Genomic DNA, 115343 nt, shown 5'->3' on the forward strand with positions numbered 1-115343 from the left:
CCGCCGCCGCGGCCGAGTTCACCTTCACCCTGCTGGGGCAGGGCGTGCAGCTCGTCCGGGACCTCGACGACGGCCAGGTGGGGATGCCGGCCGGCGCGTTGACGCCGGAGCTGAACACCACGGCCAAGAAGCTGGGCGTGACGCTCACCCCGTACACCACGGCGGCCGTCGGCACCCCGATCAGCCGGCCGGACGTCGGCCTGTTCCAGGGCGCCGGCATCTCCACCACCTCCGGCTCGCACGGCGAGGCCCGGTACGTGCTGGGTAAGCGGTGGGGCCTGGACCTCACCCCGGTCACCACCGCCGACATCAACGACAACACCCCCGCCTTCACGGGCCGCACGGTGCTGCTGGTGCCGGACGGCAGCAACGCGACAGGCGGGCTGACCGCGACCGGGCAGGCCAACCTGCGGGCCTGGATCGCCCAGGGGCACACCTACCTGGGCCTGCGCAACGAGGGCACCCGGATGGCCCGCGCCGCCGGTCTCACCTCGACCACCGAGAAGCCGAAGCCGACCGGCTACACGGTGATCGGCTCGCACCTGCGGGTCGACGTGGACCCGGACAGCCCGGTCGGGCTGGGGCGGCCGGCTGAGGACTTCGAGTTCAACAACAACGACCCGATCCTCACCCCGAGCAGCACCGGCCGCAACGTGCTGCGCTACCCGAGCGGGGACACCTTCTGGGCCAACGGCTACACGGTGCAGGGTGACGCGCTCAAGGGCACGGTCGCGGTGGTGGACGAGCCGACCGGTGCCGGACGGGCGGTGCTGTTCGCGTTCAACCCGCTGTTCCGGGCGTACAACGAGAGTGGCCTGCACCTGGTGGCCAACGCGCTGCTGTACCCGGCCGGCGGCACGGCGGCCCGGACCGCGTCGCCGGTCCCGGTCGACCCGGCCCGCGCCGCCGCGGCGGCCGCGCCGGTCGCGGAGAACCTGGGCGGACAGTGGCGTCCGTTCACCCTCCAGGTGGCCGCCGGTGACCTGGCCCGCACCGAGGCGGTCGTGCAGCGGTTCACCGACACCGCGCGGGTCACGGTGGCCGACGGCTCCGCGTACCTGGTGATCCCCAACCCGGCGGGTCTCCAGATCGACGAGCACCCGTTCCTGGGTGACCTGGTACGGACCCTGCGGGCCGAGCAGGTTCCGCTGCGCTCGCTGGTGGGCTGATCCCGGCCGGTCGGGGCGGGCACCGTGCGGTGTCCGCCCCCGACCGTCCCGGCACCCCCGCGCGACGCCGGGCAGGACGCGTCGGCTAGGAACATCGCATGCCCCGCTACCTGCTGTTTCCCGGCCGACATCACCTGCTGACCCGGTTCCAGGCCGACTATCTGCACCGGCTCGCCACCGCCGGTCACCACGACACCCCGGACGGCGACCGGGCCACCGGTGACGACGGGGTGACCGTGGTGTGGGCGGTCACCTCGGCCAACCACGAGAACACCCGCCGCAACCCGGTCCCCTACCACCGGCGGGAGGCGGCGATCGAACGGTTCAGCGTGCTGGCCGGGCTGCGGTCGGTGGTGGTGCCGGTCTTCGACACCGCCGAGACCGACCGGTTCGCCGAGGTGACGCTCAAAAACGTGGCGGCCACCGCCGGGCTGGAGCTGAACCCGGCGAACACGGTGGTCGCCTGCTCGACGCCGCAGGTCGCCGCCATGTACGCAAGGCTGGGGTTCCCGATCGCCGGGGTGGAGGCCGACGTCGACCCGGCCCCGGCCCGGCCCTGGGACGTGCTGCTGCGGCTGGCCGCCGACGACCCGTCGTGGCGGGAGCTGGCCCACCCGGCGACCCTCGACGTCTACGCCCGCTACCGGCTCGACGACCTGGTCCGGTCGGTGGTCAACGATCCGGTGGTCGGCGACGAGGGCGGGCTGACCGCCACCCGCGACTACCGGACGTACGCCGAGGCGTTCGCCGACGCGGCGCAGCGCAAGTGGGCGGCGGTACGCGAGCACGTGCGGCCCGGCCGGATCGTCGACGTCGGCTGCGGCGCGGGCGCGGTGCTGGAGTTGGCCGACCGGGAGCCGGCGCTGCGGGAGAGCGACCTGATCGGGGTCGAGGTGGCCCGGCACCTGTACGAGGAGTGCGTACACAAGAAGGCGCAGGGGGTGTTCAGCAACCCGAACGTGTTCTTCTACCGGCGCAACGTGCTCGGCGGGGCGGTGTTCGCCCCCCGCTCGGTGGACACCACGATGACCTTCGCGCTGACCCACGAGATCTGGTCCTACGGCGACCGGATGGCGTCGCTGCGCCGGTTCGTGCAGGCCATCTACGACCACACGGTACCCGGCGGGGTGTGGATCAACAGCGACGTCTGCGGGCCGGACGGCCGGGACCGGACGGTGCGGCTACGGCTGTCGACCACCGACGGGGCGAACCCGGCCGGGCCCCGCGAGGATCTGGCGTCGCTGCCGGCCGACCGGGTGGCCGCGTACCTCGCCGGGCTGTCCACCCGGGCCCGGCTGGACCAGTTCGCCGTCGACTACCGGTTCCCGTTCGGGTTCCGCCCGGTCGACGACGGCACCGGCGCGGTGGTCGAGCTGCCGCTCGGCGCGGCGATGGACTTCCTCACCCGCAAGGACTACACCGACAACTGGTTGTCGGAGACCCAGGAGGAGTTCTGCGGGCTGGAGTGGGCCGACTGGAAGTCCCTGCTGGCCGACGTGGGGTTCGAGGTGGACCCGGCCAGCGGCCCGTACCGCAACGACTGGATCGTCACCCACCGGCTCGCGCCGAGCGCGGCGCTGTCGACGGTGGACGGAACGTCGCTGGACTGGCCGGTGACGCACGTGCTGCTGGTCGCCCGCCGGCCGGTCAACACCTGATCCGGCGGGAGGCGGAAGGCCGGGGGCGGGAGGGATCCTCCCGCCCCCGGCACCGCCGTCAGGAGCCGGTCAGGACAGGAACTTGTCCAGCGCCGCCTCGATGGTGCCGCTGTCCGGGGCCGCGTACGCCTTCATCGTCGTCTTGTTGTACGAGATGAAGCTGGGGCACCGGGTCGCCGGGGCGTTGACGATCCCGCCGTCGCCGATCTTCTCCGCGGTCTTCGCGGCGTAGAAGGTCAGCTGGTAGCGCGAGGAGATGTAGGAGACGCTGACGTTCTTGCCGTCGCTGGCCTTGTAGTCGCACTTCTTGGGCGCGCCCTCGCTGCCCGGGACCATCGACATGCAGCCGACGACCGAGACGGTGGCGAAGTCCGCCGACTTGGCGTAGTACCGCTTGTCGGAGCCGACGATCTTCGACGACCAGAACGACGGCCGCTCGGGGTTGTTCGAGAAGACGTACGCCTTGGCGGTGGCCGGGCCGCTGTAGGTGGCCGCGTTGAGGATCGGGCTGCCGTCGCAGACCGCGGACATGTCGCTGGAGTAGCGCGCGGTCACCGCGTTGTTGTTGTTGTTCGGCTGCTCCGTGGGCGGCTCGGACGGCTGCGGGGTGGACGAGGTGTCCGTGCCGGGCCCCGGGTTGGCGGCGGTCGCGCTCGGCGTCGGGTCGGGCTCGTCGTCGTTGCCGACCAGGGCGAGCCCGATGCCGGCGCCGCAGAGCGCGAGGATGAGGACCACCGCGCCGATGATGAGCCCGATGACCAGGCCCCGGTTCGACTTCTGCGGCGGCACGGGAACACCGAACTGCGGGGCCTGGCCGAACTGCGGGGCCTGACCGTACTGCGGGGGCTGACCAGGCTGGCCGTACGCCGGGTAGCCGGCGGACGGTGCCGGCGGCCCGCTCCACGGGGTGACGTTCGGATCCGGCTGTTCTCCGTACGGAGGGTGACTGTTGCTCATCTGAAGCCCTTATCGCTGTCGACGGTACCCAGGCACTGGATCATCGGTCAGGGTAGTGAGCGGCACAAACCGAGGCGCTGGTTGTCGGACGGCAACGAACCCCGGCCGACCACGGGCGGGCGGGGTACGACTACTTTCCGTGGCGAAGTGCGATCCGTCCCGCCGCCCACCGACCCGCCCCGGGTGGCTCCGGAAGCGAAAAGTGGGGTGCGGGAAAGGGATTCCGCCCGGATCGCGCCTTCCGTTCCGGACAGTGCGAGAAGGGTTCGCAATGTGACGTAGATCATGCATGACGATCTCGACAACCGCGACGACCCCTGCAACCCGCAACGTGGCGCGAATCTCCTACCCGCCCGCTATATATAGATGTTCATCACATTGAAGTATGGGCATGTGTCGGTGCGTAGGCTTATCGTGAGGCTCACGAAAAGGTCCCGTCCGTCCCGGCGGGCACCCCACGTCCACCGCACGAGGAGGCGGCCCATGCCTGCCGCGCCCCACCCCACCACCCTCCGCCGGATCATCCTCGCCCTCGCCGCCTGCGCGGCCGTGCTCGTCCCGCTGACCCTCACCGCCCCCGCCGCCCGGGCCGCACCCGTCACCGTGGTCAACGGCACGCAGTTCACCGACACCAGCGGCGCCGGCGTGCACGCCCACGGCGGCGGCATGATCAAGGTGGGCGACTACTACTACTGGTTCGGCGAGAACCGCAACGACAACAACACCTTCCGGTACGTGTCGGTCTACCGCTCCACCGACCTGCGCACCTGGGAGTTCCGCAACAACGTGCTCACCCAGTCCTCGGCGGGCGAGCTGGCGACGGCGAACATCGAACGCCCCAAGGTGATCTACAACGCCAACACCGGCCAGTACGTGCTCTGGATGCACTGGGAGAACGGCGTCGACTACAACCAGGCCCGGGTCGCGGTGGCCACCTCCAGCACGGTCGACGGCAACTACCGCTACCTGGGCAGCTTCCGCCCGCTGGGCCACGACTCCCGGGACCAGACGGTGTTCCGCGACGACGACGGCACCGCGTACCTGATCTCGGCCACCCGCAACAACGCCGACCTGAACATCTACCGCCTGACCGCCGACTACACCGGGGTCGCGTCGCTGGTGCGGACGCTGTGGCCGGACAACTACCGGGAGGCCCCGGCGATGTTCAAACGCAACGGGGTCTACTTCCTGGTCACCTCGGGGGCCACCGGCTGGTCGCCCAACCAGGCCCGGTACGCCACCGCCAGCAGCGTCGGCGGCACCTGGACCAACCCGACGAACTTCGCCGACGGCACCACCTACGACTCCCAGTCGGCGTACGTGCTGCCGGTGCAGGGCAGCGCCGCCACCTCGTACCTCTACCTCGGCGACCGCTGGGCCGGCGCGACGGGCGGCCCGGTCAACCAGTCCCGCTACGTCTGGCTGCCGCTGAACTTCCCCACCGCAACCTCGCTGACCATGAACTGGTACCCGCAGCTCACCATCGACACCGCCACCGGCGTGGTCTCCGGCGTCGACGGCGGCTACAGCTTCGACACGTTGCGCGCCCGGCACAGCGGCAAGTGCCTGGACGTGCTCGACCGGTCCACCGCCGACGCCGCCGCCGTGGCCCAGTACGGCTGCAACAGCGGCACCAACCAGCAGTGGCAGCTCCGCGACGCCGGCTCCGGCTACGTCCAGATCGTCGCCCGGCACAGCGACAAGTGCCTCACCGTGGCCGGCGGGTCCACCGCCGACAGCGCCGCGGTGCAGCAGTTCGGCTGCCAGTCGGGGCGTACCGACCAGCAGTGGCAGGTCCGCGACGCCGGCTCCGGCTACGTCCAGATCGTCGCCCGGCACAGCGGCAGGTGTCTCGACGTCAACGGCTACTCCACCGCCGACGGCGCCCGGGTGATCCAGTACACCTGCGGCACCGGCGCCAACCAGCAGTGGCAGCGGGTCCGCGCGGCCTGAGCGCACCCCGTCCGCCGTCCCGCCTCCCGCAGGCCGGGACGGCGGACGGCCACCACCCCGCGTCCCACCAGCCCCGGAACCAGGTGTGACGATACCCTCACCCCACGTGGCGCCCCGGCGACGTCTACTGGACCGGACAGCAGTCGTCCTGGCGGGGGTACGGGATGCGGGAAGACACGCAGGAGCAGCTTCACCGGCTCCGGTCACTGCGGATGGCCGCCGGGCTGACCATCGACGAACTCGCCGTACGCTCCGGGGTGAGCCCACGAACGATCGGCGGGATCGAACGGCACCGGATCCGTCGCCCACACCGCGGAACCCTGCGGGCGCTCGGCGCGGCCCTCGGCCTGGACGGGGTGGACGCCGGCCAACTGCGCCCGGCCGGCGGACAGGTCGCCGGGGTCACCGGCCTGCCCGGGGTGACCACACACTTCACCGGCCGCCACGACGACCTCACCTGGCTGGCCACCAGACTGGAACACCGCCACGCGGTGCAGCTCATCGGCCTACCCGGTGCGGGCAAGACGGCGTTGGCGGTACAGGCTGCCACCGACCTCGCCGGGCGGTTCCCCGACGGGGTGCGGTTCCTCGGACCGGTCGCGGACGCCACCGCCGCGACGATCGCACGCCGGCTGCTGCCACCGTCCGACGCGTCCTCGCACGGGCCCGACCGGGTGGCCATCGGGGCGTACCGGGACCTGCTGCGCAGCCGGCGGATCCTGGTCGTGCTGGACGACGTGCGCGACGACCACCAGGTCGGACCGCTACTGCCGCCCGATGCCCTCGGTGTCACCCTGATCACCGGCCGGCACCCGCTGACGGGCCTCGCGGTGACCGACCGGCGGCTGGTGCCGCCCCTGCCGGCGGCCGACGCGCGGGCCGCCCTCGACACGATGGTGGACGGCACCGCGCCCGCACCCGCGGTCGCCGCGCTCGCCGCCGGCTGCGGCGGCCTGCCGCTGGCCCTGCGGGTGGCCGCGAACCGGCTGCTGACCCGTCCGCAGTGGAGCGCACAGTGGCTGGTCGACCGGTTGGCAAGGCCGGAGCGGGTCCTGGACGCGCTGGTCGCCGGTGACCTGTCGGTACGCGACGCGTTCGAGCGCACGTACGCGGGGCTGCCGGTTCAGGCCCGCCGGGCCGTCCGGCTGCTGACCGGGCCGGCCGGCCCGCTCCCCGCCGAGGCGGGCTTCCTCGACCTGGCCGAACGGGGCTGGGTCACCACCGGCCGCGGACACCGCTACGAACCACACCCGCTGGTACGCGCCTTCGCCCGCGTCGCCGCCGGCACCTGACCACCCGGGTCGACGCCGTCGGGGGCGAGTTCGGCCAACAGCGTCGCGGCCCGGCCCGCCAGATCCGGATCGTCACAGTCGTCGGCCAGCTCCACCGCCCGCCTCAGGTACGCCGGGGCGTCCCGGGTCTCCCCCGTGCGGCGCATCGCCTCGACCAGTTCCACCGACACCAGGGCCTCCAACGCCGGCATCGCGTTGGCGCGCAACCGCGCGACCGCTTCCCGCAGGGCGGCGACACACTCCGGCCACCGGTCGAGCGCGGCGAGATCGTCGGCGATCCGCCGGCAGTTCAACGCGTCGGTGGCGGCGCGGGCGAAAGCCGCGATGGGATAGCGCGGATCGCGGAGCAGGCATCTCGTCCGCTGGTGCACCCGCAGTGCCTCGACGGGTCTGCCGAGGGCCAGCAGCGATGAGCCGAGCGAGGCCATCGCCTGCGGCAGGCCCTCCGGATCGGCGGCGCGGCGCAGCAGCACCCAGGCCCGTTGCCGCCGCCGCAGCGCCGCCGCGTGCTCGCCCAACCCGGTGTGACCGCTGGCGGCGTAGAGCAGTGCCCAGCCCTGCTGGGCCGGGTCGCCCGCACGGACCGCCCGGTCCAGCGCCCGGGTGGCGGTGGCCACGCTGGCGGCGTACTCGCGCTGGCAGATCGCCTGCGCCCAGGACAGGTAGTTGAGATGGACCGCCTCGGTGCGGGGGTCGTCGAGCCGGGCGGCGGACTCGGCGGACAACCGGAAGACCTCCGGCCACAGGTCGAGGTGGACCCGGCTGTCGGAGAACCAGTGCAGCGCGTCGACGGCCTCGACCACCGACCCGTGCAGCCCTTCGGCGGCGGCCGACCGCAACGCCACGAACCAGTTGCGCCGTTCGGCGTCGAGCCACGCGGTCGCCGCCCCGCGATCCCCGAACTCCGCCAGCGACGGCGGTCCGTCCGGCTCGAAGTGCCGCCCCGCCGCCGTGGTCCGCGCCAGCCACCAGCGCAGCGAGGACGTCCGCAACGGGCCGGCCGCGTCCGGCTCCTCGGCCGTCAGCCGGTCGACGGCGAAGTCGCGTACCAGGTCGTGCAGCCCGTAGCGGTCCGCCGGCACGGCCGCCACCAGACCGCTCTCCACCAGGGCTTCCAGCTGTTGCTCGGCGTCGACGTCGGAGACGTCGGTGACCACGGCGACCGGGTCCGGGCCGAAGTCCGGACCCGGCATCAGCGACAACCGCCGGAAGGTCCGCCGCAGGTCGTCCCCGAGCCGCCGGTACGACAGGCTCAGCGCGGTGTGGATGCCGGCGGTGTCGGCGTCGATGACCCGTAGGCGGGCCTGCTCGCCGGTGAACCGTCGGTTGAGCTCCGCGACGGACAGGCCCGGCTCGGCCGACAGCCGTTGCCCGGTGACATGCAACGCCAGGGGCATGTGACCGCAGTGCCGGGCCAACTCGCTGAGCCCGGCCGGGTCGACGTCGACGGGCCGGGCGATGGCCCGCAGCATCGCGGTGGCGTCCTCGGCCGGCAGCGGCTCCAGGGACAGCCACTGTGCGGTGTCCAGACCGCTGAGTCGTCGCCGGCTGGTGAACAGCACGAGACTGCGTCCGGCCCCGGGAAGCAGCGGTCTGGCCTGCGCCTCGTCGGCGGCGTTGTCCCACACCACCAGGGCCCGGCGCTCACACAACGCCGACCGGTACGCCGTCGCCCGATCGTCGCGGCCGGCGGGGATGCGCCGTTCCGGCACACCGAGCGCCCGCAGCAACCGGTGCAGCGCCTCGCCGGGGGTGGTCGGGACGTCGTCCATGCCGCGCAGGTCGACGAAGAACCGGCCGTCGGGGAACTCCGTGGCCAGGTCGGCCGAGGCCCGCAGGACGAGGCTGGTCTTGCCCACCCCGGCCGGCCCGGTGACGACGACCACCGTGGCCTGCTGCCGGTCACCCGGCGGACGACGGGCGATGTCGCCCAGGGCACGCAGCTCCGTCGCCCGGCCGCTGAAGTGGCGCGGCAGATCGGGCATGGCCGGCCGGGCGGAGGTGGCCTCGACCAGGCGGTGGCGCTCGTCGTCCGGCACGGCGAGGACATCGAACAGGACGGTCAGGGTGCGCCGTTGCGGACGCCGGACCCGGTCGCGTTCGATGTCGCTGATCGCCCGGGCGCTGACCCCGCACCGCTCGGCGAGCGCCTCGATCGACAGGCCCGCCGCCACGCGGAAGCCACGCAGGACGGCACCCAGCGACGGGCGTCCGGGTGTGCTCGGGCGTCCGGGTGCGCTCGGTATCGGCTTCACCGGGCACACCCTCACAGAAACACCACCCGCGACGCCAGGCATCGATCAGTGACTTTTCGCACCGGTCCGATCACCGACCATTGAGCCGCCACGTCTGGTATCCGCCGTAGTTGCACGCCCGGGCGTACGCCTCCCCGCTGCCGTGGGTGTCGACGCAGATGTAGCGGGTGTCGAAGTAGTTGAGCCGCAGCGACACCTGGTTCCAGTTCGGACCGTAGCCCTCGATCAGCTGTTTCAGGCTGCCGGTGCACGGGTAGGCGTGCTGTTGCGGGCCGCCGTACTCCCACATCTCGATACACCGGCCCGTCTGCCGGTTGCGGATGGTCACCCGGTCGTATCCCGACGGGGCCTTGCCCGCCGAGGTGACGGTCCACGTCTGCCAGTTGTTGCCGGCCTGGCACGGCAGGGTGTAGATCGCTCCGACACTGTTGCTGTCCAGGCACATCCCGGTGGCGAAGTTCTGGAACTGGCCGGTGAACTCGTAGGCCGCCGCCGCCGGGGAGGCGGACGCCACCGCCGCCCCCGCGACCAGCATCATCGTCGCGGCCAGTCGCGCGAGAACCCCGCGCCACGTCATGCCGCCCATCCTGACCGTCATGCCTGTTCCTCCTGTCGTCGGTGGGACCCGCCGCCCGTGCGGCTGTCCCGATTACACCGACGTCTGCCGACGGGAGCCAGGCAGAACGGCAGGCAAGAAGCGGCGTCGTCACCGATCCACCCACCGCTACGGTCACCCTTTCGTGACGTCACCGGGCCCGACCGGGAACTGCCACCGAGTACGGACGATTTGTCGGCCACCGCTGGTGCGCCGTCAGACGTCAGACCATTCACGTCAGTTTTTCGCGCCGGATATTGCACCGCCTTTCGACCGGCGCGGGCCGGCCGACCTCGGCGGCCACGACCATCGGTATCACGGGATTGGTTACGGCACGTGTCGGAACTGTCGCCGCGCCCGCCGCGAATTGCGGAACCGTTATGCTCCTCGCAAGCACGGCGCATTCCCGCGTCGCTGCCGGAATTCGGCGTTGAGGGCGGAAATGAACATCGGGGAGATCGCCCGGCGGGCCGGAGTGTCCCGCAGCACCGTGTCCTACGTGTTGAGTGGGAAGCGGGCGGTGTCGGCGACGACCCGGCAACGGATCCAGGCGGTCATCGACGAGCTGGGCTACCGGCCGAACGCCAGCGCCCGCGCGTTGAAGGAGGGGCGTACCCGCACCCTCGGGCTGGTCATCCCGCCGGCCAGCCAGCGCCTGACCGACATGCAGCTCGGTTTCGTCGCCAGCGTCGTCGAAGCGGCCGCCCGGCACGACCTGGACGTGTTGCTGTCGCCGTCCGGCGGCGACCACGACCGGTCGTTCGAGCGGATCGTCACCGGACGGCGGGTGGACGGGGTGGTGCTGATGGAGATCCGGCTGACCGACCACCGGGTGACCCGGCTGGCGACGGCGGGCGTGCCGTTCGTGACGATCGGCCGGACGGCCGAACCGCACGGGATGAGCTGGATCGACGTCGACTACGCGACGTTGATCTCCCGCTGCGTGCACCACCTGGCCGACCTGGGACACCGCCAGGTGGCCCTGGTGAACCGGTCCGCCGAGCTGGTCGCGGCGGGTTACGGCCCGAGCCACCGCGCCCTGGCCGGGTTCCGGGCGGCCGTCGCCGAGCGGGGCCTGACCGGTGTCGACGTCTGCTGCGGTGACGACACCGCCTCGGGCGAGGCGTGCGTGGCGCAACTGCTCGCGAACCACCCGCAGGTCACGGCGGTGGCCACCCTCAACGAGGCGGCGTTGCCCGGGATGCGGCGGGCGTTGGACGCCGCGGGTCTGTCGGTGCCGGGCGACTTCTCCGTCACCGGGGTCGCCGCCCGGCACTGGGCCGAGGACTTCCACCCGCCGCTGACCGCAGCGGACGTGCCGATGCGCCAGATGGGGGCCGAGGCGGTGGAGCTGCTGCTGGAGCTGATCGCCGCGCCCGGCGGCACGCCCCGGCACCGGCTCCACGCCCCGCCGATCTCGCTGCGGTCCAGCACCGGCCCGGCCCGGTCTAACTGACCCGGGTCGGGCCGGCGGTCACGACCCGGCGACCGGTGTGTTCCGGCGTTCCTGCCGGGCTGCGGCGAGCACGAGGTAACTGCTGGCCGTCCAGGTGTACGCCCGGTCGCGCAGTCCCGCACCGGTCTCGGCGTCGAAGTTCTCGGCGAACCCGGACCTCTCGCACAGGGCCAGGAACCGCCTGCTGATCTCGTCGGCCAGCGCGGTGTGCCCGGCCCGGCGCAGCCCGTCCTCGACCAGCACGGTGGAGGGTGCCCAGATGGGGCCCCGCCAGTAGCCGTCGGCGAGGTAGTGCGGCGAGTCGGTCGGTTCGGTGGCCAGCCCGTGGGTGGTCAGGTGGGCCGCGACGCCCCGGGCCAGCGCACCGGCGACCGGGGTGGGCAGTTCGTCGCCGAGGACGACGGGCATCAGGTCGAGCAGGCTGCGGCTGGCCCGGCGTCGCCCGGTGTGCGGGCTGCGGGCGGTGAAGCGTTCGCCGTCCCACAGATCGCGCAGCAGGGCGGTACGGACCCGGTCGGCCTCGGCCGACCACCCGGCGGCGGGCCCGCCCAGCTCGGTGGCGAGGTCGGCCAGGCAGCGCAGTTGGCCGACCAGGAGGGCGGCGAGGTCGGCGGTCTCCAGGACCCGGCCGTCGTCGAAGGTGGTGGCGTTGTCCCAGCCGCTGTCGTTGCCGTGCTGGTAGTGGGGCAGGTCACTGCCGGGGGCGCGGCGTGCGTCCAGCCAGAACCGGGTCCACCGGGCCAGCCGGTCGTACGTCCGGGCCAGCGCCGCCCGGTCCGGCGGGGTGGGCAGCCGGCGGCGCAGCCGGCCCAGGGCCCAGCCGTGCACGGGGGGCTTGACGAAGTTGTGCAGCACCTCGGAGTGGGTGACCGAGTCGGGCAGGGCGCCGGCGTCGTCCTGGTGGTCGAACGGGAGGTGGAACTGGTGCCAGGCCAGGTCGGGTTCGCCGGCGGCCAGGGCGATCGCGTTGAAGCAGTGGTCCCAGCTCCACACCTTGTCCATCCAGTGCTTGGACATCAGCACGGCCGGTCGGGTGACGAAACCGCCCGGCTCGACCGTGGCCGACCACAGCACGTACGCGGCCAGCTCGGCGGCGGGGGTGTCGACGTCGCGCCAGGGGGCGACCGCCTCGACGAAGGCGGCGAACTCGGCGCTGCGCTCGCGGCACATCTCGTCGAAGGTGCAGGTCGGCCGGTAGGGGGGCCGGGCGGTGGCGTACTCCTCGATCGCGACCTCCCAGGGCCGGTCGGCGGGGAGGTCCAGCCACCGGTCGGCGACGCCGAGCGCCTCGACGCCCACGACGTCGTGCAGCGGCGCGGACAGCCCGGTCACCCGGTAGCGGCGGCCCGTCTCGTAGGAGGTGAACACGGCCGAGCCGTCGACCGGGTCGCGGTAGAGGTAGGTGCCGCTGAACGGGGTGAGGGTGCCCGCGGCCGCGGCGATCCGCAGGCCGAGGCCCCGACCCCGCAGCCGGAGGGTGTCCGGCCCCTGGTAGCCGACCTCGATCCGGCCGTCGCGGTCGCGCCAGGTGAGCAGTGCGGGGGTGGCGACGACCGTGGCGTCGGCGTGCGGGGCCAGGCGCAGCACCGGGTGCATGCCGGTCTGGTGGGAGACCAGGTGCAGGTCGTCGGCGTACGTCTTCTCGGCCACCACCGGGGAGATGTCGAACCAGGAACCGCGGTAGCTGAACGGGACGTCCTGGAGGGAGAACTCCGGGCCGGACGGTGCGACGGTCATGTCGGGTGACGCCCTTTCGTGGTACGGGTGGTCAGCCTCCGACGGTGCCACGTCGGGCCACCCGTGGCGGGACGACGGAACCGGAACCTCGAATCGATTCGCACGAAGATAGGTCCGCCCGCGCCCAGTGGTCAAGGAGCCCCCCTGCCGGTCCGGGCCAGCAAGGACACCTGGGCGACCGGAAGGCGGATCAACTGCGGAAACATCCCCTTCACCGGACCGTCATTATATTGACATCCTTCATCATTCCTACCTACGATCACTTGCGAATCGATTCGCATGCGAAGCCCTCCCGGAGAGCGTCCCCACGCCCCACAAGGAGCCGCCGTGAACACCCCGTCCCACCGCCGGTCCGGACGAGCCCGCGCGATCACCACCCGGATCGCCGTCGGCCTGCTCGCCATCGCCGCCACCGCCGTCGCCGCCACCCCGGCCCGGGCCGCCGACGAGTCGATCAGCGTCAACTTCTCCGCCACCGACGGCACGCCGACCTACCGGGCCTCTGGCTGGATCTACGGCATGACCGAGAACGCCAGCGGCCCGGCCGACCACTTCTACCGGGACGTCAAGTTCCAGTACATGCGGGCGGGGGGCGCGCAGCTGCCGGGCAGCGGTTGGGTCGGCGGAAACTACGACCGCCGGTGGAACTCCACGCTCGCCCAGGCCCGGCGTACCGCCGCCCTGGGCGGCCAGTTCATCATCCTGCCGCACGACCTGTGGGGCGCGGACGGCGCGGGGATCTCCCGCTTTCCCGGCGACAACGGCAACTGGACCGACTACGACAACTTCCTGACCCGGCTCATCGGCGACGTCCGGGCGGCCGGGCTGAGGGTGCAGTGGGACATCTGGAACGAACCCAACATCACCATCTTCTGGAACCGCCCGATCTCCCAGTACCTCGAACTGTGGCGGCGCACCTACCAGCGACTGCGCGCCGAGTTCCCCGACCAGCTCATCGTCGGGCCGAGCTGCGCCTGCGTGCCGTCGACCAACCACGCCTTCTGGAACCAGTACCTGGACTTCGTCCGCTCCACCAACACGGTGCCGGACATCGTCAGCTGGCACTCGCTGCCCGGCGACCCGGTCGCCAACGTCGCCGCCGCCAACGCCACCCTCGACCCGCGCGGCATCGCCCACCCCCGTCCGTACCAGATCAACGAGTACGGCGCGTCCAACGAGCAGAACCCGGCGGACGGCGCCTGGTACATCGCCCGACTGGAGCGGGCCCGCGCGGACGGCCTGCGGGCCAACTGGGCCAGCGCCGGCAACCTGCACAACGACCTGGGTAACCTGCTGGTACGCAACTCGACCGGCCAGCACCAGCCCAAGGGCGAATGGTGGGTCTACCGCTACTACGCCGCGCAGACCGGGCAGATCGCCGCGGTGACCCCCAGCCCGTCCTACGACGCCTTCGCCACCAGGACGACCGGTGTGGCCAAGGTCCTGGTGGGTGGCGGTCGGACCACCGGCAACCTGACCGTCAACCTGCAACGGCTGGACGCCACCAGCGGGATCGTGCAGAACAACCAGGTGCGGGTGCTCACCCAGCGCATCCCGTACAACAACGGCGGCGCGGTGCAGGGCCCGGTCACGGTGTCGAACACCGTGGTCACGCTGACCAACAACGCCGCCTCGGTGACCCTGCCGTACGGCAACCAGAACGACACGTACACCGTCACCGTGCTGCCACCCACGGACACCGGCTTCACGTCGGTGGCGGTGGCCCAGCACTCCCAGCAGTGCCTGGACAACACCGGCCTGGGCACCGCCGACGGCAACCCCCAGCAGCAGTTCCCCTGCGAGGGCGGCGACCAGCAGCTGTGGAACTTCCGTCCGGTCGCCGGGGTGGCCGACACGTACACGGTCGTCAACCAGCAGAGCGGCAGGTGCCTGGCCGTCAGCGGGGCGTCCACCGCCGACGGCGCGGCCGTGCAGCAGTGGACCTGCCAGAACAGCCCCAGCCAGCAGTTCACCCTGCGCCGGGTTACCTACGGGGGCAACGACCCGCACGACTACCAGCTCGTCGCCCGGCACAGCAACAAGTGTGTCGACGTCAACGGGGTCTCCACCGCCCCCCAGGCGCGGATCCTGCAGTGGACCTGCAAGCCGGTCGGCCAGAGCAGCCCGCTGAACCAGACGTGGCGCGTCTGGGGCCGGTAGGCCCACCCCGCGCGGGTCGGGTGCCGGGCGGCCGGTGCCCGACCCCGCGCCGGCCGGCGGAGGCAGCCGGGACGAACCACCCCCAGGCATTGATTGATGTCACTTTGTCCGTGATCCTGAAAGGGTCCGAACCGATTCGCCACCACCACCGTAGGCGGATCCGCCCCGCGCGCCGCCGACGAACCAAGGAGCCGCTTCGTGCGAACCCCGTCCCCGACCGGACCAGGACAGGTCCACGACCCCATCCCGCGCCGCCGCCCGCACCGGCTGACCCTGCTGGTCGGCGCGCTGGCCGGCCTCCTCGTCATCGCCGGGGCCGCCCCCGGCGTCACCTCCCCCGCCGCCGAGGCCGCCGCGCCGGCGCTGGCCGCCATCGAGCCGGGGCAGAGTACCCGGATCGTCGGCACCGCCTCCGGGCGCTGCCTCGAGGTCCCCAACTCCAGCACCACCAACGGCGTCCAGACCCAACTGTGGGACTGCCAGGGCGGGGCCAACCAGACCTGGACCTGGACGGCCAGCCGCCAGCTCACGGTCTACGGCAACAAGTGCCTGGACGCCTCCGGCCGGGGCACCACCGCCGGCACGGCGGCGATCATCTGGGACTGCAACGGCCAGACCAACCAGCAGTGGAACGTCAACGCCAACGGCACCATCACCGGCGTGCAGTCCGGCCTGTGCCTCGACGCGAACGGCAACGGCACCGCCAACGGCACCAAGATCCTGCTGTGGACCTGCAACGGTCAGGCCAACCAGCAGTGGACCTCACCGGCCACCCCGCCCACCACCACCCCGCCGACCACGCCGCCGCCGACAACTCCCCCACCCGCCGGGGCCCTGCCGTGCGACATCTACGCCGCCGGTGGCACCCCGTGCGTGGCGGCGCACAGCACCACCCGGGCGCTCTACGCCGCCTACACCGGCAACCTCTACCAGGTACGCCGTTCCTCGGACAACACCACCCGCAACATCGGGCTGACCGGCACCGGCGGCACCGCCAACGCCGCCACCCAGGACTCGTTCTGCGCCGGCACCACCTGCGTGGTGACCGTCGTGTTCGACCAGTCCGGTCGCGGCAACGACCTGTGGTACCAGGGCTCCAGCGTGGTGCCCGGGTCGCCGCAGAGCCGGCCGGCGGTCGCGACGTCGGAGTCGCTGACCGTGGGCGGTGCGAAGGCGTACTCGCTCTACATCAACCCGGGCAACAGCTACTGGCGTGACGGTCACCTGACCGGGGTGCCGACCGGCGCCGCGCCCGAGGGCATGTACATGGTCACCAGCGGCACCCACGTCAACAACGGCTGCTGCTTCGACTACGGCAACAGCGAGACCACCCGCAAGGCCGACGCCGCCGGTGCGATGGACGCGATCAACTTCAGCACCCAGTGCTGGTTCGGCGGCTGCTCCGGCTCCGGCCCGTGGGTGCAGGCCGACCTGGAGTGGGGGCTGTTCCCCGGGGGCAGCAGCTCGTGGAACCCCAACCAGCGGGCGTTCCCGCACAAGTTCGTCACCGCCACCCTGAAGAACAACGGCACCTCACGGTTCGCCATCAAGGGCAGCAACGCGCAGTCCGGCAGCCTCTACACCCTCTACGACGGGTCGCTGCCGCCCGGCTACAGCCCGATGAAGAAGCAGGGCGCGATCATCCTGGGTAGCGGCGGGGACTGCTGCAAGCCCGACGGCGGCGCGAACCTCAGCGCCGGCACCTTCTACGAGGGGGCGATGGTCGCCGGCTACCCGTCGGACGCCACCGAGAACGCGGTGCAGGCCAACATCACCGCCGCCGGCTACCGCTGACCGACCACAGGTCGTCGCCGCGCCGGTCACCGTCCACGGTGGCCGGTGCGGCGGCCGTCGGCGTGGGACACCGGCGCTACCCGGCCGGCGCGCCGAGGCGGTGGTCCAGGGCGGTGTGGCGGCGGCCCGCGCCGACGGTACGCACGGCGGTGGCCAGTGCACGGCGGGAACCGACCAGGACGACGAGCTGCCGGGCCCGGGTGACGGCGGTGTAGAGCAGGTTGCGTTGCAGCATCATCCAGGCACTGGTGGTCAGGGGTACGACCACCGCCGGATACTCCGAGCCCTGCGAGCGGTGGATGGTCATCGCGTAGGCGTGGGCCAGCTCATCCAGTTCGTCGAACTCGTAGTCGAGGTTCTCGTCCTCGTCGGTGCGTACGGTGAGGGTCTGTTCCTCGGGGGTGATCGCGGTGACGATGCCGAGGGTGCCGTTGAAGACGCCGGCCTGGCCTTTGTCGTAGTTGTTGCGGATCTGGGTGACCTTGTCGCCGACGCGGAACACCCGTCCGCCCAACCGCCGCTCGGGTTGCCCCTCGCGGTGCGGGGTGAGCCGCTGTTGCAGCAGGGTGTTGAGGGCTGCGGCACCGGCCGGTCCCCGGTGCATGGGGGCGAGGACCTGCACGTCGCGGCGCGGGTCGAGGCCGAACCGGGTGGGGATCCGGGTGCAGGCGACGTCGACGGTCAGCGCGGCGGTGGCCTCGGTGTCCTCGCAGGCGAACAGGAAGAAGTCCGGCAGGCCGTCGAGCAGGGGTGGCCGGCCGGCGTTGATCCGGTGCGCGTTGGTGACCACGCCCGACTGGGCGGCCTGGCGGAACACCCGGGTCAGCCGCACCCGGGGAACGGCCGGCGCGGTGAGCAGGTCGCGCAGCACCTCCCCGGCGCCGACGCTGGGCAACTGGTCGACGTCGCCCACCAGGAGTAGATGCGCCCCCGGCGGCACCGCCTTGACGAGCTTGTTGGCCAGGATCAGGTCGAGCATGGACGCCTCGTCGACGACGAGCAGGTCGACGTCGAGCGGGTTGTCCCGGTCGTGCACGGCTTCCCCGCCGGGACGCAGTTGCAGCAGCCGGTGCACGGTGGCGGCGGGGTGCCCGGTCAGCTCGGACAGCCGTTTCGCGGCCCGTCCGGTCGGCGCGACCAGGGTGATCCGGGCCTTCTTCGCGGCGGCCAGCGCGACGATGGACCGCACGGTGAAGCTCTTGCCGCAGCCGGGACCGCCGGTGAGCACCGCCACCTTCGCCGTGAGCGCCAGCCGGACGGCGTGCTCCTGTTCGGGGGCGAGGTCGTTGCCGGTGACCGCCCGCAGCCAGGCCAGCGCGCGGGGCCAGTCGACGTCGGTGAAGTGGGGCAGCCGGTCGGCCCGGTCGTGCAGCAACCGCAGCAGTGAGGTGGCCAGGGACTGCTCGGCGCGGTGGAACGGCACCAGGTAGACCGCCGGCACCGGCTCGCCGTCGTCGCCGGGCAGGAACTCCCGGACCACCCCCTCCTCGGCGATCAGGTCGTCCAGGCAGCGGGTGACGAGATCGCCGGGGACGTCGAGGATCTTCGTGGCGTCGGCGACGAGCGCCGGGGCGGGCAGGTAGCAGTGGCCCGAGTCGGTGGCCTCGGACAGGGTGTACCGCAGGCCCGCCATCACCCGCTGCGGGCTGTCGTGCGGGATGCCCACCGCCCGGGCGATGGTGTCGGCGGTCTTGAAGCCGATGCCCCACACGTCGGCCGCCAGCCGGTACGGCTCCTTCGTCACCACCTCGATCGACGCGTCGGCGTACTGCTTGAAGATGCGTACCGCAAGCGACGTGGACACCCCGACGCCCTGGAGGAAGACCATCACCTCCTTGATGGCCTTCTGTTCCTCCCACGCCGCGGTGATCTTCGCGGTGCGTTTCGGCCCGAGCCCGGCGACCTCGACCAGCCGGGCGGGTTCCTCCTCGATGATCCGCAGGGTGTCCAGGCCGAAGTGCGCCACGATCCGCTCGGCGAACACCGGCCCGATGCCCTTGACCAGGCCGGAACCCAGATAACGCCGGATGCCCTGGATGGTCGCCGGCAGCACCGTGGTGTACGAGTCGACCTCGAACTGCCGGCCGTACTTCGGGTGCGACGACCAGCGTCCCGACAGCCGCAGGCTCTCCCCGGGCTGCGCGCCCAGCAACGCGCCGACCACGGTCAACAGGTCGCCGCCCCGGTCGGTGGCGACCCGGGCGACGGTGTAGCCGGTCTCCTCGTTGACATAGGTCAGCCGTTCGAGGACCGCGTCCAGGGTGGCGAGCGGCGGGCGGGCGGGGGCGGACACCCCCTCATCGTGCCGGGTGCCCGACGCGCCCCGTGCACCGCCCGGACGGACACCGGCGTCCTCCCCCGCCGGTCGGGCGGGGAAGGACGCCGGGTGTCGCGGTGCGCCTGGTCAGCCGATGGTGAGGTTGCCGCCGGAGGCGGTCAGGGTGCTCTCCCGGGTCGACGCGCCGGTCCAGTCCGACGAGAAGAGCAGCCGGTCGCCGTCCCAGACGGTGATGCCGACCCCGTCGCGCCGGCCCGGCTCGCCCCGGTCGGTGGCGGTCACCCGCATGGTCAGCCCGGTGGCCACCGCGACCGGGTTCTGCGCGGTGGAGATGTCGTACAGGGTGACCTGGTAGCGCAGGTCGGCGACCGGTTCCCCGTCCACCGAGACACCGAACGACTCCAGCGCGGTGCTCTGGAACTTGTACCGCTTGCCGCCCGACTTGTAGCCGACCTTCGCGCTGCCGACCAGCTTCCTACCGTTGTTGATCCGGCCGTCCAGGGTCACCTCGATGCGCCGGTCGTCGTCGAGCGGGTAGCCGCCGGCGGTGGCCCCGCCCTTGAGGTAGCCCGAGCCGGCGACCGTCCGGCCGTACCCGCCGGCCACCGTGACGGTGGCCGTCGCGCTGCCGGTGTACGCCCCCGACACCGTGGCGGTGACCGGGTGCGCGCCGTGCGGCAACACGGCGCGGCAACTGGCCGAGCCGTCGTCCGCCGCCGCACCGAACGGCGTGGCGACCGCCGAGCAGAGGGTCTCGTCGCCCTCGGTGAAGGTCACCGTGGCGTTGCGGACGTCACCGCCGCCACCCCGGACGGTGGCCCGCAGCAGCACGCCGGTCGTGTCGGCGTCGTCCACCGGGGCGGCCAGGGTGTCACCGACGTAGGTGACGGTGGCCGCGCGGACCTGGGTGATGGTGAGGTCGGCGTCGCTCAGGTCGAAGAAGACGTTGCCGACCGCCTCGATCTTCAGCCGGCCCCGGGCGGTGTCCACGTTCGGCAGGGTCACCGTCGCCGCCCCGGTGTTCGGCACGCTCTCGGCCAGCACGTGCGGGAACGTCTTCCCGCCGTCGGTGGACAGCGAGATCCGCACCTCGCCCACGTTGACCGGGGCGGTGTCCGTGCCGGCCACGTCCCAGGTGACCGGCATGGTGCCGCCGCCCAGGTGGGCCGCCGGGCTCGCCTGCGAGGTGACCAGGAACGGGCCGGCCGCCGGGGCGAGGGTCAACGCCACGTCGGCGCTGCCGATGCCGCCGCCGCCCGGGTGGTGGTCCCGGCCGGTGAGCCGGAAGTGCAGGGTCCGGTCGTTGGCGACACCGACCCAGTCGGCGGTGGGCAGGAACTCCGAGTAGCAGTCCACCGTCGCGGCGGGCACGTTGCTCGCCCCGCCGGTGGCCGGCGGTGCCGGCGCGGCCGGGCAGGCCCCGGTGGCGGCGTTGGTGTTGTTCGCCGCGATCTGCGCCAGGTCGGGGAAGTGCCGGGTCGGATCGGTGGTCACCGCGTTCTCCCCCGGCGAGTGGTACTCCAGGGTGTCGGTCGGGCTGACCGCCGCCGCCTCGCCGAACTGCCGGAACAGCGGCCCGTTGGTCTTGGTGTTGCTGACCAGCGCGGTGCCGGTGCTGCCGCCCCGGTCGTTCTGCTCCCACAGGTAGCTGACGGTGTCCCCGTCGGCGTCGGTGGCGCTACCGGTCAGCGCGAACGGGGTCCGCGCCGGAATGGTGTACGCCGCCGCCGGCACGGTCACCACGGGGGCCCGGTTGCCGGTCTGCGCGGTCTGGAAACCGTTGTTGCCGGCCGCCCCGCCCCGGGCGGTCTCACCGACGAAGCCGGACGCCCCGACGAGGTCGGTCAGTTCGAGCGCCGGCACGTCGACCCCGGCCAGCGGACCCGCCCCGAAGGTGACCTGGAATCCGGTGTCGTTCGGCGCGCCCAGCCCGCCGAAGGCCGACACGGTGACGGTGGCACCGGCCGGCCAACCGGCGATCGACTCGATGGCCGACTTGATCCCGGCCGCGGTGTAGTTGCCGCCGCGCACCACCGGCACGGACGACTGCCCCGCGTAGCTGATGCGCAGCGCGTCGCCGTCGGTGTCGAAGCCGGACAGCGAGACGGTCTGCACCTCGTTGAGCGCCGGGCGGGTGCCGGAGACGAACGTGCTGATCTCGGTGTAGCTGCGCTGCGACCAGTACGGGTCGCTGTGCGGCTGGAGGTTGTCCTGCTGGCAGATGCCCGCGTACGCCATGATCGACGAACCGCTGCCCGGCTCGTAGGAGTTGGCGGCGCTGCGGTTGCCGCCGGAACAGTTGTACTGGGTGCCGTTGAAGGTGTGGTTGCCGGCGAACTGGTGGCCGATCTCGTGCGCCACGTAGTCGACGGCGTAGAAGTCACCGACCGGGGTGGGCAGGCCGGTGCAGCCCCGGGCTTTGCCGTCCAGGCCGACCACGCCGAGGCCGGCGACACCGCCACCGGGCAGGCCCAGGCCGATGTGCCCGACGTCGTAGTTGCCCGCGCCGACGAGCTGGCCGAGCACGATCCGGTTGCGGTTGAGCAGCGAGCTGGTGCACGAGGAGATCTGCGTCGGGGTGTAGCAGGCCGCCGCGCCGCACGGCCCGTTCGGCTCGGTGGCCAGGGCGGCGGTGTTCAGGTTGGTCTTGTCGGTGTCGTTGACCAGCACCAGCCGGATCGCCGTCTCGTCCTCGTAGATCTGGGTGACCCGGTTGATCAGGGTCACCTTCGCCGCGGTGACGTTCTCCGCGCCGAAGAAGGTGGCGTACGACGGGTCGGTGACCAGGGCCAGCCGGTACGTGCGCAGGGTGACCGGCGGGCCCGCCGGCTCGTCCGCGGCCACCTCCGGCGTCAGCGCCCCGGCCGCCGCCGCGACGTCCTCCCGTTCCACCATGGCCGGGTCGGTGTCGACCAGGTCGCGGGCGTAGTAGCTGGCGTAGACGCTCTGGTCGCCGTGGTAGTACGGGTCGAGGTACCAGCTGCCGCCGGTCGAGCGGACCGAGGCGTGGAAACCCAGCGGGGTCAGGTCGGCCCGGATGGTCGCCGTCGGGTCGTCCAGGCCCCGGCCGACGTACGTGCTGATCTCGGGGTGCCGGGCGGCGAGGCCGGGCTCCATCACCGGCGAGTCGACCAGGCTGAACCGCTGGAAGCCTCCGGTGGGGGTGGGCAGCGCGACGGTCAGCGCCGGCTGCGCCCGCCGGGCCGTGCCGGCCCGCTCAGCCGGGGCGTCGGCCAGGGTGTCGGCCAACGCGGCCCGGTCGAGGGTGTACGCGGCGAACCGCTCGGCGCGGATGTCGGGGGTACGCCCGTCGCGGGCGTTCACCGACGGCCCGCCCGGCAGCTGCCGCCAGGGGCCGGAGTCGGCCGGCGCGGCGACCGCCGCGGGGCCGCCGGTCAGCGGCAGCGCGGTGGCGACCAGCACCGCGGCGAACAGCCCGGCCAGTCGGCGGCGGCCGCGACCAGCGGGTTCGGGGGGTGGAACCGTCATCGAGTGGGCCTCACTTCACCAGGTAGGAGGAACGGGCCGGATGGCGTGGCGTTCGTGGGCCACACCGGGCTGTCCCGGAGAAGCCCACGCTATGACGGGTCCCCTGTCGACAGACATCATCCGTAAAGTCGACGCGGCGACAGGCCGCAGCGGTGTAGACCCTCCCCAGTGGAGTCGGCGTGGTGGGCAGATGGCCAGGGACCGGTGCGTCGTGGTCGGACCCCGCTGACCGTGGCGGGGTGCCACCGGCTCGCCGACGCGGGCGCGGCCAGGACATTTGTCCTGGCCGGACGGGTATCGCCGGCTCTGCCCCGCCGGTCCCCGACTGCCTAGCGTGACAGGCATGGATGACACCGCGGTACGCCTGACCGGGCTCACCCGGCGGTTCGGCCCCGTCCGGGCCGTCGACGGGATCGACCTGACCATCGCGTCGGGCAGCACGGTCGCCCTACTCGGCCCCAACGGCGCCGGCAAGACGACCACCCTCTCGCTCCTGCTCGGCCTCGCCCCACCCGACGCCGGAACGGTGACGCTGTTCGGCCGGTCACCGGGCGAGGCGGTCCGGGCCGGCCAGGTCGGGGCGATGGTGCAGGACGCCGGTTTTGTCCCCGGTGCCACCGTGCGGGACCTGGTCGCCCTCGCCCGGGGGTTGTACCCCCGGCCGCTGGACACCGCCCGGGTGCTCGCGCTGGCCGGGCTGACCGACCTGGCCGACCGCCGGCTGGACCGGCTCTCCGCCGGCGAGACGCAGCGGGCGCGGTTCGCCTTCGCGTTGGCCGGTGACCCGGACCTGCTGGTCCTGGACGAGCCCGGCGCGGCGCTGGACGTCGCCGCCCGGCAGGCGTTCTGGGCGGCGATCCGCCGGTACGCTGCCGACGGTCACACCGTCCTGTTCAGCACCCACCACCTGCACGAGGCCGACGAGTACGCCGACCGGGTCGTGCTGCTGGCCGGCGGGCGGGTGGTGGCCGACGGCCCGCCCGCCGAGATCCGGGCGGTGGCCGGCGGCCGTACGGTGGCCTTCGACCTCGCCGACGGGTCGGTGGCGGGCCTCGACCTGCTGCCCGGCGTCCGGTCGGTGCAGGTCCGGGGCGGTCGGGTGGCGCTCACCACCGACGACGCCGACGCCACCGTGCTGGCCCTGGCCGCCGACCGGGGCTTCCGGGGCCTGGAGGTCACCGGCGTCGGGCTGGAGGCGGCCTTCCTCACCCTCACCGCCGCGGAAGGGAACCACTGACATGCGCGCCTATCTGCACTTCGAGCTACGTCGCCTGGCCCGGGACCCGCGGCTGGCGCTGTTCACCGTACTGGGCCCGGTCGTCACCTACGTGATCTTCTCGGGCCTGCTGCCGGCGGATGACCGGCTGGAGGGCGTCACCGCCGCCGCCGCGCTCATGGTCGGCCTGGCCGGCTACGGCGCGATGGCCGGGGTGCTCTCGGTGGGCTCGTCGGTGGCCCAGGAACGCGCGGTGCGCTGGCTGCACCAACTGCGGGTCACCCCGCTGTCCCCCCGCCGGGTGGTCGCGGTGAAGGCCCTGGTCAGCACCGTGAGCGGGGTGCCGTCGCTGATCGCGGTGGGCATCGCCGGCCGCCTCCAGCACCACGTCGAACTACCCGCCGGCAGGTGGGCGGCCCTGCTGGTGCTGATGTGGGTGGGCACGGTGCCGTTCGCGCTGCTCGGGCTCGCCATCGGGTACGGCCTCACCCCGCAGCTCGCCCAGCCGGTCAACTTCCTCGCCTTCCTCACCCTGTCGGTGCTCGGCGGACTGCTGGTGCCGGCGGCGTACTTCCCCGACCTGCTGCGGCACCTGGCGCACACGCTGCCGACGTACCGGTTCGCCGAACTCGGTTGGCGTACGGCGGCCGGCCTGGCCCCCGACCCGACCGGACTGACGGTGCTCGCCGGATGGACGGTGGCCTTCGGCGTGCTCGCCGCGGTGGCGTACCGCCGGTCGACCGCGCGTCGCTGAGATCCCGCTACGGTGTCGACCATGTCCGGTGCCACAGTCGCGGCTCCCGCCACCGGCGGCCGCCGGCGGGGATTGCTGCTGGTGGCGTCGCACACGCTCTGGTTCTGGCTGCTGCTGCCACCGTCCACCGCGATCGCCCACGGGCAGGTACGCCCGACAGCGGTCGCGGCGGCCGGGCTGGTCACCTTCGCGCTGCTCTACCTCGCGCTGGTGGCGGTGCCGGTGGCCGACCTGGTGGTACCGCCCGTGCTGTTCCACCTCGGCCTGCTGGTGTTCGCGGCGCTCGGGGTGGGCCTCGCGGGCGCGTACGCCGGCGGCCCGGAGGGGTGGCTGATCCTGCTGACGTACGTCGCGACAGCCGGTGCGGTCGGGCTGGTCCGGCCGGTGCAGGGGTTCGCCTGGGTCGGCGGCAGTGCCGCTGCCGTCCTGACGATCGGGCTGGCGCACCGGGTGCCGGTCGGTGACATCGCCGCCTCGGCACTGATCACGGTGCTGGCAGGCGCCATGACCCTGGCGTTCACCCGGACGGCCCGACTGGTGGCGGAGCTGCGCCGCACCCAGCAGGAGCTGGCCCGGACGGCGGTCGAGCAGGAACGGCTACGGTTCGCCCGGGACCTGCACGATCTGCTCGGCCACACACTGTCACTCGTGGTGGTGAAGGCGGAGGTGGTACGCCGGCTCGCCCCGGCCGACCCGGGGCGGGCAGCGGCCGAGGCCCGGGACATCGAGCGCATCGGCCGTACCGCGCTCGCCGAGGTACGCGAGGCGGTCACCGGTTACCGGGACCGCAGCTTCGGACGGGAACTGGACGGTGCCCGGACCGCCCTCGCCGACGCAGGGATCACCGTCACCGTGCGGCAACCCGGTCGGCCGCTGCCGGTGGAGGCGGACGACGCGTTCGGCTGGGTGCTGCGGGAAGGAGTGACGAACGTGCTGCGGCACAGCCACGCGTCGCGGTGCGAGATCGAGGTGCACGCCGACGCCGAGGAGTCGGTGCTGACCATCGGCGACGACGGTGTCGGCGGCCGGGTCGAGCCGGGCAACGGCCTGCGGGGTCTCACCGAACGGCTGGCACGGGCGGGCGGGGAACTGCACGTCACCTCCGTCCGTGGCGGCGGTGTGCGGCTCACCGCCCGGATTCCCACCGGCCCGGACGGGTCGGCGCGCGGATGATCCGGCTGCTGCTCGCCGAGGACCAGGGCATGATGCGCGGCGCACTGGCCCTGCTGCTCAACCTCGAACCCGACATGGAGGTGGTGGCCGAGGCCGGCACCGGCACCGCCGCGTTGGCGGCGGCCCTGCGGGTCCGCCCCGACGTGGCCCTGTTGGACATCGAGATGCCCGGCGGCAGCGGGCTGGACACCGCAGCGGCGTTGCGGCGGCAACTGCCCTCCTGCCGGGTCCTGATCCTCACCACCTTCGGGCGACCCGGCTACCTGCGCCGGGCCATGGAGGCCGGGGCGCGGGGATTCCTGGTCAAGGACGGACCGGTGGAGGAGTTGGCGGTGGCGGTCCGGCGGGTGCTGGCCGGTGAGCGGGTGATCGATCCGGCGCTGGCGGCGGCGGCCCTGGCGACCGGCCCGAACCCGCTCACCGAACGGGAACGGGAGGTGCTCGCCGCCGCCGTGGACGGTGCCACGGTGGCTGACGTCGCTGCCCGGCTGCACCTGTCGGAGAGCACGGTCCGCAACTACCTGTCGGCGGCGATCGGCAAGACGGGCACCCGCAACCGGATCGAGGCGGCCCACACCGCCCGCGCCAACGGCTGGCTCTGACCGGCCCCTGGCCCCGGCCGGGGTGCCGGGGGTCAGCCGGCTGGCCGATCGCCCCGGATGCGGGCGTGCAGGTGCATGTCGTGCCGACCGTCGGCGTGCACGGCGTCGCTGCGTCTGGTGCAGAGGGGGACCCGCACGCCTCATCCTCCCCCGGTGCCGTGGGCCGGTGTCAAACGCCGGCCGGCGGGTCGAGGTCGACCTCGACGCGGGGGATGCCCCGGTGCGCGGCGAGGCGTTCCGCCTGCGCGACGATGCCGTCGCGGGTGGCCGCGGACAGCTTCCGCCACGGCTGCACGGCCAGCGTCAGCGTCCGGCCGGCCTTACGGGGCCGCCAGGTGCCGGCGATCTCACCGCCGGCTAGGACGGCGCCGGGGCGGCCCAGCACCGGCCACAACTGCTTGGCGTGGGCCGCGTCCGGCACCAGGGTCGCCCGGTCCCGCGCCTGGAGGAACAGGTCGTACGGGCCGAGCAGGCGCACGGCCGTGGTGTCGGCGGCACCGGCGAGCGCCGGCTCGTCGGCGGCGAGCAGCGAACGTGCCTCCCCGTCGACCCGTACCTCGACCACGTCCTGCGGCCAGCGGGCCCGCACCTCCCTGACCGGGGCGTCGAGGTAGTCGGCGACCTGCCTGGGGGTGGCCGGGCCGAGCAGCCGCAGGTAGGCGCGGACCAGGTCGAACCGGTCGCCGGGCGGGGCGGGGCGGGTGAACCCGGGGATGCGGCGCAGGACCGGTGGCGAGGTGTCGGGGCGCAGCTCCAGCCCGGCCCGCACGGCCGCCAGCCGGAACGGCATCTCGTAAAGGTGGGTGGCGGCGCAGGAACGGCAGAACCGCAGGTAGGGCTCGGGCAGCAGCTCGGCCAGCCGCCCCGAGACGTCGCCCTTGACCGTCGGGGTGGTGACCACGGCCCGCATCCGCGCCGCCACCTCGTCGAGAGCGGCCAGGTTGCCGATGCCGGCGGCCTTCAGCGGCCGGGCCGCGTCGTAGATGCGTTTGCCCGCGTCCGCGTCGGAGTACGGCGCGACCGCCCCCGCCACCTCGGCCGCATCGGCGCGACGGTAGAGATGCGGCGCGCCGCGAACGGTCCAGAGCAGGATCAGGTCGTCCGCGACCGGTGCCGTCACCTCGACGCCGCGCAGCGCCAGGGCCCACCGGCCGCCGTCCGGGCCGGTGTCCTGCACCCCGATGTCGAGTACGGCGGTGTCCGTCGGGGTGCCCTCGGTCCGGTCGAGCTGTTGCGCCCCGACCCGGAACTGCATCACCTGACGACTGTCGATCATCCGGACAGCCTAGGTGCCAACCCCGACAATCTCCGGCACGCCGGGTCCGGCACCCCGGGCACCCCCACCGACGCTACCCCCGGCCGCCGTCGAGGTGCCGCAGCACCGCGGTGACCCGGCGGTCGACCCGGTCGTCCGGGGGGAGCTGGAGCTTGGCGAAGATGTTGCGGATGTGCTTGTGCACCGCCCCTTCGGTGACGAACAGGCGCTCGGCGATCGCGGTGTTGCCCAACCCCTCGGCCATCAGCCCCAGCACCTCACGCTCGCGCGCCGACAGCTCACCCAGCGCCGTGTCCGGGCGGCGGTTGCGGGCCAGCAGCTGCCCCACCACCTCCGGGTCGATCACACTGCCGCCGTCGGCGACCCGGTGCAGCGCGGCGAGGAACTCCTCGACCCGGCCCACCCGCTCCTTGAGCAGGTAGCCGAGCCCGACCGCGCCGACGGAGAACAGGTCGGTGGCGAACGCCTGCTCGACGTACGCCGAGAGGACCAGCACCGCGAGGCCGGGCCGACGGCGGCGGGCCTCCACCGCGGCCACGATGCCCTCGTCGGTGTGTGTCGGCGGCATCCGGACGTCCACGATCGCCACGTCCGGCGTGTGGGCGTCCACGGCGGCCAGGAACCCGCCCGGGGTGCCCGCGGTGGCGACCACGTCCAGGTCCTCCGCCCGCAGCAGCAGCGCCAGCCCCTCCCGCAGCAGCGGGTCGTCCTCGGCGATCACGATCCGCACGGCAGATCCACCTCCAGTCTCGTCGGTCCGCCCGGTGGGCTGGTCAGCGTCATCCGGCCGTCGTACGCGGCGACGCGCCGACGGATGCCGGTCAGCCCCGAACCGCCGCCCTCGTCGGCGTCGCCGTGCCCGTCGTCGGTGACGGTCACCAGCAGCCGGTCCCGCTCGCGGCGGACGGTCACGTCGACCCGGCCGGCACCACTGTGCCGGACCACGTTGGTCAACGCCTCCGCCACCACGAAGTAGGCGGTGGCCTCCACCGAGACGGCGCAGCGTACCGGCACGTCGACGGTGAGCTGGCAGGGCACCGCGCAGCCGCCGGCCAGGCCGGCCAGCGCGCCGGTGAGGCCCCGGTCGTCCAGCACGGGCGGCAGGATGCCCCGCACCACCGTACGCAGTTCGCCGAGCGCCTGTTCCGCCGCGTCCTGCGCCCACCCGAGGATCTCGTCGGCCCTGGCCGGGTCCCGCCGCACCGCCCGGCGGGCCGCCCCCAGCAGCACATTCACCGCGACCAGCCGGTTCTGGGTGCCGTCGTGCAGGGAGCGTTCGATGCGGCGCAGTTCGACCGCGTGGGCGTCCAGCGCCGCGGCCCGGGTGGCGGTCAGCTCGGCGACCCGCAGCGACAGGTCGAAGCCCGGCGGTGGGGGCAGCAGCCACCGGCCCGGCCGGGCCTGGAGGCGGGCCAGCACCGGACCGAACGCGACCGTGGCGACCAGCCAGCCGAGACCGAGCAGTCCGACCAGCAGCGCGTCGGTCAGCCCTTCGACGCGCCACCAGACGATCCCCGGCGCGCCGGCGTCGGGCGGCAGCAGCCGGTACCACAGCGGGAACGTGAGGTCCTGCACGGCGTAGAGCGGCAGGGCCAGGCCGAGCAGTCCGCCGGTCAGGCCGGTGACCGCGTGCAGCGCGACCCAGAGGAGTTCCCGGTGGACGAACGGGTCGCGCACCGCCACCCGCAGCTCGGCCGGCACCGGGCCCGGGGCGGGGATCGACCCGCCCCAACGGGACAGGCGGGCCCGCTCCCGGTCGGCCACGGCGCGTACCGCCCGCAGCGCACCGGGTACCGCCGGCAGCCCCACCCAGACCAGGCAGGCGGCCGCGACAAACACCGCCCAGAGCAGCGCGGCCAACGCCAACAGCGCGGTGCCGAGTCCACCGACCAGGTGCTCGAGGGCGTCGACCGAGGCACGGAGCCGGTCGCGCAGGTGTGTCATCGGAAGACCTCCCGCGCCAACATAGGCCACCGGGCGGCCGGCCCGGCACCGTCGGTGCGGAAAGTAGCGCCTGCTGTACCACCGCCGGTCGTGCTGGCGGGATCGTGTCCGACCCACCGTCGCGCCTAGCGTCGAACTGGTCGAACACCCGCCACCGAGGAGGCAGCCATGACCGATCCGTACCGCATCGCCGACGCCCCGGCCGACCCGACCCAGCCGACGCCCGACCGGCTCCGCCCGTTGCTGTGGGTGGTGCTGGTCGTCAGCCTCGCCGCCAACGCGGCGTTGACGACCGTGCTGGACAACCAGTGGGCCGGCTCCGCCTGCGGCCTGCTGGCGGTGCTCTGCGCCGGGACGCTGGTCGCCCGGCACCGCCGCACCCGGTGACCGAGGCCCGGGACGCCCGGCCGACGGTGGACGCGGGAGGGGCCACCGGCCGGCCGGCGCTCAGCGGACGTCGGGGGCGGTGCGCAGGGTGAGCAGGTAGCGCGCGGTGAGGGCGACGGCCCGGTCGTCGTCCCCGGTCAGCCCGGCCAGGGCCCGGGACGTCGTGTCCCCCGGAATGCCCGCGAGCGCCTGGGTCAGCCGGCCGCGCGCCGACGCCCCGGTGTCGCTCCGGGTGAGCAGCTCGATGAGGCGGGCGGCGATCCGCTCCGCCGTGGCGGGATCGGCCGCCAGCACGCTGAGCGCGTCGGCGGCGTCGACGTCGTTCACCTGGGCGACGACCATGTCGACGAGCGTCGGCACGGCGTCGGGCTCACCACGACTGCCCAGCGCCAGCGCCGCACACCTGCCGACCACGGGGTCCGGATGGCGCAGGGCGTCGCGGAGCAGCGCGGTGGCGTCTGCACCCGGGATCTCGACGACGGCCCGGACGGCACGTTCCCGCACCGCGGCCGTGGGCACGTCGAGCCCCTGCGCCAGCAGGGGCAGGGCGTCGACGCCCGCGTGGGCGAGCGCCCAGCGCAGCGCCCCGGCGACGTTCGGGTCGGACTCGTCCAGCGCCGCCGCCACCAGCGCCTCCACCGGCACCGGCACCTCGCCGACCGAGGCCAGCGCCGCGCGTTGACGCTGGTCCGCGCGGGGTGAGCCCAGGTCCCGCAGGAGCGCGACCACCTGCAGAACGTCCTGCCAGTCGGCGGGCCCGGCGGCGTCGATCCGCCGGAGGCGGGTGAGCAGTTCCCGCTCCGCGCTGATCCGCGCCCGCGTCTGCCGGATGAGGTCGCCGACGAGTTCCGCAGGGGTGAAGGCGGGGTCGTCGAGCGCCCGTCCCACCGCCCGCAGCGACAACCCCAGCGAGCGCAGGCTCTCGATGTGGAAGATCCGCCGGAGGTCCGCGCCGGAGTAGTCGCGGTAACCGACCCCGGTACGACCGGTCGGTCGGAGCAGTCCGAGCGACTCGTAGTGCCTGAGCATCCGGACGCTGACGCCGCAGCGTCGGGACACCTCACCGATCAGCACCGCTTCACCCCGGCCCGCCGCCTCACCCCGGCCCGCCGCCTCACCCCGGCCCGCCGGTCCCGCCGAGGGCCACGGCGCGCGTCGCCTCGCCGAGGGAGAACTCGAACCCGGCGTCCGGGTCGCGCACCAGCCGCTGTGTCGCGGCGGCGTGCGCGCGCACCCGGGGGTCCGGGTGGGTCCCGGCGGAGAGCAGGACCGTCGTGCCGGCCCCGCCGAGGGTGGCCAGCGCGCGGCTGAGGCTCAGCCAGGTCGCCCGGTCACCCCGCCCGAGCTGGGTGGCCAGCACCTCGGCCAGCCCGGACTCCGCACCGTCGGGCACCAGGGTGACCGCCGCCCGCCAGGCGCTACGCGCCACCTCGTCGTCGGGATCGGTCAACAGGCCCCGGGTGATCGCCGGCCAGGCCCGCCGGTCCCCGATCTTGGACAGCGTGTGCAACGCCTGACTGCGGGCCTGTGCCCGGGGCGACCCCAGGGCGGCCACGAGCCGGGGCACCGTCGCCTCCGGTGGGTGACGGGTCAGCGCCCAGGTCAGCATCTCGCGGACGGAGAAGTCCGGTTCGGTCGCGCAGCGGGCGACGAGCGGCTCGACGAACGCCGGGTCGGGGGTGGTGCCGATCGCCAGCGCCGCCCGCAGCCGCACCGACGGGTCCCCACCCGCCAGCCCCCGTAGCGCCCGCGTCGGGTCCACTTCCGCTCCGGTCATCCGGACCACCTCCCCGACGCAGTGTCGACCCTGACACCGTGTCAGGGTCAACCGGCGGCCCGCCGGGTCCGTCGCACCCGGTGGGGTTCACCGGGAGCGCAGGGCGGCCGGTGGACCGAACCGGACCGGTACGCCGGGTGAGTACAGCACGCTGACCGGCGGGCCGGTCGGCGTCGGTAGCCCGGCGGCGGTGACCAGTTCGTCGTCCAGGTGCAGCAGCTCGGCCCGGTGCAACGGCCACTGCGGATGCCAGTTCGGCAGGTGCCGGGTGCGCCCGTACGCCCGGGTGTGCAGGCCCCACCGGGCGGTGAGGAAGTGCTCCACCGGGGTCGGTCGGCGGATCGGCGTACCCACCCGGACCACCACCTCGCTGGTCGTGCCGACCGGCCCCGGCCAGCGCCGACGACACCGGTAGATGCGCAGGTCACCGTCGTGGTCCAACCGCATCGCCGACCACAGGTACGGCAGTCCCAGGGTGAGCCGGGCGACCAGCACCGGGATCAGCCGGGACGCGTCGAGGGAGCGGAACACCACGGCCCGCCGACCGGTGTGGTCGACCGAGTAGAGCCGCACGTTGGTCTCCCAGAACGTCCCCAGGTACGGCAGGGCCGGCCCCCGGCCGAAACCGAGGCCGACCATCCGGAAGCCGACCAGTCCGACGTAGGTGGTGCCGTCGAGGGTGTCCGGACGGGTGCCGGCCGGCAGCAGCGGCGCGACGAGTTCCGCGGCGACCGCCCAGTGCAGGAAGGTCAGGTCCGCCCACCGCTGGCGCAGCACCGTACGGGGGAACGTCCGGGCGGGGGCGGGGTCGACCGGCTCGATCTGCACACAGCCCATCCTGCTCCGCCGACCGGTGGGGTGGTCAACGGAGGGCCTGTCCGGCCGTTTCCCCGGCAGGGGTGGACGGCGGGGCGACGGAGCGGCGGGCGACGAGCACCCCGAAGGCCGCGGCGGTGAAGAACATGAGGCTGCCGTAGACCACCGACGGCATCGCCATCGTGGCGTTGTCCAGCAGCGTCGGGCTCATCCCGATCGTGATGGCCAGGGTGGCGTTGTGCAGGCCGATCTCGAACGAGGAGGCGACCGAGTCCCGGTGCCCGGCCCGCAGCAGGCGCGGCGCGAGGTAGCCGACGGCGAGGCTGACCAGGTTGAACAGGGCGACGATCACGATGATCTCGCCGAGGGTGGCCAGCACGTCGTCCCTGATGCCGAGCACCGCGCCCACGATGACCACGGCCAGCACCAGGACGGAGACGATCTTCACCGGTCGTTCCATCCGCAGGGCGAACGTGGGGAACCGGCGCCGCAGCAGCATCCCGATCGTGATCGGGACCAGGACCAGCGCGAAGACCTGGACCACCTTGCCGAACTGGAGACCGATCGTGCCGTCCGCACCGGCGAAGCCGGCCACCGACAGGTTGACGATCAGCGGGAGGGTGAACAGCGCCAGCACCGAGTTGATCGCGGTCAACGAGACGTTGAGCGCGACGTTGCCCCGGAACAGGTGACTGTAGAGACCGGCGGTGCTGCCACCCGGCGAGGCCGCCAGCAGCATCATCCCCACCGCCAGCTCCGGGCGCAGGTCGAAGGCGGTCACCAGGCCCAGGCAGACCACCGGCAGGAGCAGCATCTGACACCCGAGGCAGATCAGCACGACCCGGGGGTGGCGGGCCACCCGGCGGAAGTCCTCGACGGTCAGGCTGAGGCCGATGCCCAACATGACGATGCCGAGGGCGACCGGGAAGAGGGCGAGCGACAACCCGGAACCCATGATCCACCACCCTCCCGGGAGAAAAATTGGCTTGTCCCGTTGGAGGATGGCACCGCGGGTGTCCCCGGGCACCTCCCGGCATGCTCACCCGTGACCGTCCGGCCCGGAGCCACCGCCGCGCAACCGCCCCGACCAGGCAACCGCGCGGCCCAGGGTGTCAGGTAGTTGACGCGGCGTAGTCGGGTGCCCGCTAGAGGCGGGTGCGGGGTGAGCGGAGGGTGACATCAGCCGACCCGCCACTGCGAGACGAGGTAGTCATGCCCGTCACCCCGACCTATCCCGGCGTGTACATCGAGGAAGTCGCGAGTTCCGTCCGCCCCGTGATCGGCGTGGCGACCGGGGTGACCGCCTTCGTCGGGTACGTGCGGACCGGACCGGAGCACCGTGCCGTCCGGGTCAACACCTTCGGCGAGTTCGAACGCCGGTTCGGCGGGGTCGACCGGGACTCCGAACTCAGCCTGGCCGTGCAGCAGTTCTTCCGCAACGGCGGGGCCGCCGCCCTGGTCGTGCGGGTGCCCCGCACCGACGCCCGGGCCGCCTCGGTGGCCCTGCTGGACAAGGTCGGCGCCGGGGCGAAGTCCGCGCTGCTGCTGGACGCGACGAGCACCGGCGCGTGGGGCAGCGGACTGCTCGTCGACGTCGACCACGACGGCGTCAACGACGTCAAGTCGTTCAACCTCACCGTCACCGACACCGCCACCGGCGACACCGAACGGTTCACCGGGCTGTCCGCCGACCCGGCCGCCGCCGCGTACGCGGTGGCCCTGCTCAACGACCCGGACCGGGGTTCGGCGCTGGTCCGGGCGCGCGCCGGGGCCGCCGGGGCGGGCCGGCCGGTGCCCAGTGGCACGGTCGGCACCGCTCTCGGCACCCCCACCGTCGACGCGGCGAAGAACTACCGGCTCACCGTGCAGCCCGACCGGCCCACCAAGCCGGACCCGAACGACCCGGCCAAGACCGTGCCGGCGGTCGCCCCGGTGACCGTGACCGTGCTGGACAAGGGCGAGCGGTTGCCGTCCTCCCCCGCCGGGGTGGCCGCGCTGCTGCAACGGAAGGTCAACACCGCGCTGGGCGCCGCCGACGGCGCGGCAGGCCTGCGGGTACGGGTGGTCCCCACCGCCACCGGCGGGCTGCGCGTCCTCGGGGACGTGGACGCGGTGGTCGCCCCGGCGGCGGTCGACGCGGCCTTCACCGTCGCGGGGGTCTCCCCCTCCGGTGACGTCGCCGACGGCGCGGCCCTGCTGGGCCTGGCCGGGACGACCGCCAACGTCGGCCGGTTCAGCCCGCTCGGCGTCAAACGGCTCGGCCAGGGCGACCTGGTCACCGGCTCCGACGGCACCACCCTGCCCGGCACCGGCGCGCTGATCGGCAGCGAGGCCGCCTACACCGGCATCTACGCGCTGCTCAAGACCGACCTGTTCAACCTGCTCTGCATCCCCGACGCCACCCGTGCCCGGCACGGCGACCCCGCCGCCCTCGACAACGGGCTGGACCCGGAGGCCGTCTGGTCGGCCGCCTACGACCTCTGCGAGCGCCGCCGGGCGGTCCTGCTCGTCGACCCGCCGCCCGGGGTGGACGACCCGGACCGCGCCCTGGACTGGATCAACCAGCTCGGGGTCAAGGGCCCCAACGCGGTGGCCCACTTCCCCCGGCTGCGCATCCCCGACCCCACCGACGGCTTCCAGCCCCGCACCGTCGCCCCCGGCGGCACCCTCGCCGGCCTGTACGCCCGGCAGGACACCGAGCGGGGCGTGTGGAAGGCACCGGCGGGCACCGAGGCGCAGCTACGCGGGGTGACCAACCTGGTCTATCCGCTGACCGACGCCGAGAACGGGGTGCTCAACCCGTTGGGGCTCAACTGCCTGCGTACCTTCCCGGTGACCGGCACGGTCAACTGGGGGGCCCGCACCACCGCCGGTGCGGACGCACTGGCCAGCCAGTGGAAGTACACGCCGGTGCGCCGGCTCGCCCTGTTCATCGAGGAGAGCGTCTACCGGGGCACCCAGTGGGCGGTCTTCGAGCCCAACGACGAACCGCTGTGGTCGCAGCTGCGGCTGAACCTGACGTCGTTCATGCAGGACCTGTTCCGCAAGGGCGCGTTCGCCGGGCGGACGCCCCGGGAGGCGTACCTGGTGCGGTGCGACGCGGAGACCACCACCAGCGACGACCGGGACCGCGGCGTGGTCAACGTGGTCGTCGGGTTCGCCCCGCTCAAACCCGCCGAGTTCGTCATCGTGCGGATCCAGCAGCTCGCCGGCCAGAGCCCGTCCTGAGAGGTGTGAGTCATGGTGCAGTTCGCGGTCAACCCGACGCGCTTCGACCCGTACAAGAACTTCAAGTTCCGGGTGAAGTGGGACGGCCGCTACGTGGCCGGGGTCAGCAAGGTCAGCGCGTTGAAGCGGACCACCGAGGTGGTCAAGCACCGCGACGGCGGCAACCCGTCGACCAGTCACAAGTCGCCGGGGCGGACCGAGTTCGAGGCGGTCACCCTGGAGCGGGGGCTGACCCACGACGCCGAGTTCGCCCAGTGGGCGGGCCGGATCTGGGCACTGCACGCCGGGGCCGGCGCGGAGGTGTCCCTGGCCGACTTCCGTCGGGACATCACCATCGAGCTGCTCAACGAGGCCGGGCAGGTCGCCCAGTCGTACCGGCTGTTCCGCTGCTGGGTGTCGGAGTACCAGGCGTTGCCGGAGCTGGACGCCAACGCCAACGCGGTGGCGATCGAGCACCTCAAGCTGGAGAACGAGGGCTGGGAGCGCGACGAGGCGGTCACCGAACCGGCCGAACCCCGGCTCGGGTCGTGACCGTCGTGGGCCCGCCGTCGACCGAGGTGGCGCTGGTCCACGCCTGGGACGACGCGCTCGGTCAGCCCGCGCCACGCCGGGGGTTGCTGCTGCTCGGCCGGCCCGACGTCGACCGGCTGCCGGTGGGCGAGGTGACCGCGCTGCTGCTCGCCACGGCCGGTGGCTGGACCGGTGGGCGGGTGGCGACCACGGTGGACTGTCCGGCCTGCCCGGAACAGCTGGAGGTGACCCTCACCGTCGCCGACCTGCTGGCCGCCGCGCCGCAGCGGGCCGACCGGACCACCGGCCCGTTCACCCTGCACTGGCGGGGGCACCGGCTCACCCTGCGGCTGCCCACCCCCGCCGACCTGGCCGGGGCGGCGCGGGCCGGCGACGTGGCGGCGGCCGAGCTGTGGCTGCTCGACGCCTGCCTGCTCAACGCCGACCCGCTGCTGGCCGACCCGTCCGCCGCGCTGCCGGCGGTGTCCGCCGCGATGGCCGCACGCGACCCGCTCGGCGTCGTCGCGGTCGCCCTGACCTGTCCGGGCTGCGGCGGCGGCACCGAGGCACTGCTGGACGTGCCGGCCTGGGCGTGGCACGCCGCCGACGTCCGGGTGCGTCGGCTGCTCGACGAGGTGCACCGGCTGGCCCGCGCGTACGGCTGGTCCGAGGCGGAGGTGCTGGCGTTGGGTCCGCACCGTCGGGCGGCGTACCTGGAGCGGGTGCCGTGAGCGGCTACCTGGCCGCGCTGGCCGCCCTGGCCGTCGGGACCGCGCCCCGGCTGCGCCCCCGCCCCCTCGGCCGGTTCGAGCCACAGGAGCCGGAACCGGACGGCTTCCCGACCGACGAGGCACCGTGGCCGGCCACCCCGCCGACCGACCGACCGGCCGACCCGCCGCCGGCACCGCACGCGCCGGCACCGCAGTCACCGCAGTCGCCGGATGCGCCGTCGGTCGTTGCGGCGACCCCGGCCGTACCGGTGGCGACGCCGCCCGCGCCGCCGCCCGGGGCACCGGTCCCCGGGCCGCCCCAGCCACCGTCTCCGCCCGGTACCCGCGCCCCGGAGGTGACCGGGCCGGGCCGGCCGGTGGTGGTCCCGGCGGAGGCGACCCGACCGGACGCACCCGTGCCCGCGCCGGCGACCCGGGACGCACCGCCCCGACCGCCGGTCACCCCGACCACGCCGACCGCCCCGACCGGGCCACCGGCACACCGGGGAGCGGCGCGTCGCCGGGACGACCCGGACGGTCCGCCGGCCCGGCCGGCCACCCCGACGCCCCCCGTGCCGGCCCCGGTCGCCCCACCGCTGCCCGCCGTGCCGGCGGCCCGTGTCGCGCCTGCTGTTCCGCCCGCCCACCGGACGCCGGTCACCCGGGCCGACGCGCGGGCACCGGAGCCGGTCGCCGTGCACGTGCACATCGGTCGGATCGAGGTACGCCTCACCCCGCAGCGGCAGCCGGCCACGCCTCCGGCGGTCGCCGCCCCGACGACCTCCCCGGCACCCGCCGTCGCCCCAGGTCCGGCACCGGAACTTGAGGCGTACCTGCGCGGAGCGGGGGTGACCCGATGAGCACCGGGTACGCCCTCGCCGCCGTCACCGCCGTGCTGCGCGGGCAGTTGATGGCGTACCTGCGGGCCACCGGCGCGTCGTCGGCCGTCGGCGGGGTGTCCGTCTCCGCCGGCCCACCCGACCGGGTGACCGTCGGCAACCAGGAGGGCAACCAGGTCAACCTGTTCCTGAGCCGGGTGACCCGCAATCCGACCTGGGCCAACCTGGGGCCGCCGCCGCGCAGCACCGCCGGGGACGACGTCGCCGCGCCGCCGCTCGGTGTCGACCTGCACTACGTGGCCAGCGTCTACGGCCACGACCCGTTGACCGGGGAGATCCTGCTCGGTCACCTGCTGGCGATGCTGCACGAGACGCCGGTGCTGACCCGGGCGGCGATCCGCCGCTCGCTCGCCCCCGATCCGCCGGATCCGACGCTGCCCGCCCCGGTGGCCGACTCCCGCCTCGCCGAGCAGGTCGAGCAGTTGCGGGTGAGCGTCACCAACAGCCCCGGCGGGGAGGAGAGCTTCCGGCTCTGGTCGGCGTTCAGCGCGCCGTACCGCAGCAGCGTCTTCTTCGACGTGTCGGTGGTGCTGATCGACCCGCTGCGCGGCGCGCGGGAACCGCTGCCGGTCCGCGCGGTCAGCGCCGGCACGATCGACGTCGACGGCCCCGAGGTCGACCAGGTCCGCGCCGACGGGCCGACCGGCACCCCGGTCACGGCCGGCGCGACCCTGGTGGTGACCGGCCGTAACCTCGCCGGGCCGGACGTGCGGGTGCGGATCGGGGCAGCCTCGGCCAGCCCCGCCACCGTCACCGCCGGTGAGCTGCGGCTGCCGCTGACCGCGTTCGACCGGCCCGTCGCCGCCGGCATCCGGGGTCTGGTCGTCACCCACGCGGTGGCGTTGGGCGACCCGCCCACACCCCGGCCGGCGGTCAGCTCCGACGCGGTACCGGTCAGCTACCGGCCGACGATCACCGTCGCCCCCGCCGACGTGGTGGTCGAGTCCAGCCGCACGGTCGACGGGGTGACGCTGCGCACCGGCACGGTCACCGTCGACGTCGTCCCCGAGGTCGAGGCCGGCCAGCAGGTCACCCTCGCGCTGACCGGGGCGGGTGGCACGGTGCTCGCCGCGCCCGCCGGCAACGGGGTGCCGCCCGGCGGGGAGCGCACCGGGCGGATCGGTTTCGCCTTCCGCGACCTGCCGGCCGGCACGTACCTGGCCCGGTTGCGGGTCGACGGGGTGGACAGTCCGCTGCACGCCGACCCGACCGGCCGGTACGACGGCCCGGCCGTGGTGCTGTGATGCCCGGCCCACGCCCGGCCGCCCGCTGGCCCGCCCCGCCCCCGGTCACCGCCGGCGGCGACGGGCTGGCCGGCGAGCTGGACCGCATCCGCCTGCTGCTCAAGGGGGAACCGGCGGCCGACGCCCCGACCGCCGGTTCCCCGCTGGACCGGATCGGCACCGGGTTCGGGCTGACCGGCTTCGAACGTGACGTGCTGGCCGCCACGGTCGCCGGTGAGCTGGGCCTGCTGGACCGCCCACCCACGTTCGCCTGGTGCCTGGACGCCCTGCCCGGCGGGCACTGGGACGCCCTCGCCGCCGACCGTCCACTGCGCGCGGCCCGGCTGGTGGAGCTGGCCGATGGCCCCCTGCCGCACGCCCCGCTGCGGGTCGACGAGCGGGTCCTGCACGAGCTGCACGGCGTCGGCCGGCTCGACGAACGGCTCCGGCCCTACCTGGTGGCGCTGCCCCCGCCGCCGGCCACCCTGCCGGCCAGCCGCCGCCGGGCCGTACGGCAGCTCTGCGCCACCTGGCAGGCCGGGCGACGCCCGCTGCGGGTGTGCGGGCCCGACCACGACGACCGGCTCGACGTGGTGGCGGCGGCCTGCGCGACGGTGGGCCGGGCCGGGCACCGGGTGGCCGCCGCCGAGCTGCCCCGGGCGGTGACCGACCGGGACGCCTTCGCCCGGCTGTGGAACCGGGAGGTGGTGCTCGCCGACCCGGTGCTGGTCGTCGAGCTGACCGGCGACGAGCCCCCGCAGACGCGGGACACCGTGGCGCACCTGCTGGCCCGGCTCGTCGGTGACGTGGTGGTCAGCGTGCCCCGCTCGGTCGCCCTCCACGGGGTGACCCCGGGGCCGACGGTGGACCGGCCCACCCGGGACGAGCAGCGGGCGCTGTGGCGGGAACTGCTGCCCGGCCCCGCCGCGTCGGCCGCTGCCGGGCTGGCCCGGGAGTTCGACCTGGGGCACCGGGACATCCTCGACTGTGCCGCCCCCGCCGCCGGGCCGGGCGACGACCCGGTCACCCGGGCCCGGGGGCTGGTCCGTGAGCGGGTCCGCCGCGACCTGGACGGGTTGGCCGAGCGGATCGACGTGCGGGCCGGCTGGGACGACCTGGTGCTGCCCGCGCCCGCCCTGGCCCAGTTACGGCAGTTGGCCGCCGCCGCGGCCGGCCGGGCGCTGCTGGTCGAGCAGGGCTTCGCCGGCCGGACCGGTCGGGGCCTCGGGGTGGGTGCGTTGTTCGCCGGGCCCAGCGGCACCGGCAAGACCCTGGCCGCCGAGGTGGTCGCCGGGGTGCTCGGGCTGGACCTGCACCGGGTGGACCTGGCGACCGTGGTGAGCAAGTGGATCGGGGAGACCGAGAAGCAGCTCCGGCGGATCTTCGACGCCGCCGAACGGGGTGGCACGGTGCTGCTGTTCGACGAGGCCGACGCGCTGTTCGGCCGCCGTTCCGAGGTCCGCGACAGCCACGACCGGTACGCCAACATCGAGGTGTCGTACCTTTTGCAACGGATGGAGCGGTACCGCGGTGTGGCGGTGCTGACCACGAACATGCGCACCGCCATCGACCCGGCGTTCCTGCGCCGGCTGCGGGTGGTGGTGCCGTTCGGGCATCCCGGTCCCGCCGAGCGGGCCGGGCTGTGGCGGCGGGCCTTCCCGCCCGGGGTCGCCACCGCCGACCTGGACCTGCCCCGGCTGGCCGAACTGGACCTCACCGGCGGGGACATCCACACCGTCGCGCTGCGCGCCGCGCTGGTCGCCGCCGGGGAGGGAGGTCCGGTCGGGATGCGGCACGTGCTCGACGCGGTCGCCGCCGAGTACGCCAAGCACGACCGGCCGGCCGACCCGGGGCTGTGGTCGTGAACGCCGACGTCACGACCGTCGAGGTCGACATCCGCCGGCTGGTCGTCACCGGCCTCGACGCGCCGGTCGACGCCACCCTGGCGGCCGAGGTGGGTGCCCGGCTGACCCGGTTGCTGGCCGAGCGGGGGCTGCCGTCGACCGTGACCCCGGTGACCGACGCGCCGGCCACCGCCGACCTGCCGACCGCGCTGGCCGAGGCGATCTGGGTCCGGTTGCGCCTGCCCGGGTGGCCGCGGTGACCGCCCCCGGCCCGGCCGCGCGGCGGGCTCCGCTCCCGGTGACGGAACCCGTCGCGGCGCGCGACGACGCCCTCGCCACGCTGACCCGGGACCTGGTCGACAGGTACGCCCCGGCACTGGGGCTGCGCCCCGACGCGGTGCGGGTACGCCTCGGCGGGGACGGCCGCCGGGCCGCCAACCACGGCGCGCGGGGGCTGCTGGCCGACCAGGTGGTGCACCTGGCCCCGGGTTTCGACCCGTCCCGGGCCGCCGGGCGGGCCCTGCTCGTGCACGAGCTGGGGCACCTGGCGCAGGCGGGCGGCCCGACGGCGTACCCGGGACGGCAGGTGGCCGACCCGGAGGCCGAGGCGCGGGCGCTGGCCGACGCCGCGGCGGCCGGGCGCGCCCTGTGGCGGCCGGTGGCGTGGCTGCCGGCCGGCGCGGTCGCCGCCGACACCGGTGCCGTGGCCACCCCGCGCCCGGCCACCCCGCCGGCCCCCGACCGCGCGCCCGCCGAGGAGGCCACGACCGGGCCGTTGGAGGCGGAGCTGGGCGCGCTGGTGGACCGCCGGTACCGGGCGGAACGGGCCCGGATGATCGACCTGCTCGACGGGCTGTGGGTCTCCGGCGACGACGTACGCGGCTGCCTGCGCATCCTGGACACCCTGCCGTTCGTGGTCGCCCGCAGCCTGGTGCACAGCCTGCCCGCCGCCCGGCGCACCGACCTGGCGCGCAACCTCGACGACGACCACCACCGCGCCTACCCGCGGGCCGCGCTGGCCGCCCTCGGCGGGCAGACCCCCTACCTGCTGCGGGTGCTGGAAGCCGACAACGTGCACGGGTTGGACACCGACGGGCTCGACCCGGTGCAGCGGCGCACCGCGCTGAACGTGCTGCGGGCCCTGCGGACCGGCGTGCTGCGGGAGCTGCTGGCCGGTGACCGTAGGGCGCACTTCCGGGCGTTGCTGGCCGAGCGGCCCCCGGCGGGCAGCGACGCCGACGCCCTGCGTGAGCAGGTCACCGCGCTGGGTGGGGCGTCGGCCGACGACGAACGGCTCGACCGGGACACCGACCTGGCCACCCGGCTGCGCCAGGTGCAGCGGTCGATCGACGACCGCCGGGCCGACGACGCGCTGCGCCAGCTCGCCGACCTGGCCCCCGCCGCACCCACCGCCGGCACCCCGGCCACCACCGCGCCGGCCGCCGCCGGGCCGCCCGAGCCGGGGCCCCGGCTGCGGTACGCGGTCCGCCAGCTCGACGACGGCGGCCACCTCGACACGCTGCTCGACCAGGTGCCGTGGGAGGAGAAGCGGGTCGACGCGCCGCTCGGCCCCCGGCTGCTGGTCGTCCTCGCCGCCCGCGCGGAGCACCGCAACCTGGCCCGGGTGGAGGGTCTGCTGTCGTACGGGCTGTTCGACTGGGCAATCCGCGACCACGAGGCCCGCTTCGCGTACCTGCTGCTGCGCAGCCTGCCGCTGGCCGCCCAGGACCGGTGGCGGCAACTCGACCAGGGCAGCTGGTTCGACCGGTTGGAGGAGAACATTCCCGCCGCCGACGTGCTCGGCGGCGGCTACACCGGCGTCGGCACCCTCGCCGAGCCGCTGGACCGGCGGCGGCGCAGCGCCGGGCAGGTCGACGCCGACCGGCTCGTCGCCGACATCCACCGGACCGTGCAGGGCGGCCTGGACGGGGTGAACGCCGTCGAGCTGGTCCGCCGGCTGATCGGCTACGACCGGCCGACCGGCGCGACCGCCGGCCCGGATGCCCGGGGGCGGGAGGCGTTGCGGACCGCCGTGCACCGGTTGGACGCGCTGCGGGACCTGGACCGGATCGTCGGCGCGCTGCCGGACGCGTACCTGACCCACGAGATGTGGCGGGCCGAGCTGCTGGACCTGCTCGCCCTGCGCGATCCGGCGCACCTGCAACGGCAGGCGCGCGGTCTGCTCGCGATCGGGCTGACCGACTGGGCGGTGAACCCCCGGGAGGCGTGGCTGGCGTTCCAGCTGGTGCGCAGCCTGCCGGTGGCCGACCAGGCCCGGCTGGCCGCCGAGGATCCGGACCGGTGGGCCCGGATGCAGTCCGGGATGACCCCGCAGATGCGCGCCTCGCTCGCCGTCACCGCGATCTCCGGGCCGCGCCGTGTCGAGGCCCGCGACCAGCTACGGGACCGGCTGCGTGACGACCGGCTCTGGCGGGCCGGGCGGGTCACCGAGCTGCGGTCGCTGATCATCCAGGCGTACGCGTTGGACGACCGGCGGTGGGTGTTCCTGCGGTCCCGGGAGGTCCGCGCGGACCTGCTGCCCGCCCTGGCGACGCTGGTGGCGGAGCTGCGGCTGTACCACGCGACCCGGCGGCCCTCGTTCGACCCGGAGTCGTTGCGCACCGACGGCCTACCGACGGTGGTGGGTGACCTGGCCCGGCTGGTCGCGGTGGGGCTGAAGCTGCTGTTCCTCAGCCGCACCGGGTTGAGCCTGTTCACCGACGAGGTCACCGTCGACGAGTTCGACCTGCACGACGCCCAGTGGATCAGCGGCGACCTGGGGGGTGCCCGGCTGCGCGACACCGACCGGGAACGCGCCAACCGGCTGTCGCTGTCGCTGGACGCCCGGCAGGGGGTGCTGCGGATCAGGCTGCCCCGGCTGGAGCTCGACGGGGTGAACCGCACCTTCACCGGCAGTTCGCTGCGGACCGGCCGGGTCACCCTGACCGACCTGGACATCGTCGCCTCGTTCTCCGACCGGGGCTACGAGCGGCCGGTCGGCGCGCAGGCCGGCATGGGCGCGCTGAGCGTCTCCGACGTGGTGTACGCCAGCGACGGGCTGCCCGGCGGGCTGCTCGGCCTGACCCGGTTCGGGCTGTCCACGCTTGCCTTCCGGGCCGGGGCGACCGGGCAGGAGAACGTGACCGAGCCGGGCCGGCACGGCTGGGTCGGCATCCCGATCATCGATCCGCTGATCCACCTGCTGCACAACGTCATCTCGTTCTACGGCGGGCTGCCGTTCCTGTCCAAGATCAGCGATGCGTTGCTGGCCCCGTACACGGCCGGCGCGCCGTTTCTGGCCCAGCAGTTCACCTCGCTGACCGCCGGGGAGATCTTCACCCCACTGGCCAACGCGACGATCGGACTGCTCACCGACGGGGTGTTCCGGCCACCGCGGACGGTCGGCGAGCGGGTCACCGACGCGGTGGCGATGATGCACTCGCTGCGGGTCAGCTTCTCCAGCGCCACCGCCGAGGGGCTCTCCTTCGCCGGCCTGCAACAGGTCGGCCGGATCGAGGTCGGTCGCACGCTGATCGGGGTGGCCACCAGCCTTCCGGCCCGGCTGCGCGCCGAGCGGGAGTCGCTGCGGCTGCGCCGCGACACCGCCACCGGGGCCGGGCGCGCCGCCCTGGACGAGCGGCTGCGCGCCGTCGACAGCCAGCTCACCACGCTGGAGCCGGCCGAGCGGGAACTGGACCGGTTGGAGGCCCGGCACCGCTGGCACGCCGAGTCACTGTCCGAGGCCGAACGTCGCCGGCTGGTGGAACTGTCCGACCAGCTCCGCCAGTCCGTCGGCGGGGCGATCGACGTCGGCGGCATCCGGGTCACCGGGCTGACCGGCCGGGTCGAGGCCGCCGGGGTGGAGATCGACCCGATCCACGCCGAGGCGTCCCTGCCGTCGCGCGCCGGGGAGTACCTGCCCGACGACGAGCTGATCACCCGGTTCCGCCGCGACCGCGTTCCCGCCGACGCGGCGACGACGGCCCGGGGCAGCACCGGGTCGGCCACCCTCGCCGGGGTACGGCTGCTGCCCGGCCCGGCCGGCGCACCGGCGCTGCGACTGACCGCCGGGGACCTGCCCACCCGGGCCGACGTCACCGCCCAGCTCGCCGCGCTGCCCGACGAGCCCCGCTGGGCGGACCGACGGGCGGAGCTGACCCGCTGGCTGACCGACCTGGACCGGTTGCGGGAGCTGGAGTCGCTGGCCGCCGAACCGGTCGACCCGGCCGGCCGGTACCTGCCGGGACACCGGACCCGGGCCCAGGAGCAGGAGCTCCAGCTGCTGCGGGAGCGGGCCCGCCGGTACTTCGGCGTCACCGTCGGCGGGCTGAGCGTCGGCGGGCTCGACGTCACCCTGGACCCGGCCACCCTCGGCGTGCAGGTGCGGCTGGCCGAGCTGACCGCCACCGACGTCCGCGCCGGGGCCACCGCCGTGGAACGGTTGGCGGCGTCCCGGCTGCGGGTGCGCGCCGACCTCGACACCGTCGGTGGCGGTGTGCTCCCCGCCGAGCTGGCCGGCCCGGCCGCCGCCGCACGTTTGCCGATCGGCCGGACCGCCGTCCGTTTCGGGGTCGGTGAGCTGGCGGTGACCGGGTTCTCCGGGCCGGGCGTCGAGGCCCGGCGGATCGCCTTCACCGCACCGGTGCGCGCCGACGGCTCCCCCGGCGAGGCGATCCACGGCCGGGTGCTGCCCGTCGGTGACGACCTGCGCCTGCCCGACCTGGTGGTGGAGCAGACCGAGCTGACCGGGCTGGCGTGGAACTCCCCCGGCCGCAGCGTCTACGCCCGGGGCAGCACCCGGATCGGTCGGATGAGCCTCGACGTCCAGGTCCGCACCGGCGTGACGGCCGCCGGCCGGCAGGTCCGTGGCGCGCTGGTCCGCAACCTGGTCATCGACCGGATCGACGCCGACCGGATCGGCATGGACGTCACCGACCCGGCACCGGGCATGAGCGTCGAGGTGGTCTCCGGGGCGCTGATCGGGGTGCGGCTGCGCGACCTCACGGTGGACCTCACCGACGAGGGGCTGACCTACGACGGGCGGTTGACCGTCGGCCAGCTCGACCGGCTGCGGTTCGCCGTGGTCTCCCGGGCGGTGCAGGGCGGCCCGACCACGATCACCGGCACCGTGGGCGGCCGGCCGACCGCCCCGAACGCCGCCTCGGTCACCGTGGACCTGATCCGGGCCGGGCCGCACCAGGTCGACCCGGTGACCGGCCGGATCGTCAGCGACCCCACCGACAGCCAACGCATCCAGCTCGACGGGCTGACCCTCACCGACACCACCCTGCGGACCCCGGACGGTGCGGTCACCGTACGCCGGGCGGGGTTGGGTGGCCGGCTGGTCACCGAACGGGCCGGCGGGCTGCGCTTCGAGGACGTCGGCCCGGCCCGCATCGAGCTGGGCGCGATCGACTGGCGGGCCGGCGACGGGCGGATCGTCTCCCGGGGGCCGACAGTGCTGGACGGGCTGACCGCCAGCGGACGCTGGGACAGCACGCCGGAGCAGCGCGACGCCGCCGGTCGGGTCGTCCCGGCCACCGCCGCGCTGCACCTGGAACGGCTGCGCATCGCCCGGATCACCGGGCGGGACCTGCGCTACCGCGACGGGGTGCTCGACGTCGGCCTCGGCCGGCCCGAACCGGTCCCGGCCGGGCAGCCGGACCGGCCACCGCTGGAGATCCTCGACGTGGACCTGCGCGGCCTGCGCTGGTCGGCGGCGGCGGGGGTGACCGCCGGACGGCTCACCACCGGGGTGACCCGGGTGGAGATCGCCGGCCGGATCGACGCCGGGCTGCACGTCGACGGCGCGTTGTGGGCCGCCCAGCTCACTCTCGCCTTCGGTCGGGGCGGACGGATCCAGGCCCGGGTGGTAGGCGGCGAGGGTCACCTCGGCGTCGGGCCCCGGCCTGGCGAACACGACCAGCACGTCGGCATCCAGGGGCTGGACACGGGTGTGGTCAGCATCGGCCCGGACCGGATCGAGATCGGCCCGGACGGGCAGCCGGGGCTGAGCCTGGCGACCATCTCGGTGGACGCGCTGAACTGGCAGGGCGCGGCGCTCGGGCTGCGCATCCCGCCCGGCGCGGGGGCGATCAGCCTGCTCGGCATCAGCGTGCGGGCCCGGGTCGACCTGTGGCCGGCGGGCACCCCCGGCGGCCGGTTCCGCCGACTGCTGCTGCGGGAGCTGGTGGTGCAGCAGACCCGGGCCAGCGGGCTGCTGGTGGACCTGCACGACGGCACCACCATCCGGCTCAACCCGGACGTCGAGGCGGTGCTCGGTGAACTGCGGCTGGTGCCCGCCGCCGGGCAGGACGGCTTCCTGGTGGAGGCGACCCGCACGGCGGAGGGGATGCGGATCCTCGGCGGCCTGCGGATCGGGGCGATCGAGGCGGCCCGGGTCGGCTTCGACATCGGCACGTTCCTGTCCGGCGGCACTGCCGACTTCACCGCCGGTGGGCTCAGCGTCGACTTCCTCGACCACGGTGGGCTGCGGCTCAACCTGGCGCAGCCCACGCTGACCGCGATCAGCGCCCAGGTCACCGCCGACCCGCGCCGGCAACTGCTGTTCCTCGGTGCGCCGACCGGCCGCCCCGAGTACGGGCTGAGGTTCACCTCGATCGGCTACGAGCAGGACCCGGCCGGGCCGGACGGCACGGCGGCCCCCGGCCGGCGGATCTCCGTCCGCGGTGGCGAGGTGACCGGGCTGACCTTCGCCGACGGCGGCCTCGGGTTGTACGTCTTCGTCGAGCAGGGGCTGCTCGGCGACCTCACCCACGACCTGACCAGCGGTTCGGGTGAGCTGCCGTCGCTGGACATCCGCAACGCCCGGTTCGTACTGGACCTGGCCACCATGCTCGGCGGCGGCTCCCCGATCCCGGCCCCGCCGCCCGCCCGGACCACCAGCGCGCAGCGGCGGGCGGCGCTGGCCGGGAAGTGGGACGCCCTGGTGCGGGTGCTGGACGCCTACCGCATCGGCGAGGTGCTGGACAGCCTCAACGGGCACATCGACTTCGACGTCACCCACGACGGGTTCCTGTGGGGTGAGCGCAGCTGGGAGGTGCGGCTGACGTTGCGCGACGGGGCGGTCGACTACCGGCGGCTCACCGGCGCGCTGCCGTGGTGGACCCCGGGCCGGTTCATCGTCGAGGGCGACGACCTGGTCTACCGGGTGCACCTGCCGAGCGTCGCGCCGGAGGGCGCTCCCCCGCCGGACACCGACGTCGACGTGCTGCGGTGGCAGCTCGACACCGGCGAGGTCAGCCAGGCCCGCACCGATCACCTGGTACGGCTCAACCGGCTGCTGCGACCGACCGCCGCCTCCCGCGACGACCTGCTGCACACTATCGCCGACGTGCAGAGCGACGAACCGTCGAGCGGCCCACCCGGCCTGTTGGCGATCGGCAACGTCGACGTGGACCTGTCGGTCAACAACCCCCGGGAGATCACCCTGCCGCTGGGCGGCGGCAACGAGATCGTGCTGGCCCCCGACGCGTTGGTGCACCTCGCCGTCGGCGGCGGGGTACGCCGGGCCGCCGGTGGCGTCGGCCGGCCGGGCCGGCTGCGGCCGGTGTCGTTGCAGAGCGCCACCGTGGCCCGGGTGAACCTGCTCTTCGACGGGCTCGGCCTGTCCACCGGGCAGATCCGGATCACCGAGCTGACCGACTGCACCGTCGACTTCAGCGGGTTGGACCCGCTGTTGATGCAGGGCCGGATCACCCGGGCCGTGGCGGAGCGGATCCGCTGGCGGCGTCCCACCTCTGGAGGCACCCCGTGACCAGTCCCCTCAGCCCCCGACTGCTGCGCGCCGGCCTGGTCGTGCTCGACCCGGACAGCGGGCGCAGCCGCCGGGTGATCACCCTCCAGTACAACCCGGACGCGCTGACCCGCGGCTTCCAGCTCAAGACGGCCGGGGCCGAGGGTGGGGCCAGGGGCGAGGCGCTGCGGATCACCGGCCCGCCGGTGCAGACGCTCACCCTGGAGGCCGACCTCGACGCCGCCGACCAGCTCACCGACCCGCAGACGGTGGAGCTGGGGCTGACCGCGCAGTTGGCCGCCCTGGAGTCGCTGGCCTACCCCAGCCTGGCCGCCGTGCAGGACGCGGCGGCGCTGCTGGCCGCCGGAACCCTGGAGGTGGTGCCGCCGCCGGCGCCGCTGGTGCTGCTGGCCTTCGGACGACGCCGGCTCTGGCCGGTACGGATCACCGAGTTGACCATCACCGAGGAGGCGTTCGACCCGATGCTGAACCCGATCCGCGCCAAGATCCGGCTGGGTCTGCGGGTGCTGACCGTCAACGACGTGGGCACCGACGGCCGGGCCGGTGGCCTGGCCATGGCCGCCCACCAGCAGCTCGAACAGCTCGCCGGGCGGGCGCGCGGCGGGCGGCTGGCCGAACTCGGCATCGACCGGCTGCCATGAGCGACCCGACCGACACCGACCCGGCCCTGGTGGCCGCGCAGAGCCGGGTAGCGGAGACCCTCTTCGCCGCCACCGGCGCGGGGGGCGTCGGCACGCCGGCCCCCGGGGCGGTGGCCCCGGACAGCCGGTACGCCGCCGTGGGCACCACCGTCACCGTCGACCCGGACACCGGCGAGGAGATCGTGCACCTGCGTCGCCGGTTCGTGCCGCCCGCCGAGCGGCTCGCCACCGCCGGCTGGGAACCGGTCGCCGACGGGGACCGGGTCGACCTGCTGGCCGCCCGTACGGTCGGCGACCCCACCGCGTTCTGGCAGCTCTGCGACGCCAACGGGGTGTTCGACCCGGCGGAGCTGATCCGCCCCGGCCAGGTGGTCCGGGTGGCCCTGCCCGAGGGGTTCCCGGGGAGCCTCGATGCCTAGCGGGGTGCGGTTGCAGGTGCTGATCGGGCCGCTGACCTTCCGGCCGGCCCCGATGGAGCTGGTGGCGGCGGTGCAGGAGGCGCAGGTCACCCAGAACGCCGGGCAACGCTCGGGGTTCCAGCTGCGTCTCGCCTTAGGCCGGGGGTCGCTGGTGGAGCGGATGCTCGCCGACGGCAGCCTGGACCCGCCGACCCGGGTGCTGCTGGTGCTGCACGTCGACGGGCGGCCGCAGGTGCTCTCCGACGGGGTGGTGACCCGGCACGACGTGGCCCGCAGCAACGACGCGGGCGCGTCGACGCTCACCCTCACCGGGGTGGACGTCAGCCAGATGATGGACCTGATCGACCTGTCGGACCTGCCGATGCCGATGCCGGCGGAGGCCCGGGTGCTGACCCTGCTCGCCCCGTTCGCCGCGTACGGGGTGGTGCCGATGGTGGTGCCCAGCGTGCTGGTGTTCGCGCCGAACCCGGTGCAGCGGATCCCGGCGGTACGCGGCACCACCTTCGCGTACGTGTCGCAGCTCGCCGACGAGGTGGGCTACACGTTCTACCTGGAGCCGGGGCCGACCCCGGGGATGAACACCGCCTACTGGGGGCCGGAGGTGCGTGCCGGTCAGCCCCAGCCGGCGTTGACGGTCAACGCCGACGCGGGCTCCAACGTGGAGTCGTTGTCGTTCTCCTTCGACGGGGTGCAGAAGACCGTCTACCTGCTCACCGCGTTCCCCGAGCAGGTACGGGTGCCGATTCCGCTGCCGGTGCCCGACGTCAGCCCGCTCAACCCGCCGCTGGGCCGCAAGATCCCGATTCCGCTGTCGTACCGGCGGATGAACGTCGGGCGGTCCAACCCCGACGGCACCGACGACGCCACCGCCCGGATGGACGTCGTGCAGACCCTCGCCCGGGGCCTGGCCCGGGCCGCCCAGTCGGCGAACGTGATCACCGGGTCCGGCTCGCTGGACGTGCTGCGCTACGGCCGGCTGCTGCGCTGCCGCCGGCTGGTCGGGGTGCGCGGGGCGGGCCGCGCCTACGACGGCGAGTACGTGGTGCGCAGCGTGACCACCACGGTCAGGGCGGGCGAGGTCAAGCAGCGGTTCACCCTCGGCCGCAACGCCCAGGTCTCCACCTCCGGAAGGGCACAGCCATGACGACGAGGTACTACGGTAAGTATCGCGGCACGGTGGTCAACCACCTCGACCCGTTGCAGCAGGGCCGCATCCAGGTGACCGTCCCGGACGTCACGCTCCCCCCGTCGAGCTGGGCGATGCCCTGCTTCCCGCTCGCCGGCATCCAGGCGGGCATGTTCGCCGTGCCGTTGCCGGGCACCGGGGTGTGGGTGGAGTTCGAGCAGGGCGACGCCGACCATCCGATCTGGACGGGCTGCTGGTACGGCTCCAAGGCGGAGATCCCGGCGCTGGTGTCGTCGGCCCCGCCGCCCACCCCGCCGATCGTGTTGCAGACCCCCGGCCAGGCCACCCTGATGATCTCCGACGCTCCCGGTCCGACCGGCGGCATCCTGCTCAAGACGCTGACCGGGGCGATGATCTCGATCAACGACACCGGGATCGTCATCTCCAACGGCAAGGGCGCCTCGGTAACCCTGGTCGGGCCGACCGTGGCGGTCAACCAGACCGCGTTGACGGTGACCTGATGCCCGGCCCGTTGCTGCACGTCGGTGCCGTGCTGACCTGCCCGCACACCGGCCCGGTCACCCCGCAGACCGGCAACGCGCGGGTGCTGGTGGGCGGCCTGCCGGTGGTCACCGCCACCGACGCGTACCCGGTCACCGGGTGCACCTTCCAGGTGCCGGTGGGCGCGGGCACCAAACCGCAGCCCTGCGTCCAGCTCCAGTGGACCACCCCGGCGGCCCGGGTTCTGGTCAACGGGCAGCCGCCGGTGCTCGGCACCAGCGTCGGGCTCGGGGTCAGCGCGGAGGGCATCCCGCAGGGTCCACCGACGGTGGCCGGCGTCCAGGTCCGGGCGGTGGCGTCATGACGTACCCGGCGTTTCCGTGGCGGCCCGACAACCGGGGCCGCTCCGGGCTGGCCGGCCCGGACCGGCACGTCGCCGACCTGGTGGAGGCGGTGCTGTTCACCGCGCCCGGGGAGCGGGTCAACCGGCCCGACTTCGGCGCCGGCCTCGGCCAGCTGCTGTTCGCCCCGGTCGACGACGCGGTGGTGGGCACCGCCGAGTTGCAGGCCCGCAGCGCGTTGCAGCGCTGGCTCGGCGAGCTGATCGAGGTCGACGACGTCCGGGTCGACCTGGCCGAGGCGGCGGTGCGGGTGCACGTCGGGTACCGGCTGCGGGCCACCGGCCGCCCGGCACAGGTGTCGGTGGAGAGGGGTGCGGGATGAGCGTGCGCTGCGACGACGACGAGCGGCGGGCCGAGGTGGCCCGGCCGGGCAGCGCGTTCAACGGCATCGACTGGGTCGAGGTGGACGCCGCCGACCAGCGGCTGCTGCACGTGGGGTTCCTGCACCCGCTGCCCGGCCAGAGCGGCGGAGTGCCCGCCGGTGCGCCGCTGGCCGTGGGCAACGTGGTGGTCGACGGCGGGGTCCGGATCACCGGCGTACGGGTGCTCAGCGTCACCGCCGCCGGGGCGGAGCTGACCGTCCGGGTGGACCGGGCCGGTGACTTCTCCCCGTACACCCTGCGGTTGGTTCGTTCGGCGGTGGACGACCGGGTGCCGCCCGGCTTCGACCCGGTGCTGTCGGCGCAGGATTTCTCCTTCAAGGCAAACTGTCCCAGCGATCTGGACCCGGCGCCGGCCGCCCCGCCGGTGCCGCCACCACCGGCGACCACCGCGCCGGCCGACTACCTGGCCAAGGACTACGCCGGGTTCCGGCGGCTGATGCTCGACCGGCTGGCCGCCCTGCCCGGCGGTGTCGACCGGCACCCGGCCGACCCGCTGGTCACGGTGGTGGAGGCGCTGGCCCACGTGGCCGACCGGCTGTCCTACCGGCAGGACGCCGCCGGCACCGAGGCCTACCTGGGCACCGCCCGCAGCCGCATCTCGGTACGCCGGCACGCCCGGCTGCTGGACTACGCGGTGCACGACGGCTGCGCGGCCCGCGCCTGGCTCAGCGTGCGGGTGGCCGCCGGATCGGACGTGGAGAGCCGGGGCCTGCCCGCCGGGACGCCGGTGCTGGCCGCCGACCGGGCCACCCCGGCGGTACGACCCGCCGACGCGACGGCGCTGCTGGCCGGCGGCGCGACCGGGTTTGAGACGTTGACTCCGCTCGCCCCCCGGGCCGCCCGCAACGAGATCGCCCTGTACGTGTGGGGCGGCCGGGACTGCGGCCTGCCCGCCGGGGCGACCCGGGCCACCCTGGTCGACCTGCCCGCCACCGGCCTGGCCGCCGGTGACCTGCTGCTGCTGGAGGAGGTGCTGTCCCCGCGCACGGGTCGACGCGCCGACGCCGACCCCACCCACCGGCAGGTGGTCCGCCTGGTGTCGGTACGCCCCACCACCGACCCGGTGACCGGGGTGGCCGTGCTGGAGGTCGGGTGGAGCGCCGCCGACCGGCTGGCCTTTCCGCTGACCGTCACCGCCTCCGTCGCCGGCACGGGCACCGACCACCTGGTGACCTGTGCGGTGGCCCGCGCCAACCTGGTCGCCGTCCAGCACGCCAGCGCGGTGTCCGGGCAGCTCCCGCCGGCCGCCGAGCACCGGTGGCGGCCGGTGCTGACCGACGAGCCGGTCGCCGCGGCGGTGCCGTTCACCACCGACACCCCGGCCAGCCAGGCCCTCGACCAGGACCCGCGGGCCGCGGTGCCGCTGATCCGGTTGGAGACCACCGAGGGCAGTTGGCGGCCCCGCCGGGACCTGCTCAACGCCGACCGCTTCGACCAGGGTTTCGTGCCGGAACGGGAACGCGACGGCCGGGTGAGCCTGCGCTTCGGCGACGACGTGTCGGGGCGGCGGCCGCCGGCCGGCACGGTCTTCCAGGTCGCCTGGTGGCGCGGTGGCGGCGCGGCCGGCAACCTCGGCCACGACGCGCTGACCACCCTGGTCACCGACCGGGTCGGGCTGCTCGCCGCGACCAATCCGCTGCCCGCCGTCGGCGGCACCGACCCGGAGGACGTCGAGCACGCCCGGCAGCACGCCCCGGTCGCCTTCGCCACCCAGGAACGGGCGGTCACCACCGCCGACTGGGTGGCGGCGGCGCGGCGGCTGCCCGAGGTGGCCAACGCCACCGCCCGGGTCCGCTGGACCGGTTCCTGGTGGACGGTCTTCCTCACCCTCGACCTGACCGGCGGACAGCGGCTGGCCGACGAGCCGGAACTGGCCCGCCGGCTGGCCGGGCGGCTCGACCGGTTCCGGGTCGCCGGCTACGACCTGCAACTGCGCGACCCGGTGGACCTGCCGGTGGAGCTACGGCTGTGGGTGTGCGTCACCGGCGGCGCGTTCCGCTCGGACGTGCGCCGGGCCCTGCTGGACCTCTTCTCCGCCCGGGACCTGCCGGGTGGGGGGCGCGGGTTCTTCCACCCCGACCGGTTCAGCTTCGGCACCCCGCTCTACGTCAGCCAGCTGCTGGCCGCCGCGGTCGGTGTCCCCGGGGTCACCGACGTGAGGGTGACCGAGCTGCACCCGGTGGGGGTGGCCGCCGGAGCGGAACTGGACGCCCGGGTGCTGCGGGCCGGCGACACCGAGGTGATCCGCCTCGACAACGATCCCAGCGTGCCGGAGCACGGCATCCTGCACCTCGACCTGGTAGGTGGACTGTGACGTCACGAGTGGGTCGGGAACCCAATCCGCCCGGCCGGGCCGCCATCGGGTACCGGCTGGGCCGGCAGGCGGACTTCGCCGCCGAACTGGTCGACCGGCTCTCCGGACGGCCGGAGCTGGCCGGGCTGACCACCCGGGAGGTCGACGATCCGGCGGTGGCGCTGCTGCACGCCTGGGCGACCACCCTGGACGTGCTCGCCTTCTACCAGGAGCGGATCGCCAACGAGGGTTTCCTCGGCACGGCCACCGAACGTGGTTCGGTGCTGATGCTGGCGCGCGCGATCGGCTACGAGCTGCGCCCCGGGGTGGCCGCGACGACGTGGCTGTCGTTCACCGTCACCCCCACCCCCGGCGCCCCGGAGGGGGTGCCGATCCCGGTGGGCAGCCAGGCGCAGAGCGTGCCCGGCCCCGGCGAGCTGCCGCAGGTCTTCGAGACGGTGGCCCCGCTGCTGGCCCGCCCGGAGCTGAACGCGGTGGGGTTGCGGGTCACCGCGCCCCGCGCGCCCCGGCCCGGCGACGACACGCTGCACCTGGCCGGCGTCGACACGGTGCTCACCCCGGGCACCGCGCTGCTGGTGCTCGGCCCCGACTGGTACGACGTGCGCCGGGTCCGCTCGGCGACGACGGTGCTGCCGGGGGTGGTGGCCGCGTCCGACGGCGGCGCGGTGGTGCCGGCGTACACGGTGGTCGGGTTGGACGCGGCGGTGACCGCCCGGCCGCTCGGCACGGAGCTGCGCCAGTCGGGCCGGGAGGTGCAGGTGCACCTGCTGACGCAGCGGGCGGCGCTGTTCGGCCACCAGGCGCAGCCGTGGGCGGCGTTGCCGGTGGCGTTGCGGGTCGGCGAGTTGAACCCGGGCACCAACCAGGTGCTGCCGGGCGCGTACGCCACCCGCAAGGACAGCTGGGTCGACGCCCCGCTGGGTGCCGCCGAGCGGACGCTGCACCTGGACCAGTCGTACCCGTCGGTGGTGGCCGGGTCGTGGCTGGTGCTGGAGACCGCCGGGGTGGCGCAGCTGCGTCGGGTCGATGCGGTGGCGGAGTCGCCGGTCGCCGACTTCGGCATCGCCGCCCGCACCACCCGGGTCACCGTGGCCGGCGGCGACTCGAACACGTTCACCCGCCGTAGCACCACCGTGCTCGGCGGGAGCCGGCTGCTCCCGACGGCCGCCGCGCCGCTGACCGCCCCGCTGGCCGCGACCGCGACCCTGGAGCTGGCCCGCCCGATGCCCGGGCTGGAACCGGGCCGGCCGCTGGTGCTCACCGGCGTCGACCCGGACGGCGGGCCGGTCGGCGAGGTGGTGACGGTGCTGCGGGTGCGCGACGCGACCACGGTGGACCTGACCGCGAACGTGACCCGGCGCTACCGGCGCGACAGCGTCCGGGTGCTGGGCAACGTGACACCGGCGACCCACGGCGAGAGCCGGGCCGAGGTGCTGGGCAGCGGCGACGCGCGGCAGGCGTTCCCCCGGTTCACGCTGCGGCACGCGCCGCTGACCCACGTGCCGGCGGCGACCGCGAGCGGATCCCGCACCACCCTCGCGGTCTGGGTCGACGGGGTGCGCTGGCAGGAGGTGCCGGCCCTGCTCGGGCAGGCCCCCACCGCCCGGGTCTACACCGTCCGGCGGGCCGACGACGGCGTCGTGACGGTCACCTTCGGCGACGGCCTGACCGGGGCCCGGCTGCCGACCGGGCGGGACAACGTGGTGGCCACCTACCGCAGCGGCGTCGGGCGGTCGGCCGACCTCGCGCCGGGACGGTTGACGATCCCGCTGTCGCGGCCGCTGGGCCTGATGGAGGTGGGCAACCCGGTGCCGGCCGCCGGGGCCGACGACCCGGAGGGGGTGGACCGGGCCCGCCGCAACGCGCCGCTGGCGGTCCGCACCCTGGGCCGGGTCGTCTCGCTGGCCGACCACGCCGACTTCGCCCGTGCCTTCGCCGGGATCGGCAAGGCCCGCGCGGACCTGGTCTGGGACGACGCCCGGCAACTCGTCCTGCTCACCGTCGCCGGCCCGGACGGGGCGGAGATCCCGCCGGACGCGGCGGTCCGCGCCGACCTGCTGCGGGCGCTGGACGCCGCCCGCCAGGCGGCGGTGCCGGTGCGCATCCTCGGTCACCACCGCCGCCGGGTGGCGGTGACCGCCCGGCTGCTGCTGGCCCCCGGGTACCGGTTCGCGGCGGTCTCGGCCGCCGCCCGCGCGGCGCTGGTCGCCGGGTTGAGCTTCGACGCCCGCGACTACGCCCAGCCGGTGCGCGCAAGCGAGGTGCAGGCGCTGCTGCACCGGGTGCCCGGCGTCGCGGCGGTGGTGCTGGAGCTGCTCTACGACGCCGGGCAGTCGCCGGCCCGGCTCGACGTGATCACCGCCGCCCCGGCCCGTCGGGTCGGTGACGTGCTGCTGCCCGCCGATCTGCTCACCGTGGACGCCGGTGACGTCACCCTGCTGGAGGCATCGTGAGGGTCGAGGAGATCTGGGACCTGCTGCCGGCCGCCCTGCGCAGCCGGGACGAGGCGGCCGGCGGGATGCTGCGCGCCCTGGTGGAGGTGCTGGCCACCCAGGCCGCCGCGCTCGACGCCGACATCGACCAGCTCACCGACGACTGGTTCGTGGAGACCTGCGCCGAGTGGGTGGTGCCCTATCTCGGTGAGCTGGTGGGGGCGGGCCAGCTGCATCCGCTCGTTGACGGCGGCGGGCTGTCCGACCGGGCCCGGGTCGCCGACACGATCCGGTTCCGCCGCCGCAAGGGCACCGCCGCCGCCCTGGAGGAGCTGACCCGGGCCAACACCGGCTGGAGCGCCGCCGTCGTCGAGTTCTTCGAACGGCTGGTGGCCACCCAGCACGTCAACCACGTCCGGGACGCGCCGGCCACCGCGTCGATCCGGGCCGCCGCGCCGTTGGAGCTGGTCGGCGGGCCGTTCGAGACGGTCTGCCGGACGGTCGACGTGCGGGCGATGGACACCGGGACCGGCCGCCCCAACATCGGGCACATCGGCCTGTACGTGTGGCCGCTGCCGTCGTACCGGCTGGACCGGGCGACGGCCGCGCCGGTCGTGACCCCGTCGGACGGCCGGTGGTGGATCGACCCGGTGGGGGTGGGCCGGCAGTTGACCGGGCCGACGGTGACCGAGCCGGACATCGACCACCGGGCCGACGAGGCGAACGTGCCCGGTCCGCTGCGCCGTCGACCGTTGCGCGACGAGCTGGCGGCGCTGGCCTCGGACAGCCCGCCGTCGGCGGAGCAGCGGCGCTGGTTCCGCGACGACGACCCGTCGTTCGTGGTGTGGATCCAGCCGACCCCGGCCGACGAGCTGCGCCCGGTGCCGCTGGACCTGCTGCGGATCTGCGACCTGGCCGGCTGGGAGCTGCCGACCGGCAGCGTGGTGCGGGTGGACCCGGTGCGTGGCCGGATCACCGTCGCCGCCGGCCGGCCGGTGCACCGCCTCGCGGTCTCCTGGTGGTACGCGTTCAGCGCCGACGTCGGCGCCGGCCCGTACCCGCGCCGGGGCGACCTGGGGGCGGCGGACGGGCCGGTGGACTGGCAACTCGCGGTGAGCGTGACCGAGCCGCCGCGGGCCGGGGAGGTGGTCGCCTCGCTGGGTGAGGCGGTGACCGCCTGGCACGACTTCCAGGCCGCGCACCCGGGCGGCACCGGCCGGATCGTGGTGCTGGACAGCCACCGCTACCGGGAGAACCTGGCGGTGCGGGTGGGGCAGGGCAGCCGGTTGAGCGTGCTGGCCGCGCAGTGGCCCCGGCCGCCGGACCGGCCCCGCCGGCAGACTGACCTCGACCCGGTCGGGGTGCGGCCGTGCCTGCTGGGCACCCTGGCGGTCACCGGGGGCGGCGTCGGAGACCGTCCGGGTGAGCTGGTCGTCGACGGGCTGCTGGTGGCCGGGGCGGTGACCGTCACCGCGCCCGCCGGGGGCGGGCCGGGCCTGGGCCTGGTCGAGCTGCGGCACTGCACCCTCGGGCCGGCGGCGACCGGGCTGACCGTCGCCGCCGGCAACGACCGGACCCGGGTGGTGGTGCACCGCTGCGTGACGGGTGCGCTGACCACCACCGACGGCCCGTTGACCGTGACGGACACGCTGGTGCACGGCCCGGTCGCCGCCGGGGACGCGGCGGCGGAACTGGCTGGGGTGACGGTGCTGGGCACCACCACGGCGCGGGTGCTGACCGCCACCGACTGCCTGTTCGACCAGCCGGTGACGGTGGCCCGCCGGCAACAGGGGTACGTCCGGTTCAGCTACCTGCGGCCCGGCTCGGTCACCCCGCGCCGCTACCGCTGCCAACCGGACCTGGCCCAGCAGGCCCACCCCGACGACCCGGACGTGGCCACCCGGGTCGGGCCGGCCTGGGCGAGCACCCGCTACGGCGACGCCACCTACGGCCGGCTCGCCGCCACCGCCGCCACCGAGTTGCGTACGGGGGCGGAGTCCGGGGCGGAGCTGGGGGCGTTCCGTCGTGCCCTGACCCCGCAACGCCTGCACAACCTCACCCTCGCGCTGGCGGAGTACCTGCCGCTGGGGCGGGTGGCCGCTGCCCTGCCCGTCCTGCCGACCGGAGGAACCACACCATGAAGGGCGACATCAGCCGCGTCACGTTCGACCAGCGGCGGCACGCGACCAGCGTCCGCAAGCAGCAGGGCCGGGTCGACCTGGACGCGGACTGGAACGAACAGCAGGACATCCAGGCGCACCTGCGGGCCACCGCGCTGACCGACGTGGTCGGCGCCGCCGGTGCGCCGCTGGTCGGTGGGGCGTTCGGGTTGACCGGCGGGGCCGACCTGAAGCTGTCGGCCGGCCGCTACTACCTCGACGGGGTGCTCTGCGAGAACGACACGCCGGTCTCCGTGTTCGCCCAGCCGGACCTGCCGGCCGCCGGCCCGTTCGTCCGCAAGCCCGACGGCACCTGGCTGGCCGCCGGCACCCCGGTGCCGCCGGGGGTGTACGCCGCCTGGTTGCAGGTGTGGTCGCAGCACGTGACGGCGATCGAGGAACCGGCGCTGCGGGAGGTCGCCCTCGGCGGGCCGGACACCACCACCCGGCTGCGGACCGTGTGGCAGGTACGGCTGTTGCACGTCGGGCCACCGAACATCCCGGTCGGCTGCGCGGACACCCCACCCGGTTGGGCGGAGCTGACCGCCCCCTCCACCGGCACCCTCGCGGTGCGTGCCGACCCGACGGGCAGTTCCGGCGGTGACTGCGTGATCCCGACCGGGTCGCCGTACACCGGGTTGGACAACCAGTTCTACCGGGTGGAGATCCTCACCGGCGGGGCGCCCGGCACGGCCGGGTACGTCTGGTCCCGGGACAACGCCGCCACGGTGGCGACCTGGGAGAGCATCGACGTGGACGTGCTGACCGTGAAGGTCCCCGGCCGCGACGGCAGCGCCGGCTTCACCAACGGCTCCTGGGTGGAGTTGACCGACGACGGCCGGGAGCAGAACGCCCTGCCGGGCACGCTCGTGCAGGTCGACCGGGTGGAGGGGGACCGGATCGTGATCCGGCCGGGCACCGCCACCGGCAGCCTCGACCGGGCCGACTTCCCGTCCCGGCCCCGGGTGCGCCGCTGGGACGGCCGGGGCACCGTGCCGGCCGGCGGCGGCGAACTGGACCTGGAACTCGGTATCAAAATCCGGTTCTCGGCGGCGGGCACCTTCCGCACCGGCGACTGGTGGTCGTTCCCCGCCCGCTCGGCGGTGCACGACGTGCAGTGGCCCCGGGTCGGCACCACGCCCGTCGCGCAGACCCCGCACGGGCCGCGCCGGGCGCACGGCCGTATCGGCGTCGTGAGCTGGGACGGCAGCCAGTGGAGCGTGCTGCGCGACTGCCGGCCGGTGTTCGCCCCGCTGACCGGGCAGGCCACGCTGAGCCTGCTCGGCGGGGACGGCCAGGAGGCGGTGCCGGTGCCGGGCAACCCGGCGACCCTGGTGCCGCTGGGGCACGACCTGGTCACCGGGGTGGCCATGGGCGGCCAGCCGGTCGCCAAGGCCCGGGTCCGGTTCACCGTCACCGGCGGGGCGGGCCGGGTCACCGCCGGGGCGGTCACCGCCAGCACCGTCACGGTGGAGACGGGCACCGACGGGCGGGCCCGGTGTGCCTGGCAGCTCGACTCCGCCGCCGCCAGCCAGGAGGTCACCGCCCAGCTGCTCGACGAGGCCGGCCAGCCGGTCCACCTGCCGGTGACGTTCACCGGCGCGCTGTCGCGCGCCGACCGGGTGTCGTACGACCCGACCGGGCGGCCGTCGCTTTCCGGGGCGACCACCGTGCAGGCCGCCATCAACCAGCTCGCCGCGTCCGCCACCGGTGGCTGGGCGACGATCACCATCCGGCCCGGCATCGACTGGGTGCAGGCGCTCACCACGCTGCCCGCCGGGGACGTGCTGATCTGCTTCGCCCCCGGCCTCTACACCAGCACCGTGCCGGTCACCTTCACCGGCCGGGCCAACATCCGGGTGCTGGGCAGCGGGCCGGCCAGCCGGATCCGGGTGCAGGGACAGGAGTACGCCCTGATGTTCGTCAACTGCGGCACGGTGTCGGTGGCGCAGCTGGCGGTGGAGACGCCGGGCCCGGCCGACGTGCAGGGGCGGCTCGGGCCGGTCTCGGCGATCAACTGCGCCGACGTGACGATCGACCAGTGCCAGCTCACCGGGGTGGCCGGCGCGTCGCCGCGGAGCACCTGCCTGACCGTGCGCAACGACCAGGGCACCCCGCCGGGGAAGGTCCGGGTGCTCGACTCGGACTTCCTCGTCGGTCACGGCCAGCAGGGTGTGCTGCTGGTGAACCCGGACCACGCCGTGGTCACCCGGTGCCGGTTCTCCTGCCCGCCCCGGCCGGCCTCGTTGACCCTGGCCGAGCTGGTCAAGGACGAGAAGTTCCGGGGGCAGCTCGCCACCCAGCTGGTGGGCCGGCTCGTCCTGGACCGGGACGACCGGCTGGAGACGGGTGAGTGGAACACGGCGCTGCGGGTCGGCCGGTGGGGCGTGCGGATGAACTCGATGGTCCCGCTGAGCGAGTGGAAGACCCTGGCCACGCTGCGCCCGCCGACCGCCGAGGAGCTGCGCACCGCGCAGGGCGCCGGGGCGTACGTGCTGCGGCTGGCGGACGTGGCCACCGAGGACCCGGCCCAGTTGCCCTCGTACAAGCGGCAGCTCGCCTCGCTCAAGGGGCGGCTCGGGCAGAACGCCGGGCGGATCTTCGACACCGACGAGGGTCGCAAGACGCTGCGGGACTACCTGGTCGGTGAGGGGATCGACGTGCGGGAGGCCGACGGGATCGCCAGGGACCGCCGCGAGGTGGCGTTGCCCGTGCCGGGGGCGAGCCTGCGGTTCGACTCGGCGTTGAGTCAGGGCGCCTGGGAGGCGGCGGTGGCGGCGTCGCCCCCGTCACGTCCGGTGCAGACCCCGTCGGCGGCGGCCCGGCACCTGCGCGGTGTCGCCGACCGGATCCTGCTGGAGCCGGCCTTCGGCGAGAGGTACGCCGGCGGTTACCGGCAGGAGCTGACCGCTGCGGCGGAGGTGTCGGTGGGGGCCTGTGCGGTGGTGATCGGCGGTGGCACGGTCGTCGGTGACGTCGAGGTCTCCGACTGCCGCATCGACCAGATCGCCGAGGGCGTGCACATCGGTGTGTCATACCACAAGGGACCGCCGATCCAGGCCCGGACCATCCGGGTCACCGGCAACGACATCCACCTCTACAAGGCGTGGTGGCGCAACGCGAGCACGATCCGGGGCATCAAGATCGGCAGCGTCCGCAACGTGTTCGTCTCGGACAACCGGATCTCGGTGGCCGCCGGGACGGGTGTCGGCATCTGGGCCTTCGCCGCGGGCGGCCCCATCATGGCGATCCGCGACAACCTGGTGCAGAACTGCGAGCCGGCGATCCTGTGCAACCCGTCCTGGTCGGGGGCTCCGGCGAAGCGGCTGTGGTCGGTCACCGACAACGTCTCGCTGAACGGCGCCATCCAGGTGAGCGGGGGTGCGCGCAGCACCGGCAACGTCAGTTGAGCTGTCACAAGGGCGACTGCACCGGCCGGCAGGCGGGCCTACGCTCATGGTGACTGCCACTTAGCGCGGTTGCGGATCGCAGATGTGGTCTAGGGGTTCAAATCCTCTGGTAGTCGCCAACAAGCGGCGGGGCGGGCCTTCGGGTCCGCCCCGTTCGTCGTCTGCGCTTCGGCACCGGCGGCGGCGGGGCACGGGTTGCGGGTCGGACCGCCCGTCGCACACCCGCCCGGTCACCTCCGCCGCCGGGACCACAACCAGGTTTATAAGCGGTGACGCGACCGTTAAATTCGCGCTGGCCCGTCGCACATAAAAGAATCGGCGGGACAAACCGCTCCCGACTGACAAATATTTCGCCAGGCCCGGCCACTCCGGCCGACAGCGCCGACTGACCCGCAAAAACGGCCGTTCACCAGCGGCAAGGTCGCGTAGCGCGACCAGACTATTGACCGTGCGCGATGGGTCGCATATTGTTCGCGGTGCAAGTCCCACCGCACGAGATAAACACCGGCCACAATCAGTTGCCAGCCGTCGGCAATCGACGCAGCCTTTCCGCTGCCCGCCGTGTCGGGTCAACCGCGCACGCATTCCCCCCGACCAGCGAGGAATCCCGTGGAAATGCTCACCCCCTCCGGGCGCACCCTGGCCCTTTTCGACGGAATAGGTGGTCACCAGGGAAGTCTGCTCCCCACCCTCGGGGCGCTGTACGCGCAGCCGGAGAACGCGCTCTTCTTCGACCGCATGTTCCGGACCCTCGACGACCTGCGGGAGCACGTCGGCTGCGCGTCCGATCCGGTCGTTCCCGCCGGGAGCCGGCTGCGCCGGTGGTTGACCGACCCCGCCACCGCGCCGCCGACCGGCACCGACGACTCGGTCGTCGCCGGTATCTGCGTCCACCTGATCCAGCTGTGCGACCTGCAACCCCGGCGGGCCGCCCTCGACACCGCCACCGCCGCCATCGGGCACAGCATCGGGTTCCAGGCGGCCATCGTCGCCGGCCTGCGGCCGAAGCGCACGGACGCCTTCCTCGCCCTGGCCGAGACCTCACTCAGGCTGGTCGCGCTGAGCCTCGTGCGGGGGCACCAGGCCACCACCGGCCGTCCCGTCCCCACCGAGCTGACCGAGCGGTACGCCACCTGCGGCGACCCACGCCAGCGGCCCGGCCCGATGGCGCTGGTCAGCGGCCCCTCCCGGGCGGAGCTCGCCGCCCTGGTCGACCGCTACCGGCTCGACACCCGACGGTCGGTCTCGGTCGGCCTGGTCAACACCCCCACCACCGGCGTGCTCAGCGGACACACCGCAGACCTGCTGCACTTCCACGCCCACCACGAGGCGGTGTTCCGTGGCGGTGCGGCGACCTGGACGTTCCTCACCAACACCCTGCCGTTCCACAGCCCGCACCTGGCCGCCGCCGCCGACGAGGTACGCCGGGACCGGACCTTCGTCGGTCCCCTGCCCGCCGCCGGTGAGCTGCGGATAGCGGTGTACGCGGCGGACGCCCCCAGGACCCTGCCGCCCGACGCCGACCTGCTCGACGAGTTCGTCGAGCAGGTGCTGGTCCGCCCGGTCGACTGGGCGACCGCCAGCGTCCACGCCGTCACCGACGCCGGCATCACCACCGTGCTGGACTGCGGCCCCGGACCCGCCGCCCGCCGGTTCACCCGGGAGTGCCTCGCCGGCCGCACGCTGCGCTTCGAGTCGATCCGACGAGCCTCCCGGCGACCGTGAAAGGACACCACGTGCACTGTCTACTCTTCCCGGGCCAGGGGGTGCAGCGCCGCGGCATGGGCGCCGACCTGTTCGGCCTGTTCCCCGAGGCCACCGCCAGGGCCGACGAGATCCTCGGCTGGTCCATCGAGGAGCTGTGCACCCGGGACCCGCACCGACGCCTGCGCGACACCCGCTACGCCCAACCCGCGGTGTTCTTCGTCAACGCCCTGCTGGCCCAGCAGATGACCGCCGAACGCCCCGGGCACTACCGGTACTTCGCCGGCCACAGCCTCGGGGAGTACAACGCCCTGGTCGCCGCCGGGGTGCTCGACCTCGACGTCGCCCTGCGGCTGGTCGACCGGCGGGCCGAGCTGATGTCCCAGGTCACCGGCGGGGGCATGTCGGCGGTGCAGGGCCTGCCGGTGTCGTTCGTCCGGCGGGCGTTGACCGAGACCGGCCTGCCCCGGGTGTTCGTGGCGAACCTCAACGCCGACACCCAGAGCACGATCGCCGGGGACCGCGCCGAACTGGCCGTCGCGGCCAAGGCGATCGGCGCGCTGCCCGGGGCCCGGGTCGTCCCGCTCAACGTCAGCGGCCCCTTCCACACCCCGTTGATGGCGACGGCGGAGCAGCGTTTCCGACCCGTCCTGGACGGCTGCGACTTCGCCGCCGGGCACACCCCCGTAGTCTCCGGGATCACCGGGGACGTCTTCGACACCGACCGCGCCGCCGAACTGCTCGCCCGGCAACTGTCCACCCCCGTGGAGTGGGTCCGGGCGGTCACCACCCTACGCGCGGCCGGTGTCACCGTATTCGACGAGGTCAACGGCAAGACCCTCAGCGCATTTCTCACCCGCATCGCGGAGAGGTGATTCACCGCATGGACACGGATATCGCGGTCGTCGGTCTGTCGGTCGAGGTTCCCGGGGCCGACGATCTCGACACCTTCTGGCAGATCATCAGTTCCGGGGCGAGTCTCACCCGACCATTTCCCACGAACCGTCGGGAAAAACTCGCCGAGTACATCAGGTATCTGCGGGCGACGAGCATCGAACCGGTGGACGAGCCCGACGTCGAATACCACAACGGCTGTTTCCTCGACGAGGTCGACACCTTCGACCACACCGTGTTCGGAATGAATCCCCGGCAGGCCACGCTGACCGACCCGCACCACCGGATGGTCATGCGCGCGATGTTCCTCGCCTTCGAGGACGCCGGTTACGGTTTCGACCGGCTCCGGGGCAGCCGGACGGGGGTGTTCGTCGGTTTCGCGGTCAACCCCGGATCGACCTATCTGGACTACATCTGCCGCGTCGACCCGAACAACGGCCAGCAGGCCATCACCGGCAACATCCCGGCGATGCTGGCCAACCGGCTGTCGCACCTGCTGGACCTGCGCGGCCCGAGCCTGGTGGTGGACACCGCCTGCTCGGCCACCCTGGTCGCCGTGCACCAGGCCAGGAACGCGCTGCTCGCCGGGGACTGCGAGATGGCGGTGGTCGGCGGCGCCCGGATCGTCTTCTCCCCCGTCAAGCACCCGCACTCCAACATCGGCATCGAATCCTCCGACGGGGTCACCCGCACCTTCGACGAGGCCGCCGACGGCACCGGTTTCGGTGAGGGGTCGGGTGCGGTCGTCCTCAAGCGGATGTCACAGGCGGTCGCGGACGGCGACCGGATCTACGCCGTGATCAAGGGCAGCGCGGTCAACCACGACGGCAACACCGAGGGCATCACCAACCCCGACTCCGACTCGCAGGCCGACCTGCTGGACGCCGCCTGGCGCAACGCGGGCGTGCACCCCCGGACCCTCGGCTACCTGGAGGCCCACGGCACCGCCACCCGGGTCGGTGACCCGATCGAACACGAGGGGATGAAACGCGCCTTCGCCCGGTACACCACCGACCGGGGGTTCTGCGCGGTCGGCACCGTCAAGGCGAACGTGGGGCACCTGTTCGAGGGCTCCGGCGTCATCGGCCTGATCAAGGCCATCGCGGTGCTGCGCAACCGGATGATCCCACCGCAGGCCAACTTCAAGAACCCCAACCCGAAGCTCGACTTCGCCGCCGGACCGCTGTACGTCTCCACCAGCCTACGACCGTGGGAGTCCCCCGACGACGGCCCACGGCGCTGCGGGGTCAGTGCCTTCGGCCTCGGCGGCACCAACGCCCACGTGGTGCTGGAGGAGTACGTGGCGCAGCCACCGGCGACCCCCGCCGGCCCGGGACCGTTCCTGTTCACCCTCAGCGCGGCCACCCTGAAGTCCCTGGTCCGCCTCGGCGAGCGGTACGTGCGGTTCATCGACGCCGCCGGCCTCGACGGGGTCGACATCGCCGACGTCTGCCACACCAGCCAGGTCTCCCGCAGCGGGCACCGGCACCGGGCGGCGTTCGTCGTCCACGACGTCGCCGACCTGCGCCGGCAACTGGTCGCCTCGCTGGCCGACGGGGCGTCGCCGCCGCCGGACGGCCCGCTGGGCGACGAGGCCCGCCGCTACCTGGCCGGCGAGCCGGTGGACTGGCGGCGACTCTCCGACGGCCACCGCCGGATCGTCCGCCTTCCCGGGTACGCCTTCGACACCACCCCCGCGTGGGTGCAGTTCCCCGACACCTGGCGGGCACAACTGTCACTGGGCACCGTCGACGAGGAGCACCCGGTCACCCACGACGTGGTGTTCGCCCCCGCCGCAGACCCGGCGCCGGCCACGCCCGGGGCGCGGGTGCTGGCCCTGGTCGACCCGGACACCGACGCCGGACGGCTGCTCGCCGCGACCGGCCTGGACGACCTGCGGGTGCTGCGGCTCGGCGAGCCGGTACACCCCGGCGGGGCACCCTTCGACGCCCGGTCGGCGGACTCCTTCGCCGAGATCGCCCAGTTGGTCGACGACGGCGGCATCACCCACCTGGTGCACGCGCTCGGCTTCGACGCCGTCCCCGCCGCCGACCTCGCCGGGCTCGACCTGCGGACCGGCAAGAACCTGCACAGCCTGTTCCACCTGACCAAGGCGTTGATGGCGGCCGGCGTCAAGCTGGAACTGACGGTGCTCACCCGCCGCGCGGTCTGCGCCCACGACGCGGAACCCGACGTGGTGGTCGAGAACGGCGCGCTGGTCGGCTTCGGCAAGGTCATCGGCCGGGAGTACCCGTACCTCGGGGTCACCCACCTCGACGTCGACCCGGACGTGTCGCCCGACGCGGTACGGGCGGAGATCCTCTCCCCCGAACGCGGGGTGTTCCTGTGGCGCGACGGCCGACGCCTGCACGAGGTCTTCGTCGAGGTGCCGCAGGTCGACACCGACGGCCCGCAGAGCTACCTGCGGCCGGGCGGCACCTATCTGGTCACCGGCGGCACGGGCGCGCTCGGCCTGGCCGTCGCCCACGCGTTCGCCACCCGGCAGCCCGACGTGACCCTGGTGCTGCTCAGCCGGTCCGGCCTGCCGCCCCGCGCACAGTGGCCGGAGCTGCTGGCCGCGCCGGCCGGCGACGCCCGCGCCGGGCGGGTCCGCGCGGTGCGGGAGCTGGAGGAACTCGGCGCGCGGGTGCGGGTGGTGGCCGCCGACGCCGGTGACCCGCAGGCGCTGGCCGCCGCGGTGGCCGACGTGCGGGGCGAGTTCGGCCGCATGGACGGCATCGTGCACGCCGCCGGCCTGCCCGGTGGCAGCACCGTGATGTTCCGGGAGCTGGCCGACTTCGACGCGGTGGTCCGGGCGAAGCTGCACGCCGCGTTCCTGCTCGACCAGCTCACCCGGGACGACCGGCCGGACTTCGTCGTGCACTTCTCGTCGGTGGCGTCGGTGTTCCCCGCCCCCGGCCAGGCCGACTACGCGGCAGCCAACTACTACCTGGACAACGTGGCCCGCAGCCGGGCCGGCGGGCCGACCCACGTGATCGCGCTGGACTGGGTCGCGTGGAAGGAGATCGGCATGGCCGTCGACCACGGCACCAGCGGCGACACCATGTTCCGGGCCCTGCCCACCCGGGTCGCGCTGGACGTCCTCGACGCGGGCCTGCGCTCCGGCCGGTCCCGGCTGTTCGCCGGGGAGCTGCACTACCGGGGGGAGCTGATCCACCTGCTGCGCTCCTACGACGTACGGCTCTCCGCCGAGATCGACGCGAAGGTCGACAAGGAGATGCAGGCGTTGGAGCAGCGGCTGCGGCAGGCCGCCGACAAGATCCGGGCCACCGTCGACGCGGTCGACGTCGAGCTGGAGGGCCGGCCGGACGGCGGGTACACCGATGTCGAGCGGTCTGTGGCGCAGTGCCTCGCCCTCGCCTTCGGCTATCCGACGCTCGACGTGGAGGCGGACTTCTTCGACCTGGGCGGCGACTCCATCATGGCCGCCTCGGTGGCCAACACCATCGCCGTGCGGCACGGCGTGCAGTACGACGTCGCGGACCTGCTCGCCGACCGGACCGTCGCCGAGATCGCCTACCACGTCGAGGACCTGGTCGCGTTCGCCGACGCCGCCGCCTGACGACACCGATCGGAGGGGTGGCATGTCGGACATGACTACCGGGCCGGCGCTGCGGCGCATCGTCGGCTTCGCCCTGCCGCTGACCGCGGCGAACCTGCTGCAACAGGGTTATCTGCTGGTCGACAGCGTCGTCGTCGGCCGTTACGTCGGGGTCGAGGGGCTGGCCGTGGTGGGTGCCTGCGGGCCCCTGTTCTATCTGCTCAACGCCATGTTCATCGGGCTGGGCACGGCGTTCACCATCCGGTTGGCCCACCTGACCGGCGGTCGGCAGGTCGACCGCCGCCGCGACGTGGTCGCCGCCCTCACCCTGCTCACGGTCGTCTGGGCCGTCGGCTGTGTCGTCCTGGCGACGCTGCTGGTCGAGCCGGCGTTGGCGGTGATGGGTATCGACGGGCGGCTCGCCGCCGACTCGGCCCGGTTCTTCGGCACCCTGGCGCTCGGCTTCCCGGGGATCTTCGGCAGCGCCGCGGTCAGCGCCTACTTCCGGGGGCTGGGTGACTCCCGCTCGGCGATGTGGGTGCAGGGCGTCGGCAGCATCGCCAACGTCGTCCTGGTGCTGGTCTTCGTCGCCGTCCTCGACGGGGGTGTGGTCGGTGCGGCCCTGGCCACCGCGGTGGCCAGCACGGTGGCCCTGGTGGTCGGGCTGCTCTGGGCGGCGCGCGCCCACCCCGTGCGGCGCGGCGGGCCACGGCCGGCCGTCCGCCGGGAACTCGTCGACGCCGCCCGGCTGGGCCTGCCCCTGGCCAGCCAGCACATCGTGCTCGCCCTCGGGATCATGGTGCTGGTCGGAATCATCCAGTCCTACGGGGAGGTGGTCCTCGCCGCGTTCACGATCGTCTCCCGGATCGAGTTGTTCACCGGCATACTGTTCCTCGACTTCTCCGGCGCGGTGACCGCCTTCGCCGCGCAGAACCTCGGCGCGGGCGACCTCGCCCGGGCCCGCGCGGGGCTGCTGCGCACGCTGCGGTTGACGGCCGTGCTGTCGGTGCTGGTCGCCGGGGTGGTGCTGGCCGCCCGCGACCCGCTCGCCGCGCTGTTCACCGACGATCCGGCCACCCGGGAGCTGACCGGACGCTACCTGACGATCATCTATCCCTTCCTGCTCCTCTACACCGCCATGGTGGTCATCCACGGCTACCTCAACGGTGCCGGCCGGACGACCGCGCCGCTGATCTGCACGCTGATCGCCTTCGTCGCCGTGCAGATCCCCTTCGCCTGGCTGCTGAACGGGCCGTTCGGCATCGACGCCGTGATGTGGGCGGTGGTGGCCAGCTGGACCGCCGGGCTGACCTACAGCGTGTTCTGCCTGCGGCGGGTGCTGTTCGTCCGGCCCGCGCCAGCGGCGGTGCCCGCCGCGACCTGATGTCCCGTCCATCCCCCGCCCCGTGAGGACCACCAGTGATCAACCACCGCACCGCCGAGGTGACGTTCCACGCGGGCCGCAGCCGGACCGCCCACCTGACCTGGGGCCAGCAGGGCACCTGGGACGTCCTGCGCCGGTGGCTGCCGGAGATGAAGCCGTTCTTCGTGCTGACCCGGTGGCTGGACGTACCCCTGCTGCTCGAGGTCGACGACGTGCTGGCGCAGCTGTCCCACCTGCTCCAGCGGCACGAGTCGCTGCGGACGCTCTTCCCGGCGGGGGTCGACGGCCAGGGCAGCCAGCACGTCCTCGGCGAGGGCGTCGTCGCCGTCGAGGTCGTCGACCGCCCCGACGGTGACCCGGTCAGCTTCGCCGACATCATCACCGACTGTCTGGGCCGGGCCGGTGGGCGTCCGTTCGCGCACGACACCGAGCTGCCGATCCGGTTCGCGGTCGCCACCCACGAGGGCATCCCCGTGCTGCTGATGTTCGCCGTGTCCCACCTGGCGGCGGACCACCTCGGCGCGGACCTCCTGGCCGCCGAGCTGGCCGCGCTGCTGCGGGCCAGAACCGACGGCGACGCCCCGCCGCCGCCCCGGCCGGCGATGCAGCCGGTCGACCTGGCCGTCTTCGAACGCTCCCCGGACGGGCAACGCCTCAACGTCGACGCGCTGGCGTACCTGCGTGAGCAGCTCCGCCGGCTGCCGGTCGCGCCGCTGCCCGAGCGGGTCACCCCGGTCAGCCCCCGGTACTGGCGCGGTGAACTCGCCTCCGACGCCGCCGCCGTGGCCCTGCGGCTGGCCGCCCGACGACTGCGCACCACCACGTCGGTCACCCTGCTGGCCGTCGTCAACGCGCTGGTGCGCACGTTCTGCGCCACGCCGGTCTATCCGCTGGACATCATGCAGAGCAACCGGGTGGAGCCGGAGCTGCGGTACACCGTGACCAGCCTCAACCAGGCGGTCCGTACCGCCATGGAGGTCTCCGGCGACACCGTCGGTGACCTGGTCGGGCACGCCCGTGCCGCGATGGGGGCGGCGATGCGCCACGCCCGCCACGACGGCCGCGCCGCCGCTCAGGTGGCCCGCGCCGCCGCCGACGCCGCCGGGCGTCCCCTGCCGGTCGGCGGCCAGTTCAACGACCGGTGGTCGCTGCAACCGCGACCCGCCGGCCCGGCGCCGGGCTCGCAGGCGTTGGCCGGGCTGGCCGCGACGACCACCTTCGCGTGGCCGCAGCGGGCGACCGCCGAGGCGATGCCGTTGTACGTCGACGCCAGCGGTACCGCCGAACGGATCCAGCTGTCGCTGATGGCCGACACCGCGCTGCTCGCCCCCGCCGACATCCGGGGTTTCCTGTACGCCGTGGAGCAGGTCACCATGGAGTTGGCCCGCGACGACGTCAGCCTGCGCCGGGTGACGGAGATCTTCGACAGCCACCGGCCCTGTGAGGTCCACCCGGACGCCCCGTGACCGGCCCCGCCCCGACCGTGACCGGGCGGTAGGGTGTCCGGTCACGGTCGCCCCGTCAGTGCGCGACGACGACCGCCGAGGGTGGTTCCAGGTCGGCGAGCCGGGACGGGCGGACCACGAGGAACAGCACCGCCAGCGCGGCCACCATGCCCCCGGCCACCACCAGCGCCATCGCCACCGCGCCGTTGCCCAGCACCCCCACCATCGGGGCGGCCACCGCGCCGACGCCGAACTGCACCGCGCCGAGCAGGGCCGAGGCGGTGCCGGCGGCCTCACCGTGGCGGGACAGCGCCAGCGCCGGGGCGTTCGGCATCGCCAGTCCGGCCGCCGCCAGCACCACCCACAGTGCCACCAGCAGGGCGGGCAGCCCACCGAACCCGGTGACGGCGAAGGCCAGCAGGGTCAGCCCGGCCAGGGTGCCGACGCTCAACGAGGTGACCAGGATGCGCTGCGGGGAGTGGCGGCGCAGCAGCCGCACGTTGTACTGGGCCGCCCCGATCAGGCCCACCGCGCCCGCCCCGAACGCCAGCCCGAACTGCTGCTCGTCGAGCCCGTACCCCTCCTGGAGGACGAACGACGAGCCGGCGACGTACGCGAACAGCGCCGCCATGGCCAGCCCGGCGACCACGACGAGCCCCACGAAGGTCCGGTCACGCAGCAGCGAGCCGTACAGGCGCATGGTCGACCACGCGCCGCCGGGTTGGCGACGCCCGGCGGGCAGGGTCTCGGGCAGGCCGATCACGGCGACCACGACGAGCAGCACCCCGAAGACGGCCAGGGTCACGAAGACTCCCCGCCAGTCCGTCCAGCGCAGCACCCCGCCGCCGAGGGTCGGGGCGAGGACGGGGGCGGCACCCATCACCAGCAGCAGCCGGGACAGCAGGGTGGCGAAGGCGGTGCCGTTGAACAGGTCCCGCAGCACCGCCATCGCGACCACCGTGGCGGCGGCGACACCGAGGCCCTGCACCACCCGCAGCGCGCCGAGGACGGCGATGTGCTGGGCGACGACGCAGAGCGCCGACGCCACGACGTGCAGGGCGAGGCCGGCGATGAGCGGGCCACGGCGGCCGACGGCGTCGGAGAGCGGCCCGATCAGCAGTTGGCCGAGGGCCAGCCCGGCGAGCGTGCCGGTGAGGGTCAACTGGACCGCCGCCGAGGTGGTCATGAGGTCGGTGGCGATGGCGGGCAGCGCCGGCAGGTACATGTCGATGGTCAGCGGGCCGATGGCGATCAGCGAGCCGAGGACGAGGACGAGCCGTACCCGCTGCCGGCGGGTCATCAGGTCTCCGGGCGTCGGTGCGACCTTGGTCAGCCGGTCGGGGGCGAGATCGGTCATCGGGGAAGCTCCGCCCGGTCGTGGTACGGCCGGGCGCGAGACGGTACGACGGTCACACCTGGCTTCAAATCCTGACCTGCTGCTCTGATTCCCGCTCCACGCAGAGGTAACGCGGGTCACAGCCGTCGGTCACGGATCAGGCCGGGTCCACGCGCCCCAGCCGCCAGTACCCCATGAAGGCGACGGCGCGGCGGTCCACGCCCCGCTCGACGACGAGGTGGCGGCGCAGCGCGCGGATGACGCCGGCCTCCCCGGCCAGCCAGGCGTAGACGGGCACGGGCACGGTCGGGGTCGGCACCTCCCACAGCGGGGTCACGTCGACGTCCACGTCGGCGACCGCCTCGGCGGGCGTCGTCCCGGTGCCCGACAGCAGTCGTTGCGCCGCCGCGGCCACCGCGGGCAGCAGCCTGCTGCCGTGGTCGTCGCCGACGCGGGCCAGCCAGCTGACGGTGACGCCAGGTGGGGCGGCCACCGGCAGGACGTCGGCCGGGTCCGGCACCTCGAGCAGCACCTCACCCCGGGCGTCGAGGGGCAGGCGTTCCAGGATGGCGCTGATCGCGGGCACGGCGGTCTCGTCGCCGGCCAGCAGCAGCCGGCCGGCGGGCGGCGGGCGGAACTCGATGCCGCCGTGCTCGCCGTCGTGGCCGGCGTCGGGCCCGAGCAGCCCGGCCTCGTCACCGGGGCGGACCCGCAGCGCCCACCGGCCGGCCGGGCCGTGGTCGCCGTGCAGCACCAGGTCCACGTCCACCTCGGCCAGGTGCTGCCGGACCGCCCGGACGGTGTACGTGCGGATCGGGCAGCGCTCCTGCTCGGGCAGGGCGCGCCAGTGGGTGTACCAGTCGTCGCCGCCGGGCAGGTGGACGCCGGGTCGCCCGGGCACCGGCAGCACCAGCTTGATCCGCTGGTCGTACCCGTTGTCGGCGAACCGGTCGAGGTCCGGGCCGGTGAAGGTGACCCGCAGGAACGACGGGCTGAGCCGACGCGCCGCGCGTACCTGGACGTCGAACAGCCGCCAGGGGGCGACCGGCAGGGTCGCGGTGCCGGTGGGGCGGTGCCGCTCCCCCGTCGAACGAACTCGATCACCAATCACGTAGGTGAGGCTAACCTAACCACCAACATGAATGGCGACGTGGGTCACCCACCCCCCGTTCGGGGCACGTCACCCACCTGCCCGAGTGGCCCCGACCCTGGTCAACGGGCCCGGGCGGCGCGGTCGAAAAAGAGCAGCCGGGCCCGCTTGTCAGGCAGGTCGATCTCCGGTCCGGGCACGAAGCCGGCCCGGACCAGCCGGTCGATCGCGCGGGCGTTGCGGGCGTCCGGTTCGGCGACGATCCGCAGCCGGGTCGGGTCGGCCAGCACGAACGCCAGGAACACGTCGAGCAGTACGCCGGTGAAGCCGGGCTCCGGGCCGTCGTCCGGCGGGCCGATGAGCAGGTGGATGCCGAAGTCACCGGGGCGTACGTCGTAGCACCGCCCGACCGGGTCGGCCGCCGGCTCGTAGGTCTGGAACAGCGCCACCGGCCGGCCGTCCCGGTGGGCCAGGTAGGCGTGGTGGGTGGTCAACGAGTCGAGGTACGCGTAGATCTCGCGGACCCGCTCCCGGCTGGCCCCGCCCATGCCCCAGAACCGGGACCGCTCCCGGGTCACCCAGTCGTGGATGACCGCGACGTCCCGGTCGGGGTACACCGGCCGCAGGGACACCTCCCCGAACCCGTCGACGTGACACGAGGTGGAGGTCGGCGCAGTGGTCATGGCACTCCTTCCGGGCGACCGGCCCGGCGGGCCCGTCACGTTTCGCTTTCGAATCGGCACCCTCGGCGACGATTCCGCCAGACCCCATCACAACTTCGAAAAGTATGCAAACGAACACCCGCAGCAACGCCCCGCCGGCAGGCGCCCTACGCCGACAGCGACACCGGAACGGCGAGACCGGAAAACCGCACCCGGCCACCGGCAGTTCGGCGACCGCGTCCCGGGCCGCCGACCTGTGACCCGTCAGGCACTCTGCGGTATTGACTCTCGTAATTCATTCTGATAGCCGGCCAGCGCTGGCGAGCAAAGGTCGGCATTCGCTCGGAGCGCCGAGGATCACTAATCGTGGAACAGGGGGTGACACATTGCCGTTCGTCGTTGAATAATTGCCGATGTCGAGTGCCGGTCCCGTGCGCGCCGGTGTTTAGGGGAAGGGACAGCCGTGAAACGTGACCAGTCACCGGTACTGCCGGGCGACGGATCCACGGACTACGCCCGTTACATGCGCACCGACGAGCTGCTCGCCCTGCAACGCCGTCCGGAGGAGATGCTCCACCGCGACGAGCTGCTCTTCCAGGTGGTGCACCAGTCCGCCGAGCTGTGGCTGAAGCTGGCCGAGGCCGAGCTGACGGCCGCCGTCGGGCGGACCGCGGCCGCCGACCCGGCCGGGGCGGCGGCCCTGCTGGCCCGCGCGACGCTCGCGGTGCGACTGGTCACCGAACAGCTGGAGATGTTCCGGCACCTGTCTCCCGTCGACTTCCAGACGATGCAACCCGCGCTGGGCAACGGTTCCGGCGCCGAGTCACCCGGCTGGCGGCGGGTCGCGACGGTGAGCCGGCAGCTCGGCCGGGTCTTCGCCGAGCACCTCGCCACCCGCGGCGGCAGGCTCGACGCGCTGGCCCCGACCGACCCGACCCGGCGGCTCGCCGAGGCGATGATCGCCTGGGACGAGCAGGTCCACCAGTGGCGGGTGCGTCACTACGAGGTCGCCCTACGGGTCGGCGGGCACGCCCCCGGCGGCACCCCGGGCAGCGCGGCGAGCGTGCTCGCCAAACTCATCGGACACCGGTTCTTTCCCGAGCTGCACGCGCCCCGGCCGGACACCGACGTCCGGGTGGCGGCGCATTCGGGCACCGCAGAGGCATGACGAGCCGCGCCACTCGAAGAATCGTCGGCGCTCCCTGTGACAGATACCCATCCGAGGTGCGGTTCGTGCGTGAGCTGACGAGCTGGTCGTCCGGTACGGCCGACCCCGAGCAATTTCCCTACCAGGCAGTGGTCACCGAATTTCATCGTGTCGGTAAACACTTCGTCAAAAAGGAACTCCTCGTCCAGCTGGACGCCGCGCGCGCCCGGGTGAACGCGCGGACCACCCCCGCCCGCGAGTTGTCCGCCTTCCTCGACGTGGCGCTCGACAAGTGGGACGGCCGGTACGACTACCGCAGCTACCTGGCCCTGCCCCTGCTCCCCCTGTTCACCGCCGCCCAGGACACCGGACCGGGCGCACGGGTGGCCGACGGGGTCGACCGGCCGGGGCCCGGCGGCGGGCGGCGGGAACGCGACCGGCTCCTGGTCGACCTCGTCGCCGACGCCCTCGCCTTCGAACTGGCCGCCTCGACCGACGCCATCGACCTGCTCCCCGAGCAGCGGCCCGGACCGGAGCTTGCAGCCAAGCGGTGCCGGCTCGGGGTACGCGCCGTCTCGTCGGCCCTCACCCGCCTCGGCCTGACCGGGGCGCTCACCGAGCGGGACCCGGTCGCGGCGGCGGTGGCGCTGCACCGGCTCGCCGTCACCGGCCGCGACCCCGCCCGGGAACGCGCCCTGGCGTTGAGCATGCTGCCGGTCTACGTCTCCCACGACGAGTACCTGTTCATCCGGGTCCTCCAGGCCTACGAGTGCGTCTTCGCCGGGGTCGCCGAGGAGCTGCGGGGCACCATCGCGGCGTTGGACACGGGCCGCCCCCGCCCGGCCGCCGGCCGGCTGGCGTACGCCCGGGAGCTGATCAGCGGCGCCGGGACGCTGTTCTCCCTGCTGGCCACCATGCAACCGGCGGCGTTCCGGACGTTCCGTGAGTACACCGAGGGGGCCAGTGCCATCCAGTCCCGCTCGTACAAGCTCATGGAGTCGCTGTGCCGTACGCCCGAGCCGGAGCGGTTGGACTCCACCGCGTACCGGTCGGTGCCGGAGGTACGCGAGGTGGTGCGGGCCGGCCAGCCGTCGATCGACCGGGCCTACCGCGCGGCGGTCCGGGCCGGCTCGCTGCGGGGGCCCGACCTCGACCTGGTACGGCAGCAGATGGCGGCCTTCGCCGAGGCGGTGCTGACCTGGCGGCGCACCCACCACCGGCTGGCGGTCCGGATGCTCGGTACCCGCTCCGGCACCGGCTACACCGAGGGCACCCCCTACCTGGCGGCCGTCCGCGCCGTCCCGGTCTTCACCACCGTGTCCACCGTCAACCGTCCACCCCGGACCGACCCGATCGGAGGCTGCTGCGAGTGAGCGCACCCGCGACCCACCCGGCGCGTTGCCTGGACGCCGCCGCACACGCCGCCCTGCGCGCCGAGTTCCCGCTGCTGGAAACGTGCGTCTACCTGGGCAACAACTCCACCGGCGCATCGCCCCGGGGGGTCGAACGGGTGCTCGCCGACTACTGGGCGACCCTGCGCGACTGGCGCGACGACGTGTGGCAGGACTGGCACGTCGGCCTCGACCGGTACGCCGACTCGGTCGCCGCGCTGCTCGGCGCTCCGCCGGGCAGCGTGGTCACCGACGCCAACCTGAGCACCCTGCTGGTCCGGGTGCTGTCCTGCTTCGACTACCGCCCGCCGCGCGACCGGATCGTCACCACCGACCTGGAGTACCCGACGGTGCCGTTCATCGGCACCGCGTTCCGCCGCTACGGCGCGCGTCTCGACGTGGTCGGCACCGGCGGCCCCCGGTTCGACGAGGACGCCCTCGAAGCCCGCATCGACGAGCGGACGCTGCTGGTCTGCGTACCCCACGCGAGCTTCTCCTCCGGGGCCACCATCGACCTGGCCCGGCTGGTCGCCCGCGCCCACGCCGTCGGCGCCCTGGTGGTGGTGGACGCGTTCCAGACCGTCGGGGCGGTCCCGCTGGACGTGACCGCGCTCGGCGTCGACATCGTCCTCGGCGGCGCGCACAAGTGGCTGTGCGGGGCCGGCACCGCCTTCCTCTACGTCCGCCCCGACCTGGCCGGGCGCCTGGAACCGGCGGCGACCGGGTGGCAGGCCGGCGACCGGGCGTTGACCTTCCGGGTGTCGACCGGGTGGGCGGCGGGGGCGCAACGCTTCGCCGGCGGCACGCCGTACCCGTTGACCTCGCTGATCTCCCAGGTCGGCCTGGACCTGCTCGCGGGCGTCGGGATCGGGGCGATCCGGGCGCACTCGCTGGCGCTGACCCAGCGGGTCCTGGACCGGGCGGCGGCGGCCGGCGTCACCGTGGTCAGCCCCACCGACCCGGACCGCCGGGGCGGGGTGGTCTGCCTGGACGTCCCCGACGGCGAGGAGGTCAAGCGGCGGCTGGCCGCGCGGAACATGATCTGCACCTGGCGGGGCTGGTTGCGGGTCGGACCGCACGTCTACAACACCCTCGACGAGGTCGACGCGTTCATGGACGCGCTGACCGAGGAGCTGGGCCGGTGAGCGTCACGTTGTCCCCCCGGGCGCTGATGAGCCTGCTCGTCAACGGCGCCAAGGCCGTCGACGTGCTGGAGACCGCGCTGGCCCTCGGCCTGCTCGACGCGCTGGAGGCCGGGCCGGTCCGCCTGGACGCGCTGGCCGACCGGTTCGCGGTGCGCCCGCTGCGGCTCTACAAGTTCCTCGACTGCCTGGAGAGCCTCGGCTGCGTCACCCGCCACGAACCCGACGACGACATCGCCGGGGCCAGCTACCGGGCGGTGCCGGGGCTGCGCGACGCTGTGCTGGCGGTGCTCGGCCCGGACGCGATCGAACGGGACCGGGACCGCTACCCGTGGCGGCTGCTGCACGGCCGGCTCGCCGGGAGCCTGCGCGGCGAGGTGGGGATGACCGACGACGATTTCGCCTGGCCGCCGAAGACCGACGCGCAGACCGCCGACTTCGAACGCAGCATGGCCGCCGGGCTCGGCCCGGTGATCGAGACGCTGCGCCGGCACGCCGACCGGCTCTGGTCGGACCGGCGACGGCTGCTGGACGTCGGCGGTGGCGACGGCACCCTCGCCGCGCACGTCCTCGACACCGCCCCCGCCCTGCGGGCCGACGTGTTCAACCTGCCGGCAGTGGCGCCCCTGGTGGCGGCCACCCGGGCCGACCGGGGGCACCCCGAGCGGCTGGGCTTCGTCGGCGGCGACTTCCTGGCCGGGCCGCTGCCGACGGGTTACGACGCGATGGCGTTCGTCCGGGTGCTGCACGACTGGCCCAACGACGTCGCCCGCCGCCTGGTCGAGCAGGCGTACGCAGCACTGGAGCCGGGCGGGCTGCTGCTGATCGCCGAGGAGTTCCGCACCCCGGACCGGCTGGCCGTGCAGTTCTTCTGGAGCTACTTCCTGATCGGCGTGGACAGCTGCGTCAGCCGGCTGCGGGAGGTCGGGTTCTACACCGGGCTGCTCACCGAGGTCGGCTTCACCCGGGTGGCGGTGCTGCCCGGCGGGTGGGAGCTGGTCACCGCGTACAAGCCGGGGTGATCCACCGGTCGACGCCGGGGCCGGCGGGCGCCTGAGGTCCGCCGGCCCGGCCGGGCCGGTCAGGGGCGGCGGGCCAGCACCGCGCCGTTCGCGCCGGGAGCCTCGAACGGCACCGTACGCACGTCGACGAAGCCGGCGTCGGTCAGCCAGGCCCGATACTCCGCGCCGGAGTAGTTCTTGCCGCCCTCGGTCTCGACGAGCATGTTCATGCCCATCAGGGCGGCCTCCGGCGGGCCGGTGCGCTCGTCGTTGAGCAGCAGCTCGGAGATGACGATCACCCCGCCGGGCGGCAGCGCGGCGAAACACCGGGCCAGCAGCGCCCGGTTGGTCGGCTCGTCCCAGTCGTGCAGGATCATGCTGAGCAGGATCACGTCGTGCCCGTCGGGCAGGGCCGGGTCGGCGAGGAAGTCACCGGCGACCGTGCCGATCCGGTCGGTCAGGCCCGCTTCCGCGATCCGCTCCCCGGCCCGCACGCACACGTGCGGCAGGTCCAGGATCGTCGCCCGCAGCTCCGGCAGCCGCAGGCAGAACTCGATCGGGAACGCCCCCGCACCACCGCCGACGTCGAGCAGCCGTCGGTGCGCGCCGAAGTCGTACGCGTCGGCCAGCGCGCGGGCGGTGAAGCGGGAGGTGGCGAACATGGCGTCCCAGAACTGGGCCACCAGCTCCGGGTCAGTGGTGTCGAACAGCGAGTCCTGCTGCTGCGGGTCCCAGGTGAGCGGCCGGTTGCCGCGCAGCGCCTCGCCCACCCGGTGCCACGGCAGGTAGGTGCGCAGGTCGGAGTAGCGCACCTGGGCACCGAAGTAGTAGGGCCGCCCCTCGACCAGGAACTGCTCGGCCAGCGCGGAGTTGCGGTAGCCGTCACCGGCCTTGTCCAGCAGCCCCAGCGACGCGCTGGCCGACAGCAGCAGGTCGGCGGGGCGTTCGTCGAGCCCGAACTCGGCGGCGGCCTCGGCCACCGTGACGGTCCGTCCGCCGGCCAGCCGGGTGAACAGGCCGAACTCGACCCCGACGGCGAGGGTCTTGAAACCCCAGACGCCGGCGACGAGATGCATGAGAGGAGTGGGAGTGATCATGGGAATATAAGATCATGGAACGGTGACGCGGTGGCACGCACCGGTCACTATGGAGTAATGATTCGCTTCATCCTGAACCTGTTGTGGCTCATCCTCGGTGGCGGAATCGTGCTGGCGCTCGGCTACTTCGTCGCGGCGGTGGTCTGCTTCGTGCTCATCATCACGATCCCGTTCGGGGTCGCGTCGCTGCGGCTGGCGTCGTACTCGCTGTGGCCGTTCGGCCGGACCCTGGTCACCAAGCCCGGGGCCGGCGTCCCGTCCGGGCTGGCGAACGTGCTGTGGGTGCTGCTGGCCGGCTGGTGGCTGGCACTGTCCCACCTGCTCGCCGGGATCGCGCTCTGCGTCACGATCATCGGCATCCCCTTCGGCATCGCCAACTTCAAGCTCGTCCCGGCGGCGTTCTGGCCGCTCGGCCGGGAGGTCGTCGAGGCCCCCTGACCCGACCCCGCGGCGACCTGCGGCGCATCTGTGGCGATCCGGCGGTGTCGACGGGGTGTCGATACCGCTCGATCGGCCCATGAGCGGACCGGCGACGGCCGGGCCACGGGGCCGCCGGGTCAGGGCCGCCGGTCGGCGTGCAGCCGGTCGAGGTGGGCGGCGAGTTCGTCGGTGACCAGCAGGTCGGTGCGGATCCGGTCGTGCGGGTAGCCGGCCCGGCCGATCATGTGCGCGGCCACCGGCGCGGTGGCCAACTGGAACGCGCCGACCAGCACCAGCGTGGTGACGTCCACCCCGGTCCGCAGTCGCAGCGCGCAGCCGAGCAGCACCAGCAGCAGGCCGAGCACCTGTGGCTTGGCGGCGGCGTGCATCCGCGACAGCAGGTCGGGGAAGCGGACCAGGGCGACCCCGGCGGCGAGGCTGAGCAACGCGCCACCCAGCAGGCAGGCCGCAGCCACCACGTCCAGCACCGCGTCGACGCTCACCTGTCGTCCCGGCGGGTGGCGAAACGGGCGACGCTGACCGAGCCGACGAAGCCGAGAATGGCCAGCACCACGAGGATGGGCAGCGCGGTCGCGTCCCGGCTGTAGGCGGCCTCGGTCGCCACGGCGGCCACCACGATGGCCAGCAGCACGTCGGTGGCGACCGCCCGGTCGAGCACCGACGGCCCCCGGACGATCCGGGTGAGGGTGAGCGCGCCGGCCACCGCCAGCAGCACGGTGACGATCACGGCGACAGCGGTCATCTCGAACTCCCTTGCAGCGCGGACGGTGGGTGCTCCCGGATCAGACGTTGCTCCTGCGCCGAGCCGATCGCCGCGACCAGCCGGGCCTCCAGCTCCAGCACACCCACACGGAAGCGTTCGACCTCGGCGCGGTCGCGTACCCCGAGCACGTGGACGTAGAGGATGCCGGCGTCCCGGTCGACCTCGACGATGAGGCTGCCGGGCACCAGGGACAGGGCCTCAGCGGTCAGGGTCAGGTTGAGGTCGGAGCGGACCCGCAGCTGCACCGCGATGATCGCGCCCAGCGGGGGGTGCCCGAACCGCAGCGCCAGGGCCGCGATCTGGACGCTGGCCACCACCAGGTCGCGCAGGAAGCGCAGGGCGAAGCGCAGCAGCGGCACCGGGTGCACCCGCCCCGCGAAGGTCACCGGGGGCAGCGGGAAGACGGTCAGCACCACCAGCCCCACGACCAGCCCACCGAGTACGTTGGCCCAGCTCAGCGTCCCCCAGAGCAGCACCCAGACGGTGACCAGGACGATCATCGCGACGGCCTGGTTGCGGCGGCGGGCCGCCCGGGTCAGCGGCTGGTCCTCGGGATGCTCCGGGGCCGACGGCTCCCCGGCACGCTGCGACGGCAGCGCGCCGGGTGGCGGGTCCGTGGACCGCTGCGGCGGCGGATCGTGGCTCACGGGGTCCCCCCGGGGTAGACGGCCTCGACGTACGGGGTGCGCCGCAGCAGGTCGTCGGCGGCGTCGGAGCTGAGGTCGAACAGCGGCCCGGCCACCACGGTCAGCCCCAGCCCCAGCACCACCAGAGCGACCGTCGGGGCGATCATCAGGCGGGGCAGCATCGCGCCCGGGTGGGCGTCGCGGTCCGGTCCCCGGTAGGGCTGCTCCACCCCGTCGGTGCGGACGGTGTGCACGCTGTCCTGCGGCTCGGGCATCTGCGGGTGCGGGCGACGCCAGAACGCCAGGTTCCACACCCGGGCGATGGCGTAGAGGGTGAGCAGGCTGGTCAGCAGCCCACCGGCGACCAGCACCCAGGCCAGCACGCCACCGTCGTCGACCCCGGCCTGGACCAGGCCGAGCTTGCCCAGGAAGCCGGAGAACGGGGGGATGCCGGCCAGGTTCAGCGCGGGCACGAAGAACAGCACGGCGAGCAGCGGCGACAACCGGGCCAGCCCGCCGAGGCGGTCCAGCGCGGTGCTGCCGCCCCGGCGTTCCACCAGCCCGGCGGCGAGGAACAGGGTGGTCTGGATGGTGATGTGGTGCACCACGTAGAAGATCGCGGCGGCCAACCCGAGCGACGAGCTGAGCCCCACCCCGAACAGCATGTACCCGATGTGGCTGATCAGGGTGAACGACAGCAGTCGTTTGATGTCGGACTGGGCGACCGCGCCGAGGATGCCGACGAGCATGGTCAACGCCGCCACCACCAGCAGCAGGTCGGCGGTCCGGCCACCGGGGAACAGCAACGTCTCGGTGCGGATGATGGCGTACACGCCGACCTTGGTGAGCAGGCCGGCGAAGACGGCGGTGACCGGCGCGGGCGCGGTGGGGTAGCTGTCGGGCAGCCACGCCGACAGCGGGAAGACCGCCGCCTTGATGCCGAAGGCCAGCAGCAGCATGCCCTGGAGCACCAGCCGCAGGTCGTCGGGGAGGGCGTCGAGCCGGTCGACGAGCTGCGCCAGGTTGAGGGTGCCGGTGGCCGAGTAGACCAGCCCGATCGCCACCAGGAAGATCAGCGACGAGAGCAGGCTGACCACGACGTACGTGGTGCCGGCCCGGATGCGGGTCTCGGTGCTGCCCAGGGTGAGCAGCACGTAGCTGGCGACCAGCAGGATCTCGAAGCCGACGTAGAGGTTGAACAGGTCACCGGAGAGGAAGGCGTTGCACACCCCGGCGGTCAGCACCAGGTAGGTGGGGTGGTAGACCGACAGCGGGGTCTCCTCGTGCCCGTCGGCCATGCCCTGCCCGATGGAGTAGACCAGCACGCAGAGGGTGACGGCGGCGGAGACCACCAGCATCAGCGCGGCGAGCTGGTCGGCGACGAGCACGATGCCCAGCGGCGCGACCCAGCCCCCGACCTCGACGACGAGCGGCCCGTCGAGCGAGGAGCGGACCAGCAGGGTGGCGGCCACCGCGACGGTCGCGGTGAGCACGGTGAGGCTGACCCACCGCTGCGCGCGGGGCCGGCTGGCCAGCAGCAGGGTCAGGGCCGCGCCGAGCAGCGGCATCACCACCGGCAGTGGGACGAGGTGGTTCACGCGTCCCTCCCCCGCTCGCCGGCCGTCGCCGCCACCGAGGCCGCCGAGGGCCGTCTGCTGTCGGGATCGGGCCGGCCGTCCGGGTCGAGCTGGTCGTCGGAGTCGGGCTGGTCGGCGTCGTCGGTGCCCGGCCCCTCGTCCCGGTCGGCCAGGTCCATGATCCGGCGGTCCTCCACGTCGTCCTGCACCTCGTCGTGTCCGTTGAGGTGCCAGCTGCGGTACGACAGCGCCAGCAGGAACGCGGTCATGCCGAGGGTGATGACGATGGCGGTGAGCACCATCGCCTGCGGCAGCGGGTCGCTCATCCCATCGGTGTCGGTGGTGCCGACGATCGGCGGGCCACCGGCCCGGCCACCGGTGAGCAGCAGCAGGTTGGCCCCGTTGCCGAGCAGGATGACACCCATCAGCACCCGGGTGAGGCTGCGTTCCAGCAGCAGGGTCACCCCGGCGGCGAACAGCACGCCGACCACCACGATGTAGGTGAGGTTGGGGGTCACACCAGCTCCTTGTCCCGTACGTCGTCGTGGGCGTCCTCCTGCTGGCGGTCCATCTCGGCGCCGAGGCTGCGCAGGATGTCCAGCACCAGGCCCACCACGATCAGGTAGACGCCGACGTCGAAGAAGACCGACGAGACGAAGTGGACCTTGCCGAGCAGGGGCAGGTGCAGGTCGAGCACCGCGCTCTGCAGGAACTCCCCGCCCAGCGGCATCGCGGCCACCCCGGTGCCGACGGCGAGGAACAACCCCGCGCCGAGCACCGCCCCGGCGTCGACCGGCGCGGCGGCGTTGAGTTCCCGCCGGCCGCCGGCCAGGTAGCGCACGGCCAGGGCCAGGCCGGCGACCAGTCCGGCGGCGAACCCGCCACCGGGGGCGTTGTGACCGGAGAAGAGCAGGTAGACCGAGAACAGCACGATGGCGTGGAACAGCAGCCGGGTGACCACCTGGAGGATCACCGAGTGCCGGTGTGCCTCGAAGCCGGCGGTCAGCCAGCGCGGCCCGCCGGTGGTGGCCGGTCGGGGGCCGGGGACGGCGCTGCGCCGGTCCAGGTCCCGGGAACGGCGGAAGATCAGGCTGGCCACCCCGGTCGCGGCCACCACCAGCACCGCGATCTCGCCCATGGTGTCCCAGGCCCGGATGTCGACCAGGGTCACGTTGACCACGTTCTTGCCGCCGCCGTAGGAGACCGCCTCGTCGGGGAACCGCTCGGAGACCGGGGTGGCCAGCCGGCCGCTGGAGGCGACCCAGGCCATCCCGGACACGACCGCGCCGACGGCGACGCCGATGGCGATCCGGCCGCGCCGGCTGCGGCGGATCGGCCGGGCCGAGAACTTCACCGGCAGCCGGCGCAGCACCAGCACGAACATGACGATGGTGACGGTCTCCACCAGGAACTGGGTCAGCGCCAGGTCCGGTGCGCCGTGCAGGACGAACATCAACGCGGTGCCGTAGCCGGCGACACCGACCAGGATCATCGCGGTGAGCCGGCGCAGCGCGCGGGCGGCCATCACGGCGGCGACGATCACCAGGGCGGCGACGACCGCCTGCAACGGGGTGTCCCAGGCGCGGAACTGCCGGGGCCAGGGCCCGCCGGTGAGCAGCGCACCGCCGGGCAGGACGACCAGCACCACCAGGATGATCCCGAGGTAGAACGGCAGCGAGCCGCGCTGGGTGGCGCCGGTCAGCTCCACGGCCAGCCGGTCCACCCCGCCGACCACCCGTTCGTAGCCGGCCGCGCCGTCCAACGGCGTCCACCGGGCCGGACGCAGCCGACCACGGTGCAGCAGCAGGAACAGCCCGGCACCGGCCGCCACCGCGAGAGCGGACAGCCCCAGCGCGGGGGTCAGGCCGTGCCACAGCGCCAGGTGGTAGCCGGGCCCGGTCGAGGAGAACCCGTCGGCGTACGGGGCGAGCAACCCGTCGAACGCCGGGGCGGCGACGCCGACGGCCAGCCCGGCGACGGCGAGCAGCGCCGGGGCGGCGAGGAACGTCCGGCCCGCCGGATGCGGTTCGGTCGGCGCGACACCGGGCTTGCCGGCGAACGCGCCCCACAGGAACCGCAGCGTGTACGCCACGGTCAGCGCCGACCCGGTCACCACCCCGGCCAGCACCAGCAGGTCAGCCGTACCGCCGTGCCGGAACGCCTCGAAGGCGGCCTCCTTGGCGACGAAACCGGCCATCGGCGGCAGCCCGGCCATCGACGCGGCGGCCAGCACGGCGATCCCGGCCAGCACCGGCGCGCGCCGGCCGAGGCCGCTGAGTTCGCGCAGGTCCCGGGTGCCGGTGGTGTGGTCGACGATGCCGACGACGAGGAAGAGGGTGGCCTTGAACAGGGCGTGCGCCAGCACCATCGCCGCGCCGGCCAGCGCGGCGTCGCGGCTGCCGGCGCCGAGGATCACCATCAGCAGCCCGAGTTGGCTGACCGTGCCGTAGGCGAGGAGCAGTTTCAGGTCGGTCTGGCGCAGTGCCACCCAGGCGCCGAGGAAGAGGGTGGCCAGGCCGGTGCCGAGCAGTACCACCCGCCAGGCGGTGACGTCGGCGACGGCCGGGCCGAGCAGGGCGACCAGGAACACCCCGGCCTTGACCATGGCGGCGGCGTGCAGGTAGGCGCTGACCGGGGTGGGGGCGGCCATCGCGCCGGGCAGCCAGAAGCTGAACGGCACGATGGCCGACTTGCTGAGCGCGCCGAGCAGGATCAGCATCAGCGCGGTGACCAGGTAGCCGCCGCCGGGCAGGTCGGTGGCGACGACCGACCAGCGGTAGCTGCCGGCGTGCTGGCCGAGCATGACGAACCCGGCCAGCATGGCCAGCCCGCCCAGGGTGGTGACGAGCAACGCCTGCATGGCGGCCCGCCGGCTGGCGCGCTTCGCCGGGTCGTAGCCGATCAGCAGGTACGAGAAGACGGTGGTCAGTTCCCAGAACACGTAGAGCAGCAGCAGGTCGTCGGAGACGACCAGGCCGAGCATGGAGCCGGCGAAGGCGACGAAGACCGCGGCGAAACGGCCCAGCCCGGGGTCGTCGGAGCGGAAGTACCTGGCGCTGTACGCCAGCACCAGCGCGCCGACCCCACCGACGAGCACCACCATCAGCCAGGACAGGGTGCCCATCCGCAGGGCAAGTTCCAGACCGATGCGGGGCACCCACGGCCAGGTCTCCACCACCGGCTCGCCGGCCCGGACGGCACCGGTACGGGTCAGCGCCCAGACCAGCGTGGCGGCCGGGGCGAGCGCGACGGCGTAGAGCGCACGGCGTCCGAAGCGACGTACCAGCCCCGGGGCGACCACGGCTGCCAGTGCGTGGACCGCCACCAGGACCAGCACATACCCTCCTCGAAGATCAGCGTCGGTGGCCACCGGCCCGTTCGGGACGGTGCGGAACCGGCGGCGCGGGGACGGGCGTCCCCGGGTCGCACGGCCACCGCGACGGTGGCGTGAGCAGTAATTGGTTGGTCGGTGCTGGCACCCGGTCAGTGACCGGCTAACACGTCCACAGCGGTCGTGGTGGCCGCCTCCGCACCCGCGACGACGACCTCGTCGCCGGCGAGCAGCACGTGGTCGTCTCCGGGGGTCGGCACGACCCGGCCGGCGCGGACCACCGCCAGCAGCGACAGCGGCAGGCCGGACAGCGTGGTGTCCCGCCAACGCTTCCCGTCTCCGGCGCTGCCCACGGCGACGGGTATTCGCACGACGGTGACGCCGGGGAGCTGGCGTTCCAGCTCGGCGAGGTGGTCGACGGTGACCGCCTGGTTGAGCACCGCGGCGACGGCCTGCGCCTCGGACTGGTCGAGCACCAGCGTGCCGACCGCGGTGTCGGTGTCGTCGGGGTGGTAGATCACGATGTCGCGCCGCCCGCCGGGGTGGGAGATGACGCTGGCCCACTGGCCGTGCGCGGTGGCGAAGCGCTGGCAGAGTCCGACCCCGTGAATGACCGTACGTTCGAACCGCACACCGACCTCCTTCGCCCAACATCGAAGGGGCGTCCGGCCGGTAACGACCGCGCGCCCCTTCATCCCTATCATGATCAGGACGTGATCGCCCACCTCCATCGTCCCACCATTCGGGAGACCTGGACGTCGGGGCCGGTGTCGACGGACCCTCGGCGGCGCTCGGGCCGAGGGTCGCGGGTCCGCCGACCGGCACCGGTCCGGTCACCGGCCGACGGGCCGGGCGACACGTCGGCAGGGATGCCGACGCCCGCCGTCACCGGGCGTCGGTGCGTTCCGGCACCGGCCGGTGCCGGCTCGACGAGTCGTCCCGGTCGATGCGCAGCTCGCGTTCCAGCTCGGCGATCACCGCCCGCAGGTCGTCCAGGCGCTGGGTCAGGGCGATCCGGTCCACCTCGTCGGGCACCCCGTCGCCGTCGGCGTCGTAGCCGGGCGCCAGCCGCTCGGTCATCTCCAGCCGACGGGCCTCCTCCATCGAGTTCACGATGACCGCGATCAGGATGTTCAGCAGCAGGTTGACCGTGATCAGCACGTAGCTGACGTAGTAGACGAGGGTCCACGGGGACAGCGCCATCCCCTGCTCCACCAGATCCGGCAGGGTCTCCAGGGACAGCAGCACGAACAGGGTCAGCAGCGACCGGCCGATGTCGCCGTACTGCTCCGGGTAGGCCCGGCCGAAGATCAGCCAGCCGGCCATGCCGTAGACGTAGAGGGTCACCATGGCCAGCGCGAGGAACCCGCCGACACCGGGCAGGCTGCGCCACAGCGCGGCCACGATGGTGCGCAGACCGGGCGAGAAACGCACCAGGCGCAGCACCCGGGCCACCCGGACGACCCGCAGCAGCGCCGAGTCGCCGTGCAGGCCGGGCAGGAAGATCGCCGCGATCACCACCAGGTCGAACACGTTCCAGCCGTGCCGCAGGAAGTCCTGCGGCCGACGTCCGTACGCCAGCACCCGGACGGCGATCTCGGCGACGAAGGCCGCCCGGAAGCTCATTTCCAGCCAGTGCAACGCCGGGCGGGCCGCACCGAGATCCGGTAGGTCTCCACCCCGAGGACCGCCGCGTTGGCCATGATGAGCACCACGATCGCCGCCTCGAAGGGGCGCGACCGGGTGACCCGGGCACACCACCGGGCGAGGCCGACGGGGTGGACGGGCCCGGAATCGGCGCCACGCCGCCGGGTGGGAACAGGCACGGAAGGCACCGGTCACCCGGTCCCGGGGCGGTACGGGAGCGCGGCGGCCATCCCGACACCCTACCGGCCACCCGGGACGATCACTGTCGGTGATGGACCGGGCACCCGACCACCGGCGATCACAGGTTCTCGTCCCGACATTGAACGACCGACGCCCCGGCTTCGTACCACCCGGTGAAGGGAGCTGCTCATGAAGCGCACGACCCCGTTGCTCACCCTGCTGACCGGGACGGGCATGGCCGCCGTCCTGTTCGCGATGAGCGCCCAGGCGGCGCCGCGTACGGTCGATGCCGGTGCGGCCGCGCCCGCGACGAGCCCGACCGGTGCCGCCGTGGCGTCGCCCGCCGCCCCCGCGGCCGAACCGGACGCCGAACCGGCGGCCGAACCGGAGGCCACCCCGGCGGCGCCGGGCCAGCCCGGACCGGCGGAGACCACGCCACCGGCCACGACGCCGCCGGCGAAGCAGGCCGACTCCAACTGGACCGGACGGCTCGACGGCGGCGCCACCATCGCGATCACCGTCACCGACGGCAAGGCGGTGGCGTACGTCTGCGACGGCAGGAAGCTGGAGGTGTGGCTCAACGGCACCGCCGCCGACGGCCGGATGAAGCTGACCGGCAAGAAGGGCGAGGTGCTCACCGGGTCGTTCGGCGACGGGGTCGCCTCCGGCGAGATGGTGGTGGGTCAGCGCCGGTGGAAGTTCACCGCCAAGCAGACCGGCAAGCCCGACCCGGTGCTCTACCGGGCCACCGCCCAGCAGCGCCGCGCCGGCGTCGACGGTGGCTGGATCATGCTGCCCGACGGCAGCCAGATCGGGGTGGTCACCCGCGACGGCGCGCCGGTGCCGGCCCCGCCGCTGGACCCCGCGTTCGGCACCACCATCCTCGACGGCCGGACCGTCACCGCGTCACCGGTCGTGGCCGACCCGGGGTCCGGTACGTGATGACGACGGCACGCCGCAGGTTCGAGACCGACGTGGGACGCGACTTCGACGACGGGCCGTCCGTCCGGGTCCTGTCCGACCCCCCGCCCGCCCCGGCCCCGCCCGACCCGGTCGCCGCGCCGTCCACCGGCTCCGGCGCCCCACCCGCCTCGGTGCTCGTACCGCTGCTGGTCGGGGCGGCGGTCGCGGTGGCCCTCGGGGCGTACGGCCGGATGCACCAGCCCACCGGGATCGCGGTCAACGTGGCCGGCTTCTCCAGCCCTCAGGCGGTCAAGGTCTGGCTGGGCACCGGGGCGGCCTTCTTCGCCGTGGTGCAGCTGCTCAGCGCGTTGGCGATGTGGGGCCGCCTCGGTGGCTTCTCGCCCTCCTGGGCGGGTGGGCTGCACCGGTGGAGCGGCCGGGTGGCGTTCCTGCTGACCGTCCCGGTGGCGGTGCACTGCCTCTACGCGCTGGGCTTCGCCGACTACGACCTGCGGACCCTGCTGCACTCGCTGCTCGGCTGCCTCTTCTTCGGGGTGTTCACCATGAAGATGCTGGCGCTGCCCAAGCGGGGGCTGGCCGGGTGGGTGCTGCCGGTCGTCGGTGGGCTGGTCTTCACCGTCCTGATGGGGATCTGGGTGACCTCGTCGCTGTGGTACTTCACCACCTTCGGGGTGGGGACGTGACGGGCTCGTGACACGGGAGAGGAACGACGGGCAGATGTGCGACGAGCGTGGGGCCGGGTGCGCGTCCCGACGGGCGGTGCTGGCCGGCGTCGGCGGGGTGGGCGTGACCGCCCTGCTCACCGGCTGCCAGACGTACGGTGAGCCGACCACGCCGGCCGCGGCGCCGCAGACCGGCGGATCGGCCGCCGCGCCGGCCGGCGCCTCGCCGGGTGGCGGTGCACCGGCCGGGCCGTCCGCCGGGGCGAGCGGTTCCCCCACCGGTGGCGGCGAGCAGCCGCCCGCCCCGGCGGCGCTGGCCGCGGTGGCGGACATCCCGGTCGGCGGCGGCAAGATCTTCAAAGCCGAGGGGGTGGTGGTGACCCAGCCGGCGGCCGGCACCATCAAGGCGTTCTCGGCGACCTGCACCCATCAGGGCTGCACGGTCACCTCGGTCAAGGACGGCACCATCGTCTGCGGCTGCCACAACAGCGTCTTCGGCATCGCCGACGGCGCGGTGCGCAGCGGCCCGGCCGGCAGTCCGCTGCCGCCCCGGGCGGTGACGGTCGACGGCGACGACATCCGGCTGGCCTAGATCGCCGAGTCCAGCCACGCCATCCGGCGGTCCAGCCAGTCCCGCAGGTAGTCGAGCTGCCCCTGCCACGTGTCGGCGGTCGGGGTGACGATGGGTCCGATCTTCTCGGTGGTCAGGTTCGGCCACCGCTGGAAGTTGCGGTCGGCGGCGTTGGCCAGCGGCGCGGTGAGACCGGCGAGGCGCGCGTCGAGCCCGGCGGCCGACAGCGGGCCCCGCCGCAGCTCGGCCCAGCGGGCCCGGACCAGCGCCATGAACCCGGGGTCGGTGACCAACCTGTTGATCCAGTTGTTGGGCTTCGGCCACCGGGGCTGCTCGTACTGCCAGCCGCTGGTTTCCAGGTTGTCCCCGCCACCGACGCCGTAGGTGAGGTCGAGATCCCACAGCGGCCCGGCGGTGATCTTGCCACCCCGGTCCTTGTAGAAGTACGAGCTGCGGGCGTAGGCGTCGAAGTTGCGGGTCAGTTCGTTGAGGATGAACGAGTCGACGAACGATCCCACGTCGATCCAGGCGGGATAGCCGGTCACCGGATCGGCGAAGTCGCGGGACTGCATCAGGTCGTTGAACTGCTGGAGGTGCCCGGTCAGCCAGGCCTGCTGCTCCGGTGGCAGCGGCGAGGGGTCGACCACCTCCAGGTAGTGCCAGCAGGTAGCGGGCCGGCCCTGGCACTCCAGGGTGGGTTCCTCGGCCGTCAGCCACTCGAACTTGACGATGTACCCACCGGTGATGGCCGGCAGGGTGACGTCGTCGGGGTCGAGCTCCTTGAGGTCGAGCCGGTTCTTGGCGTTCTTGATGGTTTCGACGATCAGGTAGACGCCCTGGTAGTCCTCGGCGGCCACCGGCCGGTCCGCGACGTTGTGGTAGAACTCCACGAAGGCGTACCGGGGCGCCTGGAATCCGATCTCGCGGGCCAGGTCGAAGGTGAACGCCTCCCGGATCAGCGCCTTGTCGGTGTAGGGCCCGCGCAGCACCCAGTCGGACTCGGCCGGCATGCCGAGCACCGGCAGGTCGACGTCGTCATCCTCGTTGTCCCGGAACTCGACCCGGTAGGGCGCCTTGTCGAACAGGGAACTCGACGTGCCACGCAGGTGGTAACCGATCCGGGTGGCGAGGGTGGGTGGCGTCGCGAGCGACGCGTGTCCCCCGGTCGGCGCGAACAGCAGCGCGGCGGCATCGACGAACTCCCGTCCCGGCGCACCCTGGCCGTACCCGTCGATCAGCAGGATCGGCAGGTCGAGGCTGACGTCCACGGCCCGCTCGACGTAGAGGGCGGTGCCGGGGTCACCGGTCGCCACCCCGTCGACGAACGCCTGGGCCCGTAGCTGGGTGGTGTCGACGAGGGTCAGTGCGGTGCCGTCGTAGCGTGGGGAGTCGGTGCGGGGCAGCGACCCGTCCGTCGTGTAGCGGATCTCGGCGTCGCTCACCGTCGTCCGCAACGAGACCGTGAGTTCGTCGCGGAAGGTGCCGCTGGGCACGGAGAAGACGATGTCGCCGGTCAGCTCGTCCGCCGGGTCCGCCGCCGGGGCGGCGGCGGCCGACGCGCCGGCCGGCCGGTCCGGGGCCGGCGACGGAGCGCCGACCACACCGAGCGAGATCGCGGTCACGACGCCCAGGACCCGGGCCGGCAGACTCCGCACAGTCACTCCCCTGCGTCACGGGCGGCTGGAGCACACCCCCATCCATCTACGCACGCCAATGTTACAGGGAGCGTCACCTTCAGTGATCAGTTCGGCACTCTCAGACGGCGAGCGCCTGACGGACCGACCGTTCGGCGTCCCGGCCGCCGTCGCCGCTTGCGGTGACCCGGCCGGACTCCAGCACGTAGTGCCGGGTCGCCACCCGCAGCGCGAAGCCGAGGTGCTGCTCCACCAGCAGCACCCGGATGCCGGCCCCGGTGGCCAGCTCGACGATCCGGTCCTGGATCTCGGCGACCACCGACGGCTGGATGCCCTCGGTGGGTTCGTCGAGCAGCAGCAGCCGGGGCCGGGTGACCAGCGCACGGGCGATGGCCAACTGCTGACGCTGACCGCCGGAGAGCAGGCCGGCCCGTCGCCGCAGCAGGGGACGCAGCGCCGGGAACAGGTCCAGTGCCTCGGCGGTGGCGGCGGCCCCGTCGCGCCGACCGTCGGCCACCAGCCGCAGGTTCTCCGCCGCCGTCAGGTGCGGGAAGCACTGCTGGCCCTGCGGGACGTACGCCAGGCCCCGGGCGACCCGCTGGTGCGGGGCGAGCCGGGTGACGTCCTCCCCGTCGAGGGTGACCGTGCCGGCCCGGGGGCGCAGCAGGCCGACGGCGACCCGCAGCAGGGTGCTCTTGCCCGCGCCGTTGTGGCCGAGCACGGCGGCCACCCCGTCGGCGGGGACGGCCACGTCCACCCCGTGCAGCACCTCGCTGCGGCCGTAGCCGGCGTGTACGCCACGCAACTCCAACATCACGCCTCCGGTGCGGTGTCGACGCCGAGGTAGACCTCCTGCACCCGGGGGTCCGCCTGGACCTGGGCCACGGTGCCCTCGCTGAGCACCCTGCCGGCGTGCAGCACGGTCACGCTGCGGGCGAAGCGGCGCAGGAAGTCCATGTCGTGTTCGATGACCACCACGGTGCGGTCCCGGCTGACCGTCTCCAGCAGGACGCCGGTGGCGTCGCGTTCCTCGTGGCTCATCCCGGCGACCGGCTCGTCGAGCAGCAGCAGCCGGGCGTCGGAGACCAGCAGCATGCCGATCTCCAGCCACTGCTTCTGCCCGTGCGCCAGCGCGCCGGCCGGCTGGTCGCCCCGGTCGGCCAGCCCGATCGTCTCCAGCGCGGCGGCCACCTCGTCGGGGATCCGGTTGCGTCGTCGGGCCAGCGTCCACCAGCTCCGGGTGGCCCCGGCGGCGATGTCGAGGTTCTGCACCACGGTCAGTTCCTCGAACACCGACGCGGTCTGGAAGGTGCGGCCGATGCCGAGGCGGGCGATGCGGTGCACGTCGCGGCCGAGCAGTTCCCGGTCACCGAAGCGGACCGAGCCGGTGGCCCGGACCAGCCCGGTCACGGCGTCGACCACTGTGGTCTTGCCCGCCCCGTTGGGGCCGATCAGGAACCGGATGTCACCGGGCGGCACGTCGAGGTCGACCCCGTCGACGGCGGTGAAGCCGTCGAAGGTGACCCGCAGGTCGCGTACGCACAGGCCGTCGAGCTGCGGACCGGTCATGCCGCCGACACCTCCGTCCGGGTCTCGGCCGGCTCCGCCGTCCGGGTACGCCGCCACCACCGCGCGCCGGCCGGGTCCGACCGGCGCTTGCGGGCCAGCGCCCACAGCGACGCCAGGCCGCCCGGCAGGAAGGCCACCACCAGCACGAACAGCAGCCCCTGGAGGTACGTCCAGGTGCCCGGGAACCGTTCCGACAGGGCGGTACGCGCCCAGGCCACCGCCACCGCGCCGAGCACCGGGCCGAGTAGGGTGGCCCGGCCGCCGACGGCGACGCCGATGACGAACTCGATGGACGGCACGATCCCGATCAACGCGGGCGAGATGATCCCCACCGCCGGGACGAACAGCGCCCCGGCCAGCCCGGCCATTCCGGCGGCGATCACGTAGCCGACGAGCTTGACGCCGGCCGGGTCGTAGCCGAGGAACCGGACCCGTTCCTCGCCGTCGCGGACCGCCACCAGCAACTCGCCGTACCGGCTGCGGATGAGTTGCCGGGCCAGGGCCAGCAGCGCGAGCAGGCTGGCGGCGATGATGAAGTACACCATCCGCTGGTTGACCGGGTCGTCCAGGTCGTACCCGAAGAAGCCCTGGATGTCGGTGAGGCCGTTGGTGCCGCCGGTGGTGCCCTGCTGGCCGACCAGCAGGATCACCATCGCGGCGGCGAGCGCCTGGCTGAGGATGGCGAAGTAGGCGCCCCGGACCCGGCGGCGGAAGACCAGCGAGCCGAGGCCGAACGCGACGGCCATCGGCAGCAGCACGGTGGCCGGCAACGCGATCCACGGGCTGGCGAACGGCCGCCACCACAGCGGCAGCTCGTCGAGCTGGCCGTAGAGCTGCATGAAGTCGGGCAGTTCGCCGGGGCCGGCGTCGGCCAGCTTGAGGTGCATGGCCATCGCGTAGCCGCCGAGGCCGAAGAACACCCCCTGGCCGAGGGTGAGCATGCCGCCCCGGCCCCAGGCGATGCCGATGCCGACCGCGACCATCGCGACACAGAGGTACTTGGCCAGCAGCGACAGCCGGAAGTCCGACAGGGTCAGCGGGGCGACGGCGAACAGCAGCGCCGCGCCGAGGGCGAACCCGGCGGCGGTGCGGGCCGGGCCGTCGAACCGGCGGCCGCGCCGGCCACCGGACGGGGTGCCGGCCACGCCGGCGGGATCGGTGCGGACCAGCGGCGCGGCGCTCATGCGAGGCTCCTGGTACGCAGGGTGAACAGCCCCTGGGGCCGCCACTGGAGGAACGCCACGATCGCCACGAAGACGATCACCTTGGCGACGCTGAGCGTGGTGAGGTACTCGCCGGTGGCCTGCAGCACGCCCAGCGCGAAGGCGACGATCACGCTGCCCTTGAGCTGGCCGATGCCGCCGACCACGACGACCAGGAAAGCGTCGATGATCAGGTTGGTGCCCATCGTCGGGCCGATCGGCCCGAGCAGGGTCAGCGCCACCCCGGCGACGCCGGCCAGGCCGGAGCCGATGAAGAAGGTCGTCCGGTCGACCCGGGCGGTCGGGATGCCGGAGACGGCGGCGAGGTCGCGGTTCTGCACCACGGCGCGGATGCGCCGCCCGAGCGGGGTGAGCCGCAGCGCCAGGGTCAGCGCCAGCACGGCGGCCAGCGCGAGGGCCAGGATGAACAGCCGGTTGTTGGCGACGGTCAGCCCGCCGGGCAGGGACACGTTGCCGGTCAGCAGCGCCGGGGCCCGGGTCTGCACGTTCGGGCTGCCGAAGACGTCGCGGGCCAGTTGCTGGAGCATCAGCGAGACGCCCCAGGTGACCAGCAGGGTGTCCAGCGGACGGGCGTAGAGGCGGCGGATCAGCAGCACCTCCAGCAGCACGCCCATGGCGCCGGCCACCGCGAAGGCGACCGGCAGCGCCACCAGCAGCGACCAGCCGGCGGCGGTCACGGTCTGCTGCAGGACGTAGGTGGTGTAGGCGCCGGCCATGATGAACTCGCCGTGCGCCATGTTGATCACGTTCATCTGGCCGAAGGTCAGCGCCAGGCCGAGGGCGATGAGCAGCAGCACCGCGCCGATGCTGACGCCGGTGAAGAGCTGACCGAAGAGGACTGTCACGTTCGCGCTCCGAAGGGGTGGGTCGGCCCGGGCGGGGGTGCCTCCCGCCCGGGCCGGGATCGGTCAGCTCAGGCCGCTCGCCCAGGGGTAGCTCTTCAGGTACGGATCGGGCGTGATCGGCTGGCCCGAGTTCCACACCTCGGTGATCAGCCCGTCCGCGCCGACCTTGCCGATCCGGGCGGTCTTGGCGATGTGCTGGGTGGTGCCGTCCACGGTGACCAGGCCCTCCGGGGCGTCGTAGGTGATGCCGCCGGAGGCGGCCCGGACCTTCTCCACCTCGAAGGTGCCGGCCTTGTCGACCATCGCCTTCCACAGGTGCACCGCGACGTAGGCGGCCTCCATCGGGTCGCTGGTCGGCTTGTCCGCGCCGTACTTGGCCTTGTACGCGGCGACGAACTTCTGGTTCGCCGCGCCGGGGGTGGTCTGGTAGTAGTTCCAGGCGGTGAGCTGGTCCTTGAGGTACTGGGTGCCGATCCCCTTGACCTCCTCCTCGGCGATCGACACCGACACCACGGGCATGCTCGCGGCGGTCAGCCCGGCGGAGGTGTACTCCTTGAAGAACGCCACGTTGCTGTCGCCGTTGAGGGTGTTGAACACCGCGTCGGCCTTCGACGAGCGGACCTTGTTGACGATCGTGCCGAACTCGGTGGAGCCGAGCGGGGCGTAGTCCTCGCCGAGCACGGTCATCCCGTTCGCCGCCGCGTACGCCTTGATGATCTTGTTGGCGGTACGCGGGAAGACGTAGTCGCTGCCGACCAGGTAGACCGACTTCTTGCCCTGCGCCTTGAGGTAGTCCAGGCCGGGCACGATCTGCTGGTTGGTGGTGGCCCCGGTGTAGAAGATGTACGGCGACTGCTCCAGCCCCTCGTACTGCACCGGATAGAACAGCAGCGCCTTGTTCTTCTCGAAGACCGGCTTGACCGCCTTGCGGCTGGCCGAGGTCCAGCAGCCGAAGACGGCGGCGACCCGGTCCTGGGAGATCAGCTTCTCGGCCTTCTCGGCGAAGGTGGGCCAGTCGGAGGCGCCGTCCTCACCGACCGGGACGATCTTCTTGCCCAGCACGCCACCGGCGGCGTTGATCTCCTCCACGGCGAGCATGATGGAGTCCCGTACGGTGACCTCACTGATGGCCATGGTGCCGGAGAGCGAATTGAGCAGGCCGACCTTGACGGTGTCGCCGGACACGTCGGCGCTGACCCCGGCGGTCGACTTCTCGTCGGAGGTCTTGCTGCCACAACCGGCGAGCGCGGCGGCGGCAATCAGGGTCAAGGCGCCCGCCAGGATGCGGCGGCCCCGGAACTGTGACATTCATTCTCCCTGCGGAGCGATGTTCGCCGGATAATTTCCGTGCCGGCCCGCACTGGCCGGCAGGTATTGCTGTCAATGATTGGTAGGCGGTGCGGTCGTGGTGCAGGTCGGCGGGCTCACCGGGCGACGGGTGGGGCGTCGCGACGGCGGTCCGCAGTGGACTTTCGGGCAGCAAAAGCCTCTGCCCAATTGATTGCCGCCACGTTTCCCGGCCCTTAATTGGCTGTTTCCCGAACCGATCTCGACACACACAAAAAAGGCCACCGCCACAATGGACGATGACCGCTCACGAAAATGCGCGCCGCCTGTCCGACACAGGACGGCCCATCAACCACCGAACCCGCCCGACAATAGGCAGGAATGGCGATTACTTCACGCAGGAAGCATCCTAGAACCCCCACCCACCCCCCTGTCAACACCCCCGCTCCCGCCTCTCCCGGCCCGCGTGATCAAGAGGTTTGCGTCAGCTCCAGCTCCACGGCTGACGCAAACCTCTTGATCAACGGGGATAACCGGGGGCCGTCGGAGGGCCGGGAGAGTGGGCGGGGTCAGAGTTCGGCGAGGACGGTGAAGTCGAGGCCGTCGGCCTCTGCCAGGTAGATGCGTTGGCGGACGTGGCGGCGGCGCAGCTGCAACTCGCCCCGGGGGCCGTGGTAGGTGACCGCGTCCGCCGCCGCCCCGATGGCGCGTACGTCCAGCGTGCGGGCACGGGCGATCAGGGCGGCGAGCAGCATCACGCCCTCGTAGCAGGACTCCCCCAGGCTGCCCAGCGGTGGCGCGTCCACCCCGAACCGGCGGGCGAACGCGCCGTGGAAGTCCAGGTTCTCCCGGGTGACCAGGCCGGCGAAGAACCCGGCGGTGCTGAACAGCCGGCGGGTGCCACCCACGCCGCTGGCCAGCAACATGTTCTCGTCCATCAGGGTGCTCAGCCGCAGGCACCGCTGGTCCAGTGCGGACCGGCCGAAGGCCCGGTTGAACCGGACGGCGTCGGCACCGACGAGCAGCATCAGCACCGCGTCGGCCTCGGTCCGCTCGATCTCCCGCAGCACCGGCCCGAAATCCTCGGTGCCCAGCGGCAGGAACACCCGCCCGCACACCCGCGCCCCGTCGTCGCGGGCGTACCGCTGGGCCGCCCGCGCGGTGCGGCGCGGCCAGACGTAGTCGTTGCCGACCAGGTACCAGCGGCGTACCCCCTGCTCCCGGGCCAGCAGCCGCATCGCCGGCCGGAGCTGCGCATCCGGCGTCTCGCTGGTCAGGAACACCCCCTCGGTACGCTCCCCGCCCTCGTAGAGAGCGGTGTAGACGTAGGGCACCCGGTGCGCGATCCGGGGTGCCACCGCCTGCCGGACCGACGAGATGTGCCAGCCGGTGACCCCCTGCACCGCCCCCGTGGACACCAGCGCCTCCACCTCGGCGGCGACCTGCGCCGGTGGCGCACCGCCGTCGACCGGCACCAGCCGCAGCTCCCGGCCCAGCACCCCGCCGGCCCGGTTGACCTCCTCCACCGCCAACTGGGCACACAGCTCACAGGTGGGGCCGAACATGCCGGCCGGGCCGCGCATCGGAAAGACCAGCGCGACACTGACCACCGACCGGTCGACGGTCAACCAGGGGGCCGCCCCGGCCGTGCCGCCCGAGCGGGGCGACGGCTCCGACACGCCGTGGGGGCCGGGCACCGGCACGGACATGCTGACATGATTGCCGGCAACCCTGGCAGGCCACCAGACCCGACCGAAAACCGGGACGCTTCGGTAACATGGCAACCCACCGAACGGGGAGAGACATGGCCGACGATCCCACGACGCCCGTCGACCTGATGCGCGCGCTCACCCGCGCCGAACGGCTGCTCGCCCGCCGGGTCGGCGCGGTGCTCACCACCGAGGGGCTCACCGTCGAGGCGTGGCGGGTGCTCTGCCGCCTCGCCGACGGGCAGGGCCACCCGATGAGCGAGGTCGCCACCGAGGAGTCGTTGCCGCCGGGCACCCTGACGAAGCTCGTCGACCAGCTCGTCGACCAGAACCTGGTGCACCGCCGGATCGACCCGTTCGACAGGCGACGTATCCGGGCCTACCTGACCCCCCGGGGCCGCCGCGAACAGGAACGCATCGACGCCCTCGTCCGCGCCGAGCTGGCCGGGATCCTCGACGACGCGACGCTGACCGGGCAGCTCGTCGACCTGGTCGCCCGGCTCGACCCGCGCCGGCAGCCGGTCCGCGCCGGCTGACCCGCACCGGCCCGGTCCCGGCGGAGGCGGGAACCGGGCCGGTGGCCGTGCGGGGTGGTGGGCCGTCAGGCGACCGGCACCGCGTCGGCCCCGGTGCGGGCGGCGGTCCGACGGGTAGCCCCGGCGGTGTCCCCGGGCCCGGTGTGCGCGCCGACCGGGGCGGTGAGCAGGGTGCGCAGGGTGTGCGCATCGGCGGCGGTGGCGGTGAGCAGGGCCGCCGGGCCGCCTGCCAGCGGCAACCAGGCGGCGGACGCCCCGGGGCCGGCGGGGAGCAGCCGGCCCCGGGGCTGGCCGCCGCCGGCGTCCACGGTGGCCGGTCCCGACGCGGCGGCGGGACCGACCACCAGCAACGACCCGGTCGCCGTCGCCCCGCCCAGCACGGCCGGCCCGGCCCAGCCGGGTGCGGCCGGGCCGACCGCCAGGGACTGGCGCAGCAGCGGCCGGCCGGCGCGGTCGACCGAGGTGGCCACCACGACGTCGCCGGCGGGTTCGCCGTACCGGCCGCAGACCAGTTCCTCGCGCCAGAGCAGCCCGGCCCCCTCGGCGAGGGTCACCCGGGAGCCGGCGACGTGGTCACAGCCGGCCGCCGCGACGAGCTGCTCCGGCAGCCAGTGCAGGGTGCCGCCGTCGTGCACCACCGCGTCGACCCGCATCCGGGAGACCGCGCCGGGCCGGCCGGGCAGGGCGACCGAGGCGGCGACGGTACGCACCCGCAGCGCCGCCCCCGGCCCCACCTCGACGCTCAACCGCAGGTCGTCACCGGCCAGCGGACCGGCCGCACCGCCGACGACGTACACCGTGGGGACGCCCTGCTCGGCGGCGGCCTGACGCAGCAGCAGCGGCGACTCGCCCCGCAGCTCGCGCAGCACGGTGCGGCCCCGACGGTCGGCCACCGCCACCACCCGGGCGACCGCGCGCATCAGGCGATGGCCAGCCGGCCACGGTGGTGGGCCAGCTCGTGGCGGACCCAGTCGGCCACCCCGGTGGCCAGCGGATCACCCACGATGGACAGGAACACCGTCGGCAGGTCCCCCCGCCGGGCGCGGGCGTCGCGGTCCATCACCGACAGGTCGGCCCGGACCAGCGGGGCCAGGTCGGTCTTGTTGATGACCAGCAGGTCGGCGGCGGTCACCCCGGGCCCACCCTTGCGGGGCACCTTGTCGCCACCGGCGACGTCGACCACGAAGATCTGCCGGTCGACCAGTCCCCGGCTGAAGGTGGCGGTGAGATTGTCCCCGCCGCTCTCCACCAGCACCAGGTCCAGCGGCCCGACCCCGTCGACCAGTTCGTCGATGGCGTCGAGGTTCGCGCCGATGTCGTCGCGGATCGCCGTGTGCGGGCAGCAGCCGGTCTCCACCGCGCGGATCCGCGCCGGATCGAGCACCCCGGCCCGGCGCAGGAAGTCGGCGTCCTCGGTGGTGTAGATGTCGTTGGTGACCACGCCCAGGCGCAGCTCGTCGGCGAAGGCCCGGCACAGCGCCGCGACCAGCGCGGTCTTGCCCGACCCGACCGGCCCGCCGATACCGACCCGCAGCGGGCGGGCGGTGGGCGGCAGCGGGGCGTGCGGGTCGACCCCCGGCTCGGGGTGGGTGTGCGGCACGGTCTCGTCGTGCGGGATCGACGCGTGCGGGGTCGGCGATACGGTTTCAGGACGCAAAGAGACGCACCTCCCAGGTGGTGTGGACTTCGGCGTGGATGTCGGTGAGCGGGGCGGCCGGGGCCGGCAGCCACTCGGGCGGATCGTCGGCGGTGGCGACGGCGCGGGCCGCCGTGGCGTCGCAGTCGACGGCCAGCGCCGCCAGCACCGCGTGCACCCGGTACGGGTCGAGGCCGAGCAGCCGGACCGCCGCGCTGGCCGGGCCGGTCACCGACCCGTACGCGGCGACGGTCGCCACCGCCACCGGGTCGAGGCCGGCGGCGGCGGCGACCAGGCCGAGGACCAGCGGCTGGTGCGGCCCGGACGGGCCGGTGGACAGGTCGTCGAACCCGCCGCCGGGCCAGATCTCCCGGCCGGCCCGCAGCAGCGCCCGACCCTGCCGGCGGGAGACGGCCCGCAGCGCCGGGGCGGCGGTACGGGCGTCCAGTTCGGTGTCCAGCCGGGCCAGCGTCGCCCGGCGGTCGACGGTCCCGGCGGCCCGGTGCGCCGCCACCGCGAAGGCGGCGGCGACCAGCCCGCCGGTGGCCAACCGGCCGCGCAGGAACCCGGCCAGGGTGGCCGGGTCGGTGACCAGCCCGGCCGCCACCGCCGCCTCCAGCCCGCCGGAGTGGGCGTGCGCCCCGGCGGGGAACCTGCCGTCGGCCAGCAGCAGCACCATGCTCGACGGGGTCATCAGAACAGGTGGTACCGCTGGGCCATGGGCAGCTCGGCGACCGGTTCCGGGTCGACCACCACCCCGTCGACGCGGACGGTGAAGGTGTCCGGATCGACCTCGATGCGCGGCAGCGCGCCGTTCTCCGGCAGGTCGGCCTTGCCCCGCGAGCGTACGTCCGCCACCGGGACCAGCGGGCGGCGCACGTCCAGCCGCAGGCCCGCCTCCAGCGCGGCCGGCGCGACGAACGCCACGCTGGTCGCGGCCGGCACCACGCCGTACGCGCCGAACATCGGCCTCGGCAGCATCGGCTGCGGGGTGGGGATGGAGGCGTTCGCATCGCCCATCTGCGCGTACGCGATCATCCCGCCCTTGATCACCAGGTGGGGCCGGACGCCGAAGAACGCCGGGTCCCAGAGCACCAGGTCGGCGAGCTTGCCCGGTTCCACCGAGCCGATCTCCCGTTCCAGCCCGTTGGCCATCGCCGCGCAGATGGTGTACTTCGCCACGTAGCGGCGGGCCCGGTGGTTGTCGGCCGGGCCGTCACCGGGCAGCGCGCCCACCCGACGCTTCATCACGTGCGCGCTCTGCCAGGTCCGGGTGATCACCTCGCCGACCCGCCCCATCGCCTGCGAGTCCGAGCCGATGATGGAGATCGCCCCGAGGTCGTGCAGCAGGTCCTCGGCGGCCATCGTGGACGGCCGGATCCGGCTCTCGGCGAACGCCAGGTCCTCCGGCACCGACGGGTTGAGGTGGTGGCAGACCATCAGCATGTCGAGGTGCTCGGCCAGGGTGTTGCGGGTGTACGGCCGGGTCGGGTTCGTCGACGACGGCAGCACGTTCGGTTCCCCGGCCACCGTGATGATGTCCGGAGCGTGCCCGCCCCCCGCCCCCTCGGTGTGGTACGAGTGGATCGCCCGGCCGCCGATCGCGCGCAGCGTGTCGGCCACGAACCCGGCCTCGTTGAGGGTGTCGGTGTGGATGGACACCTGCACCCCGGACGCGTCGGCGACCCGCAGGCAGGCGTCGATCGCCGCCGGGGTGGTCCCCCAGTCCTCGTGCAGCTTGAACCCACCCGCCCCGGCCCGCAACTGCTCCCACAGCGCCTCCGTGGAGACCGTGTTGCCCTTGCCCAGCAGCAGCACGTTCACCGGGAAGGCGTCCAGTGCCTCGTGCATCCGGGCCAGGTGCCAGGCGTTCGGCGTGACGGTGGTGGCCCGGGTGCCCTCGGCCGGCCCGGTGCCCCCGCCGACCAGGGTGGTGATGCCCGAGGTGAGCGCCTCGGTGACGAGCTGCGGGCAGATGAAGTGCACGTGGGTGTCCACCGCCCCGGCGGTGAGGATGCGCCCGTTGCCGGCAATCACCTCGGTGGACGGGCCGATCACCAGGTCCGGGTGGACGCCGGGCATGGTGTCCGGGTTGCCGGCCCGGCCCAGCGCCACGATCCGCCCGTCGCGCAGCCCGACGTCGGCCTTCACCACCCCCCAGTGGTCCAGCACCACCGCGCCGGTGATCACCGTGTCCAACGCGCCCTCGGCCCGGGTGGCCCGGGACTGGCCCATCGACTCGCGGATCACCTTGCCGCCGCCGAAGACCGCCTCGTCCCCGCCGACGCAGTGGTCGACCTCCACCTCGATCAGCAGGTCGGTGTCGGCCAGCCGGATGCGGTCGCCGGTGGTCGGGCCGTACAGGTCGGCGTAGCGTCGCCGGTCCACGGTGCTCACCGGCCGACCTCCCCGTCGTGCGCGCCGGACCCGCCGACGTCCGGGCCCGGGTCGAGGGGGCCGGCGACCTCGCCGCGCAGCCCCGGCACCACCCGGGCCCCGCCCAGCGGCACCAGGTCCACGGTGCGGCTCACCCCCGGCTCGAAGCGCACCGACGTGCCCGCCGGCACCGCGAGCCGCTGCCCGTACGCGGCGGCGCGGTCGAAACGCAGCCCGGGGTTGGTCTCGGCGAAGTGGTAGTGCGAGCCGACCTGGATCGGCCGGTCGGCGGTGTTGACCACCAGCAGGGTGGTCACCGGACGTCCCGCGTTGATCTCGACCGGCCCGTCGCCGGGCAGGATCTCCCCCGGGATCACGGGATCGGGTGGTGCACCGTCACCAACTTGGTGCCGTCCGGGAACGTCGCCTCCACCTGCACCTCCCCCAGCATCTCCGGAATACCGTCGAGCACGTCGTCGCGGCTGAGCACGGTCCGGCCGTCGGCCATCAGGTCGGTGACGCTCCGGCCGTCCCGGGCGCCCTCCAGCAGGAAGGCGGTGATCAGGGCGACGGCTTCGGGATAGTTGAGGCGCAGTCCGCGCTCGCGCCGGCGGCGGGCGACGTCCGCGGCGACGTGGACGAGCAGGCGGTCCTGCTCGTGGGGCGTGAGGAACACGGGATCTCCCGGGCGGCTCGGCGTGTTTCCCACCGTAACGGCCGGAACCGGGCCGGGGGCGCGGAACGGGCAGGGGCGGGAAGGACACACGGGACCGCCGTCGGACCACCGGCAGGGTGCTCCGGGGCCCCACCGGCCCCGGCCCGCCACGGGGCCGCTCGGCGGTGGTGGTTGGGAAGGACCGCACCGCCAACCGCTGGACCGACCGTAGAGGATCACCCCGGGCCGTGGCAACGCCCCGGCGGGGCATCAGGCGAACAGCAGCAGCGGGTCGGTGTCGCCGCGTACCCCGACGAAGCAGGCGGCGGACGTCCGGCAGCCCCGGCGCACCTCCCGCACCCCGTGCATCCGGCCCGCCTCGAACATCACCAGGTCACCCTGGCCGGGCAGCACCGTGTCGTGCGGCGGCCCGACCCGTTGCGGGTCGAGTCCGTAGTCGAACGGGTCGGCCTTGAGCGCCACGAACTCGTCCTCGCCGAGGCGGCCCCAGAAGTCGATCTCGCCGCCGTCACCGGGCGCCGGCACCTCCAGGTAGATGTTGACCCCGAGCCGCCGCCGCAGCCGGTAGGTGTCCAGCAGGGGGATCTGCCGACGGTCGATGTGCGGGCGGCCCCGACCGCCGGGGGTCATCCGGCGCAGTACCCCGGGGAGCATCATCCGCCCCTCGTGCCGGCCGACCGTCGCCCCGTACGGCCACATCTCGTCGAGGTCCAGCCGGATCAGGTCGGTGGGCGACTGCCGGCCGGCGAACACCTCGTGCCGGATCAGCCGGGTGGTGGCCGGCGCGTCGTCGAGGTACCGGCGGACCACCTCACCGCCGTTGGCGACCTGACCCATCGAGGTGCCGACACTGGTGAACTCCGTGGTGAGGGAGAAGTTCGCCGCCGCGACGGCGGCCACCACCCGGGGCAGGACGGCGTCGCACTCGGCCGGCGGGAAGTACTCCCGGTGCCAGATCAGGTCGATCCTGCCGGTGGCGAGGTCCCGCAGCGACCCGGGGGTCAACCGGTCGCTGCGGCGTAGGTGTTGGCTCACGTCACTCCCTCGTCGGGCGGTTGCGGCACGGACCGCGCTCATCCACCCTGTAGCTGTCGCAGGTCGGCCTCCGCCCGTACCGTGTCGGGGTGGTCGTCGCCGAGGATGCGCCGCCGGTCGGTGACCACCTTGGCGAGGACCTTCTCAGCCTCCACCCGGTCGCCGGTGGCGACCAGCGCCTCGGCCAGGGTGTGCCGGGCGGCGATCATCCCGAGGTGCTGGTCCTCGCGTCGGGCGGTGTCGGTGGCGAGGATCGCCCGCAGGTCGGCCAGGGCCTCGGCCGCCCGCCCCTCGTGCAGCAGGCAGTAGTCCAGGGTGTGCCGGACGGTCAGCGTCTCCAGGTGGTCGGGGGCCCAGTGCCGCAGCCGGATCTCCAGGATCTCGGTCAGCTCGGCGCGGGCGTCGGCGTACCGGCCCTGGGCGGCCACCGCGCGGGCCAGGCTGTGCCGGGCGGTCATGGTGTCCCGGTCCTCCGGGCCACGGACCCGGAACTCCGCCCGGACGATGTCCCGCAGCTCCTGCTCGGCGTCGGCCCACCGGCCCTGCTCGAGGATGGTGCGGGCGAGCTTGTGCCGGCTGGCCAGGGTGTTGCGGTGCTCCCGGCCGAGCAACGCCTCCCGGGCCGGGATGATCTCCCGCAGCTCGGCCTCGGCCCAGTCCAGTTGCCCCTGTTCCAACGCCGCCCGGGACCGCTCGTGGCGCAGGCTGAGCACCGCCCGCTCGCGGGGGTCGAGACCGATCCGACGGCAGGCGGCCAGGCAGCGGTCGAGCAGGATCTCGGCCTGGCCGGGCAGGCTGACGGCCAGCAGGAAGCGGGCGATCAACCGGGCCAGGTCCAGCGCGGTGGTGAGCAGCTCCGGCTCGGTACGGGGCAGCTCTCCCGCGTCGAAGAAGGCCAGCACCGCCCCGGTCGTCGGCGGGGCCAGCACGTGCCAGCTGGCCCACTTGTCGGGCTCGTCCGGGTCGAACTCCTCCTCCCGGGGGCGGTCCGGGTCCCGCAGGCGCAGCACGTCGAGCAGGGTGAGCACCAGCTCGTGGTAGGCGGGCCGGTCGGCGATCACGTCGGGGTGGTCGTGCACCAGCTCGCGTACCAGCGGGTGCAGGGTCACCACGTGCGCGACCGGCGACTGTGCGGGCAGCGACTCGATCACGCCGAGGTCGACCAGGGCGAAGTCGGCGAGTGATCGGAGCACCTCACGCAGCCGGTCCTCGCCGATCTCACCGACCAGTCGGGACGCCGACAACCGGGCCGGATCGAGCAGGATCTGGTACGGGATCGGCGCGTCCCCCAGCGAGGCCAGCAGCCGCAGCACCGGGCGGGCCTGGGCCAGCCCCCGCCCGGCGAGCAGGTCCAACGACATCTCCCAGGACTGCACGACCGGCCGTACCGCGCGGTCGAACGCCTGCGACACGGTACGGGTCGTGCCGGCGCCGGAGCGGCGGTCCAGGGCCTCCCGGTAGCCGTCGTAGGTGCGGATGGACACCCCTGGGCCGCCGACCGGGATGCGGTTGGCCTCGGCGAGGTAGGTGCCCGCCCCGCGTAGGGCCAGCGGATGCCCCTTGAGCCGGGTGGCCAGGCTGGTGGCCTGGGCGAGGTTGCCCGGTGCGTCGCCGGCGAGGTCGATCAGGACCTGGGCGGCGTCCGGCGGGGAGAGTTCCCGCACCGGGTGCATGGTGGACCAGTCGCCCCAGGTCTCCTGGCGACCGTCGCGGGTGGTGACCAGGACCAGCCCGTTGCGGGTACGCGGCTGGCGGAACCACCCGGTGCCCTCGGCGACCCGGCCGTCGAGCGGGGCCAGCAGGGACGGCTCGTCGGCGTTGTCGAAGATCAGCAGCCACGGCCGGTCCGACTCGTTGAGCAGCGTCCACACCAGCTCCACGGGGCTGCGGGTCTTACCCGCCCAGGCCAGGTCGAGCTGGCTCTCCGGGGCGTGGAGCTGGCCCGCGATCTCGCGCATGCCGGCGCTGACCCGGGCCGAGTCCTTCGCCGAGATCCACCAGACCAGCCGACCGCGTGCCTCCAGCCGGCGGGCCACCTCCAGCGCGGTGGCGCTCTTGCCGCAGCCGCCCAGGCCCCAGAGGATCTGGGCAGCCTCCTCGGCCGGGCGGGGTGTGCCGGCCGGCGGCTCGGCGGCCCGCAGGATCGTCTCGACCAGTGCGTCGCGGCCGCGCAGCGGCAGCCGACCGGGGCGGGGCGGGGTGATGGAGAAACCGGCGTCCGGCACCGCGCCGGTCATCGTCGACCGGTGCCGGGGCCGAGGGCCGGAGTGCGGCCGGACCGGAACGTGGACGGGACAACCGGTGCCGTGTGACGTCGGAGAAGGGCCGGGGACGGGAAGGGCCGCCGCGTTGCGGGCCGGGCCGCTCGGTTCTGGTGAGCGGGATCGAGGGAACTCATCTGACCTCCCGGAGGGGCGGGACGACAGGGGCCACGCCCACGGGTCGAGCGCGGCCCGTGGTGGTGATCCTTCCCCCAACCCTACCCGTCCGCAGCGCCGGTATCACTGAGTGTGGACCACCCGGGCCGAACGTGCGGGTCTTGTGGACGGGACGGTGGGACGGGCCGGCCGGGCAGGGGAGGTCGACGGCGTAACCCGTCGGCCGCACCGGGTGGTGGCGGGCCGACGGTACCGTGCCGGCCATGTCGACTGTGGAGCTGCTGGCCTGGTTGCCCGTGCACGGGCACATCGACTGGGGGTCGGTGCCGGACTGGTTCGGCGGCCTCGGCACGGTGGGCACCCTGCTCTTCGGCGTGCTCAGCCTGCGCCGGGAGATCCGGGCCCGCCGGCGTGAGGACCGGGCCGCCCGCGCCCGGCAGGCCCGCCTGGTGTCGACCTCGACCCGGATCGAGGGTGGCGGGGTGCTGCGGGTGCGGGTCACCAACGACAGCGACGGACCGGTCTTCGACCTGACCGCCACCCCCCGGGTCCGGGCCGCGGGCGACGACGGGGACGTCGTCGTCGGGGTCACGGCGGTGACCGGGCCGGTGGACCGGCTCAACGGTCACCGCGACGGCGAGCTGTTCGTCACCGTCGACCGCGCGGTCGACCTGACCGGTTTCGCGTCGGCCACCGTGGAGCTGTCCTTCACCGACCAGCAGGGCAACCGGTGGCGACGCCGGGGCGCGACGGAGCCGGAGCTGGACCTGGGCGTCGAGCCGTCGGGCCGTCGGCTGCGGCTGCCCTGGCGGCGGGGCTGACCGACGGGCGGCCGGCCCGCGCGCCGGTACGCCTCAGGTGGCCGGGCTGACCGCCGCCAACCACTGCTGGGCCAGCACGGCGTGACCGGACGGGGTCAGGTGCACCCCGTCGTCGGTCCACACCCGGTCGTCGACGTCGGCGGTGTCGAACCGCGCCTGCACCGCGACCAGCGTCGCGTCGAACTCGACGGCCAGCTTGCGCACCGCGTCGAGCTTCGGGTCCAGGTCCTCGTGCCAGCGCCGCTGGTCGTCGTCGACCGGGAGCAGGAACGGCTCCATCAGCACCAGCCGGACGTCGGGCAGCGCGTCGCGGGTGACGCCCAGCACATGCCGGTAGTCGGCGGTGAACTCCTCGACGGTGGTGGTCTCGCCGCTGCTGTACCGCCGCCAGGTGTCGTTGATCCCGATCAGCACCGACACCAGTTGCGGGGACAGCGCCAGGCAGTCGTCCGACCAGCGGGCCCGCAGGTCGCGTACCCGGTCGCCGCCGACGCCCCGGTTGCGGAAGGTCGCCCGGTGGCCCGGGTGCCGCGCGGTGAACCAGGCGGCGGCCATCATCGCCCAGCCCACGCCGAGGTCGGCGGGGTCGGTCCGGTCCCGTCCGGCGTCGGTGATGCTGTCGCCGATGAACAGCACCCGACCGTCGCGCGGTATCTCCACCGTCATCCGTCCGCTCCCCTGTCGTCGTCGGACGCCCATCATCCCCGTTGTCCGACCGGGACACCAGCGCGGAACCCGACGCGGCGGTGGTGTCCGTCGCGTGTCCGGACCGACCGACCGGTACAGTGGTGCTCCGCATCCGACGCCCCACCGGGTGTCGTGCGTGAGCGTCAAGCAGCGGCGCGGTCCCCGGCCCGTCCGGCGGCTGCACCTGCGGCCCACCGGCATGGACCGATCATCACGCGCCGCCGGCTCCGGCCGGTGGTTCCGCGCCGGTTCGCAAGGACGTCAGACGCCATGCCGCAGTCACCGCTCGACCTCACCGAGGCTGTCCTCCGGTTGGGGTCCATCCGCCACGACGAGATGGGCCTCGACGCCGTCCTGTCCCGGATCACCGAGGTGGCCCTGGAGAGCATCCCGGACGCCGCCGAGGTGACGGTGACCCTGGTGCACGGCACCGAGGCGAGCACCGCCGCCCACACCGGCGAGCTCGCGCTCCAGCTCGACAGGTGGCAGTTCGAACAGGGTCGTGGCCCGAGCCTGGACGCGGCCACCACCGGCACGGTGCTGATCGTGGCGGACATGACCGAGGAGCGGCGGTGGCCGGAGTGGGCGGCCCGGGCGCACGCCGTGGGGGTGTGCTCGTCGATGTCGCTGGGCCTGCCGATCCAGGAGGCGGTGGTGGGGGCCCTCAACCTCTACGGCACCCGGGTCGGCGCCTTCGGCGCGCTGGCCGTACCGGCCCGGACGTTCGCCGACCACGCGGCGGTGGCCCTGGCCAACGCGCACCTCTACGACAGCACCGCGACGCTGGCCGGGCAGATGCGCTCGGCGATGGAGAGCCGGGCGGTGATCGAGCAGGCCAAGGGCATCATCATGGGGCAACGGCGGTGCACCGCCGACGAGGCGTTCGCGATGCTGGCCCGGGTGTCCCAGAACTCCAACCGCAAGCTGCGGGACGTGGCGGAGGCCCTGGTGCGGCAGGCCACCCGGTCGGTGCCCGGTCAGCCCACCGCCGCCGACCGCTGAGGCACGGGGGTTTAGCGGCTACCGGCGGTGGCCCGGCCGACGAGGGCGGCGGCGACGTCGCGCAGCTTGCGGTGGGAGTCCTGGGAGAGCCTGGTGAGGATGCCGAAGGCCTCGTCGGCGGTGCACCGGCGTTGCCCCATGATGATGCCCTTGGCCTGCTCGATCACCGCCCGGCTCTCCATCGCCGAGCGCATCTGCTCAGCCAGGGTGGCGGTGCTGGCGTAGAGGTGGGCGTTGGCCAGGGCCACCGCCGCGTACGCGGCGAACGTCCGGGCCAGTTCCACCGTCCCGGCGTCGAACGCGTGCGGCCGGGTGCCGTAGAGGTTGAGGGCCCCCACCACCGCCTCCTGGATCGGCAGGCCGATCGCGACCACGCTGCCGATGCCGGCGTCGGCGGCGCGCGTCGCCCAGCCCGGCCAGCGTTCCTCGGTGCCGGTGTCGGACACGACGAAGGTGTCGCCGGTGACCGAGGCGTCCAGGCACGGCCCGTGGCCCTGCCGGTACTGCCACTCGTCGAGCCGCTGCGCGGCGTCGCCGGTGACGGCGACGCTCTGCGGGCTGCCGCCGCGCAGCAGGGTCACCGACACCTCGGACACCCCGCGCAGGCTTCGGCAGGCCAGGTCGGCGATCATCCCCAACACCTCGTCCACACCCACCTCGTCGAGGCGGATCCGGCCGAGTCGGGTCAGGGCGTCGTGCGGGGAGATCGGGGGCGCTGCCATCGAGCGGTTCCTTTCCGGCGGGCGTCCCCCGGCTGCCCGTGGTGGGGGGCGCGTGGCGTGTCGGCCCCCGGCCCGACCCGCCGGGTTGGCGCGACAATCCGCACCATACCCGTACCGGGGGCCGGTCGCCCCCGCACGCACGGGTGGCCGGTCAGGCCAGGTAGGCGGGCGGCACCGCGTCGGTGAGCCACACGCCGTTGGCGCTGCGGTAGAAGGTGTGCCCGTCGCGGGCCATGGCCGCCGCGTCGACGGTCAGCACCACCACCGCGCCACCCCGGCGGGCCCCGACCCGCCGGGCCGTCGACACGTCCGGCGACAGGTGTACGTGGTGCCGTCCGCCCCGGTTGAGCCCGGTGGCCCGGATCGAGTCGAGGGCCGCGGCGCCGGTGCCGTGGTAGAGCCGGGTGGGTGGCGGTTGCGCGGTCAACCCCAGGTCGACCGGGTAGGAGTGGCCCTGGTTGGCCCGGATGCGGTCCACCCCGTCGGCGTCCCGGGTCACCGCGAACCGTTGCTTGTCGTTGTCGGCGACCACGGCGTCGAGGGTGGCCCGGTCGATCCGCAGGGCGGCCAGCAGGTCGCCGACGGCGACCCACCCGCCCGGATCGGGGTCGAGGCCGAACCGGGCGGGTCGGTGGCGCAGGGCCAGTGCGATCCGTTTGCTGGTCCGCACCAGCGTGTGGTGATCCATGTCGAGCATTGTCGGGCCGGTGGGGGGCCCGCTCCACCGGTTATCCGGTGCCGTGCCCGCCCGTCGCCGCCGGGTCAGCCGGCGACGCGCAGCGCCTCGGCGAGGGTGGTGGGCCGGCGGCCGAGCAGCTTCTCCAGGTGCTCCACCGGCACGTACAACGCCCCGTGGGCGATGCCCCGGTCGGCGTCGGCCAGGGTGGCGGCGTAGGGCTCGGGCAGCCCGGCGGAGACGAGCAGTTCGGTGTACGCCGGCACCGGCAGGTCGGTGTAGCTTACGTCGCGTCCACTCTGGCGGGACACCTCGGCGGCCAACTCGGTCATGGTGAACGCCTCACCGCCCAGTTCGTAGACCTGACCGGCGTGTCCGTCGGTGGTGAGCACCTCGGCGGCGGCCTCGGCGTAGTCGGCCCGGGTGGCGGCGCTGACCCGGCCGTCGCCGGCCGACCCGGCGACCCCGTGGGCCAGGTAGCCGGGCAGCTGACCTGTGTAGTTCTCCAGGTACCAGCTGTTGCGCAGCAGCACGTACGGCAGCCCGGAGGCGCGCAGTTCCTCCTCGGTGGCCCGGTGTTCGGTGGCCAGCAGCAGGTCGGAGGTGTCGGCGTGGGCGATGCTGGTGTAGACGACCAGACCGACGCCGGCCTGTCGGGCGGCCTCGATCACGTTGTGGTGCTGGGGCACCCGCTGGCCGACCTCACTGCCGGAGACGAACATCAGCTTCTCGGCGTCGGCGAAGGCGGCGCGCAGCGACTCGGGGTCGGTGTAGTCGGCCGCCCGCACCACGACGCCCCGGTCGGCGAGGTCGGCGAGCCGGTCCACGGAGCGGCCGAGGGCCACGATCTGCCCGGCGGGTACGCCCCGGCGCAGCAGGGATTCGACGATCAGGCGGCCCAGCTGGCCGGTGGCCCCGGTGACGACGACGGACATGGCGCTCTCCTTCGGGTGGCGTTCTCTTGTCGTACTGGCCAACACGCAGGTGGGAGCCGATACTTCCCGGCAGAGAGTAGGCACCTTGAAGTTTGTGACGCACTGATGGAGAGTAAGCTGATGCGACCCGACCCGTTCCAGCGCGACTGCGGCAGCCGGCAGGTCATCGACCGGATCGGCGACCGGTGGAGCGTGCTGGTCGTGCTCGCCCTCGCCGGCGGCGGACGCCGCTACGGCGAACTGGCCGGGCACATCGACGGGATCAGCCAGAAGATGCTCACCCAGACCCTGCGCGGGCTGGAACGCGACGGCCTGGTCACCCGCACCGTGCACGCCAGCGTCCCGCCCCGGGTCGACTACGCCCTCACCGACCTGGGCCGCAGCCTGCTCGACCTGGTCTCCGGCCTGGAAGCCTGGGCCACCACCCACCTGGCCGAGGTGCAGGCGGCCCGGGTCCGCTACGACGCCGAGGTGGTGCGCCGCCCGCCGGCCACCACGCGGGCCGCCCGACGGTAAGGGGCGGACGTGAGGGCCGTCATAACGGGTGGACGACCGGCGGGGCGCTGCTGCTAGATTTCGGGCAGGTCATGAGCGCCAGCGTCAAGCCCCGGCTCGCTGGCCGGCAACCCTCCGCCACGGTGGGGTGCTCCGGGTGAGGACCAGGCACCGGTGAACGACCCGGTGCAAGCGTGGCCTGGTCACCCCAGGTCGACACCGATCAGGGAGAAGCCGTGTCGTACCAACCACCCGCCCCACCCGGTGGCGGCGTCACCGCCGTGACCCGACCCGGCGTACGGTCCGTCGGCGTCCGGCTGGTCAGGCGGCGGCATGTCGACCTCATGCGGGTGCACAGCGACTCCTGTCGCCGCCGCTAGTCGAACCCCTCTTCCCGTGACACCTCGAGCGGGATGCCCGGTGGGCATCCCGTCGGCGGCGCGCGTCCGCCGCCGCCCGACCACCTCCGGAGACACCCGTGCGATTCCTTCCTGCCCTGCCCGCCCCCCGACTGCCCCGCGCCGCGTGGAAGCGGGTCGCCGCGCTCGGCGTCGCCGCCCTGCTCGCCGGCACCGCGCTGACCGCCTGCGGCGGCGGCTCCGAGCCGGCCGACAACCCGTACGGCCTGCTCCAACCCGGTGTGCTGCGCGCCGGCACGCTCACCGACGCCCCACCGAACGTCTACCTCAAGGACGGCAGGTTCACCGGCTTCGACAACGACCTGCTCGTCGCCGTCGCCGGCAAGGTCGGGCTGAAGGTCGAGTTCGTCGGCACCGACTTCTCGGCGCTGCTCTCCCAGGTCAACAACCGCAAGTTCGACGTCGGCAGTTCCTCGATCACCGTCACCGAGGCGCGGAAGAAGACCGTCGACTTCGGCAACGGCTACGACTTCGGCTACTTCGGCCTGGACGTGCCGGCCGGCTCCCCGCTCACCGGCTTCGACCAGCTCGCGGGCAAGCGGGTGGTGGTCGTGCAGGGCACCGTGCAGGACGACTACGCCACCTCGCGCAAGCTCGACCCGGTGCGGGTGCCCGACTACAACGGGGCGATCAACCAGCTCAAGGCCGGTACCGCCGACGCCTGGATCGCCCCCGCCGAGATCGGCGAGAAGTCCGCCGCCGACAGCAACGGCAAGATCACGGTGGCGGCCACCGAACTGAGCCCGGCCCCCACCGCGTACGCCGTCGCCAAGGGCAACGACGCCCTACGCGAGGCGCTGGACAAGGGCCTCGACGAGGTGATCGCCGACGGCACCTGGACCCGCCTCCAGGAGCAGTACTACCCGGGTCGGCCGATCCCGGAAGGCTTCACCCCCGGCAGCGGCGACGTCACCGCCCCGGGCGCGGCGACGCCGTCGGCGTCGGCCACCTCCTGACGGTACGACCAGACCAGCGAGCGGGGCGGTGGGAGAAACACGATGGATCCGTTGAGCACCCTGTGGGAGACCTTCTTCGACTGGGACTCCATGCGCGAGGCGCTGCCCGAGATGCTGACCGTCGGGCTGCCCAACACGCTGATCCTGGCGGTCTCCGCCGCCCTGCTCGGCTCGGTGCTGGGCATGGCGCTGGCCGTGGCGGGCATCTCCCGTACCCGCTGGCTGCGGGGGCCGGCCCGGGTCTACACCGACGTGTTCCGGGGTCTGCCGGCCGCCGCCACCATCCTGCTGATCGGCGTCGGCCTGGCCCCGCTCGGCATGCAGGTGTGGGGCCCCAACCCGTACCCGCTGGGCATCCTGGCGCTGTCGCTGATCGCCGCGGCGTACATCGGGGAGATCTTCCGCTCCGGCATCCAGAGCGTCGAGGCGGCGCA

Annotated in this window: 95 protein-coding genes and 1 riboswitch (2 of these 96 cut by a window edge); of the genes, 49 read left to right on the forward strand and 46 right to left on the reverse strand. The window is 73.8% G+C overall.

Translation table 11 applies throughout. The annotated features are described in order from the left end of the window. Both ACN260_RS14565 and ACN260_RS14570 read left to right on the forward strand, forming a co-directional pair. On the forward strand, positions 1–1169 hold the end of the coding sequence (locus tag ACN260_RS14565; protein ID WP_422756474.1) for a M14 family zinc carboxypeptidase. It extends 1651 nt beyond the left edge of the window; the window shows 1169 of its 2820 coding nt (coding positions 1652–2820); its start codon lies beyond the left edge, outside the window; it ends in the stop codon at positions 1167–1169. 98 nt (positions 1170–1267) lie between these two features. Beyond that, on the forward strand, positions 1268–2827 hold the full coding sequence (locus ACN260_RS14570; RefSeq protein WP_422756475.1) for a class I SAM-dependent methyltransferase: 1560 nt from the start codon (positions 1268–1270) through the stop codon (positions 2825–2827). Between the two features lie 69 nt (positions 2828–2896). Here ACN260_RS14570 and ACN260_RS14575 read toward each other — a convergent pair whose 3' ends face one another. Beyond that, positions 2897–3784 (reverse strand): hypothetical protein, encoded by an 888-nt coding sequence (locus tag ACN260_RS14575; RefSeq protein ID WP_422756476.1) that lies wholly within the window; start codon positions 3782–3784, stop codon positions 2897–2899. Positions 3785–4267: 483 nt separating this feature from the next. On the opposite strand from ACN260_RS14575, the gene ACN260_RS14580 reads away from it, so the two are divergent. Then, entirely contained in the window at positions 4268–5737 is a 1470-nt protein-coding gene (locus ACN260_RS14580; RefSeq protein ID WP_422756477.1) for an RICIN domain-containing protein, read from the forward strand. A gap of 164 nt (positions 5738–5901) precedes the next feature. Then, positions 5902–7029, forward strand: a complete 1128-nt coding sequence (locus ACN260_RS14585; protein ID WP_422756478.1) for a helix-turn-helix domain-containing protein — start codon at positions 5902–5904, stop codon at positions 7027–7029. On the opposite strand, the gene ACN260_RS14590 is transcribed toward ACN260_RS14585, so the two are convergent. Continuing rightward, positions 6975–9284, reverse strand: coding sequence for an ATP-binding protein (locus tag ACN260_RS14590; protein ID WP_422756479.1), 2310 nt, complete (start codon positions 9282–9284; stop codon positions 6975–6977). The genes ACN260_RS14585 and ACN260_RS14590 overlap by 55 nt on opposite strands. 70 nt (positions 9285–9354) lie before the next feature. Continuing rightward, positions 9355–9882: an RICIN domain-containing protein gene (locus tag ACN260_RS14595; RefSeq protein WP_422756480.1), complete on the reverse strand. Its 528-nt coding sequence runs from the start codon at positions 9880–9882 to the stop codon at positions 9355–9357. A gap of 439 nt (positions 9883–10321) precedes the next feature. On the opposite strand from ACN260_RS14595, the gene ACN260_RS14600 reads away from it, so the two are divergent. Continuing rightward, a complete protein-coding gene (locus tag ACN260_RS14600; RefSeq protein WP_422756481.1) occupies positions 10322–11335 on the forward strand; it encodes a LacI family DNA-binding transcriptional regulator in 1014 nt (337 codons plus the stop codon). Positions 11336–11353: 18 nt separating this feature from the next. Here the strand turns inward: ACN260_RS14600 and ACN260_RS14605 are convergent, their stop codons facing one another. Continuing rightward, positions 11354–13072 carry an amylo-alpha-1,6-glucosidase gene (locus tag ACN260_RS14605; RefSeq protein ID WP_422756482.1) on the reverse strand — a complete coding sequence of 573 codons (1719 nt, stop codon included), beginning with the start codon at positions 13070–13072 and terminating at the stop codon, positions 11354–11356. A 327-nt stretch (positions 13073–13399) separates the two neighbouring features. On the opposite strand from ACN260_RS14605, the gene ACN260_RS14610 reads away from it, so the two are divergent. Together ACN260_RS14610 and ACN260_RS14615 are read left to right on the forward strand one after the other, a co-directional pair. After that, entirely contained in the window at positions 13400–15232 is a 1833-nt protein-coding gene (locus tag ACN260_RS14610; protein ID WP_422756483.1) for an RICIN domain-containing protein, read from the forward strand. 198 nt (positions 15233–15430) lie between these two features. Then, complete coding sequence (locus ACN260_RS14615; protein WP_422756484.1) at positions 15431–17026, forward strand: arabinofuranosidase catalytic domain-containing protein; 1596 nt, start codon at positions 15431–15433, stop codon at positions 17024–17026. 76 nt (positions 17027–17102) lie between these two features. Here ACN260_RS14615 and ACN260_RS14620 read toward each other — a convergent pair whose 3' ends face one another. Together ACN260_RS14620 and ACN260_RS14625 are read right to left on the reverse strand one after the other, a co-directional pair. Beyond that, the gene (locus ACN260_RS14620) at positions 17103–19319 is read right to left on the reverse strand and encodes an ATP-dependent RecD-like DNA helicase (protein WP_422756485.1); all 2217 of its coding nucleotides are present in this window, start codon (positions 19317–19319) and stop codon (positions 17103–17105) included. A gap of 111 nt (positions 19320–19430) precedes the next feature. Then, positions 19431–22793 (reverse strand): M12 family metallo-peptidase, encoded by a 3363-nt coding sequence (locus tag ACN260_RS14625; RefSeq protein ID WP_422756486.1) that lies wholly within the window; start codon positions 22791–22793, stop codon positions 19431–19433. Positions 22794–23136: 343 nt separating this feature from the next. Here ACN260_RS14625 and ACN260_RS14630 point away from each other — a divergent pair, with 343 nt between their 5' ends. Genes ACN260_RS14630 through ACN260_RS14645 form a run of 4 tightly spaced genes read left to right on the forward strand, consistent with a single transcriptional unit; the run spans position 23137 to position 26538 of the window. Further along, positions 23137–24030: an ABC transporter ATP-binding protein gene (locus ACN260_RS14630; RefSeq protein WP_204960003.1), complete on the forward strand. Its 894-nt coding sequence runs from the start codon at positions 23137–23139 to the stop codon at positions 24028–24030. Between the two features lies 1 nt (position 24031). Then, positions 24032–24763 (forward strand): ABC transporter permease, encoded by a 732-nt coding sequence (locus ACN260_RS14635; protein ID WP_422756487.1) that lies wholly within the window; start codon positions 24032–24034, stop codon positions 24761–24763. Positions 24764–24784: 21 nt separating this feature from the next. Further along, a complete protein-coding gene (locus ACN260_RS14640) occupies positions 24785–25936 on the forward strand; it encodes a sensor histidine kinase (protein ID WP_422756488.1) in 1152 nt (383 codons plus the stop codon). Then, complete coding sequence (locus ACN260_RS14645; protein ID WP_204924321.1) at positions 25933–26538, forward strand: response regulator transcription factor; 606 nt, start codon at positions 25933–25935, stop codon at positions 26536–26538. Before ACN260_RS14640 ends, ACN260_RS14645 begins: the two co-directional genes overlap by 4 nt. A gap of 169 nt (positions 26539–26707) precedes the next feature. On the opposite strand, the gene ACN260_RS14650 is transcribed toward ACN260_RS14645, so the two are convergent. The 3 genes from ACN260_RS14650 to ACN260_RS14660 all read right to left on the reverse strand — a co-directional run bounded on the left by ACN260_RS14650 (position 26708) and on the right by ACN260_RS14660 (position 29758). Next, a complete protein-coding gene (locus ACN260_RS14650; protein WP_422756489.1) occupies positions 26708–27814 on the reverse strand; it encodes a winged helix DNA-binding domain-containing protein in 1107 nt (368 codons plus the stop codon). A gap of 73 nt (positions 27815–27887) precedes the next feature. After that, entirely contained in the window at positions 27888–28544 is a 657-nt protein-coding gene (locus ACN260_RS14655; RefSeq protein WP_422756490.1) for a response regulator, read from the reverse strand. After that, positions 28532–29758 carry a sensor histidine kinase gene (locus tag ACN260_RS14660; RefSeq protein ID WP_422756491.1) on the reverse strand — a complete coding sequence of 409 codons (1227 nt, stop codon included), beginning with the start codon at positions 29756–29758 and terminating at the stop codon, positions 28532–28534. The genes ACN260_RS14655 and ACN260_RS14660 overlap by 13 nt, the downstream gene beginning before the upstream one ends. Positions 29759–29926: 168 nt before the next feature. On the opposite strand from ACN260_RS14660, the gene ACN260_RS14665 reads away from it, so the two are divergent. Then, positions 29927–30145: a hypothetical protein gene (locus tag ACN260_RS14665; RefSeq protein ID WP_422756492.1), complete on the forward strand. Its 219-nt coding sequence runs from the start codon at positions 29927–29929 to the stop codon at positions 30143–30145. 60 nt (positions 30146–30205) lie between these two features. Here the strand turns inward: ACN260_RS14665 and ACN260_RS14670 are convergent, their stop codons facing one another. From ACN260_RS14670 to ACN260_RS14685, 4 genes are all read right to left on the reverse strand, one after another. Continuing rightward, a complete protein-coding gene (locus tag ACN260_RS14670; protein WP_422756493.1) occupies positions 30206–31219 on the reverse strand; it encodes a HEAT repeat domain-containing protein in 1014 nt (337 codons plus the stop codon). Between the two features lie 40 nt (positions 31220–31259). Continuing rightward, entirely contained in the window at positions 31260–31922 is a 663-nt protein-coding gene (locus tag ACN260_RS14675) for a HEAT repeat domain-containing protein (protein WP_422756494.1), read from the reverse strand. 87 nt (positions 31923–32009) lie between these two features. Further along, on the reverse strand, positions 32010–32750 hold the full coding sequence (locus ACN260_RS14680; protein WP_422756495.1) for a YqjF family protein: 741 nt from the start codon (positions 32748–32750) through the stop codon (positions 32010–32012). A 34-nt stretch (positions 32751–32784) separates the two neighbouring features. Next, on the reverse strand, positions 32785–33693 hold the full coding sequence (locus ACN260_RS14685) for a bile acid:sodium symporter family protein (RefSeq protein WP_422756496.1): 909 nt from the start codon (positions 33691–33693) through the stop codon (positions 32785–32787). A gap of 257 nt (positions 33694–33950) precedes the next feature. On the opposite strand from ACN260_RS14685, the gene ACN260_RS14690 reads away from it, so the two are divergent. The 23 genes from ACN260_RS14690 to ACN260_RS14800 all read left to right on the forward strand — a co-directional run bounded on the left by ACN260_RS14690 (position 33951) and on the right by ACN260_RS14800 (position 71725). Then, the gene (locus tag ACN260_RS14690; protein ID WP_422756497.1) at positions 33951–35966 is read left to right on the forward strand and encodes a phage tail sheath family protein; all 2016 of its coding nucleotides are present in this window, start codon (positions 33951–33953) and stop codon (positions 35964–35966) included. Positions 35967–35978: 12 nt separating this feature from the next. Beyond that, a complete protein-coding gene (locus ACN260_RS14695) occupies positions 35979–36497 on the forward strand; it encodes a phage tail protein (protein WP_204924330.1) in 519 nt (172 codons plus the stop codon). Further along, complete coding sequence (locus tag ACN260_RS14700; RefSeq protein WP_422756498.1) at positions 36494–37207, forward strand: hypothetical protein; 714 nt, start codon at positions 36494–36496, stop codon at positions 37205–37207. Before ACN260_RS14695 ends, ACN260_RS14700 begins: the two co-directional genes overlap by 4 nt. Further along, entirely contained in the window at positions 37204–38046 is an 843-nt protein-coding gene (locus ACN260_RS14705) for a hypothetical protein (protein ID WP_422756499.1), read from the forward strand. The genes ACN260_RS14700 and ACN260_RS14705 overlap by 4 nt, the downstream gene beginning before the upstream one ends. Beyond that, positions 38043–39329 (forward strand): DUF4255 domain-containing protein, encoded by a 1287-nt coding sequence (locus ACN260_RS14710; protein ID WP_422756500.1) that lies wholly within the window; start codon positions 38043–38045, stop codon positions 39327–39329. Before ACN260_RS14705 ends, ACN260_RS14710 begins: the two co-directional genes overlap by 4 nt. After that, positions 39329–41173: an ATP-binding protein gene (locus ACN260_RS14715; RefSeq protein WP_422756501.1), complete on the forward strand. Its 1845-nt coding sequence runs from the start codon at positions 39329–39331 to the stop codon at positions 41171–41173. Before ACN260_RS14710 ends, ACN260_RS14715 begins: the two co-directional genes overlap by 1 nt. After that, positions 41170–41412 (forward strand): hypothetical protein, encoded by a 243-nt coding sequence (locus ACN260_RS14720; RefSeq protein WP_422756502.1) that lies wholly within the window; start codon positions 41170–41172, stop codon positions 41410–41412. Before ACN260_RS14715 ends, ACN260_RS14720 begins: the two co-directional genes overlap by 4 nt. Before the next feature lie 38 nt (positions 41413–41450). Beyond that, a complete protein-coding gene (locus ACN260_RS14725) occupies positions 41451–48929 on the forward strand; it encodes an eCIS core domain-containing protein (protein WP_422756503.1) in 7479 nt (2492 codons plus the stop codon). Further along, on the forward strand, positions 48926–49570 hold the full coding sequence (locus tag ACN260_RS14730; protein WP_422756504.1) for a hypothetical protein: 645 nt from the start codon (positions 48926–48928) through the stop codon (positions 49568–49570). Before ACN260_RS14725 ends, ACN260_RS14730 begins: the two co-directional genes overlap by 4 nt. Continuing rightward, positions 49567–49989, forward strand: coding sequence for a hypothetical protein (locus ACN260_RS14735; protein WP_422756505.1), 423 nt, complete (start codon positions 49567–49569; stop codon positions 49987–49989). The genes ACN260_RS14730 and ACN260_RS14735 overlap by 4 nt, the downstream gene beginning before the upstream one ends. Then, positions 49982–51133: a hypothetical protein gene (locus ACN260_RS14740; protein ID WP_422756506.1), complete on the forward strand. Its 1152-nt coding sequence runs from the start codon at positions 49982–49984 to the stop codon at positions 51131–51133. Before ACN260_RS14735 ends, ACN260_RS14740 begins: the two co-directional genes overlap by 8 nt. After that, on the forward strand, positions 51130–51636 hold the full coding sequence (locus tag ACN260_RS14745) for a phage baseplate assembly protein V (RefSeq protein WP_422756507.1): 507 nt from the start codon (positions 51130–51132) through the stop codon (positions 51634–51636). Before ACN260_RS14740 ends, ACN260_RS14745 begins: the two co-directional genes overlap by 4 nt. Then, positions 51636–51980, forward strand: coding sequence for a hypothetical protein (locus ACN260_RS14750; RefSeq protein ID WP_422756508.1), 345 nt, complete (start codon positions 51636–51638; stop codon positions 51978–51980). The genes ACN260_RS14745 and ACN260_RS14750 overlap by 1 nt, the downstream gene beginning before the upstream one ends. Beyond that, positions 51977–52339 (forward strand): GPW/gp25 family protein, encoded by a 363-nt coding sequence (locus ACN260_RS14755; protein WP_219461715.1) that lies wholly within the window; start codon positions 51977–51979, stop codon positions 52337–52339. Before ACN260_RS14750 ends, ACN260_RS14755 begins: the two co-directional genes overlap by 4 nt. Further along, positions 52336–54714 (forward strand): baseplate J/gp47 family protein, encoded by a 2379-nt coding sequence (locus tag ACN260_RS14760; RefSeq protein WP_422756509.1) that lies wholly within the window; start codon positions 52336–52338, stop codon positions 54712–54714. Before ACN260_RS14755 ends, ACN260_RS14760 begins: the two co-directional genes overlap by 4 nt. Next, the gene (locus ACN260_RS14765) at positions 54711–57167 is read left to right on the forward strand and encodes a putative baseplate assembly protein (RefSeq protein WP_422756510.1); all 2457 of its coding nucleotides are present in this window, start codon (positions 54711–54713) and stop codon (positions 57165–57167) included. The genes ACN260_RS14760 and ACN260_RS14765 overlap by 4 nt, the downstream gene beginning before the upstream one ends. Beyond that, on the forward strand, positions 57164–59287 hold the full coding sequence (locus ACN260_RS14770; protein WP_422756511.1) for a hypothetical protein: 2124 nt from the start codon (positions 57164–57166) through the stop codon (positions 59285–59287). Before ACN260_RS14765 ends, ACN260_RS14770 begins: the two co-directional genes overlap by 4 nt. Further along, the gene (locus tag ACN260_RS14775) at positions 59284–62715 is read left to right on the forward strand and encodes a DUF6519 domain-containing protein (protein WP_422756512.1); all 3432 of its coding nucleotides are present in this window, start codon (positions 59284–59286) and stop codon (positions 62713–62715) included. The genes ACN260_RS14770 and ACN260_RS14775 overlap by 4 nt, the downstream gene beginning before the upstream one ends. Before the next feature lie 615 nt (positions 62716–63330). Continuing rightward, positions 63331–64440, forward strand: a complete 1110-nt coding sequence (locus ACN260_RS14780; protein WP_422756513.1) for a hypothetical protein — start codon at positions 63331–63333, stop codon at positions 64438–64440. 11 nt (positions 64441–64451) lie between these two features. Further along, positions 64452–65294, forward strand: coding sequence for an ACP S-malonyltransferase (locus ACN260_RS14785; RefSeq protein WP_422756514.1), 843 nt, complete (start codon positions 64452–64454; stop codon positions 65292–65294). An 8-nt stretch (positions 65295–65302) separates the two neighbouring features. Further along, positions 65303–68896 (forward strand): SDR family NAD(P)-dependent oxidoreductase, encoded by a 3594-nt coding sequence (locus ACN260_RS14790; RefSeq protein ID WP_422756515.1) that lies wholly within the window; start codon positions 65303–65305, stop codon positions 68894–68896. Positions 68897–68918: 22 nt separating this feature from the next. Next, entirely contained in the window at positions 68919–70259 is a 1341-nt protein-coding gene (locus ACN260_RS14795) for an MATE family efflux transporter (protein ID WP_422756516.1), read from the forward strand. A gap of 35 nt (positions 70260–70294) precedes the next feature. Beyond that, positions 70295–71725 carry a condensation domain-containing protein gene (locus ACN260_RS14800; protein WP_422756517.1) on the forward strand — a complete coding sequence of 477 codons (1431 nt, stop codon included), beginning with the start codon at positions 70295–70297 and terminating at the stop codon, positions 71723–71725. Positions 71726–71780: 55 nt separating this feature from the next. On the opposite strand, the gene ACN260_RS14805 is transcribed toward ACN260_RS14800, so the two are convergent. The 3 genes from ACN260_RS14805 to ACN260_RS14815 form a co-directional block, all read right to left on the reverse strand. Beyond that, positions 71781–73004: a multidrug effflux MFS transporter gene (locus ACN260_RS14805; protein WP_422756718.1), complete on the reverse strand. Its 1224-nt coding sequence runs from the start codon at positions 73002–73004 to the stop codon at positions 71781–71783. Positions 73005–73197: 193 nt separating this feature from the next. Further along, positions 73198–74148 carry a siderophore-interacting protein gene (locus ACN260_RS14810; protein WP_422756719.1) on the reverse strand — a complete coding sequence of 317 codons (951 nt, stop codon included), beginning with the start codon at positions 74146–74148 and terminating at the stop codon, positions 73198–73200. A gap of 104 nt (positions 74149–74252) precedes the next feature. Beyond that, positions 74253–74813, reverse strand: a complete 561-nt coding sequence (locus ACN260_RS14815) for a GNAT family N-acetyltransferase (protein ID WP_422756518.1) — start codon at positions 74811–74813, stop codon at positions 74253–74255. Positions 74814–75255: 442 nt separating this feature from the next. On the opposite strand from ACN260_RS14815, the gene ACN260_RS14820 reads away from it, so the two are divergent. The 4 genes from ACN260_RS14820 to ACN260_RS14835 are packed head-to-tail and all read left to right on the forward strand — an operon-like array spanning position 75256 to position 79494. Continuing rightward, entirely contained in the window at positions 75256–75960 is a 705-nt protein-coding gene (locus ACN260_RS14820; RefSeq protein WP_422756519.1) for a tryptophan 2,3-dioxygenase family protein, read from the forward strand. A gap of 56 nt (positions 75961–76016) precedes the next feature. After that, on the forward strand, positions 76017–77312 hold the full coding sequence (locus tag ACN260_RS14825) for a tryptophan 2,3-dioxygenase family protein (protein ID WP_422756520.1): 1296 nt from the start codon (positions 76017–76019) through the stop codon (positions 77310–77312). Next, positions 77309–78475 (forward strand): aminotransferase class V-fold PLP-dependent enzyme, encoded by a 1167-nt coding sequence (locus tag ACN260_RS14830; RefSeq protein ID WP_422756521.1) that lies wholly within the window; start codon positions 77309–77311, stop codon positions 78473–78475. Before ACN260_RS14825 ends, ACN260_RS14830 begins: the two co-directional genes overlap by 4 nt. After that, positions 78472–79494: a methyltransferase gene (locus tag ACN260_RS14835; RefSeq protein ID WP_422756522.1), complete on the forward strand. Its 1023-nt coding sequence runs from the start codon at positions 78472–78474 to the stop codon at positions 79492–79494. Before ACN260_RS14830 ends, ACN260_RS14835 begins: the two co-directional genes overlap by 4 nt. A 59-nt stretch (positions 79495–79553) precedes the next feature. Here ACN260_RS14835 and ACN260_RS14840 read toward each other — a convergent pair whose 3' ends face one another. Continuing rightward, positions 79554–80570: a methyltransferase gene (locus ACN260_RS14840; RefSeq protein ID WP_422756523.1), complete on the reverse strand. Its 1017-nt coding sequence runs from the start codon at positions 80568–80570 to the stop codon at positions 79554–79556. A 57-nt stretch (positions 80571–80627) separates the two neighbouring features. Between ACN260_RS14840 and ACN260_RS14845 the strand changes: the two genes are divergently transcribed. After that, complete coding sequence (locus ACN260_RS14845) at positions 80628–81008, forward strand: YccF domain-containing protein (RefSeq protein ID WP_204924355.1); 381 nt, start codon at positions 80628–80630, stop codon at positions 81006–81008. Positions 81009–81127: 119 nt separating this feature from the next. On the opposite strand, the gene mnhG is transcribed toward ACN260_RS14845, so the two are convergent. From mnhG to ACN260_RS14890, 9 genes are all read right to left on the reverse strand, one after another. Next, positions 81128–81493: a monovalent cation/H(+) antiporter subunit G gene (mnhG, locus tag ACN260_RS14850; RefSeq protein WP_145920159.1), complete on the reverse strand. Its 366-nt coding sequence runs from the start codon at positions 81491–81493 to the stop codon at positions 81128–81130. Further along, positions 81490–81753, reverse strand: a complete 264-nt coding sequence (locus ACN260_RS14855; protein ID WP_088645903.1) for a monovalent cation/H+ antiporter complex subunit F — start codon at positions 81751–81753, stop codon at positions 81490–81492. The genes mnhG and ACN260_RS14855 overlap by 4 nt, the downstream gene beginning before the upstream one ends. After that, positions 81750–82421 (reverse strand): Na+/H+ antiporter subunit E, encoded by a 672-nt coding sequence (locus tag ACN260_RS14860; RefSeq protein ID WP_422756524.1) that lies wholly within the window; start codon positions 82419–82421, stop codon positions 81750–81752. The genes ACN260_RS14855 and ACN260_RS14860 overlap by 4 nt, the downstream gene beginning before the upstream one ends. Continuing rightward, positions 82418–83998, reverse strand: a complete 1581-nt coding sequence (locus tag ACN260_RS14865) for a Na+/H+ antiporter subunit D (protein WP_422756525.1) — start codon at positions 83996–83998, stop codon at positions 82418–82420. The genes ACN260_RS14860 and ACN260_RS14865 overlap by 4 nt, the downstream gene beginning before the upstream one ends. After that, entirely contained in the window at positions 83995–84495 is a 501-nt protein-coding gene (locus ACN260_RS14870; protein ID WP_422756526.1) for a Na(+)/H(+) antiporter subunit C, read from the reverse strand. The genes ACN260_RS14865 and ACN260_RS14870 overlap by 4 nt, the downstream gene beginning before the upstream one ends. Next, positions 84492–87314 (reverse strand): Na+/H+ antiporter subunit A, encoded by a 2823-nt coding sequence (locus ACN260_RS14875; protein ID WP_422756527.1) that lies wholly within the window; start codon positions 87312–87314, stop codon positions 84492–84494. The genes ACN260_RS14870 and ACN260_RS14875 overlap by 4 nt, the downstream gene beginning before the upstream one ends. 146 nt (positions 87315–87460) lie before the next feature. Next, positions 87461–87940, reverse strand: a complete 480-nt coding sequence (locus ACN260_RS14880) for a hypothetical protein (protein WP_422756528.1) — start codon at positions 87938–87940, stop codon at positions 87461–87463. A gap of 253 nt (positions 87941–88193) precedes the next feature. Then, the gene (locus tag ACN260_RS14885; protein ID WP_422756529.1) at positions 88194–88934 is read right to left on the reverse strand and encodes an ion transporter; all 741 of its coding nucleotides are present in this window, start codon (positions 88932–88934) and stop codon (positions 88194–88196) included. Then, positions 88931–89134 carry a hypothetical protein gene (locus tag ACN260_RS14890; RefSeq protein ID WP_422756530.1) on the reverse strand — a complete coding sequence of 68 codons (204 nt, stop codon included), beginning with the start codon at positions 89132–89134 and terminating at the stop codon, positions 88931–88933. The genes ACN260_RS14885 and ACN260_RS14890 overlap by 4 nt, the downstream gene beginning before the upstream one ends. Positions 89135–89324: 190 nt before the next feature. Between ACN260_RS14890 and ACN260_RS14895 the strand changes: the two genes are divergently transcribed. The 3 genes from ACN260_RS14895 to ACN260_RS14905 are packed head-to-tail and all read left to right on the forward strand — an operon-like array spanning position 89325 to position 91313. Continuing rightward, a complete protein-coding gene (locus ACN260_RS14895) occupies positions 89325–90077 on the forward strand; it encodes a hypothetical protein (protein ID WP_422756531.1) in 753 nt (250 codons plus the stop codon). Then, positions 90077–90742 carry a DUF6529 family protein gene (locus ACN260_RS14900; protein ID WP_422756532.1) on the forward strand — a complete coding sequence of 222 codons (666 nt, stop codon included), beginning with the start codon at positions 90077–90079 and terminating at the stop codon, positions 90740–90742. Before ACN260_RS14895 ends, ACN260_RS14900 begins: the two co-directional genes overlap by 1 nt. 7 nt (positions 90743–90749) lie before the next feature. Further along, positions 90750–91313: a Rieske (2Fe-2S) protein gene (locus tag ACN260_RS14905; protein ID WP_422756533.1), complete on the forward strand. Its 564-nt coding sequence runs from the start codon at positions 90750–90752 to the stop codon at positions 91311–91313. On the opposite strand, the gene ACN260_RS14910 is transcribed toward ACN260_RS14905, so the two are convergent. From ACN260_RS14910 to ACN260_RS14940, 7 genes are all read right to left on the reverse strand, one after another. Further along, complete coding sequence (locus ACN260_RS14910; protein WP_422756534.1) at positions 91310–92947, reverse strand: CotH kinase family protein; 1638 nt, start codon at positions 92945–92947, stop codon at positions 91310–91312. The genes ACN260_RS14905 and ACN260_RS14910 overlap by 4 nt on opposite strands. 100 nt (positions 92948–93047) lie before the next feature. Beyond that, positions 93048–93740, reverse strand: coding sequence for an urea ABC transporter ATP-binding subunit UrtE (gene urtE, locus ACN260_RS14915; protein WP_422756535.1), 693 nt, complete (start codon positions 93738–93740; stop codon positions 93048–93050). After that, positions 93740–94495 carry an urea ABC transporter ATP-binding protein UrtD gene (gene urtD / locus ACN260_RS14920; RefSeq protein WP_422756536.1) on the reverse strand — a complete coding sequence of 252 codons (756 nt, stop codon included), beginning with the start codon at positions 94493–94495 and terminating at the stop codon, positions 93740–93742. The genes urtE and urtD overlap by 1 nt, the downstream gene beginning before the upstream one ends. Further along, positions 94492–95679: an urea ABC transporter permease subunit UrtC gene (urtC, locus tag ACN260_RS14925; RefSeq protein ID WP_422756537.1), complete on the reverse strand. Its 1188-nt coding sequence runs from the start codon at positions 95677–95679 to the stop codon at positions 94492–94494. Before urtC ends, urtD begins: the two co-directional genes overlap by 4 nt. Beyond that, entirely contained in the window at positions 95676–96563 is an 888-nt protein-coding gene (gene urtB / locus ACN260_RS14930) for an urea ABC transporter permease subunit UrtB (protein ID WP_145920169.1), read from the reverse strand. Before urtB ends, urtC begins: the two co-directional genes overlap by 4 nt. A gap of 63 nt (positions 96564–96626) precedes the next feature. Beyond that, positions 96627–97871, reverse strand: coding sequence for an urea ABC transporter substrate-binding protein (gene urtA / locus ACN260_RS14935; RefSeq protein WP_422756538.1), 1245 nt, complete (start codon positions 97869–97871; stop codon positions 96627–96629). Positions 97872–98419: 548 nt separating this feature from the next. Then, positions 98420–99559, reverse strand: coding sequence for a substrate-binding domain-containing protein (locus ACN260_RS14940; RefSeq protein WP_422756539.1), 1140 nt, complete (start codon positions 99557–99559; stop codon positions 98420–98422). A gap of 95 nt (positions 99560–99654) precedes the next feature. On the opposite strand from ACN260_RS14940, the gene ACN260_RS14945 reads away from it, so the two are divergent. Further along, a complete protein-coding gene (locus tag ACN260_RS14945; RefSeq protein WP_422756540.1) occupies positions 99655–100095 on the forward strand; it encodes a MarR family winged helix-turn-helix transcriptional regulator in 441 nt (146 codons plus the stop codon). Between the two features lie 65 nt (positions 100096–100160). Here the strand turns inward: ACN260_RS14945 and ACN260_RS14950 are convergent, their stop codons facing one another. From ACN260_RS14950 to ACN260_RS14985, 8 genes are all read right to left on the reverse strand, one after another. Then, positions 100161–101015, reverse strand: coding sequence for an urease accessory protein UreD (locus tag ACN260_RS14950; RefSeq protein ID WP_422756541.1), 855 nt, complete (start codon positions 101013–101015; stop codon positions 100161–100163). Next, positions 101015–101752, reverse strand: coding sequence for an urease accessory protein UreG (ureG, locus tag ACN260_RS14955; protein ID WP_422756542.1), 738 nt, complete (start codon positions 101750–101752; stop codon positions 101015–101017). The genes ACN260_RS14950 and ureG overlap by 1 nt, the downstream gene beginning before the upstream one ends. Continuing rightward, a complete protein-coding gene (locus tag ACN260_RS14960) occupies positions 101742–102425 on the reverse strand; it encodes an urease accessory protein UreF (RefSeq protein WP_422756543.1) in 684 nt (227 codons plus the stop codon). The genes ureG and ACN260_RS14960 overlap by 11 nt, the downstream gene beginning before the upstream one ends. Then, positions 102425–104128, reverse strand: a complete 1704-nt coding sequence (locus tag ACN260_RS14965) for an urease subunit alpha (RefSeq protein WP_422756544.1) — start codon at positions 104126–104128, stop codon at positions 102425–102427. Before ACN260_RS14965 ends, ACN260_RS14960 begins: the two co-directional genes overlap by 1 nt. Further along, positions 104125–104484, reverse strand: a complete 360-nt coding sequence (locus tag ACN260_RS14970) for an urease subunit beta (protein WP_422756545.1) — start codon at positions 104482–104484, stop codon at positions 104125–104127. Before ACN260_RS14970 ends, ACN260_RS14965 begins: the two co-directional genes overlap by 4 nt. Continuing rightward, positions 104481–104783, reverse strand: a complete 303-nt coding sequence (locus ACN260_RS14975; RefSeq protein WP_422756546.1) for an urease subunit gamma — start codon at positions 104781–104783, stop codon at positions 104481–104483. The genes ACN260_RS14970 and ACN260_RS14975 overlap by 4 nt, the downstream gene beginning before the upstream one ends. Before the next feature lie 249 nt (positions 104784–105032). Next, a complete protein-coding gene (locus tag ACN260_RS14980; protein WP_422756547.1) occupies positions 105033–105818 on the reverse strand; it encodes a 2OG-Fe(II) oxygenase in 786 nt (261 codons plus the stop codon). Positions 105819–105856: 38 nt separating this feature from the next. Continuing rightward, a complete protein-coding gene (locus ACN260_RS14985; protein ID WP_422756548.1) occupies positions 105857–108055 on the reverse strand; it encodes a tetratricopeptide repeat protein in 2199 nt (732 codons plus the stop codon). Positions 108056–108459: 404 nt separating this feature from the next. Here ACN260_RS14985 and ACN260_RS14990 point away from each other — a divergent pair, with 404 nt between their 5' ends. Next, on the forward strand, positions 108460–109017 hold the full coding sequence (locus ACN260_RS14990; RefSeq protein WP_422756549.1) for a hypothetical protein: 558 nt from the start codon (positions 108460–108462) through the stop codon (positions 109015–109017). Between the two features lie 33 nt (positions 109018–109050). On the opposite strand, the gene ACN260_RS14995 is transcribed toward ACN260_RS14990, so the two are convergent. Continuing rightward, positions 109051–109683 carry an SGNH/GDSL hydrolase family protein gene (locus tag ACN260_RS14995; protein ID WP_422756550.1) on the reverse strand — a complete coding sequence of 211 codons (633 nt, stop codon included), beginning with the start codon at positions 109681–109683 and terminating at the stop codon, positions 109051–109053. 291 nt (positions 109684–109974) lie between these two features. Between ACN260_RS14995 and ACN260_RS15000 the strand changes: the two genes are divergently transcribed. Then, positions 109975–110706, forward strand: coding sequence for an ANTAR domain-containing protein (locus ACN260_RS15000; protein WP_422756551.1), 732 nt, complete (start codon positions 109975–109977; stop codon positions 110704–110706). An 11-nt stretch (positions 110707–110717) separates the two neighbouring features. Here ACN260_RS15000 and ACN260_RS15005 read toward each other — a convergent pair whose 3' ends face one another. From ACN260_RS15005 to ACN260_RS15015, 3 genes are all read right to left on the reverse strand, one after another. Continuing rightward, positions 110718–111428: a GAF and ANTAR domain-containing protein gene (locus ACN260_RS15005; protein WP_422756552.1), complete on the reverse strand. Its 711-nt coding sequence runs from the start codon at positions 111426–111428 to the stop codon at positions 110718–110720. Positions 111429–111579: 151 nt separating this feature from the next. After that, positions 111580–112116 (reverse strand): RNA 2'-phosphotransferase, encoded by a 537-nt coding sequence (locus tag ACN260_RS15010; RefSeq protein WP_422756553.1) that lies wholly within the window; start codon positions 112114–112116, stop codon positions 111580–111582. Positions 112117–112190: 74 nt separating this feature from the next. Further along, entirely contained in the window at positions 112191–113039 is an 849-nt protein-coding gene (locus tag ACN260_RS15015; protein WP_422756554.1) for an SDR family oxidoreductase, read from the reverse strand. A gap of 120 nt (positions 113040–113159) precedes the next feature. Here ACN260_RS15015 and ACN260_RS15020 point away from each other — a divergent pair, with 120 nt between their 5' ends. Beyond that, positions 113160–113555 carry a winged helix-turn-helix transcriptional regulator gene (locus ACN260_RS15020; protein WP_422756555.1) on the forward strand — a complete coding sequence of 132 codons (396 nt, stop codon included), beginning with the start codon at positions 113160–113162 and terminating at the stop codon, positions 113553–113555. A 67-nt stretch (positions 113556–113622) separates the two neighbouring features. Continuing rightward, positions 113623–113735: riboswitch (SAM riboswitch) on the forward strand. Between the two features lie 2 nt (positions 113736–113737). On the opposite strand, the gene ACN260_RS15025 is transcribed toward ACN260_RS15020, so the two are convergent. Continuing rightward, positions 113738–113890: a hypothetical protein gene (locus ACN260_RS15025; protein WP_422756556.1), complete on the reverse strand. Its 153-nt coding sequence runs from the start codon at positions 113888–113890 to the stop codon at positions 113738–113740. 122 nt (positions 113891–114012) lie between these two features. Here ACN260_RS15025 and ACN260_RS15030 point away from each other — a divergent pair, with 122 nt between their 5' ends. Further along, complete coding sequence (locus ACN260_RS15030) at positions 114013–114909, forward strand: ABC transporter substrate-binding protein (protein WP_422756557.1); 897 nt, start codon at positions 114013–114015, stop codon at positions 114907–114909. Between the two features lie 42 nt (positions 114910–114951). Beyond that, positions 114952–115343, forward strand: partial view of an amino acid ABC transporter permease gene (locus tag ACN260_RS15035; protein WP_422756558.1) — the 5' portion only. 406 nt of this gene lie beyond the right edge of the window; 392 of the gene's 798 nt are visible here — the first part of the coding sequence; the start codon lies at positions 114952–114954; its stop codon lies off the right edge, out of view.

Origin of the sequence: Micromonospora sp. WMMD708 (genome assembly GCF_049315245.1) — a bacterium.
GTDB lineage: Bacteria > Actinomycetota > Actinomycetes > Mycobacteriales > Micromonosporaceae > Micromonospora > Micromonospora wenchangensis.

Excerpts from the sequence above, each read along its gene's own strand:
- ACN260_RS14775 (WP_422756512.1), top strand. The coding sequence starts at position 59,284 with ATGAAGGGCGACATCAGCCGCGTCACGTTCGACCAGCGGCGGCACGCG.
- ACN260_RS14840 (WP_422756523.1), bottom strand. The coding sequence starts at position 80,570 with ATGATCACTCCCACTCCTCTCATGCATCTCGTCGCCGGCGTCTGGGGT.
- ACN260_RS14945 (WP_422756540.1), top strand. The coding sequence starts at position 99,655 with ATGGCCGACGATCCCACGACGCCCGTCGACCTGATGCGCGCGCTCACC.
- ACN260_RS14985 (WP_422756548.1), bottom strand. The coding sequence starts at position 108,055 with ATGACCGGCGCGGTGCCGGACGCCGGTTTCTCCATCACCCCGCCCCGC.
- ACN260_RS14745 (WP_422756507.1), top strand. The coding sequence starts at position 51,130 with ATGACGACGAGGTACTACGGTAAGTATCGCGGCACGGTGGTCAACCAC.
- ACN260_RS14660 (WP_422756491.1), bottom strand. The coding sequence starts at position 29,758 with ATGACACACCTGCGCGACCGGCTCCGTGCCTCGGTCGACGCCCTCGAG.
- ACN260_RS15020 (WP_422756555.1), top strand. The coding sequence starts at position 113,160 with ATGCGACCCGACCCGTTCCAGCGCGACTGCGGCAGCCGGCAGGTCATC.
- ACN260_RS14950 (WP_422756541.1), bottom strand. The coding sequence starts at position 101,015 with ATGCGCGCGGTCGCCCGGGTGGTGGCGGTGGCCGACCGTCGGGGCCGC.
- ACN260_RS14650 (WP_422756489.1), bottom strand. The coding sequence starts at position 27,814 with ATGATCGACAGTCGTCAGGTGATGCAGTTCCGGGTCGGGGCGCAACAG.
- ACN260_RS14645 (WP_204924321.1), top strand. The coding sequence starts at position 25,933 with ATGATCCGGCTGCTGCTCGCCGAGGACCAGGGCATGATGCGCGGCGCA.
- ACN260_RS14900 (WP_422756532.1), top strand. The coding sequence starts at position 90,077 with ATGACGACGGCACGCCGCAGGTTCGAGACCGACGTGGGACGCGACTTC.
- ACN260_RS14630 (WP_204960003.1), top strand. The coding sequence starts at position 23,137 with ATGGATGACACCGCGGTACGCCTGACCGGGCTCACCCGGCGGTTCGGC.
- ACN260_RS14625 (WP_422756486.1), bottom strand. The coding sequence starts at position 22,793 with ATGACGGTTCCACCCCCCGAACCCGCTGGTCGCGGCCGCCGCCGACTG.
- ACN260_RS14635 (WP_422756487.1), top strand. The coding sequence starts at position 24,032 with ATGCGCGCCTATCTGCACTTCGAGCTACGTCGCCTGGCCCGGGACCCG.
- urtC (WP_422756537.1), bottom strand. The coding sequence starts at position 95,679 with ATGAGCGCCGCGCCGCTGGTCCGCACCGATCCCGCCGGCGTGGCCGGC.
- ACN260_RS15010 (WP_422756553.1), bottom strand. The coding sequence starts at position 112,116 with ATGGATCACCACACGCTGGTGCGGACCAGCAAACGGATCGCACTGGCC.
- ACN260_RS14940 (WP_422756539.1), bottom strand. The coding sequence starts at position 99,559 with ATGTCCGTGCCGGTGCCCGGCCCCCACGGCGTGTCGGAGCCGTCGCCC.
- ACN260_RS14960 (WP_422756543.1), bottom strand. The coding sequence starts at position 102,425 with ATGACCCCGTCGAGCATGGTGCTGCTGCTGGCCGACGGCAGGTTCCCC.
- ACN260_RS14795 (WP_422756516.1), top strand. The coding sequence starts at position 68,919 with ATGTCGGACATGACTACCGGGCCGGCGCTGCGGCGCATCGTCGGCTTC.
- ACN260_RS14695 (WP_204924330.1), top strand. The coding sequence starts at position 35,979 with ATGGTGCAGTTCGCGGTCAACCCGACGCGCTTCGACCCGTACAAGAAC.
- urtD (WP_422756536.1), bottom strand. The coding sequence starts at position 94,495 with ATGACCGGTCCGCAGCTCGACGGCCTGTGCGTACGCGACCTGCGGGTC.
- ACN260_RS14895 (WP_422756531.1), top strand. The coding sequence starts at position 89,325 with ATGAAGCGCACGACCCCGTTGCTCACCCTGCTGACCGGGACGGGCATG.
- ACN260_RS14600 (WP_422756481.1), top strand. The coding sequence starts at position 10,322 with ATGAACATCGGGGAGATCGCCCGGCGGGCCGGAGTGTCCCGCAGCACC.
- ACN260_RS14685 (WP_422756496.1), bottom strand. The coding sequence starts at position 33,693 with ATGGGTTCCGGGTTGTCGCTCGCCCTCTTCCCGGTCGCCCTCGGCATC.
- ACN260_RS14885 (WP_422756529.1), bottom strand. The coding sequence starts at position 88,934 with ATGAGCTTCCGGGCGGCCTTCGTCGCCGAGATCGCCGTCCGGGTGCTG.
- ACN260_RS14735 (WP_422756505.1), top strand. The coding sequence starts at position 49,567 with ATGAGCGACCCGACCGACACCGACCCGGCCCTGGTGGCCGCGCAGAGC.
- ACN260_RS14780 (WP_422756513.1), top strand. The coding sequence starts at position 63,331 with ATGCTCACCCCCTCCGGGCGCACCCTGGCCCTTTTCGACGGAATAGGT.
- ACN260_RS15015 (WP_422756554.1), bottom strand. The coding sequence starts at position 113,039 with ATGTCCGTCGTCGTCACCGGGGCCACCGGCCAGCTGGGCCGCCTGATC.
- ACN260_RS14595 (WP_422756480.1), bottom strand. The coding sequence starts at position 9,882 with ATGACGGTCAGGATGGGCGGCATGACGTGGCGCGGGGTTCTCGCGCGA.
- ACN260_RS14995 (WP_422756550.1), bottom strand. The coding sequence starts at position 109,683 with ATGACGGTGGAGATACCGCGCGACGGTCGGGTGCTGTTCATCGGCGAC.
- ACN260_RS14575 (WP_422756476.1), bottom strand. The coding sequence starts at position 3,784 with ATGAGCAACAGTCACCCTCCGTACGGAGAACAGCCGGATCCGAACGTC.
- ACN260_RS14855 (WP_088645903.1), bottom strand. The coding sequence starts at position 81,753 with ATGACCGCTGTCGCCGTGATCGTCACCGTGCTGCTGGCGGTGGCCGGC.
- ACN260_RS14690 (WP_422756497.1), top strand. The coding sequence starts at position 33,951 with ATGCCCGTCACCCCGACCTATCCCGGCGTGTACATCGAGGAAGTCGCG.
- ACN260_RS14665 (WP_422756492.1), top strand. The coding sequence starts at position 29,927 with ATGACCGATCCGTACCGCATCGCCGACGCCCCGGCCGACCCGACCCAG.
- ACN260_RS14715 (WP_422756501.1), top strand. The coding sequence starts at position 39,329 with ATGCCCGGCCCACGCCCGGCCGCCCGCTGGCCCGCCCCGCCCCCGGTC.
- ACN260_RS14640 (WP_422756488.1), top strand. The coding sequence starts at position 24,785 with ATGTCCGGTGCCACAGTCGCGGCTCCCGCCACCGGCGGCCGCCGGCGG.
- ACN260_RS14750 (WP_422756508.1), top strand. The coding sequence starts at position 51,636 with ATGCCCGGCCCGTTGCTGCACGTCGGTGCCGTGCTGACCTGCCCGCAC.
- ACN260_RS14605 (WP_422756482.1), bottom strand. The coding sequence starts at position 13,072 with ATGACCGTCGCACCGTCCGGCCCGGAGTTCTCCCTCCAGGACGTCCCG.
- ACN260_RS14760 (WP_422756509.1), top strand. The coding sequence starts at position 52,336 with ATGAGCGTGCGCTGCGACGACGACGAGCGGCGGGCCGAGGTGGCCCGG.
- ACN260_RS14790 (WP_422756515.1), top strand. The coding sequence starts at position 65,303 with ATGGACACGGATATCGCGGTCGTCGGTCTGTCGGTCGAGGTTCCCGGG.
- ACN260_RS14805 (WP_422756718.1), bottom strand. The coding sequence starts at position 73,004 with ATGACCCGCCGGCAGCGGGTACGGCTCGTCCTCGTCCTCGGCTCGCTG.
- ACN260_RS14710 (WP_422756500.1), top strand. The coding sequence starts at position 38,043 with ATGAGCACCGGGTACGCCCTCGCCGCCGTCACCGCCGTGCTGCGCGGG.
- ACN260_RS15000 (WP_422756551.1), top strand. The coding sequence starts at position 109,975 with ATGCCGCAGTCACCGCTCGACCTCACCGAGGCTGTCCTCCGGTTGGGG.
- ACN260_RS14675 (WP_422756494.1), bottom strand. The coding sequence starts at position 31,922 with ATGACCGGAGCGGAAGTGGACCCGACGCGGGCGCTACGGGGGCTGGCG.
- ACN260_RS14740 (WP_422756506.1), top strand. The coding sequence starts at position 49,982 with ATGCCTAGCGGGGTGCGGTTGCAGGTGCTGATCGGGCCGCTGACCTTC.
- ACN260_RS14990 (WP_422756549.1), top strand. The coding sequence starts at position 108,460 with ATGTCGACTGTGGAGCTGCTGGCCTGGTTGCCCGTGCACGGGCACATC.
- ACN260_RS14570 (WP_422756475.1), top strand. The coding sequence starts at position 1,268 with ATGCCCCGCTACCTGCTGTTTCCCGGCCGACATCACCTGCTGACCCGG.
- ACN260_RS14580 (WP_422756477.1), top strand. The coding sequence starts at position 4,268 with ATGCCTGCCGCGCCCCACCCCACCACCCTCCGCCGGATCATCCTCGCC.
- urtE (WP_422756535.1), bottom strand. The coding sequence starts at position 93,740 with ATGTTGGAGTTGCGTGGCGTACACGCCGGCTACGGCCGCAGCGAGGTG.
- ACN260_RS15005 (WP_422756552.1), bottom strand. The coding sequence starts at position 111,428 with ATGGCAGCGCCCCCGATCTCCCCGCACGACGCCCTGACCCGACTCGGC.
- ACN260_RS14845 (WP_204924355.1), top strand. The coding sequence starts at position 80,628 with ATGATTCGCTTCATCCTGAACCTGTTGTGGCTCATCCTCGGTGGCGGA.
- ACN260_RS14755 (WP_219461715.1), top strand. The coding sequence starts at position 51,977 with ATGACGTACCCGGCGTTTCCGTGGCGGCCCGACAACCGGGGCCGCTCC.
- urtA (WP_422756538.1), bottom strand. The coding sequence starts at position 97,871 with ATGTCACAGTTCCGGGGCCGCCGCATCCTGGCGGGCGCCTTGACCCTG.
- ACN260_RS14585 (WP_422756478.1), top strand. The coding sequence starts at position 5,902 with ATGCGGGAAGACACGCAGGAGCAGCTTCACCGGCTCCGGTCACTGCGG.
- ACN260_RS14815 (WP_422756518.1), bottom strand. The coding sequence starts at position 74,813 with ATGACCACTGCGCCGACCTCCACCTCGTGTCACGTCGACGGGTTCGGG.